This window comes from Kribbella caucasensis, from assembly GCF_004361855.1.
GTDB classification, from domain to species: Bacteria; Actinomycetota; Actinomycetes; order Propionibacteriales; family Kribbellaceae; genus Kribbella; species Kribbella caucasensis.
Genome location: NZ_SNWQ01000007.1, coordinates 230,687 through 346,029, shown reverse-complemented (window position 1 = coordinate 346,029; position 115,343 = coordinate 230,687). Strand labels below are relative to the sequence as shown.

The following is a 115,343-nucleotide window of genomic DNA, read 5'->3' as shown; positions in this document are numbered from 1 at the left end:
ACGTCCTCGGCGTACCGCTCGACGACGTGTTCCAGTACCCAGGGGAGGAAAAATGAAGGCAATCGTCCAGGACAGATACGGCCCCGCCGACGTCCTGCAGCTCGCGGAGATCGACAAGCCTGTTGCCCGCGGCAAGGAAGTGCTGATCGACGTCCGGGCCGCCGGCGTGGACATCGGCACCTGGCACCTGATGGCCGGGCGGCCCTATATGGTCCGGCTCGCCATGGGCCTGCGCCGGCCCAGGGCGCGAGTCCGCGGCCGCGATGTCGCCGGGGTGGTCGAGGCGGTCGGCCCGGAGGTCACCCGCTTCCGCGTCGGCGACGAGGTCTACGGCACCTGTGACGGTTCCTTCGCCGAGTACGCCGCCGGCGCCGAGAAGCGGCTGGCCCGCAAACCGTCCAACCTCACCTTCGAGCAGGCCGCCGCGATGCCTATCTCGGCGGGCACAGCGCTCCAAGGACTCAGCGACCTCAAGTCCGGGCAGCGGGCACTCATCATCGGCGCGGCCGGCGCTGTCGGCACCTTCGCCGTACAGCTCGCCAAGCACCGCGGTGCCCACGTCACCGGCGTCTGCAGTACGACGAAGCTCGACCTGGTCCGCGAACTCGGCGCTGACGAGGTGATCGACTACACCCAGGACGAGATCACCGAGCAGTACGACTTCATCCTCGACACCGCCGGCGCCCGCACGCTCACCGAGCTCCGGCGGGCCCTCACCCCCCACGGCACCCTGATGATCGTCGGCGCCGAAACCAGCGGCAAACTCCTCGGTGGCCTCGATCGGGGGCTGCGTGCGTTGCTCATCTCGCCCTTCATCAGGCAGCGCCTCGCGGTTCTGGTCTCCACCGAGAAGGCCGAGGTCTACGACGAACTCCGCGAGCTGATCGAGGCAGGCGCTCTGAAGCCCGTCATCGACCAGAGCTACCCGCTCGCCGACGCCGCATCAGCCGTCCGCCGCCTCACCGAAACCCACGCCCGCGGCAAACTGGTCCTCACGATCTGACCTCCAGCCGCAGCAGCCGGTCGGCCCGCTCCACCACATCCGCCGCCAAGGCAGTTCGTCCACCGCGCCATTCTCGCTGACGTCAGTGGCAGACGTCGGTGCCTTCGTCGGTGTAGGTCTTGCCTGGGACCGGGATGAACTCCCAGCGGTAGGACTCGGCGTCCAGGGTGAACTTGAGGACGCCGTGGGTGTCGTCGGTCCGGGACTCGCTGTTGGGCGCGACCGTGTCGAAGTCGTACAGGCCCCCGCCGCCGGTGCCGACGACGAAGGCCCTGAGACCCCGCGCATCATCGGGATCGTAGGCGGGGTTCTGCTTGCCGAACCGCTCGTAGTTGTGGTTGTGCCCGGCAACGACCACGTCGGCCCCGGCCGCGTAGAGCACTTCGACCAGCGCTTGCATCGACTTCTCCGGCTTGTGGTTGCCACCCGACGTGAAGTACGGGTGATGCCAGTAGGCCAGGGTGCACCGCGTCGGCGTCGCGGCCAGGTCCGCGGCAAGCCACCGGGCTTGCTCGGACTCGTCGAAGCAGCCGCCGATCTGGTCACAGTTGGAGTTCAGTACGACGATGTGCCACGCGCCGAGGTTGTACGAGTAGTAGCCCTTCGCGGGATCGCCGGCCGCCGTACCGAAGTAGCCGAAGTACCCGCGAGCGTCCTCGGTGTCGTAGTCGTGGTTCCCGGGCGCCGGGCGCATCCGGTCGCGGTGCCGCCCCCAGGACGGCTGGAAGCAACTGCTGAAGTCTTTCGCCGTACCGTCGTCGTACACGTTGTCGCCGGTGGTGAATACGACCCCGGGGATCTGGTCGAGCAGGTTGGCCGTGGACTCGTCGGAGGTCTCGCCGCAGACGCCGATGTCACCCGCTCCCACCAGGACCGCCCCGGTCGCCGTCGGATTCGGCCGGCTGTTGCCCACGGTCGCCGGCGGACCGGGCGGCGGTACGGCCGAGTCGTCCGCACAAGCGACACAACCCGCGCCAAGGATCGCCGCCCCCAGCAGACGCAGCAGCACACCCCGCTCCCCCACACCCCCACGATAGAACGTCTGGCGGATGCCGTGGCGTCTCCAGTCGTTCAACCTGCGGACTGCGATTTGATGCTCACACGGTCTTGTTTACGCACAATTCTGCGCGCTATGGTCCCCGGCGTTACTCGTCCGCCCCGAGGAGAACAGTCATGGCTGAGATCAACCGTCGTAGGTTTCTGCAGTTGGCCGGTGGCAGCGCCGCCTTCGCCGCGATGGCGAGCAGTATCGAGCAGGCCGCCGCGATCCCGGCGTACCGGCGGTACGGCACCATCGAGGACGTCGAACACATCGTCGTGCTGATGCAGGAGAACAGATCGTTCGACCACTACTTCGGCGCGCTGAACGGCGTGCGCGGCTTCGGCGATCCCCGGCCGGTGACGCTGCCCAGCGGCAAGACGGTCTGGCACCAGGCCAAGGGCGGCAAAGAGACGCTGCCATTCCGGCCCGACGCGGACAACCTGGGCCTGCAGTTCATCCAGGACCTCGCGCACGGCTGGAACGACGGTCACCAGGCCTTCAACAACGGCCGGTACGACCAGTGGATCCCGGCCAAGACCGCGACCACGATGGCGTACCTGAACCGCGAGGACATCCCGTTCCACTACGCGGTGGCGGACAAGTTCACCATTTGCGACGCGTACCACTGCTCCTTCATCGGCTCGACCGACCCGAACCGCTACTACATGTGGACCGGGTACACCGGCAACGACGGCACCGGCGGCGGTCCCGTCCTCGGCAACGACGAACTCGGCTACGGCTGGAAGACCTACCCGGAGCGGCTCGAGCAGGCCGGTGTCTCCTGGAAGATCTACCAGGACATCGGCGACGGCCTCGACGCGGCCGGCCACTGGGGCTGGATCAACGACGCGTACCGCGGCAACTACGGCGACAACTCGCTGCTCTACTTCAACACCTACCGCAACGCCTCCCCCGGCGACCCGTTGTACGACAAGGCGCGGACCGGTACGAACGCGAAGGCCGGCGAGAACCTCTTCTCCCAACTCAAGGCCGATGTCCTCGGCAACCGGCTGCCGCAGATCTCCTGGATCGCCGCGCCGGAGGCGTTCACCGAGCACCCGAACTTCCCCGCCAACTACGGCGCCTGGTACATCGCCCAGGTACTCGACGCGCTCACCGCCGACCCGGAGGTGTGGAGCAAGACCGCGTTCTTCATCACGTACGACGAGAACGACGGCTTCTTCGACCACGTGGTCCCGCCGTACCCGCCCTCGTCCGCGGCCCAGGGACTGTCCACGGTCGACGTCTCTCCCGACCTGTTCCCGGGCAGCGTCCGGTACGTCGCTGGTCCGTACGGTCTCGGCCAACGCGTGCCGATGCTGGTCATCTCGCCCTGGAGCACCGGTGGTTACGTCTGCTCCGAGGTGCTCGACCACACGTCGATCATCCAGTTCATGGAGCGCCGGTTCGGGGTCCACGAGCCGAACATCTCGCCCTGGCGGCGGGCGATCTGCGGTGACCTCACCTCCGCCTTCGACTTCGGCACGACCGTCACGCAGCCCGCAACGCTCCCCGACACCACGGCATACGAGCCGCCGGACAACGACCGCCACCCGGACTACGTGCCGACCCCACCCAGGGTCGGTCGGCTCCCCGGCCAAGAGCGCGGCGCCCGCCCGACGCGACCACTCCCCTACGCCCCAGCCGTCGACGGCCTGGCCGACCCCTCGACCGGCAAATACAAACTGACCTTCCAGTCAGGACCGGACGCGGCCGCCCAGTTCCTGGTCACCGCCGCGAACCGCACCGACGGCCCGTGGACGTACACCACCGAGGCCGGCAAGACGCTCTCCGACAGCTGGAACTCGGCCTACTCGAAGGGCAGCTACAACCTCACCGTCCACGGCCCGAACGGCTTCCTCCGCACCTTCCGCGGCAAACCCGTCGCCGTCCCCGAGATCGTTGCCCGCCACAACAAACTCACCGGCGACCTCGACCTGACGATCACCAACTCCGCCCCCACCGACCACAACCTAACCATCACCAACGCGTACGGCGGACTCGTACAGCACCTCCTGATCCGAGCCAACACCACCACGAACCACCCCGTCGCCCTCCCCACCCACCACTGGTACGACGTAACCATCACCTCCGCCGCCGACCCCACCTACACCCGCCGCCTAGCCGGCCACATCGAAACCGGCACCCCCAGCACCTCGGACCCCGGCATCATCACGGCATAACCACCCCCTCACCACCACACCCCCCCCCGAGCCGAATCTCAGAGGCTAACCTCCCAGGTGCATGGTTGCCCCACCAAAATCTCGTTGGGCAACCATGCATCTCAAAGGTCAACCCCCGAAATGCGGACCTCGCCGGCCATGCCTGCCCGGTGTGGTGAGCGGGACCGGGGCCGGGTCGGGCTGCCACTGGGGACCTCGGTCAAGAAGTGGGGGCCGTGAACATGAAATAGCCAGTTCAAGGTCCCGGTTTGTTGTTCAAGGTTGCGGGTTCTTGCATGCGGTGCCGGGATCCGGGGCTAGGGCGGCGGACAGAGCTCCGCCGATGCTGGGCGGCGATCCGACCCGGCCCTGTCATCCGTTCACGACCGCCTGTCCGACCTAACAAGGTCGCCATACCTCCCGGCGGCTCCGCGATAGCTGCGTCCTTCCCCTGGTCGGGGTGGTGTGGGTCAAGTGTCGAAGATCCCGAAGGGACGCCGAAGGCGCACTTGACGCACGCCGCCCCGACCAGCACCCTCAAGCAGCCGGAGACGCCAACCACACCGACCCGACCCCCGAACCACCCGCATCGCGTGCCGAGCGCAACCACCCGCCCCCATCCCCGCCGTACACACCTAGATGATCGGCGTCTCCGGAATGCTCGCCTTCGGGGCCGCACCTTCCGCCCCAGTTGCTTCGTCGACATCGATGCGATCGGTCCAGCGTTGGTCGGGGTCGGGTTGCGGGATCGAGTCCAGCAGGAGCCGGGTATACGGATGCGACGGCTCATGCATGACCGTATCGACGGGCCCTCGCTCCACGATCACGCCCTTCGTGATGACCATGACGGACCCGCCCAGGTAGTAGACAGTTGACAGGTCATGCGTGATGAACAGGGTCGTCATCCCATGATCGCGCTGGAAATCGAGCAGGATGTTCAGGAACAGCTTGCGCACCTGGGCATCCAGCATCGACACCGGCTCGTCCGCGATGATGAACGCGGGCCGCAGCATATGCACCCGGGCGAGCATGACCCGTTGCCGTTGCCCACCAGACAACTGATGCGGATACCGCCCCAGCACCCGCTCCGGTTCCAGCTTCACCGCCCGAAGCGACTCCTCGATCAACTCCAAACCGGCAGCCCGCGACGACGCCAGCCCAAACTTCTTCACCGCCTTCCAGAGCACCCGATCCACTCGATAGAACGGGTTGAAGATTGCATACGGATCCTGGAAGACCGGCTGCACATTACGCCGATAGTCGTCGTACTCGGCCCGACTCAGCTTGAAGATATCCTTCCCGCCGTACAGCACGCTCCCCGCGGACGGCTTCTGCAGTCCGAGCACGTGCCGGGCGATCGTGCTCTTACCGCTTCCGCTCTGCCCAACCAGGCTCACCACCTGCGCCGGGTCCGCGGCCAGCGTAAAGCTCGCGTCGTCAACCGCTGTCAGGTACCCGCCAGGCGTCCCCCGCGCATGGAATCGTTGCTCAACGCCCCTGAGTTCGATCGTCTTGGTCACGATGCCCTCCGTCCGACCCGTGGGATGGACTCGATCAGTTCCCGGGTGTAGTCGTGCCGCGGATCCTTGAACACCTGCCGTACGTCGCCGACCTCGACCAGCCGGCCGTCGTACATAACTGCAACTCGATCCACCAGCTGGGCATGAACCCCCATGTCGTGTGAGATCACCATCAACGTGACCCCGAAGTCGGCCCGCAGATCAGCCAGCGATTGCAGGATCACCCGCTGGATCGTCACGTCGAGCGCTGTGGTCGGCTCGTCCGCGATCACCAGATCCGGTTCCAGCGCGACGCAGATCGCCATCAGCACCCGCTGCTTCATCCCGCCGGACAACTCGTGCGGGTACATCCGGGCCACCCGCGGTTCCAGGCCGACCTGGCCGAGCAGCCGCGGGATCAGCTCACCCAACACCGGTTTCCGATCCGGCGCGTGCTCGAGGATCACGTCCCGGAACTGGTCCTGGATCCGCATCACCGGGTTGAGCGAGCTCATCGATCCCTGCGGGAGATAGGAGAGCGCGCTCCACCGCAGTACCCGGAGCTCCTCCCCCGACACCTTCAGCAGATCGACCGGCGAGCGGCCCTTCGGGTGGAAGAGGGCGCTCCCCGCCGTCACCCGGCCGGGCGGTTTGAGCAACCGCAGCAACGCCACCGCCAGCGTGCTCTTGCCGCTCCCGGACTCCCCCGCGATGCCGAGGATCTCGCCCCGGCGGACCGCGAGATCCAGTCCTTCGACGGCCGTCACATCACCGCGGTTGGTCGCGTACTTCACCTCGAGGCCGGAGATCTCCAGCACGGTCTCGTCACTCACCGGCGACTCCTCTCGCCGTGGGTTGTAGACCTCTTCGAGCCCGATGTTGACCATGTTCAGCGCCGCGAACAGCAGCGTGAGCAGCCCGATCGGCACCACGAACATCGGCCACGCCCCGAGCGTCAGCGCCCCGGTGCTGATCGCGCTGAAGATGATCTGGCCGAGGTCGATCACGCCACCCGGCCCGAGCCCGATCACCTCCAGCCCGACCAGGCCGAAGATCGCGCCGAGCGCCGACGAGGCGAACCCGACCCCGATGAACGGCAGCAGGTTCGGCAGCAGTTCGGTGAAGATGATCTCCAGGTCCCGCGCCTTGGTCACCCGGGCCAGGTCGACGTACGGGCGGGACCGCAGGCTGAGCACCTGGGACCGGATCGTCTTCGCCGCGAACGGCCAGCTGAAGATCGAGATCATCACCCCGACCTGGAACAGGCTGACGTCCTTCGCGTACGCCGACAGCGCGATCAGCAACGGGAACGTCGGGATCACCAGCAGGATCCCGGTGAAGGTGGACAGGATCCCGTCCACCCAACCGCCCTTGTACCCGGCCACGAACGCCACGATCACGCCCACCACAGTCGAGATCACCCCGGCGATCGCGCCGATCTGCAGCGACACCGACATCGCGCTGACCACCATCGCCAGCACGTCCCGGCCGTACTGGTCGGTCCCGAGCAGGTGCCCCGGCGACGGCACCAGCCACTTCTCGTACGCCGCCACCTCGAGCGGATCCGTCCCGCCGCCGATCGCCTTCACGATCAACGGGCTGAAGACGGCGAGCAACACCATCAACCCCAGCACGATCAGCCCGGTGGCCAACCGCCGGCTGCGCCGGACGGTCCGCAGGGCAGCTGTCAGCAGTCTCATCGCCATCACTTCCAGTACTTGACCCGAGGGTCAAGCAACGGGAGCAGGAGATCGAGCAGCAAGACAGCGGTGAGCACGGAGAAGATCGCCATGTCGGTCACCCCGAGAATCGTGTTGAAGTCGAGTTGCCGGATCGCGGTGACCAGCGTCGTCCCGAGTCCGGGGTAGTTGAACAACTGCTCCACCAGGACGTTGCCGTTGAAGATGAAGCCCAGCGAGATGCCGAACGCGGTCACCTGCGGCAGGTAGCAGTTCCGCAGCGCGTAGCGGGTCAGGATCCGCCACGGTTTGAGGCCCTTCGCCTCGGCGTACACCAGATAGTCCTCGCCGAGGATGGGGATCATCAGCATCCGGGTGGACAGGATCCAGCCGAAGGTGCCGATCACCACCACCGACAACCCCGGCAGCAGCCCGTATTTCAGCACGCTGCCGATGAAGTCCAGGCTGAGGCCGGGACTCAGGTTCGAGTCGTACGCCGATCGCGCCGGGAGCACCCCAAGGCTGTACGCGAACACGTAGACCAGGATCAGCGCGACGAAGAAGAACGGGACGTGGGCGAGCGCGATCGACAGGTTGGTGGCGACCGCGGATCCGAGCTTGCCCCGCCGCCAGCCGGCGATCGCGCCGATGACGATGCCGAGCACCCAGGCCAGCACGGCGGAGACGCCGAGCAGACCGATTGTCCACGGCAACGACTGCAGGATCACGTCCTGCGCCGGGGTCGGGTAGGCGATCAGGGACGGTCCCAGATCCCCTTCCAGCACGAGGTTCTTCAGGTGCTTCAGGTACTGCGAGAAGATGTTGCCGTCCAGCCCGAACTCGGCCCGGTAGCGGCCGATCACCTCCGCGCTGACCTGCTGGTTGTAGACGTAGTTCTGCTCCAGGGTCTGCATCAGCGTCCGGATCGGGTCGCCGGGGATGAGCCGGAAGAAGAAGAACGCGATGGTGAGCGCTCCCCACAGTTCGACCAGGTAGATACCGAACCGCCGGATCGCGTACGCCGCCAGCGGATGCCGGGACAACCACGCCCTGACCGCGGTCTTGGGCGTGGTGTCCTTCGATGACTCCTCGACAGCGGCGACCGGCGGTGCCTCCGCCGTCACGCCGGTCCTTTCTGGCCCGTCGCCTTGAGTCTGCCGAGGACGAAGATGAAGTGCGGCCACCAGTTCAGCGGCACCTGGTACAGGTCGTCGTCGGTCGGCCACCCGGTCCAGAACGTGGTGTTGAAGAACGACGGGTAGCCGGTCTGGATCACCGGGACGAGCGGCAGCTTCTGGAAGTAGATCTCCAGCGCCTGGTCCAGCAGCGGCTTCGCCTCGGGGCTGGTCGGATCCAGCTGGGCGAGCTTCGCCGACAGCTGGTCGAGCTGCGGGTCCCGGAAGCGCATCTTGTTCAGGTTGACCGCGTTCTTGCCGACCGGCTTGGCCTTCGAGCTCTCCCAGTCCATGTAGAGCTGCTCGGGGTCGAACGAGAACCCGGCCCACATCGAGTCGATGTCGTACTCGCCGCGCTGGAGCTTCTCGTCGTGCACCGACCCGCTCAGGCTGCGCAACGTGGTCGGCACCCCGGCCTTGATCAGCTCGGCCTTGATCAGGTTGGCGATCGCGTACTCGCCGCCGTTGACGTCGGACGGAGTGATCATCTCCAGGTTGATCTCCTTGCCCTTGTACATCCGCTTGCCGCCGGCGCCCTTGGGCGCGATCTCGTCCAGCAGCTGGGTGGCCTTGTCCGGGCTGAACTCGAACTTGTACTTGTCCGCCAGCTCGTCGTTCTTCCACTTGTCGTTGCTCGGGTAGTCCGCCCACGGATAGATCGCCGGCGGCACCTTCACCTGCCAGACCGAATCGCCGATCTTCTGCCGGTCGATCAGGTAGTTGATCGCCCAGTGCATCTTCGGTTCCGCCATCACCCCGCGGGCCGGGTCGTTGTTCAGCCACAGCACCCGTGGGTTCGGGTCGTGGAACTGGGTTGTGACCAGGTTCGGGTAGCCCTGGTTGGTCAGCTGCTTGGCGTGCTCGGCGTCGATCGAGCCGACGTCGAACTCCGCCTTCTCGAACCCCAGCGCCGCCTGGTCGGCCTGCTTCGAGGTGCTCTGGAAGATCGCGTACTGCGGCGCCGGGTCCAGCCTGTCCTTGGCCCAGTAGTCCGGGTTCTTCTTCCAGACGAACATCTTCAGGTTGCGGATCGGCTTGTCCAGCACGTACGGCCCGGTCCGGATCGGCGGGTTCGCCTTGAACCGGGTCGGGTCCTGCCCGCGCCAGATGTGCTCGGGCAGGATCTCGTACAGCGGCGCCGCGATGGCGGCGACGAAGCCGTAGTGCAGTCGCGGGGTCGGCTTGGTCATCTTGATGACCGCGGTCTGCGCGTCCGGCGTCTCGACCGTCTTGACGAAGTCGGACAGGTCGCCACCGCCGCCGAGCAGGTCGCGACGATCGCGGAGCAGCTCGACGGTGAACTTGAAGTCCTTCGACGTGAACGGCTGGCCGTCGCTCCACTTCGCCTTGGGGTCGAACTTGAAGGTGAGCTCGGTGTGGTTGTCGTTGTACTTGTACTCGGTGGCCAGCCACGCCTTCAGCTCACCGGTGGCGAGGTTCAGGTAGAACAGCGCCTCCATCGCCAGCGACTCCAGGCCGGCGCTGGCGGGGGCGCCGTTCGGGATCAGCCGGTTCCAGCTGTCGAACACCGTGTACTCGACCTGCGCGATGATGACCGTCTGGTCCCGCGGGGTCGGGATGTTCGCCTTGCCGATCTGGACCGACTTGGTGGCGGCGGGCTGGTTGGCCGGTTTGTCGGAGTACGAGCCGCCGCTGTCGGTACAGGCGGCGAGGAGTCCGGTCAGGCCGAGGGCGGCACTCCCGCCGATCATGCTCCGGCGGCTGAGTTGATATTTCAGGACGTCCGCGACGTCCTCGAACTGCGGGCGGGTGTTCACCAGCTGGCTCCCTTCGAGCGAGGCAGATGTGACGAACGGCATCTCCAGTTCGATTGCCCTGGGTCCGATGTCACTCCCCGGAACGTTGCTCGGACTATAAGTAGCGTTGACAACGTTGGCAAGAGTTCATTGCCACGTTGGAGCAGTGAGGTTATATCCGCAGATCAGTCGATATACCAACCCCTGACAACGATGGTTCGCTCTCCGTGACAAACGGCGGACAGCTCCCCCGCTTGGAACGTCACACGGCACGTCACACGGTGACCGGGTTCGATCTGCGGAAGGGCCGCGGACCAGCCCGGCCTAGTTGAGAAATCGCAGAAGGAACGTAGGGGGAGAAAGATGACGAGTACGGCTGTGGACTACACCGCGATCAAGGCAAAGCAGCGGACCGGGTGGGAGACCGGGGACTATCCCCGGGTCGGCAACACGCTGCAGATCATCGCCGAGTTGCTGGTCGAGGCCGCCGACATCCGGGCCGGGCAACGCGCTCTGGACGTCGCCTGTGGTCAGGGCAACGCGGCGATCGCGGCGGCCCGCCGGTTCGCCGAGGCGACCGGGGTCGACTACGCGGCCAATCTGCTCGCGCAGGGCCGGGAGCGGGCGATCGCCGAGCATCTGCCGGTGACGTTCACGGAGGGGGATGCCGAGGAGCTGCCGGCACCGGACGCGTCGTACGACGTGGTGCTCAGCACGGTCGGCGTGATGTTCGCGCCGGACCACCAGCGGGCGGCCGACGAACTGGTCCGGGTGACGAAGCCGGGCGGCAAGATCGCGCTGGCCTGCTGGACTCCGGCCGGCATGATCGGGCAGATGTTCAAGGTGGTCGCGAAGTGGGCGCCGCCGCCGGCCGGGGTGAAGCCGCCGACGCTGTGGGGCACCGAGGAGCACCTGGCCGAGCTGTTCGGCGATCGGGTCGAGTGGACCGCGCAGAAGCGCGATTACGTGTTCAGGTACCGCTCGCCGGAGCACTTCTCCGATTGGTTCCGGCAGTTCTACGGACCGATCACCAAGCTGGCCGGTACGTTGCCGGAGGAGGATCTGGTCCAGTTCGCCGCCGAGCTGGCCGACGTACCGCGCAGCTTCAACCGGGCCGACGACGGCACCGTCGCAGCCACCGCGGAGTACCTCGAAGCGGTCGGCATCAAGAGGTGACGCCGGAGGCGCCCCTAGTGTCAGACTGACGGGCGGGGGGTGAGTTCGATGGTGGGGACGATTCGGCTGCTCGGGCCGCCGGCGATCGAACGCGGGGGCGTTCCGGTCCGGTCGCCGCGCGGGCGGAAGGCGTGGGCGTTGCTCGGGTACGTCGTCCTCGCGGACCGGCCGCCGAGCCGGAAACGCCTTGCGGAGTTGCTGTTCGCGGACGCCGACGACCCGTTGGGGGCGTTGCGGTGGGCGCTGGCCGAACTGCGCCGCGCCCTCGGTGTATCGGACGTGCTCACCGGCGATCCGGTGGTCGCGGGGCTGGACGGGACGATGACCGTCGACGTCCAGGAACTCCTCGCGACTCCGGCCTTTGGGTCATCGCTGCTCGAGGTGCGGGGTGAGTTGCTCGAGGGGGTCGAGCTGGCCTCGTGTCCGGAGTTCGAGTCGTGGTTGCTGGTGGAGCGGCTGCGGCTGTCCGCCGCTGTCGAGGCGCGGCTCCGGGAGGCGGCGGTGTCCCTGGTGGCGGCCGGCCGGGCGCGGGAAGCGATTCCGTACGCGTCCCGGGCGGTCGCCACGAATCCGCTGGAACAGGGGAATCACGAACTGCTGGTCCGGAGCCTCGCGGTCTCGGGAGACCGGTCCGCGGCGTTGCGGCAGGTCGCGGCCTGCGAGGACCTGCTCCGGCGCGAGCTCGGGATCGAGGCGTCGCCCGCGCTTCGGCAGGCCTCGACGGTCGGACCGGACTCCCCCACCGAACTGCCGTTGGGCGGCCGGGCGGCAGCGGTCAGCCAGCTCGAAGCCGGCCGCGCCGCGATCGTCGCCGGGGCGGCCGACGCCGGTCTGCAGTGCCTTCGGCGAGCGGTCTCTGAAGCGGCCCACTGTCACGACGCCGGCCTACAAGCGCGGGCTCTCGCGGCTCTCGGTGGCGCGCTCGTGCACGCGATCCGCGGCCACGACGAGGAGGGCGCGATCGTCCTGCACGAGGCGATCCTGATCGCGGAGCAGGCCGGTGACCGCGCCACCTCGGTCGCGGCGCATCGGGAGCTGGGTTTCGTCGAGGTCCAGGCCGGCCGCCGGAACACCGCCGAGATCTGGCTGGCGAAGGCGCAGGCGCTGGCCGAGACCGACGAGGAGCAGTCGGCCATCCTCGGCGTACGGGGGATGAACTCGTCGGATCAGGCCGACTATCCGGCCGCGCTGGAGCAGCTCGGTGAGTCGGCCGAACTGGCCGCACGGGCCGGTGATCCTCGGCAGCAGGCCTGGTCGTTGTCGATTCTCGGCCGGGCGCATCTGCTCCGGGCCGAGCACAGCCAGGCCGCCGCGGTCGTTGCCGAGTCGCTCGAACTGGTCCGGCAGCAGCGCTGGATCGCCTTCCTGCCTTGGCCGCAGGCGCTGACCGCCGAACTCGACTTCCGGGCCGGCCGGCTCGACCAGGCGGCGGACGGTTTCGAGCAGTCGTGGACGCTGGGCTGCCAGCTCAACGACCCTTGCTGGGAAGGGATGGCGGGGCGTGGGCTCGGGCTGCTGAGCGCGGATCGCGGCGACTACCGTTCGTCGGTCGACTGGCTCGACCAGGCGATCAAGCGATCCAGCCGCGAACCGGATCGCTACCAATGGGTCCACGCGCATGTTCTCGACGCCGCGATCGACCTCGCGCTCGACCGGTCCGACGATGAGCGCGCCCGGCGGTTGCTCCCCCGGCTCGCCGCTCTCGCCGCTCGGTGCGACATGCGAGAACTCGTCGTCCGGGCTCACCTTCACGCCGCCCGCCTCGGGGATGCCCGAGCCGTCGGCGCAGCCCGTTCGCTCGCGGCCGGAATCGACAACCCGGCCCTTACTCCGCTCGTGGGCTGAAGCTGTCGAAGGTCGTGTCGACAAGGAGTTCCGAGGCGCGCGATGGGTTGTCGAGGACGGCGAGGATGACGTGGCGGTGCGACCACCGACCGGCCGACCAGGCCAGCGCCTTGGCCAGGCCGTTGAAGGTGGCGGCGTGCGGTTCGCCGTTCTCGTCCACCCACCAGGAGACGTCGACGCCGTCGACGGCCAGCTCCTCGTGTTCCCACCAGGTGTCCGGCACCTCGGGGACCAGCTCTCGGACGATCGCCGGGGTGTCGGCCGGCGTTCCCTCGGTCTCGATCTTGCCGGCGGCAACTTCCGAGGCCATCGGTACTTCGAACAGGTCGCTCACCCCGTCCGCGACCGCCCCGGACGCCACCACGAACCCACCCAGATCCTCGCGCTGCAACCACATCGGCCCGTCGACCACCACGGCATCCGCGGCCGCCACGACCCGGCTCAGTTCGTCGTCGCCGAGCACCCGCACGTACTCCGGTGCCGAGTCCGGGAACACGGTCAGCGACCCGAGCTGACTCCAGAGTCGCAGGATCGCGGCCTCCTCGACCTCTCGGTCCGGTTCGGCGAGCCGGTCGAGCAGTTGACCGATCCCGTCCACGTCCAGATCGGCGACCGTCCGGACCAGCCCGACCGCCGTACGGATCTCCGGATCGAGCCGGGCCGTCCACTCCGGCGCCGGATCGAGGAAAGTCGCCAGCACCGGATCCGCCTCGGGATCCGCGCGACCCGCCAACGGCTCACCGTCCGGCAGCAGGACCCGATCCCTGATCCACCAGGCCGCGTACGACGGGACGCCGAGCGGGCGGTCGTCCGGACCGACCACCCGGACCTGACCGACCAGTGCACGCCGCAGCTCGGGCGACGACCCGAACAGTTCGAGCACCCGCGGCCAGGCGCCATCCGTGATCCAGTCCAGGTCGCGAACGGCCTGAAGCTCACCGACCGTCGCGCCGTACCGCGAACCGTCGGGCGCGACGTCATCGGCCCAGTCCTCGATCCCATCCAGGTCGGCCAATGCCTCGGGGAGTGCGTCCAGAGTGACGTCCGATGCGGAGACGACCGTGAGTGTGTTCAGTACGCCGACCGCTTCGAGCGGGGCGTGTCCGTACCGATCGACGAGGGCCCGGTCGATCGGGGCGACCTCCTCGTCGTCGAGCACGGCCTCGGCTGCCGATCCGGGGAACACCAACGCGTTCGCCGGAACCAGTTCGCCGTCGGCATCTCGTAGTACCAGGTCGGACAGCCACCACATGCCGTCGGCCTGGGACGGGTCCACCGCGATCACGTCCAGCACCGCCTCGGCGATCGCGGCCGGGTCGTCGGCGTCCGCGGAGTGCTCGACCGCCGTACGAACCGCGCTGTCCTCGAGCAACGTTCTCGGCGTCGCGGGGAGCGCACCCAACCGCTCCAGGGACTCGTGCACCGCATCCGGGTGCACCACGCGTACGCCGTACTCGCCGAAGGTCGCCAGTACGTCGTTCGGGAGCTCGCGTCCCGGCAGGAGAAGGCCACGTGCACCACGGACGAGACGGCCATCGGCAAGCGGTACCGGAAGAGTTCCGAGGGCCTCCCGGAGCAGTGGATCGGTGACCATCCCGGAGAGCGCTGCGTAGGTCTCACGCCACCACTCGGGCCGGCGGTTCTCGGCCGCCGAGCCGAGTTGATCCACCAGCTCGGCGAGGTCGAGACGCCTTACCCGCAAGGCATCCAGGGCGACCCGGCTCTGTCTGGTCGAGCGGACGAGCCCACGGACGATCGGCGCGAGCACCGCGTTGAAGGCATCGTCAGAGCCCTCGACCACGACCGCATCGCGGGGCTGGAGCAGGGTGCCGTCGTCGACCGCGCGGATCAGCGGCGTACCGGGGAGCTCGGCGATGATTGCCTCGCGCAACGCCCCGTCGACGGTGCCGGCGGCGAGCCCGGTCGGCACGTACGCGAGAACGTCGGCCCCGTCCTCGGCGCGGGCCTGGAGCAACTCGGCGTACGCTAGCGCGGCTTCCCGGACCAGCCAGTCGGTCAGCAGACCCTTGGCGACATGCCGGCGGGTCGAGTCCAGCGGGAAGGTTGCCAACAGCAACGCAGGGAGCGACAACGGCTCGTCCGTCGGCGTCGGCGCATGCACGATCCGCGGTACGCCGACCTCGGGGTTCTGCGGCAACGCCCAGAGCACGGACCAGTACGGCCGGGAACGTTCTTCGGTCGGCCGGTCCGCGAGCAGGAGCTCTCTTTCGCTCTCGTCGAAGGTGCCGACGGCTCGTCGGACGTACCAGCGCGACTCCGCGTCGGCGAGCACACGGACCTCGCCGTCGACCTCGACCTCGATCCGCTCCAGCCCCGGCAGGGCGAGCAGCAACGCGTCGTCGGCCTCAGCGAGCAGGCGCCGTACGAGCTCCGTCGCCGCGTCATCGCGCAGCGGGAGGATCACGGCCGTGTCGTAGCCCTCCGGCGGCTCCCCTTCGGCCGGGAACGGCAGCCGCAGTACCGGCACTTGACCGTCGCGCCGCCGTAGTTCGGTGTCGAGACCGGACGACCCCAGTGCCGTGATTGCCGCTGCGGTATCCGCCAGCGAGAACCGCACCCCACCGGTCCTCGACAGAATCACCGGCTCGTCGGTCACCGCGAGAACGGCCGAGAACCCCACCCCGAACCGCCCGACCGCGCTCTGCCCGTCGTCCCGCTTGGCCGACGCCCGCAACGTGGCCAGCGACTCGACCCCGTCGGCCGACAACGGCGCACCCGTGTTCGCCACCACGAGCGTCCCGTCCCGAAACGAGAACCGCACCCGCCCCGGTACGCCGGCCCGCGCAGCCGCGTCCGCCGCGTTCTGGGCCAGCTCGACGACCACCCGGTCCAGGTATCCGCCGAGCGCCAGCTCCTCCTCGGCGTTCGCATCCTCCCTGAACCGCACCGGCGCCGCCGCCCACCCAGCCAGCACGCGCTCCCTGACCACCCGGGTCCCAAAACCATCGCTCACCCCAGGAGCCTATCCGGCGGATAGGGTGTACCTGTGATCTCGCCCGGCACTCGCTACGTCGCGCTCGGAAGCTCCTTCGCCGCGGGACCCGGTATCAAACCGGTGCTGGACAAGGCCGCCGGACGCTCGGCGCGCAACTATCCACATCTGGTGGCCGAGGCGCTCGGGCTGGATCTCGTCGACGTCACCTACTCAGGTGCCACGACGGCGCACATCCTCTCCGAAGCCCAGGACGAGGCACCGCCGCAGATCGATGCCGTCGGCCCGGAAACCGGGCTGGTCACGATCACTGCCGGCGGCAACGACCTGGAGTACATTGGGACGTTCATCCGCGGCAGCATGCTGAACACGTGGGCGAAACCCGCGACCCTGCTCGGCCGCCGGGTGGCGAACCGGATCCGCGCCCGGGTCAGCTATCTGAAGGACGACTCCGCGTACGAGACGGTGGCGGACTCGTTGGCCGAGGTGGTGACCAGGGTCCGGGACGCCGCGCCGCGGAGCCGGGTGCTGTTGGTCGACTACCTCGCCTTGATCGGACCGGCCACGCGCCCACGACTCGACGTACCGCTGAACGAGGAGCAGCTCCCCAGCGTCGCGATGATGGCGGACGGGCTCGCTCAGGCCTTCGCCAAAGCCGCCGCGAAGACCGGAGCGGAGCTGGTCGCGGTGGCGGAGCCGAGCAAGGCGCATGCGGTCGGCTCCGCCGAGCCGTGGACGACCGGCTTCCGCATGCGCCCCGGCTCCGTTCCGTACCACCCGAAGGCCGCCGGCATGGCCGCGGTCGCCGAAGCGGTCGTCCACCAACTCGGCACGATCGACTGATCCAGCCCTCCCGGACCCCGGCCGCCCTGGAGCTCAGACGGTTGGCGCCTCGCCCTCCGGGTGGATCTCCACCGGCTGGTTCGCCGGCTTCCCACCAGGGCCGGGCGCCCGGGAGATCCGGGTCGCGATCTCCAGCAGCCGCTCCTCGGATGCCACGTCCAGCACCCAGTAGCCGGCCAGCACTTCCTTCGTCTCGGTGAACGGCCCGTCCGTGACGATCGGCTCCCCGTCGTCCTTCGCCTGCACGGTCCGCATCTGGTCCGGCCCGGACAGCCCGCGTCCCTCGACCCATTCACCCGCAGCCTGCAGTTCCTCGTTGAGGTCGTCCATGTACTGGACCATCGCCTTGATGTCCTGGTCCGACCAGGTCGTCGGCATCTCGTCCCAGCCCTGCTTGTTGCTGTGAATCATCAGCATGTACTTCATGTCAGCTCCCCTTCGTACGGCGTGGTGATCTCAGGCGGGCGCCTGCCCCTCCGGATGGATCTCGACGGGCTGGTTCAGCGGCCGCCCGCCCGGCCCCGGCGTCACTGAGATCTGCCGGGCGATCTCGAGCACCCGGGCCTCGGACGCCACATCGACCACCCAGTAGCCCGCCAGCACTTCCTTGGTCTCGCTGAACGGCCCGTCGGTGACGATCGGCTCGTCGTCGTCCTGCGCCTGGAGGGTCTTCATCTGGTCCGGCCCGGACAGCCCGCGCTCCTCGACCAGTTCCCCCGAGGCCCGCAGTCCGTCGTCCAGCTCGTGCATGTACTGCACCATCGTCTTGACGTCCTGCTCCGACCAGGTGTTCGGCATCTCGTCCCAGTCCTGCTTGTTGCTGAACATCAGCAGCACGTACTTCATCTGCGGCACCTCCTGACACCGGACCGGGTATCCCCGGCCGAGACGCCACCCGGCGCCTCAGCAGCAACGTCGGAGCCGATTCCCGGTTCTCGACAGGCCCAGCCAACCAGGTCAGCTGGACGGTGTGTAGACGTACGGCGTAGTCGTGGTTACGGCCAGAAACCCGAGCCGCTGCAGGATCGGCGAACTGTCGTCCGAGGCGTCCACCTGGAGATACCGGTATCCGAGCTCGATCGCCCGAGCGGCCCGGACGGCGACCAGGGCCTTGTAGATCCCTCGCCCGCGCCACTCCGCCAACGTCGATCCACCCCACAACCCGGTGAAGTCGGTGCCCTTCTTGTACACAGCCCACGCCGCCGCCACCACCCGACCGTCGACTTCCGCGACGAAGACGTCGGTCGGCTCGACGCCTGACCGCCGTACCAGTTCGTCGGCCAGCCAGGACCAGTCCTCACCCCACACTTCGGATTCCATCGCGGCGATCCGCACGAAGTCGGCGTACTCCGTCGTCCGGCGGATGACGACTCCCTCGACCACGTCCCGCCCGCGGAGCCGCTCCACGAGGTCCGCGCTCTCCGCAATGACGACGGTCTCCCGCTCCTCGGACACGAATCCCGCGGCGATCAGCCGATCCGGCAGATCTGCCGGCAGATCGTGGCCGCGCGTCTTCCACTCGACCGGCTGGCCCTTCGCAGCGAAGAAGTCCCGTTGCCGCGCGATCAACGCGTCCAGTTCGTCTCCCGCGAGCCCTTCGAGAGAGCGGTAACTCACGAACCCACGACGCGGATACTCCACCCGGACCACCGGCCCGTCCACGCTCGCCGTCTCCCCCGCGAGCGACTCGCCCCCACCCCGCAACTGCTCGTCGTACGCCGCCAGCAACATCGCAACCCGCTCAGCTTCGATATCAGTCACCTGCGGACTTTCCCACGTCCCCAGATCACCGCGCACCACCATTTTCGAGCCGCGGCCGCAGACCGCCGGCTCCCAGCACGCACGCCGGCCCGCCGTCCAGCACGGCGGGGGGCCTGGCACCCCGCGCCCTCCCGGACGGTGTTGGCGATCAGCTTGCGGTTCACCATCAGGTTCAGCGGTTCCATGGCTCCAGCTCCGTCCCGGCACCTCGTCCGGGCGCCCTCACACGGAGGTCGGAGCAGTTCGCCGCGTTTTGACATCGACCGCGCTAGTGATCGCCTTCGGTGGCCAGGACGAGGCGGCGGAGGAGGACGAGCAGGTGGTCCTGGTCCGTGTGGGACAGCTGGTGGATCAGGTTCTCTTCGACCTGGGAGATGTCGCCGATGCCCTGTTGCCAGATCTTCAGGCCGGCCGGGGTGAGGGTGGCGACCACCTTGCGGCGGTCGTCGCGGTCGTGCCCTCGGTCGACGTAGCCGCGACGTTCGAGGGCGTCGAGGCGGTTCGTCATCGTCGCCGGCGAGAGGCCGAGCCGGGTGGCGAGCTCGCCGGGGGTGGCCTGGTACGGCGCGCCGTTGCGACGGAGCATGTGTAGCGTCTTGAACTCCCAGTACTGGAGACCATGAGCAGCCAGCACCGCGTCCCGTCGGCGGTCGAGGTACCGCGTCAACTTCTGCAGCCGCGCGGCGATCCCCTCGACCCGCAGATCCATCTCCGGCAGTTCGCGGGCCCACAGCGCCACGTGGTCGTCGATCGAGTCCTTCACCCATCGGATTTTTCAGCGGCTGAAGCTTAGTTGTCAAACTTTTCGACGTCGAAATACTCTCCGGTCATGACTGAGATCGCGCTTCCCGAGGTTCTCGACGCCGCCGCCGGCCTGTCTCGCGCCGCCCGCTGGGACGACGCCACCCGGCTGCTCGATGCCGTTCGCACCCACGACCCTGCCGACCTGGTCGCGCTCGCCGTCGCCCGGGCGACCATCGCCGTCGACCAGGACTTGTTCCAGCAAACCGACCACGGCCCAGCCGCCATGGCGAAGCTCGAGCAAGCGCTCCAGGAGGCACCCGATCCGGCCGTCGGCTGGGACCTGGAGTTCTTGCGGCTCCGGAAGGACTACGCGACCGAGCTCTTCAGCCGCTCAGCAGTAGACGCCGAGCAGTCCGACGGGGAACGCGCTGAGGGGTCGGGGATGGCGGCTGCTGAGCGGTTGGCCGAGTGGGCGGAGCGGTTGCAGGCGACCGCGCCGTCCGAAGACCGCGCGGGTCATGCCGCCTTCTACCGCGGCGTGATGGCCGACAACCTGCTCGCCGCCCCGGCCGATGCCCTCAGCAACTACACGACCGCACTGGCGATCGCCGAGCGCTGCGGCGACGAGTTCCTTGAGTCACTCGCCCTGCGTCATCTGGGCGACCACGCGCACACCGCAGGCGACCTGAAACTCACCCGAGCGCACTGGGAACGATCTACAGAACTCCGGCAGCGCACCGGCCACTTGTCCGGCGTACTGGCTCAGCAGGCCCTGCTCGCAGTACTGGCTCAGGCCGAAGGCGAGCGCGAGGCGGCGGCTGCGTTGGCGGGTGAAGTGCACCGGTGGGCGACCCAGTTGGGTCTCCCCTGGCTCACCCAGCAAACCGCCGCCCTGCGCTAGCAACCCCTACGGCAGGCGGATGTAGTCTTCGGTGGCCTTGGCGGTGATGGCATTGAGGCCCGCCTTGTCCTGCGGGCGGCCGCCGGTGCTGATCTCCACGTGCGTGTGAGTGGCGCCGAAGACGGCGACGAAGCGGTCGACCACGAGGCGGGTCTGGCCGGCCGCGTTCTGGTAGGAGTAGGTCAGCGTGGTGTGGTGGAACGTCATGTCCCCGAAGGCGGGGTTCGTTGCCTTGGTGGTGCCGTTCACCCGGGAGATGAACTTGATGTTCTTGGTGCCCCGCAACGCGGCGACCTTGGCGTCCACCATCGTCTTCAGCGGCTTCTCGGGCGAGACCAGACCGTTGACCCGGAGGTTCCACAGCTTGTTCGGGCTGGTGAACTTCGCCTCGTAGGTCGACAGCTTCACCATCTTCCAGCCCTCCGGCGCCCAGATCACGACGCCGAGCTCGGTGTTCGGGTTGCCCCAGTATCTGTGCACGTACCTCACCTGCGAGGGCTTCAGCGCCGGAACGCTCGTACCGACCGCGCTCCAGGCGGAGGTGGTTGCCTGCGGCATCGTGGCGGACTCGGTGCCGGCAACCGCCGCGGTGGCTAGTGTCCCGCCGGCGAGTACTGCGACGGCTGCCGCGAGGCCGGCGGTGCGGGTGCGGTTGAGCGCCATGATGGATCCCCCCAGGGTTTGTCCTGCGTGACGGGCAATCGGTGGATTGCAAAGGCTTGGATGCCGTCCCCCGAAGGAAAGTTGCCGGTCGCGGGCAGCAACTTTTCAGCCGCCGGGAGCGCCCGCCGCGCAGGACACCAGCACCAGCAGTTGGTCAGGAGGAGAAGGCGGCGTCGAAGGAGGCTGTCGGTGGGTCGAACGCCAGCGAGCGGACGAACTGGACGGCTTCGGCGGCGCCGACCAGGCGGTCCATGCCGGCGTCTTCCCACTCGACCGAGATGGGGCCCGTGTAGCCGATGGTGTTGAGCATCCGGAAGCAGGCCTCCCACGGGACGTCGCCGTGGCCGGTGGAGACGAAGTCCCAGCCGCGGCGGGGGTCACCCCAGGCCAGGTGCGAGCCCATCCGGCCGTTGCGGCCGTTGCCGACCTGGCGCTTCGCGTCCTTGCAGTCGACGTGGTAGATCCGGTCCTTGAAGTCCCAGAGGAACCCGACCGGGTCCAGATCCTGCCAGACGAAGTGGCTCGGGTCCCAGTTCAGGCCGAACGCCTCGCGGTGGCCGATCGCGTCCAGGGTGGCCGTGGTCGACCAGTAGTCATAGGCGATCTCCGACGGATGCACCTCGTGGGCGAACCGCACGCCGACCTCGTCGAAGACGTCGAGGATCGGATTCCACCGGTCCGCGAAGTCCTTGTACCCGGCCTCGATCATCGCCGGCGGGACCGGCGGGAACATCGCCACCGTCTTCCAGATCGACGACCCGGTGAACCCGACCACCACGTCCACCCCGAGCGCCCGGGCCGCCCGCGCCGTGGTCGCCATCTCCTCGGCCGCGCGCTGCCGGACGCCTTCGGGATCGCCGTCGCCCCAGATGTGCGCGGGCAGGATCCCCTGGTGCCGCTGGTCGATCGGGTCGTCGCAGACCGCCTGGCCGAGCAGGTGATTCGAGATCGTCCAGACCTTCAGGTTGTACTTCTCCAGGATGTCGAGCCGGTTCCGCACGTAGGCCTCGTCCTCCGCGGCCTTCCGGACGTCGAGGTGATCACCCCAGCAGGCGATCTCCAGCCCGTCGTACCCCCACTCCGAGGCCAACCGGGCCATCTCCTCGAACGGCAGATCGGCCCACTGGCCGGTGAACAGGGTGATCGGTCGAGCCATGGCGTTCTACTCCTTCATCAATCTGTACTACGGACTTGTGGCTGGGGCGGCTGAGTAAAAGCTGTGGTGAAGCTTGGGGGTGTCCCCGGCGCCGCGGCCGGAGCGCCTGGTCGCGGCGCCGGGGACGAGGACCGGCGGACCGGTCCCCCGCCGGCCGCGCGAGACCGCACTCCCGCGTTCCCGGGCAGGGCCGAACCACCCGGGCACACGGCAGCTCCTGAACGCCTCTCCGCGTCGGACAGGATGCGATCTCGCACGGCGACGTCTCATCGGCCTACAACCTGCTCTTCAGGTCCTGGCCGACCGAGATCAGCAACGTGCGGGCCGGCACGTCCTGCACCGTCCGCGCCTTGGCGATGAACAGATCCAGCGCGATCGCGGCCAACGCGTCACGCCCGCGCCGCTGCTGCTGCTCCGCCACCGCGAGCTGTACCTTCAGCACCGTGGCCGTCCCCGACGGCACCTTGTTCGCGGCGCGATACCGATCGACCAGCTTCGCCGCCTCGGCGTACGACACGACGACCGTGAACGGCACCTTGGTCACGGACGTGTTCCCGGCTGTGTCGGACGCAGTGGCGGCCAACTCGTGCGCACCGAGCCCGAGCGCGACGCCATCCAGCTGAGTACCCGCCGGCCGCCCATCGACGGTCAACGTCACGGCCGCCACGCCGGACAACGCATCCTCCGCGGCAGCTGAAACGCCAACCACCGAGGCGACCCCGAGCTTCCCGCCGGCAGCGAGTCCGCTCACAGTCGCCGTAGGAGCTGTCCGATCGATCTTCACCGTCACAGAGGTCGGCTCAGACACGTTCCCAGCCGTATCACTCGCCCGTACTGCGATCGTGTGCGTCCCGTCGGCGGACAAGGTCACCGGAGCCGTGTACTCGGACCAGTCGCCGGACCCGACCTTCTGCTCCAGATACACCTGGCCCGGCTCGTTGTCGGTCCCCATCGCCGTCGCAACGACCGCATCGGTCCACCAACCATCCAGCCCCGACGGAGCCGACGGGTTCAGCGACAGACTCACCTGCGGCGCCACCGTGTCCCGGACCAGCTTGAAGTACTCGAACTTCGCCGTCTTCGACGCAACCTGATCCGCCCCGAACGCATAGATCCCGAACCGCGCGGACGCCAACGCCGGATTCGTCACCGCAGGCAACGCGGTCCACGTCACCCCGTCCGAGCTGTACGACCCGGTGAACGTCGACCCACTCTTCGCCAGCCGCAGGTACCAGACCCCACCAGTCGGCGTCGGCGCGTTGGGAGCCGGCTGGACGACCGCGTCGTTCACCTCACTCCGCAACTCCAGCGCCCGTGCAACCGGCGAGCCGGCCGCATTGGTCGTCAGGTAGTCGAGCTTCACGTAGTTCGCGTCATCGGCGTAAACCAGCAGCCCGGCCTGCTGGTACGCCTCGTCGAACGACGATCCATCCACCTTCGTCTCGATCGTCCAGTCCCCGTCGGGAGCCGGTTGCAGCAGCAGGTTCTTCGGGTTCGTGTTCCCGCCTGCGTAGATGTCGCCCTTGCCGGTGTCGATCTCGGCCACTCCACCCGTAACCCGGTACGCCGCTGGGTCGGGCCGCACGATCGCGGACCACCGGCAGGCGTCAAGCGTCGTACCGGTGAACTCGTCGTCCGGCGTCGGCACCTCGGCCGTGTCGTCCGGCGTGATGCTGAAGTAGTCGAACGACGCCGCGATCGGCAACGCCTCGGTCCGGTTGGCCAGCCCGAAGACGCCGATCCGCGGATTCGTCATCCCGGCCAACTGCTTCGTCTCCGGCATGTCGGTGAACGTCGCCCCGTCCGCGCTGTAGGCGGCCCGCAGGTTCGCCCCGTCACTGGTGAACCGCACCCACACCGTGTCCGGGTACGCCGCTCCGAGGCTCGCCGTGTTCGACGCGGCCACCTCATTCGGCGCTCCAGCCTCCTCGCGGATGAATTGGAAGATCCGCGCATCGGCCGAAGGCGCTCCGGTCGACCTGCCCTGCAACACCATCTTCGCGTAGTTGTCGTCGTCGCCGTAAACGATCAGACCCGCCTGCTGATACGCCAACCGAGCCGGCAACGTCAGCTTCGTCGTCGCCTGCCAGGCGCCAGCCGGCAACGGCTGGAGCACGATGTTCGGCGTGCCCGTGTTGCCGGTGCCGTAGATGTCCGTCGCCGTGAGTGGCAGCACCAGGTTGCCACCGGCAACGGATAGCTCCTGGTTGCCCCGGACAACGGCATTCCATCGGCCGGTATCCAGCGACGTCCCCTCGAACCCGTCCGACCGCCCGGTCAAACACGTGGGCGGAGCCGGCGAGTCCACCTTCACCACGAACTTCGCAGTACCGGCTGCTCCTCGTGCGTCCGTCACTGTGACGGTCGCGGTGTGGGTGCCGGCGGTTTGGTAGGTGTGGCTCACCGACGCGCCGGTGCCCGTCGATCCGTCGCCGAAGCTCCACTCGTATGACAGCGGCGTATCCCCTTCCGGGTCCGTCGCCGTCGCGATGAAGTCGACCTTCAGTGGAGGCTTGCCCTGGGCAACGGAACCGGTGACCGTCACCACAGGCCGCTGGTTGTCAGTGACGCCCTTGCCGATGAACTTCACCCAGTTGACGTTCAGCTGCCCCGTCGTCTTGACGAAGTACAGCGGACCGCTCGTCAGCGCAGCACCACTCACCGGCGCGGTGAAGTCGCCGTACGTCTGCCAAGCCCCGGTCGCCGACACCTGGATCGTCGCCACCACCGGGCCATCGACAGGCGACCCGGTCCGCACCTGAACGGTCGCACCCGACTCGGGTGAAGCGGCCCTGAGCTGGAGCTGATCGATGCCGGTCAGGTTGGTCGGGTTCCAGCCCCACCAGTCGCCGTCCTCGATCCAGCCGATGTTCTTCCCGCCACCGGCCACGTCGCCGGTGTCCTCGACCTGTACGCCGGGTGCGGATCCCGGTCCACCGGTCTCGTCGAAGTACTCGGCCTCCCGGGTCTTCGGCTGCAACTGGACCACCTTCTGCGTGGTGATCCGGCCCGTCCCCGGCGCACCCTTGTCGGTGTAGGTCACGGTCACGATGCCGAAGATGTTCGCGCCGACATGTCCCTCGTCACCAGGAAGTGGGAACGTCCCTTCGCAGCCGTGGTACTGCTCGTAGCCGTGCGCGTGCTCGTCATGGCCGAGGGCGGGCTGGGTCACCACGTCCTGGCAGTTCACCGTGCCGTCCTCGGGATCCGTGACGGTCACCTTGTACCGGATCGTGTCGCCGAAGTCGAAGAACCCACCGTCGACCGGTGCCTCCACCGTGATCGTCGGCGCGGTGTTGCCCGACGTGATCGTCCGGTTCGACACCGCCGTACGGCCGTCGCTGTCGGACACCGTCAGCCGGGCCGTGAACACGCCGGCGGAGGTGTACGTGTACGTCGGCTTGGCCTCCGTCGAGTCCGTCGTCCCGTTGCCGTCGAAGTCCCAGGCGAGAGTGATCGGCTGCCCATCGGGATCACGTGAACCGGCGCTGTCAAAGGCGACCGTCAACGGAGCCGGCCCGGAGGTCTTGTCCGTGGTGAACTGCGCGATCGGCGCACGATTGCCTTGCACGTAGTCGATTCGGTAGAGCCCGGAGTCGGCGTTGTTCCCGCCGAACCCGCTCCCCCACTCGATCACGTAGAGCGCGCCGTCGGGCCCGAACTGCAACGCATGCGGCCGGATGAAGCTCAGCTTCTGCAGCATTCGGGACACGTCGGCGACCTTCGCTCGATCGTCGGTCAGCTGCACCGAGAACAACCGGCTGTCGTTCCAGTCAGCGAACACGGCCTTGCCGTCGAAGTATTTCGGCCACTTCCGGTCCGAGTCACTGTCCGGGTTGTACTGGTACCCACCCGAGGTCATCGGCGCGCCGCTGCCACCGATCTCGGGCACACCAGTCGTCGACTTCCCCATCCACAACGTGGAAGGAATTGCCGCGGGCAACTGGTTGATCCCGGTGTTGTTGGGCGAGTTGTTCACCGGCGCGTTGCAGTTGAAGGTTGCTCCCGACGTACCGGTCGCGAAGTCGTAGTCGTTGTAGGGCGTGTTGTTGCCGACGCAGTACGGCCAGCCGTAGAAGCCGGGTTTGTCGACGATGTCCCATTCGACCCGGCCGTCCGGTCCCCGCGTCGGTGAGACCTGGCCGGCGTCCGGTCCGTAGTCGGCGACGAACAAGTGGTTCGTGGTCGGGTCGATCCCGATCCGGAACGGGTTGCGGAACCCCATCGCGTAGATCTCCGGCCGCGTCTTCGCCGTCCCGGCCGGGAAGAGGTTGCCCGCTGGGACCGTGTACGAGCCGTCCGCCTCGGGGTGGATCCTGAGCACCTTGCCGTTCAGGTTGTTGCTGTTCGCGGCGCTGCGCTGTGCGTCCCACGCCGCCCGTCCGGCCCGCTCGTCGATCGGCGAGTATCCGTCGGAGTCGAACGGGTTGCTGTTGTCACCGGTCGCGATGAAAAGGTTGCCCTGGCCATCGAACTCGAGCGCGCCACCAGCATGGCAACACTGGTCCCGTTGGGTGTCGATCCGCAGCACCTCCATCTCACTGGCCAGATCGAGCGTGTCACCAGTGACCTTGAAACGGGACACCTTGTCGACCGGCGATGAGCCCGCGGGCGAGTAGTAAAGGTAGAGGAAGCCGTTCTGGTCGAACGCCGGATCGAGTGCGAGTCCGAGCAGGCCGAACTCCTGGCCGGTATAGACGTTCAGCGTGCCGGCGGTGACGACCGAACCGTCGGTCTTGACGATCTTCACGGCACCGTTCCGGTCGATGTAGAACACCCGGCCGTCGGTCGCGATCGCGAGTTCCATCGGGTTGGAGCTGTCGTCGTCCAGCGTCACCTTCTGGTAGCTGTCGCTCAGAGACGCGCCGCAGTCCGCATTCTCCACCCCGGCCGCGGTCCGGATCCCGCCGAGCAGGTGTTTGCGGAACGCCGGCTCGGCGAACGACTCGATCGTGTGGCCCATGCCCGTGTACCACGCGCGGCCGCCGTCGTAGTCCTGGCACCATGCGATCGGGTGCTCGACGCCCATGTTCCCGCCCGTGTACGACGACTCGTCGAGGGACGCGAGAACGTGGACGGTGTCACGCGGGTTGGTCCGGTAGTTGTACCACTCGTCGGTCCGGTTCCAGGTCGTCGGCGCCTCGGTGGTGGACGGATGCGCGTGATCCTCCACCTTCACGTTCGCGTTCGGCGTACCGGGTGGATGGCTGTCGAAGTAGCTGCCGACCAGCTTCCCGTACCAGGGCCAGTCGTACTCCGTGTCCGAGGCCGCGTGGACTCCGGCGTACCCACCACCGCCGCGGATGTATCGCTCGAACGCGGCCTGCTGGTCGCCGGTCAGCACGTCGCCGGTGGTGGACAGCCAGATGACCACCTCGTACTTCGCCAGCTCGGTGTCGTTGAACATGGTCGAGTCCTCGGTCGCGGTGACCGTGAACCCGTTCTCGGTCGCCAGATCCCGGATCGCCTGGATCCCGGCGGGAATCGAGTCGTGCCGGAACCCGGCGGTCTTGCTGAAGATCAAGGCGTTGAAGGTCTCGTCACCATGCCCGGGATGGGCACGCGCGGGACCGGCCGTGAGTGGGATCGCCAGCACGGCGATCAGGGCGAGCACGACTGCACGGACAAGGTGTCCGTGCAGTCGCCTGCGTAGCTGGGACATCGGGAGCTCCTCATGGGTCGGATAAGGTGCGCGCTCCATCTGGTTCCGGGGCGGGACCCCGGCTGTTCGGCCCTGTTTTCAGCTACTGCAAAGTCCCGTGCTCTGCCCTGCCCGGGACTGGGTGTTAGCGCACGCCGAGGAGGTGTTCCATGGCGAGCTGGTCCAGTCGTTCGAAGCCCAGGCCGCGCTCGGCCAGCGCCGCCGGGTCGTACGTCTCCTTCCGCAGATCGGCCAGGCTCTCGCCGTCGGCCAGCGTGGGTTCGCTCAGCTCGGCAACCCGCGCGACGGCCAGTGCCTCGGCGACCTCGGGGTCGGCCCGGAACGCTTGCACCTTCTCCCGCAGGATCAGGTAGTTCCGCATGCAGCCGCGTGCGGTCTCCCAGACGCCGTCGAAGTCCTCGGTCCGCGGCGGCTTGTAGTCGAAGTGGACGAACCCGTCGTACGCCGGCCGCCCGCCCGCGCCCTGCAGCACGTCGACCGTCCAGAACGCCTCCCGCAGGTTGCCGGCGCCGAAGCGCAGGTCCTGGTCGAACCGGGGCCCGTGCTGACCGTTCAGGTCGATGTGGAACAACTTGCCGTGCCACAACGCCTGGGCGATCCCGTGCGCGTAGTTGAGCCCGGCCATCTGCTCGTGCCCGACCTCCGGGTTGATGCCGACCAGCTCCGGGTGCGCCAGATCGTTGATGAAGGCAATGGCGTGCCCGATCGACGGCAGCAGGATGTCGCCGCGCGGCTCGTTCGGCTTCGGCTCGATCGCGAACCGGATGTCGTATCCCTGCTCCTGCACATACGCACAGAGCAGATCCATCGACTCCTTGTACCGATCCAGCGCGGCCTGGACGTCCTTCGAACCACCCGACTCCGCGCCTTCCCGGCCACCCCACAGCACGTACGTCGACGCGCCGAGCTCGGCGGCCAGGTCGAGGTTGCGGAGCACCTTCGACAGGGCGTACCGGCGGACCGTCCGGTCGTTCGCAGTCAGCCCGCCGTCCTTGAAGACCGGATGGCTGAACAGGTTCGTGGTCGCCATCTCGACCACGATCCCGGTCTCCGCCAGCGCCTTGCTGAACCGCTCGAGCACCTGTTGACGGGTGCCGTCGTCCGGGACCAGGTCATCGTCGTGGAAGGAGATCGCAGCGGCGCCCAACTCGGCCAGTTTCTCCACCGCGTGGACCGGGTCCATCGGCGGCCGGACCGCGGTACCGAAGACGTCGACGCCCTGCCAGCCGACGGTCCACAGCCCGAACGAGAACTTGTCCGTCTTGCTGGGGGTATAGCTATTCATTCAGGAATCTCCTGCCATTGTCGGGAGTTCGAACTGTCCTCGACGGCTGCCAGCACCCGCTGGATCTGCAGCCCGTCGGCGAACGACGGCTCCGGGTCGCGGCCGTCGGCGATCGCCGTGACCAGATCGACCACTTGGTGGGTGAAGCCGTGCTCGTAACCGAGCAGGTGACCCGGCGGCCACCAGGCCGCGACGTACGGGTGCACCGGTTCGGTGGCCAGGATGCGCCGGAAACCGGCGGTCTCGGGGTCCTCGGTCGCGTCGTAGAAGTGCAGCAGGTTCATGTCCTCGAAGTCGAACGCGAGGCTGCCGGCGCTGCCGTTGATCTCGATCCGGATCGCGTTCTTCCGGCCGGTCGCGAACCGGGTCGCCTCGAAGACACCGAGCGCGCCGCTCTTGAACTTCGTGATGAAGACGGCCGCGTCGTCGACCGTGACCGGCCCGCGCTCGGTGCTCGCCGTACCGGACAGGCCGCTGTGCTCGGCCGCCTTCGGGCGTTCCTTGACGAACGTCTCCAGCTGCCCGCTCACCTCGGCGATCCGGTCGCCGGTGATGAACTGGGTCAGGTCGACGATGTGCGCGCCGATGTCGCCGAGCGCGCCGGAGCCGGCCTTCTCCTTGTCCAGCCGCCAGGACAGCGGCGCCTCCGGATCGGAGATCCAGTCCTGCAGGTACTGCGCCCGCACGTGCCGGACGGTCCCGATCTTGCCCTCGGCAACGAGCTTGCGGGCGAGTGCGATGGCCGGCACCCGCCGATAGGTGAACCCGACCATCGACCTGATCCCCTGCGCGGACGCCTTTTCGGCAGCCGCCGTCATCGCTTCCGCCTCGGCGACGGTGTTGGCGAGCGGCTTCTCGCAGAGCACGTGCTTACCCGCCTCGAGCGCGGCGATCGCGATCTCGGCGTGGCTGTCGCCCGGCGTACAGACGTCGATCAGCTGGACGTCGTCGCGGCCGAGCAGCTTGCGCCAGTCGGTCTCGGTCCCGTTCCAGCCGAGCTTCGTCGCGGCCGCCTGGACCGCGTCCGCGTTCCGGCCGCAGAGCACGTTCAGTTCGGGGTGCAACGGCAGGTCGAAGAAGCGCGGCGCGCTCCGCCAGGCCTGCGAGTGGGCCGCGCCCATGAAGGCGTACCCGATCAGGCCGATGCCCAGGTTCGTCATCCGGTCTCTTTCCTCTCAGTCTCAGCTCTCGAAAGCGGTCGGCAGGTACTGGTCCACGTTGTCCTTGGTGACCACCGGCGCGTACAGCTGGACCAAGCGCGGGACCTCGACCTCCACCAGGTCGCCGAGGGCCTTCTTCTGTACCAGCAGCCGGGCCAGCCGGACACCGTCCGCACCCTGCGTCGACGGGTAGATGACGGTGGCCTTCAGCAGCGTGTTGCCGGCCTTGATGTCCCGCATCACGTTCGCCGAGCCGGCCCCGCCGACGACGAAGAACTCCTTGCGGCCGGAGTTCTTGATCGCGGCCATCACGCCGACCCCCTGGTCGTCGTCGTGGTTCCAGATCGCGTCGATCTTCGGCGCGGCCTGCAGCAGGTTGGCGGCGGCCTTCTCACCGGACTCGACGGTGAACTCCGCGGCGACCCGGTTGTTCACCTTCAGGCCGCAGTCGGCCAGCGCCTCCTTGAAGCCCTGGCTGCGGGCCTGGGTCAGGGGCAGCGAATCGATCCCGGCGATCTCCGCGATCACCGCATCCTTCTTGCCCTTCATCTCCTGGCAGACGTAGGTGCCGGCCGAGATGCCCATTCCCTTGTTGTCGCCGAGGATCGTGGTCCGGGCCGCGAACGTGCTGTCGAACTCGCGGTCCACGTTCACCACCGTGATACCGGCCTCCATCGCCTTGATCGCGACCGGGGTGAGCGCGGCGCCGTCGAACGGCAGCAGCACGATCGCGTCCACCTTCTGGTTGATGAAGGTCTCCACCTGGCTGATCTGCAGGTTCACATCGTTGGTGCCCTCGGCAACGATCAGCTCGATGTCGGAGTACTTCTTCGCCTCGGCCTGGGTGGCCTTGGTGATGGCGCCCATCCAGCCGTGGTCGGCGGCCGGTGCGGAGAAGCCGATCTTGACCTTCTGGCCGGGTGCGTCGTTGCTGCCGCTGCCGGCCGCGGCCTGGGTGGCGTTGCCGTCGGTCTTCTTGGCCTCCGGCGTGTTGCTGGTACACGCGATCAACGCCAGCGAGGTCAGGCCGGCCAGGGTCGCGGTTTTCAGGAACCGGGCGGATCGTGCGGACATGCTGTCCTCCTATGGTGGTTCTGCTGAGCCAGGTGTTGGGACACTAGGGTGTGCTCCCGCGGGCGGCGAGGCGTTGCTGGAGGAGGACCGCGATCACGATGATCAGCCCCTTCGCCACCGACTGCGCGGAGATGGACAGGTTGTTCAGGGTGAAGACGTTGTTCAGCGTGGTGAAGATGAGTACGCCGAACACGGTGCCGACGATCGTGCCCCGGCCACCCGAGAGCAGGGTGCCGCCGATCACGACCGCCGCGATCGCGTCCAGCTCGTACAACTGCCCGTGAGTGGAGCTGCCGGTCGTCGTACGGGCCATCAGCATCACCGCGGCGATCCCGCAGCACAGACCGGCCAGCACGTAGAGCGCGACCGTGTGCCGCTGAACCTTGATCCCGGCCAGCCGGGCCGCCTCGGCGTTACCGCCGACCGCGAACGTACGACGGCCGAACGTGGTCCGGTTCAGCACCACCCAGCCGAGCGCGGCGACGATCAGGAACAACCAGACCAGCACCGGTACGCCGATCAGCGAGCCACCGAAGAAGTCGACGAACGGGTTCACCGAGATGATCTGGGTCCGGCGGTCGGAGATGATCTCGGCCAGGCCGCGGGCGCCGGCCAGCATCGCCAGCGTCGCGATGAACGGCACGATCTTGCCGTAGGCAACCAGCAGACCGTTGACCAGACCACACGCCGATCCGACCAGCAACGCGGTGCTGACCATGAAGATCCAGTGGAAGTCCGCCGCCATCTGCTGGGTCGCCAGTGTGGTCGCCCAGACCGAGGCGAGGGCGACCATGGCGCCGACGGACAGGTCGATCCCGCCGCCGGTGATGACGAAGGTCATGCCGATGCTGACCACCCCGATCACGGCGGCGAGCCGGAGGATGGTGAGCACGTTGGCGCCGGTCGCGAAGGTGTCGCCGGCGGTGATGATGCCGACCAGGCAGAGCAGCACGAGCGCGACGACCAGGCCGAGGTTCCGGCCCATCCCGCTCCTCAACAGACTCGCGGCCGAACTGCCGTTGCGGACTGTCGTCTGGGTCGAAGCAGTGCCACTCTGCGGCGGTTCGTCCTGCTGGGTTGTCTGGGAACGTGCGACTTCCTCACTCATGACACCGCACTTCCTTCCATCACCAGGTCGAGCACGCGGTGCTCGTCGATCTCTTGCGCGGGCCCTATGTGGACGGCCCGCCCCTCCCGCATCACCACGACTCGGTCGGCCAGTCCGAGCACTTCCTCGACCTCGCTGGAGACCAGCACGATCGCGACCCCGTTGGCGGCCAGCTTCCGGATCAGCGCGTAGATCTCGGAGCGCGCTCCTACGTCGACTCCACGGGTCGGCTCGTCCAGCAGCAGCACCCGGCAGTCCCGGAGCAGCCAGCGGGCGAGCACGACCTTCTGCTGGTTCCCACCGGACAGGTTGCGGACCGGGTGGTCGATCCCGGCCGGGCGAACATCGAGTGCTCTGGTCAGCTCGGCGGCGGCGACGCGCTCCGCGTGACCGTTGAGGAATCCACCGCGGGCGAACCGCGTCATGGTGGACACCGTGATGTTCTTGTAGACGGCCTCGTCGAGGATCAGCGCCTGACTCTTGCGTTCCTCGGGCGCTAACCCGACTCCCGCCTTCACCGCTGCTTGCACCCGTCCGGGTTTGAGCTCGACGCCCTTGACCTTGACGAACCCGGAGGCGGCCCGGCGAGCGCCGTACACGGTCTCCAGGATTTCGGATCGGCCGGAGCCGACGAGTCCGGCCAGGCCGACGATCTCGCCGGCCCGGACCGTGAACGAGATGTCGGCGAACTCCCGCGGGCGCGACAGATTCGCCACCTCCAGCACGGTTTCGGCGGCGGCCGGGAGGTCCTGGCGCTTCGGGAAGACGTACTCGATCGAGCGGCCGGTCATCAACCGGATCAGCTCGGCTGTCGGGGTCTGCCGCGCGTCGAGACCGGTGGCGACGGTCGCGCCGTCCTTGAGCACGGTCACCCGGTCGCCGATCTCGCGGATCTCCTCGAGCCGGTGCGAGATGTAGACGACGGCGACCCCGCGCTCGGTGAGGCCGCGGATCACCCGGAAGAGGTTCCCGACCTCCTCCGGGTCGAGCACGGCCGATGGCTCGTCCATCACGATCAGCTCCGCGTCACGGGAGAGCGCTCTGGCCATACTGACGATCTGCTGGCCGGCTGCGGACAGCATCCCGACCGGGCGGCCCGGTGGGATCTCGCCGTGACCGAGGCCCTTGAGCAGCTCCCGGGCGCGGGTCGCGGTCTCGTGCCGGCGGGTCAGGCCGAACCGGGAGGGCTCGTGGCCGAGGAACACGTTCTCAGCCACGCTCAGCTCGGGTACCAGGTCGAGTTCCTGGTAGATCGCGGCGATCCCGAGGTTGATCGCGTCGGTCGGGCTGTTCAGCCGCTCCTCGTTGCCGTTGACAACGATCTGGCCGGCGTCGGGCTGGTGCGCGCCGGTGAGCACCCGGATCAGCGTCGACTTGCCGGCGCCGTTCTGGCCGAGCAGGCAGTGCACCTCACCGCGGCGTACCTCGAGATCGACACCGTCGAGCGCTCGCACCCCCGGAAACTCCTTGACGATCCCGCTCATCATCAGCAGCTCGTCATTCGCCACCCCTGTCACCCCTCCCAGTCATTGGGCCACCCCTGTCGCGTCGCGACCGATCAAGGTCGGGTCGAGAAACACCTGGTCGAGCGAGATCTGCGCGCCACCCCGGACCGCCGCTGCGAACCCCAACTCGGACTGGACCACCCGGCAACCACCACCCTCCGGCGCGATCACCCGGTCCCGGATCGCGCTCTCCAGCGGCTCTTGCAGCCACGGCCCGAGAGACGCGAAGTAGCCGCCGAGCACGAGTACGTCGGGGTTCAGGATGTTGACCAGGATCGCGCCCCCGATACCCAGCCAGGTCCCGACATCGGCCAGCGCGCCCAGTGTCCGGGCATCTCCGGCCTCGGCCCGGCGGGTGATCTCGGCCAGCCGCCGCTCCACGTCAAGGGATGGATCCCGCACCGGGTCGTCGGCGTCGGTCGCCTTGTTGAGCAACGTGGTCAGGCCGACCACGGTCTCCCAGCACCCGGTCCGGCCACAGCCGCAGGTCCGGCCGGCCGGGGCGACCGGCATGTGCCCGACCTCGCCGCTGAACCCGTGACCGCCACGGAGCAGATGCCCGTCGCTCACCACGCCGCCACCGACACCGATCGCGCCGGTGAGCAGGACGAGGTCGTCGGCCTGGTTTCCGGTGTCCTTCTTCAGTTCCGAGTACTCCGCCAGCGCGGCCAGGTTGGCCTCGTTGTCCACCCGGAACGGGTACGCCGGATCGCCGAGTCGGGCGCGCATCTCGTCGACCACCGGGACCTCGTTCCAGCCGAGGTTGGGGGCGAGCTTGAGCGATCCGGTCGCGCTCTGGACGAGCCCAGGCACCGCCAACGTGACCCCGGCGGTCTGCCCGCCGCGCGCGTCCACGGCGGCGACGGCCTCACGAATCAGGTCGGCCAGGCGGTCCAGCGTCGTACTGGGGTCCTGGTGGGCGACGTCGAGGGGGACGCGGTGTTCGAGCACGACGCCGCCGCTCAGGTCGAGCGCGGCGACGGCCAGGTAGTCGACGTTGATCTCCGCGCCGACACCGCAGACGCTGCTGCCGTCGAGCTCGACCAGCTGGCCCGGCCGGCCGAGGGCGCCGCGTTCGATCTCGGCCTGGCCTTCGCGGAGCAGGCCGCGTTCGACCAACTCGGCGACGAGGCTCGAGACGGTGGCCTTGTTCAGGCCCGTGTCGGCGGCGATCCGGGCCCGCGATCGGGGTCCGGCCGCGCGGACGTGGCGGAGTACGACAGAGAGGTTGTTCCGGCGGAGCGAGACGTGATCGGCGGCCACCGCAGCGCCTCCCGGCCGGCCACCTTCCGTCAGCATCCGACCCCACCCCTCGTTGACTGTGACGCCGCTCACAGACTTTGTCTGTTGAGCCAACAAACTAAGTACGCCACTCCGTCGCCGTCAAGATGTTGCGACCAGGTTTCTGCGGATCACCGGGAGATTTGCCCAACCACCATTGGTTGCGATCTTGCAGGGCATCGTCAAGGTCTTGCGCCGGTGTAGCGGCAGTTTGTACGCTCGGCGCCACTCTCCGCAGTCCTGTCCGCCCCGATCAGGAGCCTGCACACATGACGCTCACCCGCCGTACCTTCCTGGCTGCCTCCGGAGCACTGACCGCGGCCACCGCCACCACTTCCGCAGCGACCCCGTCGGCCAGCCCACCAGGCGATGTGGTCGGCAAGGTCACCGTCGGCTATCAGGGCTGGTTCGCCTGCAGCGGCGACGGCGCCCCGATCAACGGCTGGTGGCACTGGAGCCAGAACTGGGGTCAGCCGCCGTCGCCGACCAACACGGCGATCGTCAGTTGGCCCGACGTCCGCGAATACGCCGCGACCTACCAGACGGCGTACCCGAATCTGAACAACGGGCTGCCCGCGAAGCTGTTCTCGTCGTACGACCAGCAGACCGTGAACACGCACTTCCAGTGGATGCAGCAGCACGGCTGCGACACGGCGGCGCTGCAGCGGTTCAACCCCTTCGGCGGCGAGGGCCCGACCCGGGACGCGATGGCCGTCAAGGTGCGCCAAGCCGCCGAACAGTGCGGGCGGAAGTTCTACATCATGTACGACGCGACCGGTTGGGAGAACATGCAGTCGGAGATGAAGTCCGACTGGACAACGAAGATGAGCGCGTCCACCGCGTCCCCGGCGTACGCGCGACAGAACGGCAAGCCGGTCGTCTGCATCTGGGGCTTCGGTTTCGACGAGGCCAACAAGGCGTGGCCCGCTTCTGTTTGTCTGGACGTCGTGAACTGGTTCAAGAGCCAGGGCTGCTATGTGATCGGCGGGGTGCCGACGCATTGGCGACGCGGGGTTGAGGACTCACGGGCCGGCTACCTGGACGTGTACCACGCGTTCAACATGCTCTCGCCCTGGATGGTGGGGCGGATCAGCGACGTTGCGGGCGCGGATCACTACTACAACAACGTGAATCAGCAAGATCAGGCGGACTGCAACGCGTTTGGCATCGACTACCAGCCGTGCGTGATCCCGGGTGATCTGCAGTCCGGGCACCGGCGGCACGGCGACCTGATGTGGCGGCAGTTCTACAACCTCAAACGCGTTGGCGTGCAGGGGCTCTACATCTCGATGTTCGACGAGTACAACGAAGGCAACCAGATCGCCAAGACCGCGGAGAGTGCGTCCTGGGTGCCGCAGGGGTCCGGGATCCGGGCGCTCGACGAAGATGGCACGGCCTGCTCCTCGGACTACTACCTGAGGCTGACGAACGACGGCGGCCGGATGTTCAAGGGCGAGCTCCCGCTCACCGAGATCCGGCCGACCCCGCCGATGCCGGACTCCGGTGCAGGTGGGGTGATCTTCTACGAACATGTCGACTACGGCGGTGCGGCCGGACAGGCGCTTGCCAAGGGCAACTACAGTCGTGCGCAGCTGCAGGCGGCCGGCGTACAGGACAACTGGGCATCGTCGGTACGGATCCCGGCGGGGTGGACGGTGACGATCTACGCCGAGGATGGGTTTGGCGGTCAGTCGTGGACGCGGACCGCGGACACGCCGAACTTCGTTGCCCTCTCCCCCAATGCCAACGACCAGCTCAGCTCGTGCCGGATCGAATGAGATCTTTGATCAGAGCAGCTCGAGGCTGTCCGAGGCAAGGGTGATCACGGCGTCCTCCAGATGCAGCCGGCAGGCGATCGCGTGGCCGGAGCAGACGAACAACGCCGGCCCGGCCGCGTCGACGACCTTGTAGGCCACCGTTTGCGGACAGCGATCGATCGCGCCCTCCGGTGCGCTGTAGCAGCCGAGGACATGACACGTCACGTCCTCGCCGACGTTCATCAAGGTGAGGCCGTGTTCCGGGCAGACGCCCCAGGCGACCGCGCAGCTGTGCCCTTCGTTCGCGGCCAGCCGGACCAGGTTTCCCGCGGTCGTCTCCAGTTCGCTGGCGACCGCGCGGAACCGGTCAGCGGCCTCGTCCAGATCGCGCCGGTACTGCCGCGCCTCGACGGACTCCGGTAACCCTGCTGTCGCGGCCTGTACGCCGTCCGACAACGCGATCGCCGCGAGCGCGATCTCGTCCAGCCGCACCGTGGTCGCGAACTCGACCACCTTGGCGACGCCGTTGCCGTTGATCCCGTTGTGCTCCGCTGACTGTGAGTGACCGTTCAGGTTGTGCGAGTGCTCGTCGACCGCGACGTCGAGTGCCGGCCCGGATCCGCCCGTGCCCGGCTCGCCGGTCCCGTTCGCCCCGGTGCTGTTCGCCGGCGTCCAATGTGGCTGTTCCGGATCGCTTCTCTGGTTCTCTCGCTTGGCCTTCGCCATTCGCTCTGTCCCCCTGGATACGTCCCGCGCCGAGGACGATCACATACCGCCTCGCTCGCCGATGGTGCCATGTTTGCGGGGCACCCGACCAGTGCGAATCGGGCAGCGTCACCCACCGCGCACCAACCTTTGCACACAGCAACGAAACCCCTTGAAAAGCAGGCTTTCCGCCGCGAAACAAACGTTTGGTCCAGCTCCGGGGGTCGCAGCCACCGAGACGTCGGCACGTATCTGGTTAACCGCTTTCCGTCAGGCCGCGGAGACCGGGCCCAGACTCAGCCGGAAATCGTCATCCGACCTGGCTCAGGTTTGCGGGGTGAGCTGCTTGCGGAGGAAGTCGACCGTGCGTTCGCGGGCGGCGAGGGCCAGGTGTCCGGGCTGGTCGCGGACCTCGCGGGTGAGCACGCTGTGTGCCGACTTGCCGAAGCCGCCGGGGTTGCCCGGACCGGAGTCGAGCTCGATCACCTCGAACGCGTCGCCGAGGCGCTCGCGCAACGTCACGAAGCGTTCGCCCGGGGAGACCTTGTCCCCGCTGAACCGGAGGCCTAGCACGCAGAGTCCGTCGGCGCGGGTCCGCTCGGTCACCCGGTCCAACTCCTCCTGCGAGAGGCCGGGATCGGCCTTCATCCTGGCGGTGATCGAGAACGGGACCGACGGCTGGCTCAGTACGGGTGCGAGGACCGAGTCGTCCACGGCTGCCGCCAATGCGAATCCGCCGCTGAAGCACATCCCGATCACGCCGACCCCGCGTCCCGGCGTACGGGCTGCCAGGTCGGCGGAGAGCGCACGAAGGTACGCCGCGAACGGGCGGTTGGCGTTGGTCGCGAAGGCGCGGAACTCGGAGGCGACGCAGAGGCGGGCGATGATCCGGAGCGCATAGCCGGCGGTCTCCGGGCGTCCTGGTTGGCCGAACGGCGATGGGATCACCACTGTGAAGCCCTCGTCGACCAGGTGGTCGCCGAGGGCGGCGACCTCCGGGGTGACGCCGGGGATCTCCGGGATCAGCACGACGCCCGGGCCCTCGCCCTTTTGGTAGCAGTCGTAGGTCAGACCCGCGCCCGTGAAGGACGTCTTCTGCCAACTGGCCAGGTCAGAACTCGGGGCGGTACCGGTCATCGCTTTGCGCTCTCCTCCGCAGTCGGGACTCCACACCCTAGGGCCGAACGGCTCCCGCGCCTACGAGCCGGGGCGCGGGAGGTTCGTTGTACGGGCTATTGGGTGAGGTCCCAGACGGGGCGGATCTCGACCATGCCGATCTGGGCGACCGGGTGCTTGGACGCGATCTCGATCGCCTCGTCCAGGTCGCGGCACTCGATCATGTCGTAGCCGCCCATCTGCTCCTTCGCCTCCGCGTACGGGCCGTCGGTCGTGATCACCTTGCCCTGCCGGCGGCTGACCCCGGTGCCCTCGTCGGCCGGGCGGATCGCGTCGCCGTGCAGCCTGACGCCGCGCTCGGTCATCTCCCGCACCCACGCCTCGGTCGCCGCCAGCATGTCCGGCGGGACCGGGCCGTCGAAGTCCACGTCCGGGCGGATCAGCAGCATGTATTTCATGGTTCTCCTCGCGTTCTCCGAGTGTTCACGCCCGGGCGGGCGTCCGGGCGGGACGTCGGAGCGGGGTTGCAGCTATTGACATCGCCGCGGCTCTGGCGCGGCAGACAGATTGTCCCCAGCCTCTGGCATACTCCGGCCAGAATGTAACTCTGAGACCCAATGGGGGGGTCCTCATGTCCATCCGCCCTGCTCTCCTGGTGAAACTGGGAGTGCCCGCGACGCTCGTCGCAACCACTCTCGTCACCCTGACCGGCTCGTCCGTCTCGGCGGCCGAACCGAAACCTTTCTACAACGCTTTCAACGTCCCCGCGCGGCAGCTCGCCCCCGCCGCCGAGGCCTATGACCCGCACTCGGTGCTGGTGAAGTTCTCGCCCAAGGCAACGAGCTCTGCCCGCAAGTCGGTGCTTGCCAAGCACAACAGCCGCCAAGCCGCCACCCTCGCCACCGACGACTACGTCACGGTCACGAGCAACGGCGCCGCACCCGACCTGCTGAAGAAGCTGAAGGCAGAGCCAAGCGTCGAGCTTGCCTCCCTCGACTACATCCGCAAGGCCGACGCGACTCCGAACGACGAGTACTACGCCAGCGACCAGGGGTACCTCTCGACCATCCGGATGCCGCAGGCCTGGGACATCTCCAAGTCCGCCGGCACCCAGACCGTCGCAGTACTGGACACCGGCGTCGACGCCGGCCACCCGGAGCTGAGCGGGCGGATCCTGCCGGGCTACAACGCGCTCAACAAGACCACCAACACCAACGACGACAACAGCCACGGCACGATGGTGGCGGGCATCATCGCCGCCAACACCAACAACGGCCGCGGCGTCGCCGGTGTCGCCTGGAACGCCCGGATCCTCCCGGTGAAGGTCCTCAACGCTGAGGGCAGCGGCAGCGACTCGAGCGTGGTCGCGGGGATCAACTGGGCGGCCTCGCACGGGGCGCGGGTGATCAATATGTCACTCGGCGGTAGCAGCTACAACTCGGTCATGCACGACGCTGTTAAGAACGCCGTTGCCAAGGGCATCGTCGTCGTCGCTGCCTCGGGCAACGAGTACAGCAACGCGCTGCACTACCCGGCATCCTTCCCGGAGACGATCTCGGTCGGTGCCACCGACAACAACGGCGTCCTGACCACCTTCAGCTCGTGGGGCGACACGGTCGACATCACCGCACCCGGCTGGCACATCCTGTCGACCGGCCCGCGGGCCCTCACCGACCCGCGCTACGAGCCGTACTGGGGCGGCAACGGCACGTCATTCTCGGCTCCGATGGTCGCCGGGGTGGCCGCACTCCTGCGGAACAGGTTCCCGAGCTACACCCCCGCCCAGATCGAAGCGCGGCTGAAGTCCACCGCCCGTGATGCAGGTCCGCGTGGTATCGACCCGTTCTACGGCGCCGGCATCCTCGACGCCGCCAACGCTCTCGGCGCCACCTGGGCTCCGGAGTTCTGGGCCGCCGGTCCGGACGGCAACGACGTCCCAGTCCGCGCGACCTTCATGTCCAGTACCTCGATCACCGGCGCGATCGGCACCGAAGGCGAGGAGGATTGGTACGCCGCGCAGTCGGCCGCCGCGCGCAAGGTGATCGTCACAGTTACGCCGCCCGCGTACGACAGCGCGAACCGGGCGCAGAACCTCGACGCCGTGCTCTCTGTCTACGACGACCAGCTTCGCCTGATCGGCTTCAGCGACTACGGCGAATCCGCTGGTGCAACGGAGGAAGTCAGCGTCACCCTTCCCGTTGGCCGGTCATTCATCATGGTCCGCAACTTCAACGGCTCACGTGACAGCCGTCCGTACACGATCAGGGTGTCAAGCGGCACAGCCGGTGGGACGTTGGTCGGCAACCGCGGCTGGGTGCGTGACACCGCACCGGTTGACCTCGCTGCCGGTGTGCCGCAGGACTACTCGCCGGTCATCACTTTCGAGCGCGATGTGGTCCCCTCGAGCATCACGCCGAACACAGTGCGACTGCTCCACGGCAAGACCGGCGCCGCCATCCCGAGCACGTCGACCTATGACGCGGCGACGAAGAAGCTGACCATCGATCCAACCCCCTTGCTGCAGGACAACACGCCGTACCGGGTCTCCATTCGGGGGTTGCAGGACACCAGCGCGGCACCGATGGACGGCGGCTACGACGTCTACTTCCGCACGGTCGACATTGCACCGGCGCCGATCACCAACTTCACCCTGACGGGCCAGTATGCGGCCGCCGCGATGAAGTGGACCCTGCCGGGGATCACGGACCTCGACCAGGTGGTCGTCCGCCGGAACGCCGGGACCACCCCGCCGTCCGCGCCGAACACCGGGACCTCGGCGTACATGGGCCCCGCCTCCAGCGCAACCGCCACCGGCCTCGCCAACGCGACCAGCTACGCCTTCCGCGCCTGGGTGAAGGACCGCAGCGGCAAGTGGAGTTCGTCGGTTCAGGCTCAGCTGATCGGCACCTACTCAACGATGAGCGCGACCACTACCGCGATGGACTTCGGCGGTTCGGTCACGCTCAGCGGCAGCGTCGTCCGCGTGGACACGAAGGCCCCGCTGGCCGGCGTACCGGTCTCCCTCTACGGCCGCAACAAGAACAGCTCCACCTGGCGCGAAATCACCCGCGTCACCACGAGCCCGACCGGCACCTACAGCGTGACCTACAAGCCGAATTACTCCACGGTCTTCGCCTGGGGCTACAACGGCTCGGGTGAGCTCCTGGGTTCCCGCACCGGCAACTGGACGGTCGACGTCCGCCCGACGATCACGGCCAACCTGACGGCGACCGCGATCACGCTCGGCCAGTCGACCACCTTCTACGGCTACGTCCGCCCGCAGCACGCCGGCTCCCCGGTCTACCTGCAGCGGTCCACCGGTTCAACCTGGACCACGATCACGTCCACCAAGCTGAACTCGACCGGCAACTACGGCTTCTCCATCAAGCCCACCACCCGAGCCAGCTACACCTACCGAGTCGTCTTCCAATCCGACGGCGACCACGCCACAGCCGTCAGCCCCGCAAAATCCTTCACGGTCAGCTGACACCAGCCGCTGGAGCTGACACTCCAGCCCCACACCAGTAACCAAACAAGGCCTCTGCCGCTCCCCAGGAGCCAGGCAGAGGCCTTGTTCACTGCAGACCACCGCCCGATGAGCCGGGTTAGCTCTCCGGGTTGCCCAGTGCGACCGCCAGGGACGGATTCTCCCTCAGCGTGGGGAACCTTGAAGTCAGCTCAACCAGCAGGTCGGTCAGGGCGTTTCCGGCAAGCTCAAGCAGCTCGTCGTAGACGATCGTCGCGACGTCGGCCGAATACGAGCTGGAAACCCTGACCGAGGAATCCTCCAGCTGGAATTCGATCCGGTCCTCGGATTCAAGAAAGCCGATCTGCGACGATTTTCTCTCCGGCAACTCACGGATCGCGCGCAACATGCCGATGGCGAAACTGAGCGTCGACACCCAGCCAAATTTCGTGCTGAAGCCTGCGTCCCCGATGACGAGATCGACGTCTCCCATGAAGCACGAGAAGAACAGCTGGTACGCCGGCGCCGTCGCCAGGTCCAGGCGCTCCTCCGGGTTGCCGTAGGGCGAAGGGTCACCGACCACATACCTCAGATGGGTGGCGGCGTTAGGTTTCATCTGATCACCGGGAACACCACTCTGGTTACTCCGCGATCGGGCGGCTGGGACTCCAGTGTGTGCCCTGGACTCGGGCGAGGCGCTCGGCTTCCATCAGGTTGTCTCTGAGTGCTTCGGCGTCCTCCCGCGTCATGCCCAGGATGTTCGCGAAGTCGTGATCAGCAAGAGCAACGCCGTCCAGGACATACGAAAACGTGAGGTACACGAAGATGTACTCGCGCATATCGAGGTCGAGTTCGACCCCGTCACGCCGGAACCTTGCGATCAAGTCTCCATCACCGACCGATTCTGATTAGAAAACTACGCGGGCCAGTCCAGAACGGCTTCCGTCGAGCTCGATCCTAATACTCCAGCCGTAGATCGTGACCTGGCACACCTCGGCACGCCGGAATCGTCCCAACCGGGTTGTCAGCCGACTTTGGCTTTGATCTCCTCGCCCTTCGCCTCGGCGGCCGCGAGGAGGTTACTGCCGTTTCCCTGGGTTTCGAAGCCGCACTGGCTCGCCCGGTTGAACGTTCGCTCGTTGGCTGTGCCGGTCACTCCGCCGCCCGCGTCACTGACCCTAATGGCCGCATCCCAGCACTTCGCGCCCTTGTCGAACGTTTGGCACGCTTGCTTGACCATCACGTGCACCGGCTGCAGGCGGTCGCCAGGGGAACCGATTCGGGCGAGCTCACGACTGCAGCTGCGAAGGGTGTTCGCATACGACCTCATCTTCGCGCGCGTGAGGTAGACGGGCCCCGTCTCCATGAAGGCCTTGTCGATCGTCTTGCGCAGCGTCGTGACCGCTTTGAGCCAGGCAAGCTCCCCGGCGGTCATAGGCGGGACCGTGGTGGTAGTCGGCGACACCGCGCTCGTGGTGGCCGGCTTGGACACGGCGGGCGACGCGGGGGGCGACGTGGTGGTCGTCGAGGCGGTCTTGTCGGCGCACCCGCTCACAAGCAGGACGAGCAGGACCGTAGCGGCGAGGCGGGCAGCGGCGCGAATGGTGTTGGTTGGCATGCAGAGACCCCCTCAGCGCTGCAACGCGGCAAGGATCGCGTGCCACGCGACTTGCTGTGGTCGGCGAGTGGCGCCAGCCAGGCAGGGGGACGGGGCCACAGCTGCGGCGACCTCCTTAGGACGACGCATCCTGCCCGACCGGTGGGTGTAGCGCCGACCGGTGGGGCAGTAGCTCCCTTGCGTCGCGGTCCGCAGTCCTCGCTCAGAACGCTACGCCTTGCGTTGCCGTCGAGATAGAGGCAACGGGGAGGTTGTCATAGGCTTGTCACAGCTCTCGGGGAGCTGGGGCAACCCACCTTGGTCCGCGCGGGGTCCGCGCGGCATCGGCAACCAACGGAACCGGGTGACTCGGCATCGGTTGCACCAGTGCTTGCAGTTCACCAGCGTGCGCCGCTGTCCGCGACATGCCGCAAGACCACGCATCCAGTCTCGGCGGATCATGACGAACCACCGCGAATTCAGAAGGATCGAACTCATACCTTGGTGCGGTAGAGCCGTCAGGGCTACGGATCCTCGATTGAGCCGGCACCTACAAGTCAACTCGCAGCGCAAGTGTCGTCTTGCTGTCGTATCTTCTTCGCCGTGCCACCGCCAGCGCCCGGCGCGGGAGCTGGCGGGGTGAGTTCTCCAGGAAGGCCTAGTGGCACTTGAAGAACTCGTTGACCGTGCCGTCGGGTCGGACGTTGAAGTGATCGACTTGGTGAGTGTTGATCGTCGATCCGTCCGAGCCGGTGGCGTGGAGGTTGAACGTGAACGTTCCGTTCACGGTCGCCCCGTTGGCGTTGAAGCCTCCCCAGATCGTGACCTTTCCGGTGTAGCTCGGCAGAGTCGGGTCCTCGAGCGGCACCGCGACGAAGGTGCCGGTCTGGGTGAAGGTTGCGTGCACGCGGCCGTCATCGAAGGTGGTCGTGTGCTCTATCAGGTTGGTGGTTGTGGTGATGGTGTAGAGCGGTCCTTCCTCCGAGCAGATGGGATCGGGAATAACATCGACGAAGGTCTCGACGAGGTTCTTCTGGGTGATGGTCTCGGTGACCGGTGGCGCGCCGAACGCGGGCGCTCCGGTGAACAGCAAGCCCGCGATCAGCAGGCCGACCATCAGTAGCAGGCGACGAAGCATTCCATGCCCCCTCTTGCGATATGGAGCTCTGTGCGCCGGGCGGTTGTGACGCTACTCGCGCCCGGCCGAGGGAACCAGGGCTGATCCGGGGGGCGACGCCAGCGACTCCTGACGAGCTGACTGACGCCCATGGGGTTGAAGTAGTCAGCCCGTGGTCGTAGTTGCACGGTAGTTGCAGTTCACCCCGATCCGCGCACGTTCCCAGGGATACGACAACCAGGTGACGAGCGCGGTGCGGACCGTGACGAACCGCGCCGGACAGAGGCTGGTCGAACTCAAACCTCGCGGCCGAAGGCATACGGGTTCGAATCCCGTCCCGGGCACAAGGACGTGCATGCAGCCATGGGGCACGCGATTGTCGCAGGTGCACCTTCAGCGCCGAGCCAGCGTGCCGAGTCTGCTCGGATCCTTCATTCTGACGCAGCTGGGAAGCTTGGACGACGGTAGTCGTAGTTCGTGATCTGGCGGTGTGGCGGTCCCGGACGTAGTGCAGCCACCGGTTGATGATCTCAGGTTGTGTGGACTCAAGACGGTCGCGCGGTGGCTGCGTGCCATAGCGTAGACCCTGGTCGTTGGCAGCGTGGTTTCGACGAGCTGGTGGAGTGGATCGCGTGCCGTTTCGTGCGGGTTGAACCGCGTCGGCGGGTCGGGTTGTTCCTGTTGGGGTTGCTGGCCGGGTTGCCGCGGGTGAACTGCTGGACGATCGCCGAGCATGCCGGTGAGGCGTCTCCGGATGGGATGCAGCATTTGCTGGCTCGCGCGGCCTGGCACGCCGACGCGGTGCGTGACGATCTACGGGGTTACGTCGTGGATCACCTGGCTGATCCCGGCGCGGTGTTGGTGGTTGATGAGACCGGCGACTTGAAGAAGGGCGTTCACACGGTCGGGGTGCAGCGGCAGTACACCGGGACCGCGGGCCGGATCGAGAACGCCCAGGTCGGGGTCTACCTCGTCTATGCCGCCACCGGTGGGCATGCGTTCATCGACCGGGCGTTGTATCTACCGAAGTCGTGGACGACAGAGCCTGACAGGTGTCGCGCCGCGGGGGTTCCCGACGACATCAAGTTCGCGACCAAGCCGGCGCTTGCGCGCGAGATGATCATCCGCGCGTTGGATGCGGGTGTCCCGGCGTCGTGGGTGGCTGGCGATGAGGTCTACGGCTGCGATTCCAAGCTGCGCACGGGTCTGCAGGAGCGCCGGATCGGTTACGTGCTGGCGGTGGCCTGCGACCACCAGGTGGCCACGCTGGCCGGCAAACACCCTGCCAAGGCTCTGGCTCGCCGGTTGCCGGCGCGGGCCTGGAACCGGCTCAGCGCAGGCGCCGGTGCGAAAGGTCACCGCTGGTACGACTGGGCCCTGATCGACATCCCGGTCGACGTCACCGACGCCGAGGTTCCCGGCTCCGTTGGGGATCAGGCGTTGTTGGTCCGCCGATCGATCAGCACCGGCGAGCTGGCGTTCTACCGCTGCTACACACCCGTCCCCGTGCCGCTGGCCACCCTGGTCGCGGTGGCCGGACGCAGGTGGACGATTGAGGAATCTTTCCAAGCAGGTAAGGGATTGACCGGCCTGGACGAACACCAGGTCCGCCGCTGGATCTCGTGGCACCGGTGGACCATCCTCGCGATGCTCGCGCACGCCTTCCTCGCCGTCACCGCCGCGACCGCACGAGCCCAGACCCACCCGACACCAGGGCTCATCGCGTTAACCGCGAACGAGATCCGGCACCTGTTCACCCACTTGCTCGACCACACCCGACACAGCGCGCCCCACCTGCTGCACTGGTCACGCTGGCGACGCCGCCACCAAGCCCGAGCCCGCGACTGCCACCACTGCCGTCAAACAGCCCAACTCGCCTGATCACGAACTACGGCTGGAGTACTATCCGCCACGGGCACAAGCTGACCCGGCGCAGCGCCTTGAACGTGGTCTTCAGTAGGGAGTTGCCGCGTTCGGCCAGGGCCCGGGTCGCGGAGTGCAGGGTGTTGACGGTGCGCTGGTCGTCGGTCAGCTTGTCCCCACGCGAGGCCTTGATCAGGCAGGTCAGACGGTGGTTCTCGCCTCCGTAGCCCAGATCGGCCAGCGTGGCGTGCTCATCGTCGGTCCAGGCGTCGAGTGTGGGCAACAGGTCGCGGTGGGCGCGGGCGCAGGTGGTGTCGTGTTCCCGGCCGGGCCGCACCTCCGAGGTCCACAGCGGCCACCCGTCCGGCGCGGTGATCACCTGCACGTTGCCGCCATGGTGATCATGTTTGCCCGACCACCACAAATCGACCCCGGCGGTCGGCCCGATCGCTCGTGATCGGTCGGTGCGGATCAGCGTGCCGTCCAGGTGCACATGGCTATGTCCAGCGGCGCGGGCGGCCAGCAACGCGCCGTGCAGGCTCGGCGCGGCCGCGGCGAGAACATCGATCGCCTCGTGCAGGTACCGGTAGGCCGTCGAGGCGCCGACCTGATTGTCGAGCGCGAGCTGGGCGACCCGGGTCCCATCGATGAACCAGCGCAGCACCAGGATCGCCTGCCGATAGCAACCCAGTACGCGCCGACCACGTCGGGTGCCGCGTCGCGCACGTTCGCCCGCGAGTAGGCCGGACACAAATGCGACGGTGGACTCCCCGATCGGGAGCACGGCGGTGTAGGTGACAGGATCGGGCACGCGAAACCTCGGTGTTCGGGTCGATCTTTGCTCGGACCGACCCTTCTACCGAGGTCCCGAACCTCCTTGATGATCCCCGCGTCGTCGGCGTGTCGCCCTGCGAGCGACCAGTCCCAACTGACAACTGTCTAGTGTCACACCCCTTGCTGCAGTGCCAGTCGTGTTCACGCTGGTCATCGTCCTGGCGGCCATGGTGGGCGAGCCCGCCTGCACGGCGGGATCCACCGTCGTTTCCCGGCGTGGTGCCGAGTCGCAACGCCATCGGCGGGCAGCGCCCGTCCGTGTCAGCGGAAGTCGACGTCGTCGAAGCTGGTCAGGCGGAAGAAGAAGACCGCCGTGTCGGGGTTCGCTTCCGCGAGGTCCTTCAGCACCTTGAGGGGGATCTGCTGCGGAGGAGAGACGTTGGTGTCAACAGCCCGGGCGTTCTTGAGTCTGTTCCCGGCGACCTGGTTGTAAGCGGCCGGTAGTGGCCACATGTTGCCCAGCTCGTTCTCGCCGCCAACCTGCATGTCGCGGACGTGGTCGCCGTTGAGCTCTGTGGGCACGATGCCGTACGGCCGGACCACGCTGTTAATGACCTCGCCGCCGGGTGTCTCACCCGGGACGAGCGGGCCGACGATGTTGGTGCCCGGGCCAAGCTTGCTGAAGTCGCTGAGCCCGATCGGGGCGCCGCCGTGCGGCAGCTGCCGTAGACGCATCGGTGTGTAGACCAAGATGTGCGGCCGGCCCTGCCGGTGCGCGGCCCTCAGCTGCTCCTGCGTGCGGGTCTCACCGCGGGCCGTGATGTAGAGATTCGGGTACCGGTCGGCCGGGGGCTTCGGCCAGGCCAGCGCCAGCGGTTGAGCCCGGTTCGGCCTGGGCGGCGCGTTCGGGGCGGGCGCTCCCGGGCCGTTGAAGTTCATCATTTGACCGCCGAGGTCCTTCAGCTGGCTGAGGACGTGGGCGATCCGGTCGTACGAAACGATCGTGCTCTTGTCACCCTGGACGCCGTTGATGTACACGAGGTCGAGGTCCGTCCCCGTATTCCAGGCCGAGCCCGACCGCCAGTCCACTAGCTTCCAAGTCTTGCGCCACGGGACGGTGAGGATCTTGGCGCCGACTTCGCCCTCGACCCCGAACACCAGCTCACGGCTGAGGTTCAGGTTGGCGGCCGCGACGAAGCTGACCTTGCCGTGGTCGGCGACGATGTCGACGGGTGCGCGGAACGTCGCCCCGAAATCGGCGCCCGCACGCGCCCGAAGCTTTCCCTCGATCGCGGCCAGGTCGATCGACAGGCCTGCGGACAGGCCCGCGTCGAGGGCGATCTTCATCGCCAACTCAAGGAAGAGGCTGGCCCGCGCGGAGGCCGGAACGACGAGCTCGGCGGTTCCGCGTAGTCGTGTATTGGCGAGGAGGGCGATCGCGGGCAGCGCTGCCAACCCGGTCGTCGCGACCATCGCGGAGAACAGGCCGAACGCTGCGGCGACCTGGCCGTAGGACAGTCCGACGCGGACCTTCTCAAGCTTGATCGGACCAAATGCCGCCTCGGCGCTGAACCCGCCGGAGACTCCGCCGGACACGTTCACACCGAAGCCGACGCCGGGCGTGAGCGGCATGCGTGCGGTAACCTGCCCGCCCGCATCCACGTTCTTCCTGAGTTCCTTCGACTGTCGCGCCAGCAGTTCGAAGCTGCCCACGTCGAGGACCACGTCGCCGTAGTTGATGGACGGAGACTTCAGTCGCTTGGTCGCCTCCGCCGCGGCTGATGCCTTCAAGTGCTTTAGGTCGGGGTCGCCCATGGAGTAGGCACCGCGGTAGGCCGCGGAGTGCTGGCTCAGCTCCCACTTTCGGTACGCGAAAATGAGTGCGCTCAACAGATCCTCGCCGACCTTGCTCCCCTTTCTGGGGAGACCGGCGAGGTGGAGCTGCTCGTGCCAGTCACCGGACCCCTGATGGACGCGGCGTACGTCGGCCCAGCGGGTGTCGGGAGTCAGCCGTTCGACGACCCGGCCCTGCAGGTCCCGCCGCATGGAAACGCCGAAAGCGTCGATCACCTTCACCAGCGAGGTGAGGAATCCGGTCCGGGTGATGTCCATCTGGGCAGCGGCGTCGGAGAAGGATGTCCGCAATAGGGTCCCAAGCGGGCCCGTCGTCTGGTCGCCTGCATGCTCGACGATCGTCTTGAAGTCCGCGAACAGGGGCTCCATTCCCTCGTCCTGCTCGAAGTACCAATTGCGGAAGGCCGCGATCCCGTTCGAGAAGTCGCGCCGGCAGTCGGCCAGCCGCTCGTCCGCGTAGGTGTTGACATCCTTGTTGAGCTGGTCGTCAGTCGACGTGGGAACCAGCGTGGTCCCGGGGGGCGATGTCGTCCCAGGGGGTGCCGCAAGGGCTGACGCGCCGGGACTGCCCTGCACCATGTGGTGCCGTACCGGTGACTGGCCAGATAGGACGGCGGTGACTGCCCGGTTGCCGGCGCCGCGTTGGAGCATCAACACCGTCGCCGCCGGGGCCGACATAAGTGCGGTGGACGTTGGGGTGTGCGGCTCGGCACGCCGGGACTCAATAGGGCCCCGATGGCCAGAATCCGCCTCTTTCACCCGGCAACCCCTTTCGACGCCTCTGCCCCGAAGTAGACCACCTTCGGTCCGGTCTGCGGGGTCGCTGAGTGCAAGAAGCGACGACATGTGCACGAACGGACACCCCGGGATGCCCGAAGGTGCGGCCCGGCCGGGAACACGACACCACCTGCGCCCGCGCCCACCGCGCCCTGTTGCCCACACTCGACGCCTGGACCGACGATGAGCACGCCACGCTGGCCGATCTGGGCTACGGAGGCGAGAACCGTCTGACCTGCCTGATCAAGGCCTCGCGTGGGGACAAGCTGACCGACGACCAGCGCACCGTCAACACCGTGCACTCCGCGACCCGGGCCCTGGCCGAACGCGGCAACTCCCTACTGAAGACCACGTTCAAGGCGCTGCGCCGGGTCAGCTTGTGCCCGTGGCGGATAGGTGCCATCACCGCCGCGGCGCTCGTCCTGCTCCACCATCAACACGAACGCACAACCTGATCAACCGAGAGCGCCGGTCGCTACTGAGAAGGTCCACTGTCCAGTGTTCGTTTGCGCCCCGCATGCTTGCCGGCCATTTCAAAGCTCACCCCCTCTTGAGCCTTCGTCAGGGGGCGTAGTGCTGGATGGCGCCTTCTTGGGTGAGGGTTGTGAGGGTGTGGGCTAGGTCGCGAGCTTCGGCGAGGAGGTTGGGGAGGTTGGAGGTGGTGAGGGTTCGGTTTCGGACTACTTGGTGGCCGTCTACTAGGACGTGGACTACGTCTGAGGGGCGCGTGGAGTAGACGAGGGCGGCCAGGGGGTTGTGGAGGGGTTGGTTGTGGGGGGCGGAGAGGTCGAGGAGGGTGATGTCGGCTCGGCGGCCTGGTTCTAGGGCGCCGGTGAGGATGGGGAGGTTCGCTGCGGTCGCGCCGCCTCGGGTGGCTAGGCGGAGAGTGTCGGAGAGGGGCATCCACTCGGCCTGCTGTTCGCGTTGTTTCTGGGTCAGGGCGACCAGGCGGAGGGATTCCCAGACGTCCAGGGTGTTGTGGACCGCGGCGCCGTCGGTGCCTATGCCGACGGGGATGCTGGCCGATTGGAGTTGCCTGATCGGGGTGGTCGAGTCCATGGCGAGTTTGAGGTAGACCTTCGGGCAGGTGGCGACTGCGGTGCGGTCCGCATGGCGCTCCAGGCGAGGCAGGTCCTCGTCGAGGATGCCGCAGCCGTGGGCGATGAGGGCGCCCGCTTCCAGTACGCCGGTACGGTCGAGGACCTCGATCGGGGTGGCGCCTAGACGGTTCTTCGAGGAGCGCGTCTGGTCGAGGGTTTCGGCGGCGTGGAGGTGGATGCGGAATCCTTCGGCGCGGGCGACTTCCGCCGTACGGGCCAGGTCTTCGTCTGTGACGGTGTACGGCGCGTGTGGGCCGAGGCTGGCGGTGATCCGGGGTGGGCGGCCGTTTGCGGATTGGTTGCCTAGGGCGCGGATCTGGCGGGCTGCGTCGAAGGCTGCCTCGCGTCCGTCGGGGCCGGTGGAGGAGAAGAACGTGGGGGCGAGGTCGGCCCGGATACCGGTTTCGAGGGCCGCTTCGGCGATCTGGTCGGCGTGGAAGTAGTGGTCGACGAAGGTGGTGACGCCGGCGAGCAGCATCTCGGCACACGCGAGCCGGGCGCCGACGCGGACTCGTTCGGGGGTCAGGTTCAGCTCCATCGGCCAGATCTTCTGGTTGAACCAGTCGTCGATCGAGACGTCCTCGGCCGCGCCACGCATCATCACCATCGGGCTGTGCGTATGCGAGTTGGTCAGCCCGGGTACCGCGAGCAGCCCGGTGCCGTCGATCACCTCGAAGTCAGACGACGCCCGGTCGCCCAAGGCCGGCTGGGGCGGCGCGGGGTCGTGCGGGGTGGCCTGCTGCGAGGCGTGCTCGTGTTCGGTGGGCTTGTGCGGGGTGGGCTGTTGCGAGTCGGGCCCGTGCAGGGTCGGCTGCTGAGGGTTGGGCAGTTGAGGGTTGGTGCCGGTGGGGACTATGGCGAGGATGGCGCCGTCGGCGATGTGGATGTCCTGGTTCTCGTCGACGCGGCACTCGCCTGTTTCCGGCACGATGAGCACCGCGCAGTTGCGGATCAGCAGTCGGTCCATAAGTCCTCCAGCGTCGCTCGAGCAGCCTTTTGCAGTCTGTCGCATCCAAGGTCTACGGGGTCCGGCGAACGATTGGTTGACCCGGTATGCGCGATCGGGAACGATGCGGCCCATGACAGCGCAGTACGGGCCGCATCGGTTTTCGGCCGGCGAGTATGGCAGCGAGCACACCGACGAGTTCCGCAACGCCGAGTTCGTGGTGCGTGATCTGCGCGGCGCGAAGTTCCGCGATTGCGACCTGAGCAACGTCAAGATCATCGATGCGGCACTGGTCGACGTCGATGTGTCCGGGTACGTCGAGAAGTTCGTGATCAACGGAATCGACGTCACGGAGTACGTCGAGACCGAACTCGACCGGCGGCATCCCGAACGCGTGCAACTCCGGGAACTGCAGACTGCCGACGACTTCCGGGCGATGTGGGACACGATCGAGCGGCTCTGGTCGGACACGACCACGCGCGCCGAGCGGCTGCTCGAATCGGCACGCCACGAACGCGTCGACGGCGAATGGTCCTTCGTCGAGACCCTCCGGCACCTCGTGTTCATCGCGGACGCGTGGGCGAGCCGCACGATCCTCGACGAGCCGAGTCCGTACCACCCGCTTGCGCTCCCCCAAAGCTGGTACTCCGATGCGGATGCGATCGCGCTCGGCATGGACCTCGACGCGCAACCGTCGTACGCCGAGATCCTCAAGGTCCGCGGTGATCGGATGGCCACGATTCGCCGGATCGTCGACGACCTCGCGGACGAAGACCTCGGACGCCCCTGCACCCGCTCCCCCGCGCCCGGCTACCCCGAAGGCGATCGCCCGGTCTGGGAATGCCTCGCCGTCGTCATGGAAGAAGAGTGCGAGCACCACCGCTACGCCACCCGCGACCTCGCCGTGCTGGAATCCCGCTAGGCGCCCTGCGGGCGCACCGAGGCCGGCTAGGGGTCACTAGTTGTTGAGTCGCTGGTGGATGTTGAGGGTGAGTTCGAGGGCGGGGAGTGCGCTGGTGGGTTCGATGAGGTTGTCGGCGTCACCAGCCAAGCAGGACAGCACGTGCTGGATCATCGCCTCGTAAGGGCTGGTCGCGGGTAGGTCGATCGCACGGTCCCCGGTGGTGGTGTATTCGATGAGCGTGGATGGGCCCTGGCCGGTGAAGTCGGCGCGCATCGCGTATTCGAGCACGCCGTCGGTGAAGGTGGCGCGCCAGCCGCCTCGCATCCCATAGGGCTGGGGCATCAGTGCGGAGCTGGTGCAGCGGACGAACGCATCCGGGTACCCCAGCAGGACCGCGGCCGCCGAGCCGCGGCCGGTCGGACTGGCGGTTCCGACGACGTGGATGGTGTCGGGTCGGCCCAACAGGCGGGTGATCAGGTCGAAGTCGGCATGCATCATGTCCAGTGCGAGGGTGTCGAGGCTGAGGTCGTAGCCGGGCCAGAGCAGCGCGGTGCGGCCCTCGATCTCCAGGCTCTGAACCGGCCCGTAGCGCTGATCGGACACGGCCTGCTCAAGCTGAAGGTTGGCGGAACTGAACCGGGAGAACATGTCCACAAACGCCCGCCGGCCGGTGGCGTGTTGGACGTCAACGATGCGGTGCGCGTCATCGAGGGTGGTGGCCAGCGGCAGCTCGATGAGCACGTCTCTGCCGGCCTCCATGGCCCGCACGGCTACCTCGGCGTGCAGCCGGGTGGGCAGGCAGATGTCCACCAGATCCACCGAGGCGTCGGCGATCACCGCATCCAGGTCGGTGCTCGTGGCGAACCCGAACTGGTCGCGGAGTTCGGCCAGCTTCTCCGGTGTCCGGCCGAAGACGACCACCTCATCCACATCCGAGCGGTCGGCGAAGTCAGCGGCATGAGCTCGACCGAAACCGGTGCCCAGCAGGGCGATCTTCATGAGGCGTAGCTCCTCTCGCGAGCTTGATTCACTCTATCGGGGATTCAGGGGAACAGATGTTCGAGTTTCGGGTATGGTGGGGGTATGGGTGCTGACCTGCAGGCGTCCTTGCTGGATGCGTTTGCGGATCCGGAGTTGGGTTCGCTGGACGGGATCCGGCGGACCGAGCTGAGCCGGGGTGCGTGGATCGACGTGCTGCCGGGGTGGTTGTCGGGCGCGGATCAGGTGTTCGAGCGGCTGGCGGTCGAGGTGGCATGGCGGGAGGAGCGGCGGCAGATGTACGACCGGGTGGTCGATGTGCCGCGGTTGTTGCGCTTCTACGGCGAAGGCGAGCAGCTGCCGTTGCCGATTCTCGACGAGGCTCGGGACCAGCTGAGTGACCACTACACCGAGGAGTTGGGCGAGCCGTTCCGCACAGCGGGGTTGTGCTTCTACCGGGACGGGCGGGACAGCGTGGCCTGGCACGGCGACAAGCTGGGCCGTGGGGAACACGAGGACACCATGGTCGCCATCCTTTCGGTCGGCGAGCCACGGGTGCTGGCGTTGCGACCGCGCCCAGGGAACAACGCCGGTCCGGTGACCTCGACGATCCGGCATCCGCTCGGGCATGGCGATCTGATCGTGATGGGTGGGTCCTGCCAGCGCACCTGGGAACACGCGATCCCCAAGGCGTCCGGCCGGATCGGGCCGCGCATCAGCATCCAGTTCCGCCCTCGCGGTGTCCGCTGACCGCCAGCCGATGGTGGTCATGCCGCGACCGGGAATTCAGCGCGGGTGACGGCGTCGGGCGAGGCCAGGTAGAAGCCGAGCAGGCGGACGCCCACGACCCGGCAGACATGGGTCGCCGCCTCGAGCCACTCGAAGTCGGTATCCGTCAGGTCGGGTGGACCGGGGCGGGCCAGAGCGAGGATGAGGGAGCCTTCGGGGTAGACGGTGAGCGGCCGGATCACCGGTTTCAAGGCCGAGGTGAAGTTGGTCGGAGGGTGGTCGTCGGAAAGCTCGGACAGGTCGATCGCGATCGCGCCTCGGTAGCAGTCCTTCTCGTCGCAGATCAGGACCATCAAGGTGCCGCGTCGGCGGTCGCCGGCACTGCAGTAGAGGTCGACCACATCGGCAGCGAACGCGGAGTCGGACAGCGGCTGCCGGCGCCAGTCCTTGGGAAGCTCCAGGAAAGTCATACCTAGAAGATGCAGTCGTTCCGGTGCGGATCCGGAGGTTGTCCACAGGGCAATTTGGCCCATCTTCTAGGACCGAAAGTGGATCTCACCGCTGGGCCGCTCAAGCCCTAGCCTCGAAGTATGACCAGCACAGCGACAGACCGCACGACACCGAAGAGCCGTACCTCGAAGCTGCTTCCGCCGGCCGGTGCGCCCCGGAATCTCGCCCTCGCGCAGTTGGCGAACTCAGTCGGCGACGGCGCGTTCATCGTCACCTCCGCGCTGTTCTTCATCCGGGTCGTCAGCCTGTCCACCGCCCAGGTCGGCCTCGGCCTCACGATCGCGTGGCTGGTCGGCTTCCTCACGGGCGTACCGCTGGGCCACTTGGCCGACCGCTTGGGTCCGCGCGGCATCGCGATCCTGCTGGCGCTGTCCACAGCGGTGTCGGTCGCCTCCTTCCTGTTCATCCGAAGCTTCCCGCTCTTCCTGATCGCCGCGATCGCCTACGCGACCAGCCAGACCGGCCTCACTGCCGCGCGACAGGCGCTACTCGCCGGTCTGGTCGACCCGGCCGAGCGGACGCGGATCCGCGCCTTCCTGCAGTCAACGGTCAATGCAGGACTGGCGGTTGGCGCAGCGCTCGGCGGACTGGCGTTGCACTTCGACACGACAGCGGCGTACCTGACTGTGTTTGCGATCGACGCGGCCAGCTTCCTGATTGCGGCTGTGCTGATCCACCGTGTACCGGCCGTCAAAGCGGTGACTGCTCACGTCAAGGGTGAGCCGCGGTTGGCGGTGCTGCGCGACCGGCCGTACGCAGTACTGACTCTGCTCAATGCGGTGATGTTGATGTTCATGCCGCTGTTGAGTCTGGTTGCGCCGCTGTGGATCGTGGAGCGTACGGATGCTCCCGATTGGATGGTTGCCTCGTTGCTGGTGATCAACACGATCGGCGTCACGCTGTTCCAGGTACGGGTCGCCCGCAGCGTCACGGATCTTCGTACTGCGACCCGGTCGGTGCGGTTCGCTGGAGTGGCGATGCTCGCGGCGTGTGCGGTGTTCGCGATCTCCGCCCTCGGGATGAGCCCGGCCACGGCTGCCGTAGTACTGGCTGTTGCTGCCGCTCTGCTGACCTTCGGTGAGATGAAGTTGGCGTCCGGGGCGTGGGAGATCAGTTTCGGTCTGGCTCCGGAAGACAAGCAGGGGCAGTACCAGGGCTTCTTCGGAACCGGTCCTGCGATCGCCCGGATGCTGGGCCCGGCGCTGCTGACGACATTGGTACTCGGCTGGGGTCCGATCGGGTGGATGGTGGTCGGTGCACTGTTCCTGGGAACCAGTTGCGCGACTGGTCTCGCCGTACGATGGGCAGCACGGACAAGGCCCGCCGGCAAGGCGTTCCAGCCGTCGCTCGCAGAGGAGTACGCCGCCTGATGGACATCCCCGGACTGGTCGAGATCACCTCGTACGACGAGCTGCGCGAGGTGGTTCCGCAGCCACTCGCCCACGCGTCGGACAAGACGCGCAAGGAGCTCCACGAGCTCGACCGGGAGTGGCTCGCGGCGTCGCCGTTCTGCCTGATCGCGACGGCCGCGGCGGACGGCAGCTGCGATGTCTCCCCCAAGGGCGACCCGGCCGGATTCACCATGGTGCTGGACGAAACCACGATCGCGATCCCGGAGCGGGCCGGCAACCGGCGCGTGGACGGCTTCACCAACATCCTCACCAACCCGCACGTCGGGCTGATCTTCCTGATCCCGGGTCGCGGCGAGACGCTGCGGATCAACGGGCGGGCCCGGATCGTCAGGGACGCGCCGTTCTTCGACGACATGGTGGTGAAGGGCAACCGTCCGCAGCTGGCGCTGCTGGTGGAGATCGAGGAGATCTTCCACCACTGTTCCAAGGCGTTCCTCCGGTCGAAGGTGTGGAAGCCGGAGACGTGGGAGCCGGACGCGGTGCCGAGCCGGGCGACGATTGCCAAGGCCCTGGACCGACCGAACGAGGAGCTGGCCGAGCTGGAGGAGTACTACGGGCCGAAGTACGAGGCCGGTATCTACAACGTGAAGTACTGAGGTACCGGTTCCCCGGCCGGCATACCGCGGATGGAGCATCGCGAAGTACCACGTGGCGACGATGACAGCGGGATCGCCGGGGCTCTACCGTTTCGAGGGTGAGCATTTCTGAGCCGACCGTCAGGTCCCAGGTGAGGCGGATCGCCCTGCCCGCCGTGCTGTCGGTCGTCACGATTGTCGGCGCACTCGGGGCGTCGGGAGGGCAACCGGAGCGCCGGGACGCGGACTGGTTCATGATCGCGCTGATCCTGGTCTCGACGGTGTCGCTCTACTGGCTCCGGCAGCGGCCGGTCCCGGTGCTGTGGGCAACGACCGTGGCGACGCTCATCTACATGCTGATGCAGTATGCCTACGGCCCGGTGATCTTCGCTTTCGTGATCGCGGTGTTCTACACGATCCGGATCGGGTTTCGGCTGACCGGATGGGTGGCGCTCGCGGGCCTGTACGGCGGGCACGTGCTCGGCCGGCTCATTCTCGGGATCAACGAGGACGGTGTTTACCAGATCCTGCTGGTCGGTACCTTCTTCGTCGTACTCGGTTTCATCGCTGAGCTCTTCCGCGGTCAACGGGAGCGGATCGCGGCCGCGAACAAGACGAGGCGCGAGGCGGAGCTCCGGCGGGCCGGCGAGGAACGGCTGCGGATCGCTCAGGAGTTGCACGACGTCGTGGCGCACCACATCTCCCTGATCAACGTGCAGGCGTCGACCGCGTTGCACCTGGTCGACCGGCAGCCGGAGCAGGCCGGGCCGGCGTTGTCGGCGATCAAGGACGCGAGCAAGGAGGCGCTGGTCGAGCTGCGGTCGATTGTGGGGATCCTGCGGCAGACGGACGAGTCCGCGCCGCGGCAGCCGGTCGCCGGGCTCGAACGGCTGGATCACCTGATCACCCGTACGTCGCGGGCCGGGCTGGAGGTGCACACGATCGTGCACGGGGATCCGCGACCGCTGCCGACCGGGCTGGATCGGGCCGCGTTCCGGATCATCCAGGAGTCGCTGACCAACGTCGTACGGCATGCGCAGGCGACGGCGGCGACCGTGCGGATCCAGTACGGCGAGGACTCGCTCGTGCTCCAGGTGGACGACGACGGCAGCTCATTGACGGGAGCGCCGCGCGAGGGCAACGGCATCATCGGCATGCGCGAACGAGCCACTGCCCTCGGCGGGACGCTCACCACCACACGCACGCCGGCCGGGGGCTTGCGGATCCTCGCGCAGCTACCGCTGGTGCCGCTCGGGTCAGGGGAGGCGGACGTGGGAGGGGGTTAGTTCGGCGACGTTGGAGACGCCCAGGAGGGCCATGGTGCGGCGGATTTCCTTGGTGAGGATTTCGGCGGATCGGGCGACGCCTCGCTGCCCGCCGGCCATCAGGCCGTAGAGGTAGGCGCGGCCGACCAGGCAGGCGTCCGCGCCCAGGGCGATGGCCGCGACGATGTCCGCGCCGCTCATGATGCCGGTGTCCAGGTAGATCTCCGCGTCCGTGCCGATCTCCTTGCGGACATCCGCGAGGATGCGAAGGGGTGTGGGGGCGCGGTCGAGCTGGCGGCCGCCGTGGTTGGAGAGAACGATCGCGTCAGCGCCGGCGTCGACCACGCGGCGGGCGTCGTCGACGGTCTGGATGCCCTTGACGATCAGCGGGCCGCTCCAGATCGAGCGGAGCCAGTTGAGGTCGTCGATCGTCATGGTGGGGTCGAAGAGCTTGTCGAGGAGCTCGGCGACCGTACCGTCCCAGGTGGACAGGGAGGCGAACGTCAGCGGCCGGGTGGTGAGCAGGTTCGTCCACCAGGCCGGGTGGAGGGAGGCGTCGAGGACGGTCTTGGCGGTCAGCGACGGCGGGATGGTGAAGCCGTTGCGTACGTCGCGGAGGCGGGCGCCGGCGACCGGGACGTCGACGGTCAGCATCAGGGCCTCGTACCCCGCGGCGGCGGAGCGCTTGACCAGGTCCTCGCCTGCGTCGCGGTCCTTCCAGACATACAGCTGGAACCACTTGCGGGCGTCCGGGGCGGCCGCTGCCACGTCCTCGATCGAGGTGGTACCCATCGTGGAGAGCGCGTACGGGATGCCGAGCTGCTGGGCGACCTGGACGACCGCGCTCTCGCCCTCGTGGTTCATCATCCGGGTGAAGCCGGTGGGCGCGAACGCGAACGGGAGCTCGGAGCGGCGGCCAAGGATGTCCGTGCCCAGGTCGAGGTCGGAGACGTCGCGGAGGATGGACGGCTGGAGCTCCATCTCGGCGAACAGCTGGCGCGCCCGGCGCAGGCTGATCTCGGACTCGGCGGCGCCGTCGGTGTAGTCGAAGACCGAGCGCGGCGTACGGCGTTTGGCGATCGCGCGGAGGTCGGCGATGGTGAGCGCCTGCTCGAGCCGGCGGTCGGTCGGGTTCCAGGTCACCGGCTTGGGCCGCAACAGGGGCTTCAGCTCGGACCAGCGCGGCAGCTGACGATCGGTCATCGGGGCTTCCTCAGGCGGCACGGGGTGTGGTCGGACCACAGCATAGCCTGTGGTCCGACCACACAGCTAGACTCCCGGCTGTGAAGAGCCTCGTACTGCGAACGCGCGGCGCGCGCTGGGCTGCTGTGGGTTGGCGGCTGGTGGAGGGCTGCGGGCTGATGGGGATGGCGGGGATGGGCTGGCGGCTGGTGGAAGGCTGTGGGCCGGTGGGGGTGGGTGGGCGGTGAAGAACTATGAGTTGGTGTTGAGTTGGGTTGAGGCGGATCTCGCTGCCGGGCGGTTGCGGCTGGGTGGGCGGTTGCCTGGTGAGCGGGTGCTGGCGGAGCAGCTTGGGATCAGTCGGCCGTCGGTGCGGGAGGCGGTTCGGGTGCTGGAGGCGCTCGGGGTGGTGCGGACGGCGACGGGGTCTGGGCCGGAGGCTGGTGCGGTGATCGTCGCTGAGCCGGCGTCGCCGTTGACGGCGTTGTTGCGGTTGCATCTGGCAACCAATCACCTGCCGATGGGTGACATCGTGCAGACCCGCGTGCTGCTCGAGTCGTGGGCCGCCCGGCAGGCGGCCGAGCTGTTTGCCGTGGAAGGCGCCGCAGATCGAAAGCAGGGCGCGGGTGGGGCCTCGGGCGTGGGTGCGGGCTCGGGTTTGGGTGGGGTGGGGTTGTTGGGGGTGGCGGAGGGGTTGTTGGGGCGGATGGAGGATCCGGGGCTTTCGCCGGAGGAGTTTCATCTGCTGGATGCGGAGTTTCATGTGGCGTTGTCGGGGGTCGCCGGGAATGTGTTGATCGCGGCGGTGATGGCGTCGCTTCGGTCGGCGATTCATGGGTACGTGATGGCGGCGGTGCCGAATCTGTCGGACTGGGATGCGACCGTGGTGGGGTTGCGGGCGGAGCATCAGGCGATCCTGGCCGCGGTACGGGCGGGAGAGGCGGACCGGGCTGCTCGGTTGGTTACCGATCACATCCAGGGGTTCTATCGGGCCGCTCGGCTTGCCTCGCCCGATTGACAGCGCCTCGCCCGATTGGGTGCGGGTCAGCAGCGGGCAGAAGCGGGGAGTGCTGTGCGGCGGAGGCCGAGGATCAAGGTGGCGCCGACGATCAGGTGGAGAGACGCCAGGCCGATTCGGGCACCTGCGCCGATGCCGCTGAAGAGCGGGCTGCCGAGGGACGTGATGCACGTGATGATGGCCAGTACGGTCCAGATCTTGCGGGCGTTGATGGTTCGGCGTTCGAGGATGGCGAGGAGGGCCCAGCCGGCGAACGCCATCGCGGCGGAGGCGAAGAAGATCGAGCCGGCACCGACCTCGATGGTCGAGCCCTGCTGAGCCTTGAGGTCGACGCCGGCCAGTGGCACGAGGATCGCCCACAGGGCAAGGGCTGCGGCGACCGTCACACCGACGACGGCCAGCCGGCTACGGCCGGGGACGCGGATGGGCTGCTGGTCGGTGGTGTGTTGCGCGATGGTCATTGGTTTGCCTCCGAGACGATAAGGGGGTGGGCGGCGTCGAGCGTGGCTGATCAGCGCTGCTCGAGGCATCCGTCGCAAGGCTGCGCCGGCCCGGCCGGAAGTCGGTTCGGGATCGACTTTGGTCGGTGGTGGCGGACGCCGGGCCCGGCCTAGTGTCGGCGGCATGAGAGTGAGCGGTGTGAGACCGAACTGCGGCGCGGCTGCCTGGTGGGTGTCGGCGGCATGAGAGTGATCTGCCTGCCGACGTCCAGGCCGGTGCTGGCGGACGTCATCGCCTTGAGCGTGGTCGGCACGCTGTCCGCGCTCACGATCGTCGGCCGGCAACAGTCCGGCGAAGGCTTGGGGTCGCTCGCCCTCGATATCCCGGTCGGCGTGGCTGCCGTTGGGCTGATTCTGGCGCTGAAGCGGTGGCCGGTTCAGGCGGCGCTTGCTCAGGCCGTGCTCGCCGCGTTCTCCCCGGCGGCAACTCCGCCGACGAACATCGGCACGCTGACCGTTGCCCATCGTCGTCCCCTGCGGGTCGCTGCGCTTGTGGCGCTCGCTGGGGTTGTGGCTCATCTGGTGCAGTGGATCTGGTGGCCGATCGAAGGGCTGCCGCTGCGGTGGTTCTTTGTCATCGACGTTGCGGTGCATGCTGCCCTGCTGGGCTGGGGTCAGTGGAACCAGGCTCGGCAGGCGTTGCTCGATTCCCTCCGAGAACGCGCCCTCCGCGCCGAGACCGAGCAAGGCCGTCGGGTCGCCGAAGCCCGGTCGCTGGAGCGGACCAAGATGGCTCGCGAGATGCACGATGTCCTCGCGCATCGCTTGTCGCTGCTCGCCACCTACGCCGGGGCGCTCGAGTACCGGCCGGACTCCTCCCCCGAGAAACTCGCGCAAGCGGCCGGCGTGATCCGGACCGGCGTTCATCAGGCACTCGACGAACTGCGGGAGGTGATCAGCGTGCTCCGCGACGGCGAGGTCGAAGGACCCGGCGGCAAACCGCAGCCGACGTTCGCGGATCTGACCGCACTCGTCGAGGAGTCGCGCGGTGCCGGCACCCGGATCCGGTACGACGCGACGGTCAGCGCGGCAGAATCGTTGCCCCCAGCAACCGGGCGGACGGCGTACCGGGTGGTGCAGGAAGGGCTCACCAACGCACGCAAGCATGCGGCGGGATTCCCGGTGACGGTGATGGTGAAGGGGCGGCCGGGTGAAGGGCTGGAGATCGAGCTCACGAATGCGAGTGGCAACGGGGTGCCGCTGACGCCGGGGAGCGGTACGGGACTGGTCGGGCTGACCGAACGCGTGCAGCTTGCGGGCGGGACACTCGATCACGGCAAGGCGGCTGGCGGTGGGTTCCGGCTGCACGCCTCGCTACCGTGGCCGGCATGAGCAAAGCGGGCGGCGTGAGCGAGGCGAGTCGCACGAGAGAAGTGGGCGGCATGAGCGACGGGGCGTTGTAAGCGAGGAGAGCGGGGCCGAGAGTATCCGGGTCCTGGTGGTTGATGACGACGCACTCGTCCGGGCGAGCCTGGAGATGATGCTCGACGGCGCCAACGGGATCTCGGTGGTCGGTCAGGCCGCCGATGGTGACGAGGTGCCGGCCGCGGTCGACGCGCACTTCCCGGATCTGGTGCTGATGGATCTGCGGATGCCGCGGGTGGACGGGATCGTGGCGACGCGGCGACTGCGGGCCCGGAAGAATCCGCCGGACGTGGTGGTCCTGACCACGTTCGACACGGACGAGAACGTGTTGCACGCGCTCCGGGCCGGGGCGAGTGGGTTCCTGCTGAAGGACACGCCGCCGGCGCAAATCGTCGAGGCGGTCCGGCGGGTCGCGGCCGGGGACCCGATTCTCTCGCCCGCGATCACGCGCCGGTTGATGGATCGGGCCGCAACGCAGGCGGATGCGCACACCCACGCTCAATCCGCCCTGTCCAGGTTGAGTCCGCGCGAGTACGACGTGATGCTCGCGGTCGCGCAGGGCAAGGCCAACGCGGAGATCGCGGCCGAGCTGTTCATGAGCGTCGCCACCGTGAAGGCGCACATTTCGCACATCCTCACCAAGCTCGGCCTCGGCAACCGCACCCAGATCGCCCTGCTCGCCCACGACGCGGGTCTCGCCTGAGCACAATCGCGAACATTTCGACAGGGCGTACTCGCCTACTACCCCCCATTCACCGCTCCGGTCAGGCGGCGGGCGGGCCGGTAGAAGCGACTACCTCATGTCGAAATGTTCGGCGGGGTGGCCGCACGATGGCTTAGCGTGGGCGCATGATCCGGGTGCTGCTGGCCGATGACCAGGCGTTGGTGCGGGCGGGATTCCGCTCGCTGCTGAACGCCGAGGACGACATCACCGTGATCGGTGAGGTGGCGGACGGGGCGGAGGCGGTCAAGGTCGCCCGGGCGGAGAAGCCCGACGTGGTGCTGATGGACATCCGCATGCCCGGTACCGACGGGCTGGAGGCGACCCGCGAGATCGGTGCCGACGAGACGCTTGCCGATGTGCACGTGGTGATCCTGACGACGTTCGACCTGGACGAGTACGTGTTCGAGGCGCTCCGGGTCGGCGCGAGCGGGTTCCTGGTCAAGGACACCGAGCCGGTCGAGCTCCTGCAGGCCGTACGAGTCGTGGCCCGGGGGGACGCACTACTCTCCCCCGGGGTGACGCGGCGGTTGGTCGCCGAGTTCGCGACCCGGAGCCGGCAACCGCATGCGAGCACAGAGCTCGATGTGCTGACCGAGCGGGAGAAGGAGATCGTCGCGCTGGTCGGCGAAGGGCTGTCCAACGACGAGATCGCCGAGCGGCTCGTACTCAGTCCGGCGACCGCGAAGACCCACGTCAGCCGCGCGATGGTGAAGCTCGCCGTCCGCGACCGCGCCCAACTAGTCGTCGTCGCGTACCAGACCGGCCTGGTCCGCCCAGGCTGGCTCGGCTGAAGCCGGGCTGGCTCGGCTGAAGTACGGCGGGTCCGCGGGTTCTACTCCCCCAGCGGTAGGTGCGGTCACTCCCCTGAGCCGACGCGCGGAACAGGGCATCACCGGCACTGTCGGAGTATGACGAAGACAGTGGAACCGTTGGTGCGGGTCACCGGACTGACGAAGCGCTACGGCGACACCCTCGCGGTCGACGGCGTCGATCTGATGGTCCGGCCTGGTGAGGTCTACGGCTTCCTCGGCCCGAACGGCGCCGGGAAGACGACGACGCTGCGGATCCTGACCGGGCTGATCAGTCCGACCAGCGGGACCGTACGCGTCCTGGGCGGTTCGCCGGGGCAGGCCCAAGTACTGGCCCGGACGGGCTCGATGATCGAGTCCCCCGCCTTCTACCCCTACCTGTCCGGCCTGGACAACCTGCGCCTGCTGGCCGAGTACGCCGGCGTCGCGCGCGCCAAGATCGACGAAGTCCTCGAGCTCGTCGATCTCGCCGACCGCGCGAAGGACCGCTTCTCGACGTACTCGTTGGGCATGAAACAACGCCTCGGGGTGGCGGCCGCGCTGCTCAAGGATCCCGAGCTGGTCATTCTCGACGAGCCGACCAACGGGCTAGACCCGGCCGGGATGCGGGACATGCGCCGGCTGATCCGCGAGCTCGGTTCGGGCGGCCGCACCGTGCTGCTGTCCAGCCACCTGCTCGGCGAGGTCCAACAGATCTGCGACCGGGTCGGCATCATCAGCGCCGGCCGGATGGTCGCCGAGCACGACGTCGAGGAACTCCGGAACGAGCAGGAACTGGTGATCCGCGCAAGGCCGCTGGAGAGTGCCCACTCTGTACTCCGCCGCGTGCTGGGCGGCGACGCCGTCCGCCTGTACGACGACACGCTCCGCGCGACCGTCGGACCGAATCGCGCGGCCGAAGTGAATCGCCTGCTGGTCGAAGCCGGGATCGCCGTGTCCGAGCTGCGGAGTACTGAACGAGCGCTGGAGGACGTGTTCTTCGAGCTGACCACGGAGGAGAAGGCTCATGCTGGGTAGTTACCGGGCCGAGTTGCTCAAGCTGCGCAAGCGCGGAGCCGTCTGGGTGTTGTTCGCCGCCGGACTCGTGCTCAGTCTGATCTTCGGCTACCTGTTGCCGTACCTCGGCTACGCGACCGGCGAGGAGAACCAGCAGACCAGCGGCATCCCGCGGTCCGAGGTGTTGCGCGGGCTGCTGCCCGAGCGGGTGATGGACAACACGATCGGCGGGTACCCCGTGTTCGCGGGCGCGCTCGCGTTGGTGCTGGGCGCGATCGTGGTCGGCGGCGAGTACACCTGGGGCACCTTGAAGACGATCCTCAGCCAACGGCCGGGTCGCGGCACGGTCCTGGTCGGGCAGCTGCTCGGGCTGCTCACGATGATCGCGCTCTGGGTGGTCGGGATGTTCGCCGCCTGCGCCCTGTGCAGTATCGGGATCGCGGCGGTGGAGAACGGGTCGATGAACTGGCCCGGTCCGCTCGACCTGCTGACGGGGTTCGCCGGAGGCTGGCTGGTGTTGTCGGTGTGGTGTCTGGCCGGCGCCGTCCTGGCTGTTGCCTTCCGCAACGTTGCATTGCCGATCGGGTTGGGTGTCGTGTGGATCCTCGGTGTCGAGGCGTTGTTCGCCGGGGTGGTGACCAGTCTCCTGCCGGACCTGGAGTTCCTGGCTGACGCGATGCCGGGCGCGAACGCCGGTGCGCTCGTGTTCGCGGTGACCGGGATGACCGCGACCGACGCGCCACCCGGGGTCCGGGACGCGGTGAGCGGGGATCGCGCTCTCTGGACGTTGCTCGCGTACGCCGCGGTGTTCGTCGTCCTGGCCCTCGTCACGACCCGCCGCCGCGACATCGCATGATGGTCAGAGGCGGCGGCCGGCGTGGGCCAGGGCTAGTTCGCAGAACATCGCGTTGGCCCAGGAGAACCATTCGCGGGTGAAGACGGTCGGATCTTCGACGTGGAAGGACTCGTGCATCTGCCCGGTCCCGCCGGTGGTGTCGCGCAACAGCTCCAGCAGGCGCTGGCGTTCGTCGGCCGAGGTGCTCGTGAGGCCCTGCACCGCCAACGCGATCGGCCACACCTGATCCGGCGGAGTGTGCGGGCTCCCGATCCCCGCGGCATGCGAACCGCTATAGAAATAAGGGTTCTCCGGGCTGAGCAACAACTGCCGAGTCGCCAGGTACGTCGGGTCGTCGGCCGGCGCGTACCCGGTCATCGGCAGGGAGAGCAGACTCGGCATGTTCGCGTCATCCATCAGCAACGACGCCCCCAAGCCGTCCACCTCGTACGCATAAACCCGCCCGTGGACCGGGTGATCAACGATCCCGTACGCCGCGATGCCGTCGTCGATCCCCGCCTTCAACTCCTTCGCCCGGTCCGCGAGCCCCGCGTCGCCGAGTACCTCGGTAGCGATCGCCTCGAGATAGCCGAGCACCACCGACGCGAACATGTTGCCAGGCACGTTGAACCCGTGCTCGGTCGCGTCGTCGCTCGGCCGGAAGGCGCTCCACGACATTCCCGTCGGCCGGGTCAACCGCCCTCGCCCTTCCCGGACCAACGTGTCGGTCGCCGCCTCATCGTGCCGCTGGAACCGGTACTGCGACCGCTCCTCGTGGTCGAGCTCGACCGTCCAGAGATCCAGGATCGCGCCGACCGCAGTACGGAACCGGTCGTCGATCACGTCGGCCCGGCCGGTGATCCGCCAGAGCCGGTAGGCCAGCTCGATCGGGTAGCAGAGCGAGTCGATCTCGTATTTGCGCTCCCACACCCACGGCGACATCTCGGTCTCGTCGGTGGTGTGGCCGGCGCCGTTCGCCTCTTTGTTGAAGGCATTCGCGTACGGGTCGATCGCGACGTACTCCAACTGCCGATGCAGTACGCCGATCAACACGTCCTGCAGCGCCGGGTCGTCGGCACACAGCACCAGGTACGGACGCAGCTGGGCAGCCGAGTCGCGCAACCACATGGCCGGGATGTCGCCGGTCAGCACGAAGGTGGTCCCGTCGGGCAGCCGCTCGGCCACCGAGCGGAGGTTCTCGGCCATCGACCGCTCGAACAGTTCCGCGATCGCCGGGTCGCCGGTGGCGCGCCGGACGTCTTCGGTTGCGCGGGCGAGCACGTCGGGGTCGATCATCACGACATCACCTTCCAGGTACCTAGTGCCCCGACGCGGGGCACTAACTGAGCAGTTCCGGGCAGCAGCACGGACGGGTTGGGCGAGAACGTGTGGTCGAGCACCAGGCTGGCCGCGCCGACCGCACCGACATCCGCACCGAGCGAGGTCCCGGCGATCTGGAGCGGATGCACCGAGCGCACCAGGAAGCGCTCTGCCGGCGCAGCCCGGATCGGCTCGTCGAAGAACGGCGCGAGCCGGTCCCAGAGCGGACCACCGAAGACCACGCGGTCCAGGTCGAGCAGGTTCGCGATGTCCTCGACCACCTTGGCGATCCGCTCCGCCAACGCGGTCAGGATCTCCCGCGCGACTCCGGGTCCCTGGCCGGCCGCCGTACAGAGTGCGCTGAAGGCGGCGTCGACGGCGTGCCGGTCGTCCAGGTCGATGCCTTGGGCAAGCACTCCGGCCTGGACGGCCTGCTGGACCAGGTAGCGCGGCCGGCTCGTCTCGCCGACGCAACCACTCCGGCCGCAGTAGCAGAGCGGGCCGTCCGGGTCGGCGATCACGTGGCCGATCTCGCCTACATTGCTGGTCGAACCGCGGACCACCTCGTCGCCGATGACCAGGCCGGCGCCGACCCCGGTACCGAGGTAGAAGAAGACGAAACTGCCCCGGCCGTTCGGTCCGCCGGCCCACTTCTCCGCGGACGCGGCGGCGGTGACGTCCTTGTCCAGCAGCACCGGCAGACCGGTTCGATCGCGCAGCGCGTCGCGGAGCGGGACCAGGTGCCAGGCGGCAAGGTTGGGCGGGTCGACGACCACGCCGCGCTCGACGTCGATCGGGCCCGGTGCGGCGATCCCGACGCCGACGACCCGCTCCCGGGGTACGTCCGCTTCGGCGATGAGGTCCTCGATCGTCCTCGCGATCCCGTCGATCAGGACGCCAGGATCGTCCGCGGCCGGGGTCTCGGTCCGGCGTCGCGCGACCACTTGGCCGGTGAGGTCGAGCACGACCACGGTGACGACGGACGGGTCGAGGTGCACGCCCACGGCGTACTGGCCGGTGGGTTCGAGCTCGAGCAGGGTACGTGGCTTGCCGAGTCCGCCGCCCTTCTGCCGACCGGCCTCGCGGACCAGGCCGGCGTCGAGCAGCCGGCGGGTGATGTTCGAGATCGCCTGCCCGGACAGGCCGGTCGCGGCGGCCAGCTCGACCCGGCTCAGCCGTTCCTCGGCCCGGCGGATCGCGGCCAGCACGACCGTGTCGTTGAACTCGCCGACGCGGTCCAGATTGGTCCCCCTGCGCACCACAGCCGGTGGCTGCTCCGTGCTCACCACTCCCCCTGCCTGCCCTTCACTGCGCTGCACTCCGAGGTCGCATCAGTCTGCGGCCGGATCCGCGCCCCAGGGCTGTGACCAGTCGTAGCCGACGACACCACCGCTGGTCTGCCACCGCCGTGGTGTGGTGTTGACCAGCCAGTCCAGCGGTTCGATCCCGGTGGCGTCACCACCACTGAGCGCCAACCGTATACCGTCGCTCAGATCGCGGTCCGTCTGCTCGGTCCGGGCGGCCGGATCGACGGAGACGAACAACGCCGTGCCCGACCGGGCGACCAGATCGAGGAACTGACGATTCAGCTCCCACGGCGTCTGCGGCGTACAGGGAACGCAGTCGGCGTCCACGGTGAAGAAACGGTTGTGCTGAGGCAGCCGGAAGGCCAGTGAGTTGACGCCCATCTTCCGGGTCCGCTCCCAGTCCCGGCCGGAGGTGTCGTCGCCGGTCCGCTGCACGTCGACCAACCCGGCCGCGAGGTGCCCGACCGTGTTGCAGCCGATCAGTACGACGTCCGGCACGGCCGCCCGGATCTCGCGGTAGAAGTCGAGCACGATCTCGGCCGACGTCCGGGTGGCGTCGTGGAACTGCAAACCGGGGCTGGTCATCGCCGCCCCCATCCCGAGTCCCCACCGATCGAACAGGTCGAACGTGCTGAAGTCGTGCTTCACCAGTTCGAACCCCCAATCACTGAACCGCCGCAGATCCGCGCGGACCAGGTCGAGGACCTCCGGGTACGTCGGGTCGAGGGCGCGACCAGATCCGTCGGCGCGACCCGGGCGAGCCCACGGACCGTTCTCCCTTGAGAGCAATGGGCGGAACCACAGACCCGGGCGAGCGCCGATCGCCTTGATCGCATCCGCAGTCCCGCCAAGGTTGTCGAAGAGGCCTGGGGTCCCGGTCTCCCAGGGTCCGCCCGAACCGTTGCCGCCCGGGTTCCAGCCGTCGTCGACGACGCTGAAGGGTTTCTCCGGATGCCCGTCGGCCAGCTCGACGATTGTGGTCGCGTCCTGGAGTACGGCCTTCTCGTCGAAGCCCTCGCCGTACGCGTAGTACCAGTTGTTCGCCCCGACCACCGGCGCGGGCTCAGATCGCGCCGGCAGTCGGGAACTCATCGCGGCGACCGCTTGGTGGAGTGTCTGCCATAGGGTGCCCGCATCGTCGAAGCGCCGAACGACCGCTGCGGTCAGCCGTCGACCGTTCAGCTGGGTCGGACCGCCGCCGTTGCGGAGGTCGATCCACAGGGTGACGCCGGACTGGTCGACGGTCCAGGCGCAGAAGGCGTTCGGTTGGACGTCGACGCCCATGCCGGTCGTCGTACCGGTCTGCCGGTTGTTGGCCAGCCAGTACCACGGGAGTAGTCGCTCGGGTTGGAGGTGCCGCCACTGGAGATCGCCGTACGAGCGCTCCCAGGCGTCACCGAGGACGAGTGCCTCGGTCGGCACCGGTTCGTCCCAGCGCAATGCGACTCTTGAGATTTCGTCCGCGCCGATGGTGATCTCGCCGGCTGACCAGGTGACCTCGACGCCGGCGGCGGTCCACGAGTTGCCGTGCGGGATGGCCGGGGTGAGGCGATCGGACGGGCTGACCTGGACGAACACCTTGTGCGGCGGCTCTGTCACGTGCGGGTTCTCCTCGGCTGATTTATTCCAGGGACTTTATTAAGTCGGCCGGAGGAGCGTCAAGGCAGTCGTTGACGTGGTGGACGCGACTGGGATAGACATGCTCGGGAAAACGCTTCCCGTCGCTTGGAGTGTGTATGAGCCGCCCGTATCGCGTCGCCATCGCCGGCACCGGAGGCATCGCCGGCGCCCACGCCGAAGCCCTTCGCGCCGCTGTCACCGGACCCTCGGCTGGGGCTGGGACCTCAGGCGGGGATGGGACCTCGGTCGGGGTTGGGACCGGCCGCGCCGAGCTTGTCGCCGCGGTGGACGTCGAGCTGGACCGGGCGAAGACGTTCGCCGAGACCTGGTCGATCCCGCTGGCCACCACCAGCCTGGCCGAGGCGCTCGACTCCGGGCAGATCGACCTGGTGCACATCTGCACGCCACCGGGGAGTCACGTCGAGCTGGCCGCGCAGGCCCTCGTGGCGGGCGCGACCGCCGTAGTGGAGAAGCCGATCGCGATCTCGCTGGCGGCGGTCGACGAACTGCTCGCCGCCGAAGCAGCCTCGTCCGGTTCGGTCGCGGTCGTCTCGCAGCACCGGTTCGGATCGGGCGCGCGACGGTTGCGCGGGATCGTCGAGTCGGGCGCGTTCGGGCGGCCGCTGATCGCGACCTGCAACACCCTCTGGTACCGGGACGCCGAGTACTTCGCGGTCCCGTGGCGCGGCTCGTTCGAGATCGAGGGCGGCGGTCCGACGATGGGGCACGGGATCCACCAGATGGACCTGCTGCTGGCGACTCTCGGGGAGTGGACCGAGGTCAGCGCGGTGGCCGCTCGCACCTCGCGGGACACGAGTACCGAGGACGTGTCGATGGCGCTGGTCCGGTTCGAGTCCGGCGTACTCGCGAGCGTGGTGAACTCGGTGGTGTCGCCGCGCCAGACCTCTTCGCTGCGGTTCGACTTCGAGAACGCGACGGTCGAGCTGGATCACCTGTACGGGTACGAGGATCAGGACTTCACCGTGACTGCCGCGCCCGGATTCGAGGACGAGATCACAGCGGCCTGGGCGAAGGGTCCGGCGGGTCAGCCGAGTAACCACCTTGCCCAGCTGACCGCAGTACTGGATGCGCTTGATTCGGGGCAGGAGCCGCCGGTGCGGCTGGCGGATGCGCGGACGACGCTGGAACTGGTCGCGGCGATCTACAAGTCGTCGTTCAGCGGGCGGCCGGTCGCGCGGGGCGGGATCGCTTCTGACGACCCCTTCGCTCAGCGGATGGACGGCACCGGGGCGCCCTGGTCTTAGGTTGTCGCGGCTCTCAGTTGCTCGACGGCCTCGATGAGTCGATCGACATCCGACTGATTCGTGTACGGCGCGAGGCCGGCCCGGACCGCGCCGGTGTCGCCGAGGCCGAGGTGGCGGGAGGGTTCGAGCGCGTAGAAGGAACCGGCGGGGGCGTTCACGCCGCGCTCGGCGAGCCCGGCCGCCACGGCGGTGGACTCCCAGCCCGCGAGCGAGAACAGCAGAGTCGGCGTACGCCGCTGCGCGTGGCCGTAGAGGGTGATGCCGTCGATCGCGGCGAGCCGGGACTCGAGGTCGGCTCTCAGGTTGTCCTCGTACTCCTCCAGCAACGCGATCGAGCTCTGCAACCGATCTCGCCGGTTGTCGCCCGTCCCGCCCAGATCGGCGAGGAAGTCAACGGCTGCGGTCGTCCCGGCCAGCAACTCGTACGGCAACGTGCCCAGCTCGAACCGCTCCGGCACCACATCGGTTGCCGGGAGCAACTTGTCCGGGCGGAGCGTCTCCAGTAGCTCGGGTGATGCCGCGAGCACCCCGCAGTGCGGCCCGAAGAACTTGTACGGCGAACACGCGTAGAAGTCGGCGATCTGGGAGTCGACGGGGGCATGCGCGGTGAGGTGCACGCCGTCGACGTACAGGAGTGCACCGGACTCGCGGACGAGTGGCGCGATCGCGTTCAGGTCGGGGCGGGTGCCGATCAGGTTGGAGGCGCCGGTCACCGCTACCAGCCGGGTCCGCTCCGAGAGCAGCGGGGTGAGGTCGTCGAGCTCGGACGTCGCGGGGTCGAAGGCAAGCCAGCGGATGGTCGCGCCGACTGCCTCGGCGGCCTGGACCCACGGGCGGACGTTCGCGTCGTGGTCGAGGCGGGTGACCACGATCTCGTCGCCTGGTCCCCAGTTCTTGGCGAGGGTGCGGGAGAAGTCGTACGTGAGTTGCGTCATGCTCCGCCCGAAGACGATGCCGCGCGGATCCGCCCCGAGCAGATCGGCCATCGCCTGCCGCGCGTCCACCACGATCCCGTCCGCCCGGCGTTCGGCCGCCGTCAGCCGGCCACGGTTCGCCATCGCCGACACCATCGTCCGCGCCACCGCATCCGCCACCACTTGCGGCGTCTGCGACCCACCCGGCCCGTCGAAGTGCGCCGCCCCCTCTGCCAACGCCGGAAACCCCTTACGGACAGCATCAACCTCAAAAACACCCATGACGCCATCCTCCCCCGCCCGCGCGTACCCCCACCACCCGCTGTCCACCACGACGTACCCCCACCACTCACCAACCACGCGCCGCCCGCCTCCCCCACGCTCAACGACCTCCCCCACACCCCCGTCCAGCGGAGTTAGTGAGTGGTGGGGATCCGCTCCGCCCGTCGGTGCGGACGCCCAGCACTCCACAATCGGCCGTCCGGGCGGATGGTCACGCTCGGGGCGGGCGGCTGGGGCGCGCTTTGATGGGCTGGCGGTCCGCACCCGTGCACCCCGGTGGGTCTGGAAACGGGTAAAGGTGGGACCGGAAGCGGGCAAAGATGTGGGAAGTGTCGGTGGGGTGATGCAGGATGTCAGGAGTGAGCATAGTTACGACTCCTGACAGGGCGCCGGTGCGGGCCTGGCTTCCCACGATGATGGCTTTGGCCGCGATCTGGGGCTGCAGTTTTCTGTTCATCTCGGTCGGCGTGCGCGAGCTGCATCCGCTGTATCTGGCCCTCGGCCGGGTGATCTGCGGGTCGGTCGCGTTGCTGGTGATCCTGGCGATCAAGCGGGAGTCGTTGCCGCGGGAGCCGCGGATCTGGGCGCATACGTTCGTCCTGGGCGCGATCGGATCCGCGATCCCGTGGACCCTGTTCGGGTACGGCGAACAGCGGGTGCCGTCGCTCCTGGCCGGGATCTGGAACGGGATCACCCCGCTGGTCGTGTTGCCGGTGGCGGTGCTGGTGTTCCGGACCGAGAAGTTCACCGTCCAGCGGGTGCTCGGGCTGCTGGTCGGGTTCGCCGGGATGATGGTGGTGCTGGGCGCGTGGAACCTGGAGGGCGGCGCGGATCTGGTCGGCCAGGTGCTCTGTATGACGGCGGCGGTGTTCTACGGGATCGCGGTGCCGTACCAGAAGCGGTTCGTGGCCGGCAGCAAACTCTCCGGGACGGCCCTGTCGGCGAGTCTGTTGCTCTGCGCCACCATCCAGTTGGCCGTGGTCGCGCCGATCGTCACCGGTGGGCTGCCGCCGGCGCCGTGGTCATTGTCACCCGAGGTGATCGGCAGTGTGGTTGCCCTGGGCGCCCTCGGCAGCGGGATCGCGTTCGTGCTCAGCCTGCGCAACATCCGGTTGATCGGCGCCAGCATGTCGTCGATGGTCACCTACCTGATGCCGATCTTCGCGATCATCGTCGGCGTACTGGTGCTCGACGAACACCTGACCTGGTACCAGCCGGTCGGCGCCCTGGTCGTCCTGTGCGGCGTCGCCGTGTCCCAAGGAGTACTGCGCGCTGGGGCCATCAAGCGCAAGGCCCGAGTCGAGCCGAGCGCCGCCCCGGTGCCGTGATCGACCAGTGCCCCGCAAGCGCCAAAGGACATCCGACGCGGGGCACTAGGCCCTGATCAGACGTCTCTGGTTGGGGAGTGCCGCGACGACCACGGCGAGCAGCGCGAGCAGTGTGCCCGTGACGACCGGCCAGGTGACTCCCTGGTCGGTCGCGGGCAGGAACAGGTCGACGAACAGGCTCCCGATCAACTGACCGGCGATCGTCCCCAGCCCGAGGACGAACACACCAACCACTCGAACCACTGAGGCCGCCAGGCTGATGAACGCGACGCCGCACGCACCCCCGACGTACAGCCAGGGCTCTGTTGGTAGTGGGTGAGGCGCTCCACGCAGTACGAGGTCGATCAGGAAGACGACCGTCAGGGCCGCGGAGCCGACCAGGAAGTTGACCACGGCGGCCGCGACGGCTCCGTACGCGTCCGGTGAGGCGGTGCGCGCCACGCGACCGTTGATGGCTTGCTGCACGGCCGAACCAACACCGGCCAGGGCAGGCAGTACGGCGAGCAGCAGGCCGGCCGGATGGTTCAACCGGTCGGACACGGCCAGTACGACGGCCGCCACGGCTATCACCGCACCCACCACCCGCGTGGGCGTGTACGCCTGGGGCCCGGCGGGTCCGAAGCCCAGCCGGTCCACCACCAAGCTGCTGACGGCCTGTCCCGCAACGCCCGCGACGATGAACACCGCGACCCCGATCACCCCGACCGTGATCGACTGTGTCGCGACCATGAACGCTCCGGCGACACCACCGGCGCACTGCCACCAGCGGAGCAACCCCTGCTCGCCAGGCTGACGAGTAGCCCCGGACGGCGTACGGATGGTCCCCCACACCCGGCCGAGGGCAGCGCGGACCCGGGAGCTCAGAGCGGCGATGACCAGCAGGATCAGCAGGCCGGACCAGAACGAGATCAGCGCGGCGGCGATGCCGTCGCCGAGACGGGTGGCGAGGTCGCCGTTCACCCTGGACTGGACCGCGACGAGGGTGCCGATCCCGAAGGCGGCGATCAGGCCGACAAGCCGATGGTGCTTGGTAGAACGCGTTGGTGGAGGGACGGACGGAGAGACGGGGCGGGAGGCGGTCGTCGTCACGCCCCATCATCACCGTCAACCGCTACACACCTGACACCGGGTCCACACTGCGATCAGGCTCACAGCGCGATCAGGTACGCCGGATCAGCGCCAGGTACATCGCGTCCGTGCCGTGCACATGCGGCCACAGCTGCACATCCGGGCCCGCCCCCAGCGACGGCACCCCTGGGAACAACTCGCGCGCGTCCTCCAGTACCGCGTCTCCACGGCTCGCGAGCACGGCGTCGACCACCTCATGCGTCTCGTGCGGATGCGGCGAGCATGTCACGTACGCGACCACTCCGCCCGGCCGGACCGACGTGATCGCCGATTCGAGCAACGACTCCTGCAGCGGCCGCAGTTCCTTGATGTCCGCCGGAGTACGCCGCCAGCGCGCCTCCGGCCGACGGCGCAAGGCACCCAGTCCGCTGCACGGCACATCCGCCAGCACCCGGTCGTACCACCCGGCCGGCCAGGTCGGCTTCGTCCCGTCCCCCACGAGCACCTGGTGCTCACCGGGCACCGCGCGCAGGTTGGAGCGAACCAGCTCGGCCCGGTGCTTAAGCGGCTCCACCGCCGTCAGCTTGCCGTCCCGCTCATTGACCAGCGCGGCCAGCAGCGCCGACTTGCCACCAGGCCCCGCGCACAGGTCGAGCCACTTGGTGTCATTGCCGTCGAGCGGAGCCGTCGCCAACGCCGTCGCGACCAGCTGTGACCCCTCGTCCTGGACACCTGCCCGCCCTGTGGCGACCGCTGCGATCCGCCCGGGATCACCTCCGCCCTGCAGGACAGCGCCGTACTGCGACCAGCGGGTACGCGTGGCTCCGGCGGCGACGAGCTCGTCCACCTCGGCGAGCCCCGGTCGCGCCACCAACGTCACCCGAGGCGGCTCGTTGTCGGCGTCAAGCAGTGCCTCCAACTCGTTTGAGTCGGACGCGAGGGCGTTGGCGAAGGCGTCGATGACCCAACGGGGATGGGACTTGGCGATGGCGAGGTAGCCGGGCAGGTCTTCGTCGGGATGAGGGGCGACCGCGGTGATCCACTGGTCCAGGGATCGCTGGCTGATCTTGCGGAGTACGGCGTTGACGAGACCGGACCGGCTCTGGCCGACCGCGGACCGGGTGAGCGTCACCATCTCGCTGACCGCGGCGTACGAGTCGACTCGCATCCGCAGCAACTGGTGTGTGCCGAGGCGGAGGAGGTCGAGGAGTTCCGGATCGAGGTCGGCCAGCGGACGGGACACGCTGCGCGCGAGGAACGCGTCGTACGTGCCCTGCCAGCGGAGGGTTCCGTGCACGAGTTCGGTGGCGAACGCGGCGTCGCGACCGCCGAGGCGCTGGTCGCGGAGCGCCTTGTTCAGGGCCAGGTTCGCGTAGCCGTCGTCGCCGTTGACCTGGCGGATCACCTGGTACGCGAGCCGGCGGACCGGATCGGGGCGGCGTTGCGGGGCGCGGTTGCGGGGATTCCGGTCGCTCATTCGCGCACTCACCTGGGGCCTAGGCCGCGACTGCAGGAAACCATCAGACACGACCTAACCGGTCGCCGTCGGTGAGGCGCACGCCGCGGGCCCAGTCGGCCGCGGGCATCGGCTTCTTGCCCTGCGGCTGGACCGTGACGAAGTCGATCGGTTTGCTGCCGGTGCCGACGGTGACGCGCGACTTGGTGGCCCGGATCTCGCCGGGCTTGAGCTCCTCAGCGCCCTCACCACTCTCGCGGCCCTCGGCGCCCTCGCGACCCTCGTGGCCCTCGCCGACCGTGGCGCCGCCGGCGTTCAGTTCGACGGCGAGCACCTTCAGCCGTTCGCCGCGGAACGTCGTCCACGCGCCCGGCGCCGGGTTGCAGCCGCGGACCAGCCGATCGACGCGTTGCGCCGGTGTGCGCAGGTCGAGTTCGGCGTCCTCGACGGTGAGCTTCGGCGCGAACGTCACGCCGTCCTCGGGCTGCTCCCGAGCCTCCAGGACGCCGGCTTCGACGCCGTCCAGGGTGTCGGCCAGCAACTTCGCACCGGACCGCGCGAGCCGGGTCAGGAGATCGCCCGAGGTGTCCTTCGGGCCGATCGGCTCAGTCAGTACGCCGTACACGGGGCCGGCGTCGAGCGCCTTGACGATGCGGAACGTGCTCGCACCGGTCACGTCGTCGCCGGCGATGATCGCGTGCTGAACCGGGGCGGCCCCACGCCAGGCGGGGAGCACGGAGAAGTGCAGGTTGATCCAGCCGTGCGGCGGAATGTCGAGCGCGGCCTGCGGCAGCAACCCGCCGTACGCGACCACCGGGCAACTGTCCGGCGCGATCTCCCGCAGCCGGGCCAGGAACTCCGGGTCGCTCGGCTTGACCGGTTTGAGCACTTCGATGCCCAGCTTTTCGGCGTACTCGGCGACCGGCGACGCGACCAGTCTGCGGCCGCGGCCGGCCGGAGCGTCCGGACGGGTGACGACGGCAACCACTTCGTGGCTGCTGGCAACGATCGCCTCGAGTGCGATGACGGCGACCTCGGGGGTGCCGGCGAAGACGAGTCTCACAGGCCGAATCCGTTCATCGGGTGGGGCGAGACCTTGACCTTCGGTGGACCGGACAGGCCGGACCACTCCGCCTCCCGGATCGCCTTCATCGCGGCCTTCCGGGTCTCGGTGTCGAGCCGGTCGACGAACAGTACGCCGTCCAGGTGGTCGGTCTCGTGCTGGATGCACCGGGACAGCAGGTCGGAGCCCTCGATCACCACGGGATCGCCGTACATGTTGAAGCCCTTGGCGATCACGTGTTCGGCCCGGCGGCAGTCGAAGGTGAGACCGGGGATCGACAGGCAGCCCTCGGGGCCGAACTGGTCCTCGGCGGACAGCGTGAGCTCGGGATTCACCAGATGGCCGAGCTCGCCGTCGACGAAATACGTGAACACGCGCAGACCGACCCCGATCTGTGGCGCTGCAAGACCATGGCCGGGCGCCGCCTGCATCGTGTCGGCGAGGTCGGCGACGAGGCGCCGGAGCTCCGCGTCGAAGTCGACGACCGGCTCGGCCTTCGCGGTCAGGATGGGATCACCGAACAGACGGATGGGTTGGACCGGCACACAGACTCCACACACTCGAAGCAGGACCTGACAAGTCTAGGGCCCTCTCCCGCTGAAGCTTGTCAGCACGTACTGTGGTCACAGGCGTACCTACAGTCACATCAGTCACACGCCCAACGGGAGACACCATGGCCACAGCGACACGGGGGGCCGCCGCCGCATTGGTTCTGCTGGGTGCTCTGCTCGCGCAGACGCCCCTGGCCGCCGCTTATGAAATGCCTGAACCGTCTGATCCGTCCCCACCCGCAGCACCGCCGGCCACCACGCCGGTCACCACGCCGCCAACAGCGCCGCCGACTTGGCCGACAACCGGGTCGACAACCGCACCGCCAACGGGGCCGACCATCCTGCCTACGCCCGCACCGACCGGTGATCCGGTGCCGGAGCCGCCCGCCGCGCGGAGCTGGAGCGAGGTGGTCAAGCAGGTGACCGAGACCTCGCCGGACGATGCGGTGCTCCGCGCCTCCGCCTCCGCCGCCGACCAGGCGACCCAGGTGATGCGCTGCTTCAAGCTCGAGGACGAGAACTACTGCCTCGGCCTCGGCTTCGTCGACCAACTGCCGACCGGCGCCCAGCTGAGCGAAGCCGTCAGTACGCCGGACGCAAGCGACCCGGCAACCTCCCCGAGAACCGCGACCGAGCCCGCCACGATGGAGCCCGCGACAGTTGAGCCCGCCGTGGTGGAGCCGGTCGCGACGGGAGCACTGAGCCCGGCCGAGTTCGTGGCCGAGCGGACCGCACTGCCGGAGAGCGCCCGGGTAACCGCCGAACTCGAGGAGATGCAGTCCGCCTGGGACGGCCGCGACAAGGCCCGAGCCCTCCGCCTCCTAGATGCCGACCGCAACCCGCCAAGCACCCCTCAACCCGGCACGCCCGAGTCGACCGCAACACCTATGCCGACCGGAACACCTACTCCGACGGGGACCCCCACGCCGACTCCGACCGGCACGCCAACGCCGACCGCGCCCCCGACCGGCACTCCGACTGCCACCCCGACCAAGCCTTCGCCGCCGCCGGTGGAGACACCAACTCCGGTCAAGCCGCTGCCGGTGTCGAACTACATCATGAAGGGCTACCAGACCTCGCAGGAGAAGGGATATTGGTGCGGCCCGGCCACGTTCCAGTCGATCGACTGGGCCGACGACAACCAGCGGGACACCCAGGCGTCGTGGGCCAAGGACCTCGGCACCACCTCCTCCGGGACGGGGATCTCGGCGATGGTGCAGCAGACCAACCTGAAGACCAAGTGGGACATCGCGGCCGGCACCTACATCGTCCAGAACGTCGGCCACTGGACCCCGCAGAAGTTCTTCGACGTACACCAGAACCACCTCGGCGACGGCGCCCCAGCACCGGTGATCGAGCACGTCCAGCTGCTCAAGCGATACTTCCCGTACCTCGCGTTCAACCACAGCGGGCACTACCAGGTCGGCCGCGGCTACGACCGGAACACCGGCACGATCGGGATCTTCGAGGTGTTTGACGAACGCCGGTTCAACAGCCGCGGCAACGTCACCGACGGCCCGAAGAACATCCCCGCCTCGGCACTGTTCAACGCCACTCTCGCCAACCAGTTCAAGAACATCGGCCTCTGACCGAATGTGCCGTCCCCACCCAGCCCTGATCCCACTGGCCATCCTCGCCCTGCTCACCACGGCCTGCTCGGGATCACCAGAAAGCTCCCCCGGTACATCGGGCGCGTCCGGTTCCCCGGGCGGGTCCGTCACGCCGGGCGGGTCCGATTCCCCGGGCCTATCCAGTACGCCGGGCGGGTCCGTTTCCCCGGGCCTATCCAGTACGCCGGGTGCGCCGAACACGTCCGGTACGCCGACCTCATCCCCAGCGAGCCCCACCGGTACACCAACCTGGACGAGGATCCTCCGCCAACCGGTCGACGGCCAGCACATCGTCACCCAGCAGCGGAAGTATCTGGTCACGAGGGCGAGCGATGACGCCGGCACCACCACCGTGACCGACCGCGCCAGCCACCAGGTCGTCGTACGGCATGCTCCCGCCGCCGGATTCGTCGCCCAGTCGCCCGTGGTGATCGACGACCGGTGGGCGCTGATCGAGGAGATCCGGTCCGACGGCTCGAGCCCAGAGATCCGCGCGTACCGCTACGACCTGACCACCGGCAAGAGGACGGACCTGGCCAAGCAGAAAGGGCTTCCCCGGATCTCCGAACCCGAGATCGGCGCGTACAACGGGATCTTCGCCTACAGCAGCACAGACAGCCGGAGCCGCTCCTGCCTCGTGGTCGCCGCCCTCGACTCGCTGACCGCGCGCACCGTGACGTGCGTGCCGGATCCCGGGTACGTCGCCGATCCGGTGGTGTCGGGCGATTCGGTCACGTTCAGCGAGATCACCGCGCCGCAGACACCCCAACGATGCAAGCGCCTACTGACCGCCTCCCTGTCCGCCGGACCCGCCCGGCCGATCCCGGCGACCCGGACCTGCATCCAGTGGAGCGGCGCTTCCTTGCGTGGAGCAACAATCTGGTCAGAGGTCGGCGCGACGGACCCCGACCAGTACCAAAGCCGCGCCTACCTCCGCGAGTCCACAGACGCCCCGGCCCAATCTCTGGGCCCGATCATCACCGACACGATCGTCGCCTGCGGCAACTGGATCCACTGGGAATCCCGCACCACAACGAACGGCGCCGAGTCCTACCAAGTCCTCCGCTGGCAACCCACCCTCTCCGGGCCGCAACCCATCTACACCTCCCCACCCAACACCGCCATCACTGCTCCCGTCTGCCAGGACCACACTCTCTTCATCGAGGCCGCCCACCTCGGCGCGACCCCGAAGTACACCGAGGCCCTCCAACTCCCAACGACTTAAGAATATCGACTTGGCGGCCGGGTTCCGCACATCATGTGGATGCCTGTGGACAACTTGGCCGGAACATGCCAATCCTGGAATCCCTTGTAGATAAGGCCTTCCGGCCCGAAAACTGTCGGCGGCCTCGGCTAGGGTTCTAACCATGGAACGGTTGGAGCAACGGCCCGTGTGGTCGATGAGCGGCAGCGACATGCTGGCCGCCCTCGACACACTCCAGGCCGACCTCAACCGAATGAACACCTACCGCCTCGAACTGCTGGCCGCCCTCGACGCCAACGGCCACGCCACCGAAATCGGCGCCCGCAACACCGTCCAACTCATCGCCATCCGCCACCGCCTCGACCCCACCGCCGTCCGCCACGACCTCAAAACCGCCAAAGCCCTCCCCAAGTACGAGGCAGTCAACGCCGCCCTCCACACCGACCCCACCACCAACGCGAACCCCGACACCGACGCGTCCACGGGCACCGACGCGGACCCGGGCGACGGCACGGACGCGGGCAGGGACTCGGGCGCCGACGGTGATGTGGGTGCCGCGGCCGCCGCCCCGGGCGGTGGTGTGGAGGATGGCGGGGAGGGTGGCCCGCTGGTGCTGCATCCGGGCCAGGCCGAGGCGATCATCGACGCCCTGGAGCGGGTCCCGGCCGCGGCGAACGTGCCGGTGGAGAATCTGCGGGTCGCCGAGGAACAGATGGTACGAGCCGCGCAACTACTGTCACCGGGCGAACTGCGCAAGATGGGCAAACAGGTCCGCGACCGGCTCGACACCGACGGCGCCGAACCGGCCGAGAAACGCGCCCACGCCAAGGAAACCCTGTGGCTGAAACGCCGCGACGACGGCATCCAGTTCGGCGGCTTCCTCGCCGCCGACAACGCCGAACTGCTGCAGACAGTGATCTTCGCCGGCGCGAAACCCCACAAGACCCCCGACGGGCGGCCCGATCCCCGCACCCGCGGCAAACGCCACGCCGACGGCCTCGTCACCGCCCTGACCGTCGCCGCCGGGACCGGTGCGGCCGCGCCCGGACACGGCGGCATCAAACCCCACATCACCGTCACCATCAACCTGGCCGACCTGCTGGCCGGCACCGGCACCGGCGACCTCGCCCACGGCGGCACCCTGTCCGCCGCCGCGATCCGCCGGCTGGCCTGCGACGCCGGCATCATCCCGCTGGTCCTCGGCGCGAACTCCGAACCCTTGGATGTCGGCACCGAGGAACGGTTCGTCAACCGCGCCATGCGCCGTGCCCTGAACACCCGCGACAAGGGCTGCGTGGTCTGCGGCGCCCCACCCGCGATGTGCGAGGCCCACCACATCATCCACTGGGCCAACGGCGGCCCGACCCGCGTCGACAACCTGGTCCTGTTGTGCAAGGCCGACCACATCGACGTGCACCACGGCCACTGGACCATCACCATGCTCAACGGCCGCCCGGTGCTGTCCCGCCCCGGCTGGGCCACCCCCACCAACCCACCACCAGACCCCCGGTCCACCAACCCACCACCCGGCACCGGCACCCCCGGCACCCCCGGCACCGGCACCGGCGTGGAACCACCCGGCACGAGACCCGCGCCCGGTAGCAGACCTGCTCCCGCCAGCAGTCCCGCGACCGGTGGTGCACCTGCGTCCGGTAGTAGTCCCGCGCCCGGCACGAGACCCGCGCCCAGTAGCAGACCCGCGCCCGCCAGCAGTACCGCGTCCGGTGGTCCACCTGCGTCCGACAGCAATCCCGCATCCGGCGGTAGACCTGCGAGCGGTAGTAGTCCCGCGCCCGGCGGTCCTCCTGCCACCGGTAGCAGATCCGCGCCCGACGGCGGCCCCGGGCTCGACGGCAGTCCCGGGCTCGACGGCAGTCCCGGGCCCGGCGGCAGTCCCGGGCCCGACCCCGCCCACCGGGCGGACCGAGTAGGTGTACCGTCCGACCCAGTGCCCAACCCACCCGGTCAGGTGCCCCACGCCCTCGGCGAGCTCTCCCGCCCACTCGGCAATTCCATTGCCGACCAGCTACGCCGCAACCTCGCCGACTACCGCGACGTCGCCGACTACCCAGACCCCTGGGCCGACGACCCCACTCAACCCATCACACCGCACGCCGACTCGCCGCCCGCCACCGCCGGAGTCGACTGATCCACGCGGCGCCACCGGATCCCCGCCGGCAACTCGACCTGCCCTGCCACCTGCACCACTAGCCCACGCGCAGATCCAGCCCATCCGTCCCAGGTGGTGCCCGTCCCAGGTGGTGCCCGTCCCAGGTGGTGCCCGTCCCAGGTGGTGCCCGTCCCAGGTCGATCGAGCCGGGTCGCGTCCCGGGCCGTGTGCTCGTGCCGGGCGGCCTGTCGTGCCGGGAGGTGTGTGGTGCCGAGAGCTCTGTCGCGCCGGGGGCAAGCCAGGAGGCTGAGCGGGCTCGCGTTCCTAGTGGTGTCGCGTCCCAGGCCGTGTGTCGCGCCGAGCGGCCTGTCGTGCCGGGAGGCGTGTGCTGCCGGGTGGCGCGCGGGCCGTCTTGCGTTCCGGGCGGTGTGCCGTGCCGAGTGCCACCCCGGGGAGGTTTCTCGTTCCGGGTCGTGTCGCGCCCCGGGCCGCGTGTCCAGCCGGGCGGCCTGTCCCGCCGGGTCGATGCCGGGAGGCGTGCGGGCGGGCCGTGTGTCGCTCCGGGAGGTGTCGCCCCAGGCCGTGAGTCGCGCCGGGCGGCCTGATGTGCCCGGAGGTGTGTCTTCTGGCCGGGACGTGTGTCTTGCCCGCGAGTTCTTTCGCAGCGGGCGCACTGCCTGCAGGTGCCCGGGCCGTCTCGCGTTCCAGGCAATGTGCCGTGCCGAGTGCCGCGCCGGGAGGTGCGTCGTGCCGGGAGGTGTCGCGCCGGGAGGTGCGTCGTGCCGGGAGGTGTCGCGCCGGGAGGTGCGTCGTGCCGGGAGGTGCGTCGTGCCGGGAGGTGTCGCGCCGGGCGGTGTCGCGGCCCGGGTCGTGTGTCACGTCTGGCGGCCTGTCGCGGCTGGGATGTCGTGCCGGGTGGTGTGCCGCAGCGAGGGGGTGGGTCTGTGGGATTGCGAGCGAGATTGATTGCGGCTTGGGTGTGGGTCGTGCGGGTGTGGCAGTCGTTGTGGGCGAGGGGCGCGCTGACAGGGAACGAGCGGGCGCGGAGAGCCGGCGTCGTGGGCGGGGGCAGGGTTGCTGGGTTAGGCCGAGGGTGGGTATTCGGGGTGAGTGGTGTAGCGGGCGGCTATGGCGCGGATGTCGTCTTCGGCTTGCCACCAGGCGTCGGGGTCCAGGGTGCGGAGGGCGTGTACGGCGGTCTCGAGACGGGCGCGCAGTTTGAGGGCTTCAGCGTCGCCTGCGCGGTGGGACTCCTCCAAGCGGGCGACGCAGAACGAGTGGATGGCTGGCAAGTTGCGGTACGGGGACACGCTAGAGCGGTAGGCCGCGGGTGCGTAGGTGGGCGCGGAGGGTGGCGGCGTTGGTGAAGAGTTCTGCGTCCAGGCCGGCCGCGCGGGCGCCGTCGACGTTGTACTGCATGTCGTCGGTGTAGAACGTGCGGGCCGGATCGAGGTCGAAGCGATCGAGCAGGATCCGGTAGATCTTCTCGTCCGGCTTGATCGTCTGCTCATGGCCGGACACGACCTCCCCGTCGAACGTCCGCAAGATCGCGAACGCTTCCTTGGCGACCGCCCACTTCTCGGCGGAGAAGTTGGTCAGCGCGTACGTCGGGATGCCGTGCCCCTGGAGTTCGGTGAGCACCTCGGCGGTGTCCCCGAAGATCCCCTTCGCCATCTTCAGCCAGCCGGCGTCGTACGCCTCGATCCACTCGGAGTGCTCGGGGTGCAGCGAACTGAGCTCGGCGACGGCTTCGGCCCATGGACGACCCGCGTCCTGCCGGGCGTTCCACTCCGGCGTCGCGATCGTGGTCAGGAAGTGGCGCCGCCGGTCCGCGTCCGGGATCAGCTCGGCGTACAGGTAGTCCGGGCTCCAGTCCAGCAACACCCCACCGATGTCGAAGACGACAGTGTCGATTGTCCGCTCACTCATGCAGGCAACCCTACTTCTACGGCGTTCGCGGCGGCCCGGGCTCGGAGAGCGGGCGACAGCGCGAGCTGGCCCGCGAGCAGAACGACGCCGAGGAGGGCACACATCAGCCAGGTCATGGTGGCGCCGAGGTGCTGGAGCGCGTTCGTCCCCAGCACCGGCCCGATCACCGCGCCCACCCCGAACGCCATCCCGGCCAGCCCCAGGTACCGCCCCCGCAGATCGACCGGCGCGAGATCCGCCAGCACCGCCCCGACCACCGCGGCGAACCCGATCTCGCCAATCGTCCACACCACCACCGACACGCCGTACCCCCACCAGCTGTGCACGACCGCGCCGAGCCCGAATCCCAGCCCGACCACGAGCATCGACACCGCCAGCAGCTTCGATCGGTCCACCTTCGCCAGATACCGCCCGACGAACGGCTGGACCACGACGATCACGACCCCGTTCAACGCGATCACCAGCCCGTACGTCGAACTGGGCAGCCCGTCGCCGGCCATCGCCAAGGGCAACGTGGAGTACCCCTGGAAGTAGATCGTCGCGTACCCGATCTGCAACAGGACCACGAGCAGGAACGTGATGTCGCGCAAAACCACCGGCAGCAACGGCCGCGCCGGTCCCTCAGAAGCCACCGGCCGGGTCTCCGGCACCATCGACCAGATCACCAGGGCCGCGACGACCGAAGTACCGGCGTTGAGCCAGAACAGCAGGCCGTAGCCGACAGACGCCAGCACACCGGCGCTGACCGTGGACACGGAGAAGCCGAGGTTGATCGCCCAGAACAGCAACCCGAACGCGCGAACCCGCTCGCTCGGCTGGAGCAGGTCGGCCACGGTCGCCTGAACCGCGGGCCGGAACAGATCGCCCATCAACCCGACGGCGAAGGCCGCGGCCCAGATCGTCTCCATCGACCGGGCCGACCCGAGCAGGACCAGCGCCGCCGCGGTCCCGAAGAACCCGATCAGCATCGTCCGGCGCCGCCCCACCCGGTCGGACAACCAGCCGCCGACGAGCTGCGAGACGACGGAGCCCGCGCCGACCGCGGCGGCCACCGCACCCGCAGTACCGATCGACAAGTGACGGTCCTGGGTCAGATAGAGGACCAGGAACGGCTGGACGAAGCTGCCGAGCCGGTTGACCAGCTGGCACACCCACAACGCCCAGAACGCCCGGGGCAACCGGGCAGCAACGGAACTGACCATGCCCCAAGCCTCGCGGGCCGGGCCGCGAGCTGTCGAACATTAGGCAGAGGACTAATCCTCGCGGCAACCACAGCGCCCGCGTAGAGTTCGGAACGTGATCGGCTTCCAGCTCAGCACCGACGACGTGAGCCGGATCAGATTCGCGTTCTCGCCGATCTGGGAGACCGTGACGAGTGTCCGGGCACTGAGCAACAACTCGCTCGGCAGTGTGCACGGACCGTGGTTGCGCAAGGTCCGCCCGTACGTCGAGGGCGCGGACCTGACGTTGCTCCGGGCCCTCATCCCGGCGGACGGGTACATCCCCGACTTCATCACGCCGGCCCCACCCCGGCGTTCGACCAGCCTGGAGTCCGGTCTGGCCGCGATCGCCGCGACCTCCCCCGAGCTGGTCGTCCGCGAGCTCACGATGCTGAACGACGGGACCCCGCACCCACTGTTGCCTGGCCTGATCGCCGACCCGGAAAGGGCACTCGACCGGATCACCGGCGCGCTCCGGAGCTACTGGCAGCGGACGATCGAGCCAGACTGGCGACGGATGCGGGCACTGTTGCAGGAGGATCTGGCGTTTCGGCTGGACGAGCTGGCCAGCGGCGGTATCGATCGGCTGTTCCGCAACCTCCATCCATCGGTGCGGCTCGTCGGCGACCGCATCGAGATCGACCGGCCGTTCTGTTGCTACGGCGGCGACGTGCTGTCCGGGCAGGGCCTGATTCTGATCCCGTGCGTGTTCACCTGGCCGACCACCTTGCGAGTCACCGCGGCACCGCACGTCCCGATGCTCACCTATCCCCCACGCGGCCTCGGCCGGCTGTGGGAGAACCGCCTCGAAACCAGCGGACTGGGCACCACTGGGTCGGCACTCGCAGAACTGGTCGGCCGCACCAGAGCCGCGATAGTCAGCCACCTCGACCTGCCGATGTCGACCACTCATCTCGCTCACCAACTCGACCTCTCCGCCCCGACCCTGAGCGCGCACCTGAGCATCCTGCGCAACGCGGGCGTCGTCGACTCCCGCCGCGACGGCCGAACGGTCCTCTACTACCGCACCTCCCTCGGCAACCACCTACTGGCCGCCTCAGGCTCAACCACCTTGTCCCAAACGGCCTGATCTAGTGTCCGACACGGGACCCTAGGGACCGCTGTGGACGAAGGGTGCCCACAGATGCGGTTGCCCCGGGTACTGGTCGCGCAGTTCCCGAGTCACCTCATTGAGGATCACCGCCGCCGGATCGGCGCTCGCAGAGTCGCCGAGCAGGTCATAGAACCGGCGACTGGCTCGAGCCGCGATCGCATCATCGACCACCCACTGGGTCGCGACGACGTGACGGTAACCGGCGAGCTGGAACGCCGAGGCCAGGTGCAGCACCTCATCGGCATGGACGATGCTGCCCTGTCCGGTGGAACAGGCCGAAAGGTAGGCCAGTTCTCCGGTCCGCAGCCGGAGCCTGCTGATCGCGGGGACCGAGAGGACGGCGTCGTGGAGATACAGCCCGCTACGCGACGGTTCGGTCGGGTGACTCGCCGCATGGCAGGCGAAGTGGGCCCAGTCCGCCCGCGGCAGTGCGTCGAGCACCGAGCCGATCGTCGCTCCGGCGTCGGACAGCCCGGCCGACCCGGGATAACGCCTGCGCAGGTGATTCACCTCAGCCACGGTGCCGGGCAGATCGTGCAGACCGGGAGTTCGCCGCATTGCCACCGACAGTCGAGTACGCCGGCCGCTGGGCTGCTTCTGCCGAGCCTGGATCAGCGTGCGAACGGTGGGCGTGTAGGAGCTGACCACGCAGTCCAAAGCCGAGGTCCCACCGGGGAGCCCGGCGGCGTGCAGCGGCAGCAGCCCCAACGTCCCGATCGGCACCCACCAGACTCGCGGCAACACATCCCCGTCGGCCGGCGGGCCAGCGTGACCGAGAGCCGTGAGGACTGGTTCCGTGACGGTCTCCCAGAGCCAGCCGAGGAGGTCGTGGGTCGCGCCCGTCGGCGCAACGCCGACCAGCTCGTCCCCCTGGCGCTCCACCCCCAGCAGACGACCCAGTTGCGCCTCGACATCGGCCGGCCGCAAACGGTCCAGCGGCACATGTTCAACGGAACCGGGACGCAGCAGAACAGCGTCGCGGCCGGCTTCACCGGAGTTCACCAGCACAATCGCGCCGGCCGCGGCGGCCTGCTGGAGATCGCCGATCTGAGGCCGGGCCAGGAAGTCGGCGAAGCCAGGGAGCTCACGGATCTGGCCGATCAGCCGATCCCACTGGTCAGCCAACTCCCGGCGCTGGAGGAGCCACGCCGTGACCTGGGTGGTGTCACTCTCGGCAGGTCCTTGCTGATCGAGTCGCTCGCGGATCCGGGTGAAGTCCTCGGCCAGCTCCGGAGCCGACCGCGCCAGCTCGGTGAGATCCGCGCGCGCGTCCAGCTCGTCCGATACCAGGATCCCGCGACCCAACTCGGCCAGCTCGACCGCACCCGCCACGTCTCCGATCGCCAGATGCGTAGCGACAGCACGCCCCATCAAGCCGCGGCTGCCGGACAGCTGGTGCACCTGATCCGACCAGTCCAGCCCTCGCGGAGCGCACCGCGGCAACAGCTCGACCGCTGCCCGGAACATCGCCGCGGCCGCCGGCATCGCACCGGTCTCCATCGCCAGCATCCCGACGTTCGTGTAGCGCGCGGCCTCGTCCACCGGCGAGTCGGACGACGGCTGAGACACGGCCTCGATCAACTCACCCAACGCGCCGTCGGGCAAGGGCCAGCGCTTGGCCATCTCCCGATAGGTGATCGCGAGATTGGCGACCAGGCCGCCCCGGGCAGGCCGTTCCACCGGGGTCGCGGCAAGCGCTGCCTCGAGCAAGTCGATGCTGTCGTCCAGGTCGGCGGCGTCACCGGCGTATCGGTAGCGATCCAGCAGGGCCCGGGCGAGCGCCGAGCAGTAGCCGGCCCAGCGGGGATGATCGGCTCCGACCGCGGCCACCGCCTGCTCGGCCCGCTCCACACCTGCCTCCAGATCGGAGACCTGGCCGCCGATGTCGAAGCGCTCGAGGTAGTAACCGCTCAGATTGCCGAATGCCATGCCGAGCTCGTCGTGCTTGAGCGGCCTGCCCGCGGCGACAGCTTGCTCCGAATGCTCGATCGCGGTGTCGAGATCGGCGGAATTCCGGACCCGCTGGAATCGTTCGGCGTACGCGACAGCCAGGTTGGTCAGCCGGCTCGGCCGGTGCGGATGGTCCGCTGGCAGCGCCTGGGCCGCCTGCTCCCCCAGCTCGATAGCAGCGTCCAGGTCGGCGACCGCACCGAACAGGTCGTATCTCCTGCGCCGGCCGACCGCGAGATTCGACAGACCGGCGCTGCGATCGGGGCCCGTCGCAGGAAGCAGCTCGAGAGCCTCGGCACCGGCCGTGATGCCGGCGTCCAGATCGGCTGCCGCGCCGAACCGCGCGTGCCGATCGAAGTACAGGGTCGCGAGATTCGCCAGCGCCGCGGCGCGAGCCTGGCTGCGCACTGCCGGACTGGCCACCAGCCGCTGGTTCATCGCGATGGCGGCCTCCAGGTCGTCCGGATCGGCCGAGAGGCCGTACTTGGCCGAGTACGCCGTCGACAGGTGACCGAGGATTTGCAGATGGTCTGGATCCGACACCCGAGTCGCCGCGGCTGCCTGCTCGCCGCGATCGATCGCGGTTGCCAACGCCTCCGGGTCACCGGTGAGCTCGAAGAGCCACGTGTAGTCCACACAGAGGTTGGACAGAAACCTGGCCCGCTGCGGATCATCGGTCCTGGCCGCGGCCACCGCCTGTTCGAGCCGCTCGATGCCGGTCTCCACATCGGCACGCGACCCGACCTGATCGGACCGGCGCCGGTAGCCCTCGGCGACCAGGAACAGGACAGAGGCCCGGTCTTCGGCGTCCGGGTGGGTTCCGGCCAGAGCCACCTCGGCATGGCGGATCGTCGCCTCGGCATCCGCGAGCGAATTCGCCAGGTCGTATCGCTCGTTGTAGATATAGGCAAGCAGGAACGACTGGCTACTCACGACCGCCGGGTCGTCATCCTCCAGCGCCCGTTCGCCCCACTCGATCGCCCGGTCGAGGAGCTCCGGCTGCCCGGTCCGGACGAACTTGTCCATGGCGGCGTTGCGCATCGTCGACAGCACTGCCGGGTGATCCACCCGCTCGTTGCCGGCTGCGGTGAGCGACTTCTCGTACAGCGCGGCCATGGTGTCCTGGTCCTTGACCGCACCCGTGAGCTCGAAGCGAAGCTGGTGAGCCACAGCAAGGTTGTGGAACTTCTCGGCCTTGAACTGGTCGTCCGCGGGCGCGAGGTCCAGTGACTCCGACCCCCACTTGATCGCCGCGTCGATGTCGGCCCGCCGGCCGGTCACCTTGAACAGCTGCCGGCAATGGCTCGCGAGCACCGCCAGCATGATGAAGCGCTGGGGATCGTCTGGTGCTGTGGTCGCGGCGGCCTGCCCGCCTCGCTTCACCGCGGACCGGAGGTCGTCAGGATCCCCGGCCAGCCGATAGCGGAATCCGAGGGCCTCACCCAAGATGTGCAGGCCGATCCCGCGGTAGAAATCGTCGGCAGCCATCGGGCGCAGTACTCGCTCGAACTCGTCGATCGCGCCGGTCAGCGCTGCTACGTCACCGGCCTGCTTGGCAGCGGCGACGGTAGCCTGCAGCTCACTCAGTACGGCAGCCGTCGGGTGTACTTCGGACTCGTCAGCCGGGTCGTCGATCGGTTCCCGCTTCTTCCGCCAGCGCATGCGGTCACCCTAGTGAAGCGCAGGGTGACTATGATCACTTGCCGATGAACCGTCCGGAACCTGCCACCGCCCGAAGGATGGAAGCGCTGGCCTATCTCTGCGCGCACCTGGCGGAGCTGCGGTCACTCCTGCCGGACGAAGATCTCTCCGACCGACTGCAAGCCGCCGTACGTGGTGGCGGCCAACAGATCGACGATCTGCTCGAACGGATCCACGCCGAGCTGCAGGCCAACGGGGAACCGCTCGGAATCTGGGGCAGTCTCCCGGGCGCCGGGACCGGACGCGGACTCCAGCCAGCCGGCATCGGCACGCAGTCGGCGCTCGGCCCGGACGAGGTCGTCTACCTCTGCCCGACTGGCGCTTGCTCGCGATACTGGTGGCCGCGGGCGCGAGCAACTGTGCCGCAGTGTGAGATCGACCGGCAATCACTGAGACGGGATCGGCTCTGACATGGCTGGGCTCGACATGGCTGGGCGCTGAGATGGCTGGGCTGCTCGCGGAGCTCGGCAAGAAGCTGGCCGAGCGCTGGCTGACCCTGCTCGTCCTGCCCGGCGCCCTCTACCTCGCGGTCATCGCCGCAGCCGTTGCCCTCGGCCAGACCGAAGCCCTCGCTCCCGGCCGGCTCACCGATCAGTTCACCACCTGGGCGACCTCCCCCACTGTCAGCAGCCTCGGCGGCCAGATCGTCGTACTCGGAGCCGTCCTCGCGGGAGCGGCCGGCGCCGGAATCGCGGCACAGGCTCTGGCGTCGGTGCTCGAACGGCTGTGGCTCGCCGCGGACTGGCACACCTGGCCGTGGCCGCTCCGGGCCCTCGCGAACGCACAGGTCAACCGCCGCCGACAACGCTGGACAGTTTCTGCAGGCAACTACCAGGAGGAACGCGACCAGGCTGCCCTGCTCCGCACCCGCGGACAACGAGCAGATCCGCTGTCGCGCCATGCCGCGTACCATCGGCTGACCCGGATCGCTCCCGAGTACCCGGCGCGTCCGACCTGGTGCGGCGACCGCATCCATGCCGTGGCGGTCCGGATCGAGCGCGATCTCCGCCTCGACCTCAGCACCGTCTGGCCGCCCTTGTGGCTGACCCTGCCAGAAGCGGTCCGAGCCGAAATCCAAGCAGCCCGCCTAGCTCTCAGTCGTGCCTTCACGCTCGGCGCCTGGGCAATCCTGTATGTCGTCCTGGCAATCTGGTGGTGGCCGGCCGCCCTGATCGCGCTCGGTGTGGCCGTCGCAGCCCTGACGAGGGCCCGAACCGCGACCGACACGTACGCCGTCCTGCTGGAGAGCGCCACTCATCTGTACGCCGGTGACCTGGCTCGCCAACTCGGTCTGGAAACCTCCGGGCCGTTCACCGCCGACACCGCGGCGGCCCTCTCCGAACTGCTGCACCGGGCACCCTTCGAGCTCCCGGACAACTGATCAGCCGAAGGTGGCCGGGTCGATCTGTACGCGCAACGGACCGGCCAGTTTCTTCGTACTGCGGGCCGCCTGCGCCTCCTTCATCACCCGGGCCAGCGTCGACCCGTAACCACGCGGCGTCCGGACCACGGCCCGCACGGTCTCGTCGTCCACGTCGACCGGGCCGAGCACCTCCAGCCCCGCGGCGGGGTCCACGAGCTGCTTCAACCGAGCCACCAAGTCCGCGACCGCCTCCGCCGATCCGGTGAGCTCCGCGAGCTTCGCGGCCGGGGCCAGCCGGGCCGTACGACGCTCCTCCAGCTCGCGTGCTGCGTATCCCTCCGGACTCCACCGGACCACGGCCTGCAACGGTGTGGCCGACGGCTCGCCCATGATGATCACGGCACCACCATCGCGTGCTGACCGGACCAGGGCAGCCGCGTTGAACCAGCGCCGTACGGCCTCCTCGGCGGCTCTCAGGTCGGGTCGCGCCAGCAGCAACCACGTGTCGAGCAACAAGGCCGCGCTGTAGCCGCCCGAGGCGACTGGTTCCGCGCCCGGCGTGCTGACGATCAACGCCGGCTCGCTCGAAACCTCGTCCAGCACCTTGTCGCCGCCCGACGTCCGGACGAGGACGCCCGGGAAGGCACGGCCCAGCTCTTCCGCAGTACGCCGCGCTCCGACGACGGCCGCGCGCATCCGGGTGTCGCCGCATTCGGGGCAGCGATGATCGGCCGCAGGACGACCGCACACGCTGCAACTGGCCGGGCCGGACGATCCCGAATGCCGCAGCGAACCGCCGCAGACCGAGCACCGCGAAGGCGTCCGGCAGGTCTGGCAGACCAGACTCGGCAGATATCCCGCTCGAGGGACTTGCACCAGGACCGGCCCCGTCTTCAGCCCCTCGCGCGCGGTCTCGAAGGCCTGATGCGGAAGGCGTGCGGCGCGGACGGCCGGATCGCGAGCCAGATCCCGGTCGGACTCCCCCGCGATATGGACAGCCGGCGCGGCCGAACGAATCACGGTCCGGCCGGCGATGAGTTCGGCGGCCCAACCGGATTCGAGCAAGGCGGCGGCTTCGGCGGATCGGGCGAATCCGCCGAGCAGGAAGGCGCACTTCTGCCGATGCGCCCGGAGCAGCAGCACCTCGCGCGCATGTGGATAGGGCGCGCGCGGTTCGGCGTACGAGTCGTCGCCGTCGTCCCACAACGCGACCAGGCCGAGGTCGGCGACCGGGGCGAAGGCGGCCGCTCGCGTCCCGATGACGACTCGGGCGCAGCCGCGGAGCGTGGAGAGGAACGCCCGGTACCGCGCGGTCGGTCCGAGGTCGGCCGAGAGCATGACGAACCCGTCCGCGCCGAGGACCGTCGTACAGGCTGATGCCAGTCGCTCGAGGTCGCGGGCATCTGGGACCAGCAATAGTGCACCGCGGCCGGTTGACGCGCATACAGCTGCAGCTTGGGCGAACGCAAGCGCCCAACCGGCTCCCGGTACTGCGGTCCAGATCGCGCGCGGGGCCTCGGTACGGCGAACCGCGTCCAGGAATCCAGCAGGGTACGGCGACCACTCGGACGTCGACGTGGACGCGACCGGCCGGACTGGTTGATCGCAGCGGAGTGCTTCGCCCTCGACCTTCGCGTGCCGGGGTGGGACGGCCAGGCGGGTCACGTCGGCGAGGACCCCGGCGTACCGGTCGGCGACGGCTCGGCAGAGATCCGCGACCTCGGGCGTCAGGACCTGCTCGGGCGACACCGCTTTGCGGATCCGCATCAGCTTGCCGTCGTGCTCGGAGGACTCCAGCCGCGCCAGCACGAACCCGTCCAGGTCCTTGCCCGCGAACCGCACCTTCACCCGCACACCCGGCTGCGCGGCCTCGGACAGATCCTCAGGCACCAGGTAGTCGAACGGCCGATCCAGATGCGGCAACGACACGTCCACCGCGACGCGGGCGATCGGCAGCGCGCCCGCGATCCCGGCCGGCTCCTTGGTCCTGGACCGCCGAACGGTCTCGCGGAGCAACGTCAGCTGCTCAGGGGAGTCCGAAACCACTCCGAAACTCTAGTCGGCCCGGGCGACATCCCGGGGGACCCTGTGGACAAAGCAGCTGCCCGCGACCACAAAGGGTCGCGGGCAGCTGATCAGACCTACTTCGCGGCGGCGGCCTTCAGGGCCTCGACGCGGTCGGTGCGCTCCCAGGTGAAGTCATCGCCGGTGCGGCCGAAGTGGCCGTTCGCGGCGGTCTGGGCGTAGATCGGCCGGAGCAGGTCCAGGTCGCGGATGATCGCGGCCGGGCGCAGGTCGAACACCTCGAGAACGGCCGCGGTGATCTTGTCCACCGGCACGGTCTCGGTGCCGAAGGTGTCGACGTAGAAGCCGACCGGCGCGGCCTTGCCGATCGCGTACGCGACCTGGCACTCGGCCCGGGCCGCGAGCCCCGCGGCGACGATGTGCTTGGCCACCCAGCGCATCGCGTACGCCGCCGAGCGGTCCACCTTCGACGGGTCCTTGCCGGAGAACGCGCCACCACCGTGCCGGGCCATGCCGCCGTAGGTGTCGATGATGATCTTGCGGCCGGTCAGGCCCGCGTCACCCATCGGGCCACCGATCTCGAACCGGCCGGTCGGGTTCACCAGCAGCTTATAGTCGCTCGAGTCGATCTCGAACTGCTCCAGGATCGGGTCGACCACGTGCTTCTTCACGTCCGGCGTCAGCATCGAGTCCAGGCTGATGTCGGCGGCGTGCTGGCTGGACACCACGACGGTGTCGATCCGGATCGCCTTGTCACCGTCGTACTCGACCGTGACCTGGGTCTTGCCGTCCGGTCGCAGGTACGCCATCGTGCCGTCCTTGCGGACCTCGGACAGCCGCTCGGACAGCCGGTGCGCGATCGTGATCGGCAGCGGCATCAGCTCCGGGGTCTCGTTCGACGCGTAGCCGAACATCAGGCCCTGGTCGCCGGCACCCTGCAGGTCCAGCTCGTCGGTCGAGGAGTCGGCGCGGGTCTCGTACGCCGTGTTGACGCCCTGGGCGATGTCGGGCGACTGGCTGCCGATCGCGACCTGGACGCCACAGGAGGCGCCGTCGAAGCCCTTCAGCGACGAGTCGTAGCCGATCTCGAGGATCCGGCTCCGGACGATGCCCGGGATGTCCACGTACGCCGACGTGGTGACCTCGCCGGCCACGACGACCAGGCCGGTCGTGATCAGGGTCTCCACCGCAACGCGGCTCTTCGGGTCCTCGGCCAGGAGGGCGTCGAGGATGGAGTCGCTGATCTGATCAGCGATCTTGTCCGGATGACCTTCTGTCACCGACTCGGACGTGAAAAGGCGCCGTGCCACGGTTCTCCCTCGGGTTTACTCGATCAGCCTCGCGACGGGTGTCAGCCCGCCCTTCTCGCACCGACTACGGCGATGCACCCCGGCAGTATGCCAGCAGTTCAGACCAACGCTACCGTCAGCCGTACCCAAAGCCCACATGTCGGGACACCGTGCTCACATCCCGGACAAAGTCCATTCGTTCAGTGGGCTTTCAGCGCGCTTTGCGGGTCGCTGACACGCTGCCGCGGCCGGGCGCATACTGCCCCCATGGACGACTGCTGTGATCCGCACGGCTATCAGGCCACCTTCGGCGCCGGGTTCGCCCGGCGCGTCGCGGGCCGCTATCGCAAGCACGGGCTGAACCGCACCCAGCAACGGCTGGTCTCCTTCCTCGACGAGCGTGGGGTGCAAGACGCCTCCGTGCTCGAGATCGGCGGCGGAGTGGGCGATCTCCAGGTCGAGCTGCTCCGTCGAGGCGCCCGGCAGGTGACGAATCTGGAGATCTCGACGAGCTACGAGGCCGAGGCGGCCAAACTGCTCGAGCAATCCGGGCTGACGGGGCGAGTGACGAGGCGGTTCGTGGACATCGCGGCCGCACCCGACGAGGTCGAGCAGGCCGACATCGTCGTACTGCATCGGGTCGTCTGTTGCTACCCGGACTACCAGAAGCTCCTCTCGGCGGCCGGTGAGCATGCCCGCCGGCTGCTGGTCTTCTCACACCCGCCGAGCAATCCACTGACCCGATTCAGCATCTGGTCGGAGAACTTCATCCGCCGGCTGAGTGGAAACGGCTTCCGCGCCTTCGTCCATCCGCCCCAAGCCATGATCGACGTACTGCGCGCGCAGGGGCTGACCGTCAGCTATCAGCATCGCGGTGCGACCTGGACAGTGGTCGGCCTCGAACGCTGATCAGGCGTGCGGTCCGACCGTCACCTCACCGACGACGAGGGTCGGCTTGGCGTCGAGGATGACGCCGAGGCGCTCGACCTCGTCCTCCAGGGCGCGCAGCTGCGGGCGTTTCAGGTCGGCGACGGTCTCGACCGTCACGGTGACCTTGCGGCCGGCAAGACGCTGGTGCCACACCCCGGCGACGATGCCGTCGACCAGCACGAGCGGGAAGTTGCCGGCCTGTCCCCCGGCCAGCGCTCTCGTCTGCGCCTTCCCGGGGAAGAGCAGCTCCCGCGGATACGAGCCCACGCCGTACGCGTCGAAGTACGGAAGCAGCCGTACGCCGCGGGCCGGTTCGGCGGGCATCACGGTGTCGCCCTCGACGATCCATGCCGGTTTGCCGTCGAGCACGACCTCCTGGAAGCCTTTGAAGAGCCCGGTGACGAAGCCGGGGGTCGTGTTGAGCCACCTCGCGAACTGCTGAGGGGTTGCAGGGCCGTAGGAGTACAGATAGCGACCCAGTAGCTCGGACAGCGCCTGCTCCCCCGGCATCGGTTTGAACGGCGGGGCGAACCGATGCGGGTTCGTATAGGTCGTCTTGCGACCGCGGTTCGGGCCGTAACAGAGCACACCGGCGTGCGCGGCGGCCGGGATCAGCTGCCGCCAGCGCGGCCACCAGACCTGGAAGGCCGGCATCACCAGATCACCGGCCCATGGACCGGTTCGCGCGACCACCTCGTCGGTGAGCTCGTCGACGGTCAGATCGTCCTCGGCCAAGGCCGCACCGACGGCCTCGATCACCTCGGCCTTCTGGTCCGGGGTCAGCCGCATCGTCTCCGGTACTGAGCCCGTCGACGGCAATGCCGACAACGCACCCGTCCACAACGGCAGATCCTCGACGGGCAGCAAGTGAACCGTCCCCCGCGGCCCGAAACCCTTCACCAGCGTCCGTTCCTCCCACAACGCCCGCTGTACGTCGGCCCGCGTCGCCCCCTCCAACCGCAACGCCACCGACACCTCACCAGCCGACAACACCTGCGCATGCGCCCCACACATCGCCCGTACGACGTCCGCCGCCCCACCCGCCGCAGGAACCTGCAGGAAATGCCGCCTCATCCGGCGAGCAACCACGGACTCCCAGCTCAACTCGGCCATACCAGCAAGCTAACGGCAGAAGAGGACACCGAACGTCCTCCGTGTGTACGCCGGTCAGGGCCAGTGGCTGGATACCAGGTTCCAGATGACGCCGGCCAGGGCGTCTTTGCTCGTCGACGGTACCGGGAGGGCGATGCCGGCGCGGTCGAGGATGACGGCTTCGTTGAGGTCGCTGCCGAAGACCTTGCCGCCGGAGACGTCGTTCACCACCAGCAGGTCGCAGCCCTTGCGTTCGAGCTTGGCGCGGCCGAGCTCCAGTACGTCGTGCTCGGCGTCACCGGTCTCGGCGGCGAACCCGACGATCACCTGGCCGGGGCGCTGCCGGTCGTGCGAGACGGTGGCCAGGATGTCCGGGTTCTGCACCAGGTTCACCGCCGGCACCGAACCGTCGGACGTCTTCTTGATCTTGTGCTCGGCGACATCGGACGGGCGGAAATCGGCCGGCGCCGCGGCCATCACGATCGCGTCGGCGTCCGCAGCGCGGCCGGTGATCTCGTCGTACAGGTCCTGGGTGGACGTGACCGGGACGACCTGAACTCCGGCTGGGTCGGGCAGCTCGGAGTTCGCCGCGACGAGGGTGACCTTGGCGCCGCGGGCGGCCGCGATCCGGGCCAGTGCATAGCCCTGCTTGCCGGAAGACGAGTTGCCGAGGTAGCGGACCGGGTCGAGGTGCTCGCGGGTCCCGCCGGCGCTGATCAGCACCTGTTTGCCGGTCAGGTCGGCCACGGACTGCCCGGCCGCGCGGGCCGATTCGTCGGCCAGCATCAGCTGGGTGATGGCGAAGATCTCGGCGGGCTCGGGCAACCGGCCGCGGCCGGTGTCGGTGCCGGTGAGCCGGCCGACCGCCGGGTCGAGCACGGTGATACCGCGCGACCGCAGGGTGGCTACGTTCGCCTGGGTGGCAGGGTGCTCCCACATCTCGGTGTGCATCGCGGCCGCGAACAGGATCGGGCAGCGCGCGGTCAGCAGCGTGTTGGTGAGCAGGTCGTCGGCCAGGCCGTGAGCCGCCTTGGCGATCAGGTTCGCCGTGGCGGGTGCGACCACGACCAACTCGGCCTGCTTGCCGATCCGGACGTGCGGGACTTCCTCGACGTCATCGAACGGGTCAGCCGTCACCGGCTGACCCGACAGCGCCGCCCAGGTGGCGGCCCCGACGAACTCCAGCGCGGCCGCGGTCGGCACCACCCGGACGCGGTGGCCCGACTCGGTCAGCCGGCGGAGCAGATCACAGACCTTGTACGCCGCGATCCCGCCGCCGACGCCGAGCACCACCGACGGCTTGCGTGGCGCCTCCGGAGTCGCTGTCATCGACCGGCGACTACTCCGCGGACTTCTCCGCAGCGGCCGCGGCGGCTTCCGCCTCGGCCTCGGGGTCGATGTCGGTGCAGGTCAGCACGCCGTCGTTGATCTCGCGCATCGCGATCGACAGCGGCTTCTCCTGCACATGGGTCTCGACCAGCGGCCCGACGTACTCCAGCAGGCCCTCGCCGAGCTGGGAGTAGTACGCGTTGATCTGCCGGGCCCGCTTGGCGGAGTAGAGCACCAACTTGTACTTCGAGTCGGTGTGGGTGAGCAGGTCGTCGATCGGCGGGGACGTGATGCCGATGGCGACGGGTTCCTTGCCAGACAAGTTCAGCTCTTTCCAGAGATGGAGGGTGATCGGATCAACTTTACCAACTCATCGGCCGCCTCCCGAACCGAGGCGTTCACGATCGTCACGTCGAACTCCTTCTCGGCCTCCAGCTCGACCACCGCGGTCTCCAGCCGACGCTCCCGCTCCTCGGCCGTTTCGGTGCCCCGGCCGACCAGCCGGCTGACCAGCTCGTCCCAGCTCGGCGGCGCCAGGAAGACGAAATGCGCCTCCGGCATCCGCTCGCGGACCTGGCGGGCGCCCTGCAGGTCGATCTCCAGCAGCGCCGGCCGGCCTTCGGCCAGCTTGTCCAGCACCGGTTGCCGGGGGGTTCCGTACTTGGCCAGGTTGTGCACGACGGCCCACTCGAGCAGCTCGCCGTCGGCAGCCATCCGGTCGAACTCCTCGTCCGACACGAACAGGTAGTGCACCCCGTGCACCTCCCCCGGCCGGGGCTTGCGGGTGGTCGCCGACACCGAGATCCAGATGTCGGGGAACCGCTCCCGGATCTCGGCCGCCACCGTCCCCTTGCCCACCGCGGTAGGCCCGGCGAGAACCGTCAGCCGGGCCCCGCCGGTACTGCGGTCCGCGGTGGCCCCGGCGTCCGGCGTACCAGAAGTGTCGTTGGTCGGTTCCAAAGTCATCTTCACACCAGTGTCGAACGAGCGGGCAAGGATTTCGGTTCGGCTCACTCGGCGAATTCGCGCTCGAGCGCGGCGATCTGGTTCGAGCCCAGCCCGCGCACCCGGCGGGTCTCGGAGATCCCGGCGCGCTCCATGATCTGCTGCGCGCGCACCTTGCCGACACCGGGGATGCACTGCAGCAGCGCGCTCACCCGCATCTTGCCGATCACTTCGTTGGTCTGCCCCTCGTGGAGCACCTCCGTCGGAGACGCCCCCGAGTGCCGGATCCTGTTCTTGATCTCCGCACGCTCTCGTCGTGCGGCAGCGGCCTTGTCCAGGGCAGCCGCGCGCTGCTCTGGGGTCAAAGAAGGAAGTGGCACCGTTTCACCTGTCCCGTTTGTGGCTTCGCCGCTGAACCTAACACGGGAGGGGCGGTCAACTGATCCTGACGCAGCCGAGGCAAGTACCGCGTCCGCCGTCGGGATTCGTCACGGTGACGTCGCGAGCGCCCAGCGTGGCCGAACCGGCGATACTGAGGACCAGATTGATCGCCGTCGCCGACCGGCTGGTGAGCAGCACCGTGATGCCGTCGCCCGAGAACGTGACCTGACTACTGGAGGTGAATCCGGTCCCGTTGATCGTCACCGACCGCAGCAGGCCGCGGGACAGTGTCGACGGCGTGGCACTGGTCGGGATCGGTGCGGCGTTCACCGTCAGGCAGTTGGTGCAGACCGCGTTGTATGTGCCGGCCCGCGAAACCACGACGTTGCTCCGGCCGATCGTCGCGTCCGCAGCGATGTCCAGCACGGCCGACAGCCGGGTGGAGCTCACGTAGGTCAGAGACCTGAGCGTCACGCCGGACCCAGTGAAGACGGCCGTGGACGCGGCGCTGAAGCCGCTGCCGTTGATCTGCACGGTCCTTCCGGTGACACCCTGAGCAATCGCGTTCGGTGACAGCGAAGTCACTGTCTGAGCACTACGCACCCGTGCGACCACGGTCGGGCTGTTACCGACGTTGCCTGCCGCATCGGTCATCGATGCCCTCAACGCGTAGTCGCCGACAGCCAAGCCGGACAAACTGGCCGACCAGGTACCGGCCGAGGCGGTAGTGGTCAGTGTCTGCACAGGTGTACCCGTCGCGGACGTCCCCGCGTAGACCCGCAAGGTCACTGCGGTGCCGTCACCGGCCAGCGTCCCAGCCGTACCGGACACGGGGACGGGGTCCGCCGTCACGATCGCGTTGTTGACCGGGCTGGTGACGCGGACCACCGGTGCGACAGTGTCGACGGTGAAGGTCGTCGCGTTGCTGGTCCCGGTGTTGCCGCCCGAGTCGCCCTGCGTGGCCTGTGCGGTGTAGGTGCCCTGGGCAAGCGTCGCCGGGGTGACCGACCAGGTCCCGTTGGCGGCCACGGTTCCGGTCAGCGTCTGCATCGGCGTACCGGTGGGGGTGCCGCCTGCGTAGATCCGAACGCTCACGGCCGCGTTGTCACCTGCTGCCCGGCTGGCCGTGCCGCTGACCACCGGCCGCGTGTTCGCGACGGTCGAGCCGGTTTGTGGCGCGGTGATCTGGACGACAGGTGCCGAGCTGTCGACGACGAAGGTCCGCGGCGAGCTGTAGCCGGTCAGGCCGTTGCCGGTCTGCCTCGCCTGGACGGTGTAGGTGCCATCGGCCAGCGGTCCGGCGAACGTGGTCGTCCACGCGCCGTTGGCATGCGTCACGGTCGCGGTCTGCGCCGGCGTACCGGTGCTGTACGGACCTTGGTAGAGCGCGACGGACACGTCGCCACCGGTCGGCAATGCAGTTCCGGTGATCGTCGGCGACGGCGCCGCGCCCTGACCACGGGTCGGTGAAGTGACACGCACGTTCGGGAGGGTCTGGCCGCCGCCCATCACATCGGCGACGTCCTTGACCGAGATGCCGCGGTTGGCGTTCGCCGCGACCCAGTCCAGGAACTGGCTGATCGTGGTGTTGGACACCGGGCGGTACCCGGCCATACAAGAGTTGAAGTTCGCGCTGCCGGCGTAGCAGATCTCGTGGAAGAGCATCGGGATCCAGCCGCCTGCGCGTGACGCCGCACCGTTGACGGCGTCCTGCAGCGACTGCAGGGTGATCGCACCGTCGTACGTCGTACCGAGTGCCTTGAAGCTGTACGGCTCCGGCGGCGGGACCACCTCGCTGAACAACGGTCCGCCGACAAGCAGACTGCCGCCGGAACGACCGGACTGGTAACCACAGCCCTGGATGATGCTGACCGCCTGCGGGTTGAAGGCGGCGAACGGATACGCGAACCCGCTCGGCGAGAACCCCTGCGCCTGCAGCCGGTCGCGGTCGTCGCAGGCCTGCCGCCAGCGGTAGTCGAACGAGGTCGCGGCCGTCAGGTCGACGTGGTCCTGCGTGTGGCCGCCGATGTCGTTGCCGTCGGCCGCGAGACCCTGGATCTGCGCCCAGGTCATCGTGCCTTCCTCACCGGCGTCGACCGGCCCGCTGTTGATGTAGAAGGTGCCATCCACGTTGCGCGAAGCGAAGATCGACCGCAGCCCGTACTGCGACGCGAGGCCGTCGTCGAACGTGAGGGACACCGTGGTCGGGCGCGGCGGCAGTACCGGCTGCGGGCCGGCCCCCATCACCTCGCGGACCCGGGACACGGTGACGCCGGCCGGCGCACCGTTCTGCAGCCAGTCCAGGAACGCCGACAGCACCGAAGCGTCGATCGGCTTATAGGTCGCCATGCAGGTGTTGTAGTCGGACGCCGCGGAGCTGCAGACGTGGTCGAACGCGATCGGCAGCCAGCCGCCACCGTTGTTCACGGCACCGTTCACCGCATCCTGCAGCGCACTCAGCTGCACCGGTCCGGTGGGGATGCTCGCAGTGCTGATCCGGAACGGGTCGGCCGGCGGGATCGCCTCGGCGTACGGGCCGGTGGTGGTGGACAGGCCGCCGACCGTACGGCCGGACAGGTAGCCGCAGCCCTGCACGATGCTCTCGGCCTCGGGGTTCACCGCCGCGAACGGATAGCTGAAGCTCTGCGGGTCGTAGCCGAGCGCGGCCAGGCGTTGCTTGTCACCGCAGACCTGGTCCTGCCGGTACGTGAGGCTCAGCGCCGGATCGGTCAGGTCGACGTGGTCCTTGGTCACGCCACCGATCTCGTCACCCTCGCGGTAGAGGTCGTCGGCATGCCAGGTGGCCATGTAGCCCGGGGCGTTCGCCTCGATCACCTTGCTGGACAGGTAGAACGTGCCCGTCAGGTTGTGGGCGCGCAGTACCGGCCGTGCGTTCTGGTACTGCGACAGCAGCCCGTCGTTGAACGTCAACGAGACGACCGTTCCATCCGCGGCTCGCGCCATCCTGACGAAGGTGATCTGAGCGAATGAGACCGTGATCAGCACTACGGCTGCGATCCGGACAAGACGCGACTTGAACAGCGCTGAATACGACACCGAGGCCCCCCTGGCATCTGAGTGATTCCCAACCCAGGACAGCCAGACCGGTGTCGTGCCGTCCCCCCGGCGCTGAAGTTAACACCGGCGAACGGCTCGGGGATGGCCCAGGAGATGGCCAGTTGTTGAACTCTCAGTTCAGCGCGGGCACATCCACCTTGCAGGAGTCCTTCGCATGCGTCGCGATGTTCTTGTACGCCGCGGTGACCGTGCCGGTCTCCTTGCTCAGCCGGGCCAGCTCGACCCGATCGCTGCCCGCCTTCTGCGCCTTCTCGGCGAACGACACGACCGTGCCCCAGTCGTCCTTCACCTCGGCCGGTGCGCTCTCCTGGAGCTTCTTCGCGTCCGCCAGGATCTTGGTGTAGTCGGCCGGGTTCTGCGCATCGACGCCGACCGCGGACGCGGCGTACCCGGCGAGATCGACACAGTACGCCTGCTCGTCGGTACAAGCGGTCAGGCCGGCGGCCGCGGCGAGAAAGGTCGCGGTCATCACTGCTCTGCGCATCAAATCATCCTCGGGGAGTCCTCGGGGGTGTAAGCCCCGACGCTACCGGTTGTCATCAACCAACCGAAATGGGGCCGGCGGCGGGCTGGGCTGCCCGCCGCCGGCACCGAATCACTCGAGGTCGATCTTGCAGGTGTCCTTCGCCTGCTTGGCGATCGCCTCGGAGGCCTTGCCGACCTTCTCGCCGTCGTTCTTGCTGAGCTCGACCAGCTTGGCCTGGTCGCCCTTGGCGTCGAGCGCCTTCTCGGCGTAGTCCAGCAGCGTCTTCCAGTCGTCCTTCAGGTCGTCCGGCGCCGACTTGGACACCTTCTTCGCCTCGCCGATCATCTTGTCCAGCTTCTCGGTGTCCTTGATGTCGAGGTTCTTGGACGCCTCGGAGTAGGCCTTCAGCTCACCGCAGTAGTCGCCGCCCGAGCAAGCTGTCAGAGTTCCGACGCCGATGGTCAATACCGCCGCGAGGGCCGCAACCTTACGCATTCCGTTCCTAACTGTGCATGCGGGAAGGCCGTTGCTCCCCGTCTGCAGGCAACCTTGGCGAACCACAGGGTCACCAGTCGGTCCACCACGCCGTGAACAACATCGCACCAACACAGTGGAACCAGCCCGTGACCCTTCACGTCGCTAGGGTTGCCCACGGCAAGTAACCGGTTCAGTAGGCCCTACTGGTCGAACAGGGCGATCAGCTGCCGGCGATCACGGGCAGCCCACAACACGTTCCTGATCTGGTCGATGCCTCCGATCGGCCAGCGCTCGGCGATGCGCTGCACCACCGGGTCCTGGATCTGGGCCGCGAGCGCACCGGGGAAGTCTCCCCAGAGAACCTTGAACGGCCGGCCCCACATCTGCTCCACCTCGGTCGCCACCGGCGGCGTGATCCCCAAGCCGTTGTGGATGGCCGCCACCGCCTCGTACGCCGCCATCAACGCCTCCTCGCGCTCGAGCCACGACTCGGCCCGCTGCACCGCCCGCAGGATCGGCACCAGTTCCGCCCCGCAGGACAGCCGGGAGAACGCCGTACCGAACCACTTCGAGAACGGCGCGTACTGCCGCTCCATCAGGAAGCACAACCGCATCAGGTCCTGTACGAGCTGCGATCCGATCAGCTCCGACCCGAGTTCGTCGCCGACGAAACCGGTGCGGCCGACCAGATTGATCTCCGGATGCACGCGCCACCACGCCGCGATCATCAGATAGAGCCAGACATCCCGCGGATAGTAGGCGAACCTGTCCCGGACGCTTTGCAGGCCGATCTCGTCGTGAAAGACCGCGCCGGCGGTGATCATCCGCAGGTTCTGCTCCGGGAAGGTGAACCAGTCCCGCGGTGTGATCTCACCCTCGATGTCGAAGTCCAGCTGTTCGAGCAGGAACCCACGGATCGTGTGGATCCCGTACTCGGTCTGACGATCGGCGAACCGGTCCGGCACCTCCCGGCGCAGGACGTCGGCCATCGCGTCACCGTGACGGGTCTGATCCTCCTTGCGCAGGAACAGCAGAACGCGCGGCTCCCAGTTGTGGTCGCCGGACATCTCGTCGTCGAACCCCAGCACCTCCGACCCCCGGCCGAGCAACGCCGCGCTGTACGGCAGACCGGGGTACGACGCCTCCAGCACGGGCCGGACCGCCTCGGTGTAGAACCGCCTGCTCAGTTCCAGGCCGGAAACAAAACCGGACATGCTCCCCCAGTCGTCAGTCAGTAGCCGAGTACCGCCCGGAAGGCGTCGTTGGCGCGGTCGGCCGCATCCTGCAGCGCGACCGCCGACGGCCCGGCACCAAGGATCTCCCGGGAGCTGGACGGTACGACGTTCCGCACCGCCGACCCGAACACCGCGGCGAGCCCCTCAGCCGTACCACCTTGCGCACCAAGTCCCGGAGCGAGCAACGGCCCGCGGATGTCCAGGTTCTCGTCCGTCGAAGCGATCGTCGCACCGACCACGGCCCCGAACGACCCGAGATCGTCAGCGTCCGCGTTGAGCTCGCGCAGTCCGTCCAGCACCGCGCCTGCCACGGTCGGCCCGGCCGCGGTACGGGCGGACTGGAACTGCGGTCCCTCCGGGTTCGAGGTCAGCGCGAGCACGAACAGCCCGGCACCGGCCGCCCGCGCCTCGTCGATCGCCGGCTGCAGCGAGCCGAATCCCAGATAGGGGCTGACCGTCAACGCGTCACACGCCAGCGGCCCCTTCTCCGCCAGGTACGCCGACGCGTACCCGGCCATGGTCGAACCGATGTCACCGCGCTTCGCGTCGATGATGACCAGGGCTCCCGCCTCCCGCAGCCGGATCGTCGCCTGCTCGAGCACCGCGATCCCGGCCGACCCGAATCGCTCGAAGAAGGCCGACTGCGGCTTGAACACCGCGACCCGATCGGCCAGCGCGTCCACCACGCCGTACGTGAACGACGCCAGGCCCTCCGCGGTGTCCGGCAGGCCCCACGAATCCAGCAGGTGCGCGTGCGGATCGATCCCCACGCACAGCGGTCCGCGCGAGTCCATCGTGGCCCGGAGCCGCACCCCGAACGGTTGGTTGCTCATGGCAAATTCCCCTCAGCCAAGGACCGGTTGATCCGGCGGATCAGTCCCGGCCCCCGATAGATCAGGCCGGTGTACACCTGGACGAGACTCGCCCCGGCATCGAATAGGCGAGTCGCGTCGGAGGGTTCGAGGATGCCGCCGACACCGATGATCGGGAGCGCTCCCCCGGTTTCCGCGTGGATGTGCGCGACCGTCTTGGCCGAGATCTCCGTCAACGGCCGCCCCGACAACCCACCCGCCTCCGCGGCCAGTGGGACGTCGGACGCGGCCAGCCCGGACCGGCCGATGGTCGTGTTCGTGGCGATGATCCCGGCCACCCCGACGTCCGTGCAGACCCCGAGCAGTTCGTCGATCGCCTGCTCGGTCAGATCCGGCGCGATCTTCACCAGGATCGGCTTGGCGTCGCGACCACCCGAGCTCAGCCCGACCGCCTCGGCGTGCAACGCGGTCAGCAGTTCGCGCAACTGACCGGCATCCTGCAGCGACCGCAGCCCCGGCGTGTTCGGCGAACTCACGTTCACCGCGAAGTAGTCACCGAAGCGGTAGAGCCGTCGCAGCGAGGTCACATAGTCCTCCACCGCGTCCTCGAGCGGCGTCACCTTCGACTTCCCGATCGAGATACCCAGTGGATAGCCCAGCGGACCATAACCTTCAAGCCGGGATGCGAGCGCCGCCGAACCGAGGTTGTTGAACCCCATCCGGTTGATCACGGCCTCGCTCTCGACCAGCCGGAACAGCCGCGGTTTCTCGTTCCCCGGTTGCGGGTGCGCGGTCACCGTGCCGACCTCGACGAAGCCGAACCCGAGCGCCCGCCAGGCCGGCAGCGCGATCCCGTTCTTGTCCATCCCGGCAGCCAACCCGACCGGCCCCGGGAACCGGATCCCGAACACGGTCCGCTCGAGCCCGGCCGCGCCGTACGACCGCGACAGCGCACTCACCGCGCCCGGCACACGGCCCAGCCGCCGCAACCCGGACAAGGTCTGCTCGTGCGCGACCTCCGCGTCACCCTTCCCCAGCCGGTACAGGACCGGCCGGACCAGTCGCCTATACACCGCGGATCCGGGAGACCCAGTCCTGCAGGGACCGCACGCCGATGTCACCGGCCTGCCGAGCCTCGATGCCCTGTACGGCGGCCGCCAGCCCCTGCACCGTCGTGATGCACGGGATGTTCCGGGCCACCGCCGCACTCCGGATCTCGTAGCCGTCGAGCCGTGGCGAACCGTCCTTGGTGATCCCGATCGGGGTGTTGACGATCAGGTTCAGCTCGCCGTCCTGGACCATCTGGACGATCGTCGGTTCACCGTTCGGCCCCATTCCCTGGCTGCTCTTGCGAACCGTGACCGCCTCGACCCCGTTGCGCCGCAGTACGTCGGCGGTGCCTTCGGTCGCGTAGATCTTGAAACCGAGATCGGCCAGCCGCTTGACCGGGAAGATCATGTGCCGCTTGTCTCGGTTGGCCACCGACACGAACACCTTGCCGAACGCCGGCAACGGCTGCGACGCCCCGGCCTGGGACTTGGCGAACGCCGTCCCGAAGGTGTCGTCGATCCCCATCACCTCACCGGTCGAGCGCATCTCCGGCCCGAGCACCGTGTCGACGGACGAGCCGTCGATGGTCCGGAACCGGTTGAACGGCATCACGGCCTCCTTCACCGCGATCGGCGTCGAGGTCGGCAGCGTGCCCCCGTCGCCTTCGGCCGGCAACAGTCCCTCGGACCGCAGCTCCGCGATCGTCGCGCCGAGCATGACCCGGGCGGCCGCCTTCGCCAGCGGTGTCGCCGTCGCCTTCGAGACGAACGGCACCGTCCGGGACGCCCGCGGGTTCGCCTCCAGTACGTAGAGAACATCCCCGGCGAGCGCGTACTGCACGTTCAGCAGGCCGCGTACGCCGACGCCGCGGGCGATCGCCTCGGTCGAACTCCGGATCTTCTCGATGTCGGCGTTCCCGAGCGTGATCGGCGGCAGCGCGCAGGACGAGTCGCCCGAGTGCACGCCGGCCTCCTCGATGTGCTCCATCACGCCGCCGAGGAAGAGCTCGTCACCGTCGAACAGCCCGTCCACGTCGATCTCGACCGCGTCGTCGAGGAACCGGTCGATCAGCACCGGATGCTCGAACGCCGCACCACCGCCGAGCCGCTCCAGCGCCGCGTCGAGTTCGGCCGAGCTGTAGACGATCTCCATCCCGCGACCACCCAGCACGTACGACGGCCGCACCAGTACCGGGAAGCCGATCTCCTCAGCGATCCGCTGAGCGTCGTCGGCGGACAGCGCCGTACCGTGCTTGGGGGCGGGCAGGCCTGCGTCGGCGAGCACCTTGCCGAACGCGCCCCGCTCCTCGGCCAGATGGATGGCCGCCGGCGACGTCCCGACGATCGGCACACCCGCGTCCGCGAGGCGTTGTGCCAGTCCGAGCGGAGTCTGGCCGCCGAGTTGCACGATCACTCCGGCGACCGGGCCCGCCTGCAACTCGGCGTACACGATCTCCAGCACGTCCTCGCAGGTGAGCGGCTCGAAGTAGAGCCGGTCCGAGGTGTCGTAGTCGGTGGAGACCGTCTCCGGGTTGCAGTTCACCATCACGGTGCAGTACCCGGCCTCGCGCAGCGCCATCGACGCGTGCACGCAGGAGTAGTCGAACTCGATCCCCTGCCCGATCCGGTTCGGCCCGGAGCCGAGGATGAGCACGGCCGGGGTCTCGCGGGGTGCGACTTCTGTCTCCTCGTCGTACGACGAGTAGTGGTACGGCGTCTCGGCGGCGAACTCGGCCGCACAGGTGTCGACCGTCTTGTAGACCGGCCGGATCCCGAGCGCCTGCCGGACCCCGCGGACGACGTCCTCGGTGAGATCGCGGATCTCGGCCAGCTGCAGGTCGGAGAACCCGTGCCGCTTGGCCAGCCGGATGATCTCCGGGGTCAGCCGGGGCGCGGCCGCGACCTGCAGCGCGGTCTCGTGGATCAGGTAGAGCTGGTCCACGAACCACGGGTCGATCTTGGTGTTGTCGAAGATCTGCTCCGGTGTCGCGCCCGCCCGGATCGCGTCCATGATGGTGCGCAACCGGCCGTCGTGCGGCGTCTTGATTGCCTCTAGCAACGGTCCGAGGTCGGATGCGGGCGAGCCGGCCCAGGAGAACCGGGCCTCCGGCTTCTCCAGCGAGCGGAGCGCCTTCTGCAGCGCCTCGGTGTAGTTCCGGCCGATCGCCATCGCCTCGCCGACGCTCTTCATGTGCGTGGTCAGCGTCGCGTCCGCGGCCGGGAACTTCTCGAACGCGAACCGCGGCACCTTCACCACCACGTAGTCCAGCGTCGGCTCGAAGCTGGCCGGGGTCTGCTTGGTGATGTCGTTCGGGATCTCGTCCAGGGTGTAGCCGATCGCGACCTTGGCGGCGATCTTGGCGATCGGGAAGCCGGTCGCCTTCGACGCCAGCGCGGACGACCGGGACACCCGCGGATTCATCTCGATCACGATCAGCCGGCCGTCCGCCGGGTCCACCGCGAACTGGATGTTGCAACCGCCGGTGTCCACCCCGACCTCGCGGATGATGCCGATGGCCAGGTCCCGCATCACCTGGTACTCCCGGTCGGTCAGCGTCATCGCCGGCGCGACCGTGACCGAGTCGCCGGTGTGCACGCCCATCGGGTCGACGTTCTCGATCGAGCAGATGATCACGACGTTGTCCGCCTTGTCGCGCATCACCTCCAGCTCGTACTCCTTCCAGCCGACGATGGACTCCTCGATCAGCACCTCCGTCGTCGGGCTGGCCGCGAGCCCCGCACCGGCGATCCGGGTCAGATCGGGTTCGTCGTACGCCATCCCGGAGCCGACGCCGCCCATCGTGAACGAGGGCCGCACGACCAGCGGGTAGCCGAGCTCGGCCGCGGCGCTGAGGACGTCGTCCAGCGAGTGGCAGATCACCGAGCGGGCGACCGACGCGCCCAGCTTCTCGACGATCTGCTTGAACGACTCGCGGTTCTCGCCGCGCTGGATCGCGTCCACGGACGCGCCGATCAGCTCGACGCCGTACTTGTCCAGCACGCCGTTCTCGTGCAGCGCGATCGCCGCGTTCAGCGCGGTCTGGCCGCCGAGGGTGGCGAGCAGGACGTTCGGGCGCTCCTTCTCGATCACCTTCTCGACGAACTCCGGCGTGATCGGCTCGACGTACGTCGCGTCGGCGAACTCCGGGTCGGTCATGATCGTGGCCGGGTTGGAGTTCACCAGGACGACCCGGAAGCCCTCCTCCTTGAGCACCCGGCAGGCCTGGGTCCCGGAGTAGTCGAACTCGCAGGCCTGGCCGATCACGATCGGGCCGGAGCCGATCACCAGCACCGATTCGATATCTGTACGGCGGGGCATCAGCGGTTCTCCATCAGCTCTACGAAGCGGTCGAACAGATATGCCGAGTCGTGCGGACCCGCGGCCGCCTCGGGGTGGTACTGAACCGAGAAGGCGAGCACCTTGCCGTCCTTCCCGGTCAGCCGGAGCCCTTCGACCACGTTGTCGTTGAGCGAGACGTGACTGACGTCGGCCGTCCCGTACGGCGTCTCCACGGTCTCGTCGATCGGGGTGTCCACAGCGAAGCCGTGGTTCTGCGCGGTGATCTCGACCTTGCCGGTGGCCCGGTCGAGCACCGGCTGGTTGATTCCGCGATGCCCGTACTTCAGCTTGAAGGTGCCGAGTCCGAGTGCCCGGCCGAAGACCTGGTTACCGAAGCAGATCCCGAAGTACGGCAGGTTCCGCTCGAGGAGCTGTTTGAGCAGGTTGGTCGGGTGCTCGGTGGTCTCCGGGTCGCCCGGGCCGTTGCTCATGAAGATGCCGTCGGGGTTGCGCTCGAGGATCTGCTCGAGCGTCGCCGTGGCCGGCAGCACGTGTACCTCGATGCCGCGCTCGGCCATCCGCTTCGGCGTCATCGACTTGATCCCGAGGTCGAGCGCCACCACGGTGAAACGCTTCTCACCCTCAGCCGGTACGACATACGCCTCGGGGGCGGTTACCTCGCCGGCCAGATCAGAGCCGGCCATCGGCGGTTGCTGCAACACCTTCTCCAGCAGGACGGCGGGGTCGAGGATCTCGGTGGAGATGCCGGCTCGCATCGCGCCGCGCTCGCGCAGGTGCCGGGTCAGCGCGCGGGTGTCGATCCCGGAGATCCCGACGATGCCCTGCCCCCGGAGCTGCTCGTCGAGGGAGCGCTTGGCCCGCCAGTTCGACGGCACCCGGGCCGGGTCGCGGACGACGTACCCGGCGACCCAGATCCGCTGCGACTCGTCGTCCTCGTCGTTGACCCCGGTGTTGCCGATGTGCGGCGCGGTCTGGGTGACGATCTGCCGGTGGTACGACGGATCGGTGAGGGTCTCCTGGTAACCGGTCATCCCGGTGGTGAACACCGCCTCGCCGAACGTCTCGCCGGTCGCCCCGTACGAGTTACCGGCGAAGGCGCGGCCGTCCTCGAGGACCAGCAGTGCGGCCTGGCTCATTGCTCGGCTCCGATCAGGGTGGAGATGGATTCGGTCAAACCGGCGGTGTCGGCCTTGTGGCGTGGGCGGAAGCCGGTGTCGAACTCGCGGCCGTCGTGGGTCCAGCTGACCACGATCAGGCCGGACGCCTCGGCGGTCACCTTGCCTGCGATGCCACGGTCGGTCCGGACACCGGTCAGGTGGTCCGCGGGGATGAACACGTCCGAAGCGCCCTGCCGGTGGAAGACCAGTCCGGCTTCGCTGACGGCCAAATCAGCCGTACTGCGGACGCCGAGCTCGTGCACCGCGATCCGGTCCATCCAGTCGCCGGCCGTTGTAGTCGCGACGTACATGCCCTCCGTCTTGGCACCGTCGGGTGCAGCTGGGACAGACGGCAGGGGCGCGAGATCCGACTGCCTGGTCTGGCGGTTCTTCCAGCCCCGGTACATGCCGACGTAGGCGAGCCCGATGACCAGCACGGTGCCGAGGATTCCGAGGAACGCCTTCACCGGGCCGGCTTTCCGTCGAGCACGGTCGGCTCGCCGCGCAGGAAGGTGGCCACCACCCGCCCCGGCAGCTCCATCCCGTCGAACGGCGTGTTCCGCGACAGCGACGCCGACTCCCCCGGTACGACGGTGCGCCGGGCGGCCGGGTCGATCAGGGTGAGGTTCGCGGGAGCACCGGCTTCCAGCGGCCGGCCGTGCTCGCTGACCTGGCCGATCGCGGCCGGGCGGTAGCTCATCCGGTCGGCGAGCTCCGCCCAGGTCATCAGCCCGGTGTCGATCATCGCGTGCTGGACCACGCTCAGCGCCGTCTCGAGGCCGAGCATGCCGAACGCGGCCGCGCTCCACTCGCAGTCCTTGTCCTCCACCGGGTGCGGCGCGTGGTCGGTGGCGACGATGTCGATCGTGCCGTCGGCCAGACCTTCCCGGACCGCCTCGACGTCGGCCTTGGTCCGCAGCGGCGGGTTCACCTTGAAGACCGGGTTGTACGACGTCGCCAGGTCCTCGGTCAGCAGCAGGTGGTGCGGCGTGACCTCGGCGGTCACCTCGAACCCGCGCTTCTTCGCGGCCCGGACGATCTCCACCGAGCCCTTGGTGGACAGGTGGCAGATGTGCAGCTTGGAGCCGACGTGACCGTTCAGCAGGATGTCGCGGGCAATGATCGACTCCTCCGCGACACTCGGCCATCCGGTCAGGCCTAGCACCCCGGAGAGCTCGCCCTCGTTCATCTGCGCGCCCTGGGTGAGCCGCGGTTCCTGGGCGTGCTGGGCGATCACGCCGCCGAAGGCCTTCACGTACTCCAGCGCCCGGCGCATCAGGGCGGCGTCCCAGACGCACATGCCGTCGTCGGAGAACACCCGGACCCGCGCGGCCGAGTCGGCCATCGCACCGAGCTCGGCGAGCTGGGTGCCCTTGAGCCCGACGGTGACGGCGCCGATCGGGTACACGTCGGCGTACCCGGCCTCGCGGCCCAGCCGCCAGACCTGCTCGACCACACCGGCCGTGTCGGCGACCGGGTCCGTGTTGGCCATCGCGTGCACGGCGGTGAACCCACCGAGCGCGGCGGCCTTCGTCCCGGTCAGGACGGTCTCGGCGTCCTCCCGGCCGGGCTCGCGCAGGTGCGTGTGCAGGTCGACCAGGCCGGGCAGCGCGATCAGGCCCTTCGCGTCGATCGTCTCGACGTCGGTCGGCGTGTCGAGGTTGGTGCCGACAGCAACGATCTCGCCGTTGTCGATCAGCAGATCCGCGACTCGCTCTGATTCAGGACCGCCGACCACGATCTTGGCTCCGGTGATCAGGTACGCGGTCATGCGGTCTGCTCCTCAGTCGATGTGGTGCTGGTTTCAGGGCTGCCTGACAACAAGAGATAAAGAACGGCCATCCGGATTGCTACGCCGTTGGTGACCTGTTCGACGATCACCGAGCGGGTGGAGTCGGCCACCTGGGCGCTGATCTCCATGCCGCGGTTCATCGGGCCGGGGTGCAGCACGATGGCCTCGTCCGGCAGCTGCGCCATCCGGTGCACGTCGAGGCCGTAGCGGCGGCTGTACTCGCGGGCGCTCGGGAAGAACGCGTCGTTCATCCGCTCCCGCTGAACCCGCAGCATCATCACCGCGTCGCTCTTCGGCAGCACCGAGTCCAGGTCGTACGACGTGGTGCACGGCCAGGAGCTCATCCCGACCGGTAGCAGCGTGGGCGGGGCGACGACCGTGACATCGGCGCCGAGCGTGGACAGCAGCAGCACGTTCGACCGGGCGACCCGGCTGTGCAGGACATCGCCGACGATGGTGATCCGGCGGCCCTCGAGCGAACCGAGGTGGCGGCGCATCGTGAACGCGTCCAGCAGGGCCTGGGTCGGGTGCTCATGGGTGCCGTCACCGGCGTTGACCACCGAGCCGGTCATCCAGCCCGAGGTCGCGAGCAGGTGTGGCGCACCGGACGAACCATGCCGGCAGACGACGCCGTCGGCGCCCATCGCCTGCAGCGTCAGCGCGGTGTCCTTCAGGCTCTCGCCCTTGCTCACGCTGGAGCCCTTGGCGGAGAAGTTGATCACATCGGCGGACAACCGCTTGGCGGCCGCCTCGAACGAGATCCTGGTCCGGGTGGAGTCCTCGAAGAAGAGGTTCACGACGGTCCGGCCGCGCAGGGCGGGCAGCTTCTTGATCGGCCGGTCGGCCAGGGAGCGCATCTCCTCGGCCGTGTCCAGGATCAGGGTGGCGTCGTCGCGGGTCAGGTCGCCCGCGCTGAGCAGATGGCGCATCATGCGGAGGCTCCCGTCCTGGCCGTCTCGTCGACCGGCTTGTCGCCGGACTTGTCGGCCGGCTTGTCGGCGATGACCACGGCGTCGTCGCCGTCGTACTCGGTCAGGTGCACGGTGACCCGCTCGATCAGCGAGGTGGGCAGGTTCTTCCCCACGTAGTCGGCGCGGATCGGCAGTTCGCGGTGGCCGCGGTCGACCAGGACGGCGAGCTGGACCGCCTTCGGCCGGCCGATGTCGCCGATCGCGTCCAGCGCGGCCCGGATGGTGCGGCCGGAGAACAGCACGTCGTCGACCAGCACGACCACCTTGCCGTCGATCCCGCCGGGCGGGATGTCGGTGTGCTCCAGGGCACGGGCCGGTTTGAGGCCGATGT

96 protein-coding genes (2 of these 96 running past the window's edge) are annotated in these 115,343 nt (G+C 68.4%); 32 read left to right on the top strand and 64 right to left on the bottom strand.

What is annotated here, in order from left to right:
- Positions 1-56, top strand: the 3' end of a protein-coding gene (locus tag EV643_RS17210; RefSeq protein ID WP_133801079.1) for a helix-turn-helix transcriptional regulator. The gene continues 169 nt to the left of window position 1, outside the view; only the last 56 of its 225 coding nucleotides appear in the window; its start codon lies beyond the left edge, outside the window; the stop codon is at positions 54-56.
- The gene (locus EV643_RS17205) at positions 53-1,003 is read left to right on the top strand and encodes an NAD(P)-dependent alcohol dehydrogenase (protein ID WP_133801078.1); all 951 of its coding nucleotides are present in this window, start codon (positions 53-55) and stop codon (positions 1,001-1,003) included. The genes EV643_RS17210 and EV643_RS17205 overlap by 4 nt, the downstream gene beginning before the upstream one ends.
- A gap of 82 nt (positions 1,004-1,085) precedes the next feature.
- Here the strand turns inward: EV643_RS17205 and EV643_RS17200 are convergent, their stop codons facing one another.
- Complete coding sequence (locus EV643_RS17200) at positions 1,086-2,027, bottom strand: metallophosphoesterase family protein (protein ID WP_202869583.1); 942 nt, start codon at positions 2,025-2,027, stop codon at positions 1,086-1,088.
- Positions 2,028-2,176: 149 nt separating this feature from the next.
- Here EV643_RS17200 and EV643_RS17195 point away from each other — a divergent pair, with 149 nt between their 5' ends.
- Entirely contained in the window at positions 2,177-4,228 is a 2,052-nt protein-coding gene (locus EV643_RS17195) for a phosphocholine-specific phospholipase C (protein WP_133801076.1), read from the top strand.
- Between the two features lie 614 nt (positions 4,229-4,842).
- Here the strand turns inward: EV643_RS17195 and EV643_RS17190 are convergent.
- The 4 genes from EV643_RS17190 to EV643_RS17170 are packed head-to-tail and all read right to left on the bottom strand — an operon-like array spanning position 4,843 to position 10,338.
- Positions 4,843-5,727 (bottom strand): ABC transporter ATP-binding protein, encoded by an 885-nt coding sequence (locus EV643_RS17190; protein ID WP_133801075.1) that lies wholly within the window; start codon positions 5,725-5,727, stop codon positions 4,843-4,845.
- Positions 5,724-7,406, bottom strand: coding sequence for a dipeptide/oligopeptide/nickel ABC transporter permease/ATP-binding protein (locus tag EV643_RS45650; RefSeq protein ID WP_238165632.1), 1,683 nt, complete (start codon positions 7,404-7,406; stop codon positions 5,724-5,726). The genes EV643_RS17190 and EV643_RS45650 overlap by 4 nt, the downstream gene beginning before the upstream one ends.
- Before the next feature lie 5 nt (positions 7,407-7,411).
- On the bottom strand, positions 7,412-8,509 hold the full coding sequence (locus EV643_RS17175) for an ABC transporter permease (protein ID WP_133801073.1): 1,098 nt from the start codon (positions 8,507-8,509) through the stop codon (positions 7,412-7,414).
- The gene (locus EV643_RS17170; protein WP_238165631.1) at positions 8,506-10,338 is read right to left on the bottom strand and encodes an ABC transporter substrate-binding protein; all 1,833 of its coding nucleotides are present in this window, start codon (positions 10,336-10,338) and stop codon (positions 8,506-8,508) included. The genes EV643_RS17175 and EV643_RS17170 overlap by 4 nt, the downstream gene beginning before the upstream one ends.
- Before the next feature lie 342 nt (positions 10,339-10,680).
- Here EV643_RS17170 and EV643_RS17165 point away from each other — a divergent pair, with 342 nt between their 5' ends.
- Entirely contained in the window at positions 10,681-11,493 is an 813-nt protein-coding gene (locus EV643_RS17165) for a class I SAM-dependent methyltransferase (protein ID WP_133801071.1), read from the top strand.
- Between the two features lie 48 nt (positions 11,494-11,541).
- Entirely contained in the window at positions 11,542-13,338 is a 1,797-nt protein-coding gene (locus EV643_RS17160; protein ID WP_133801070.1) for an AfsR/SARP family transcriptional regulator, read from the top strand.
- On the opposite strand, the gene EV643_RS17155 is transcribed toward EV643_RS17160, so the two are convergent.
- A complete protein-coding gene (locus EV643_RS17155) occupies positions 13,319-16,312 on the bottom strand; it encodes a sacsin N-terminal ATP-binding-like domain-containing protein (protein ID WP_166665463.1) in 2,994 nt (997 codons plus the stop codon). The genes EV643_RS17160 and EV643_RS17155 overlap by 20 nt on opposite strands.
- A gap of 33 nt (positions 16,313-16,345) precedes the next feature.
- Here EV643_RS17155 and EV643_RS17150 point away from each other — a divergent pair, with 33 nt between their 5' ends.
- Positions 16,346-17,134, top strand: coding sequence for an SGNH/GDSL hydrolase family protein (locus EV643_RS17150; protein WP_202869582.1), 789 nt, complete (start codon positions 16,346-16,348; stop codon positions 17,132-17,134).
- A gap of 33 nt (positions 17,135-17,167) precedes the next feature.
- On the opposite strand, the gene EV643_RS17145 is transcribed toward EV643_RS17150, so the two are convergent.
- The 4 genes from EV643_RS17145 to EV643_RS17130 form a co-directional block, all read right to left on the bottom strand.
- Entirely contained in the window at positions 17,168-17,560 is a 393-nt protein-coding gene (locus tag EV643_RS17145) for a YciI family protein (RefSeq protein ID WP_133801069.1), read from the bottom strand.
- A 30-nt stretch (positions 17,561-17,590) separates the two neighbouring features.
- Entirely contained in the window at positions 17,591-17,980 is a 390-nt protein-coding gene (locus EV643_RS17140; RefSeq protein ID WP_133801068.1) for a YciI family protein, read from the bottom strand.
- A 111-nt stretch (positions 17,981-18,091) separates the two neighbouring features.
- Entirely contained in the window at positions 18,092-18,895 is an 804-nt protein-coding gene (locus EV643_RS17135; RefSeq protein WP_238165630.1) for a GNAT family N-acetyltransferase, read from the bottom strand.
- A gap of 268 nt (positions 18,896-19,163) precedes the next feature.
- Positions 19,164-19,658: a MarR family winged helix-turn-helix transcriptional regulator gene (locus EV643_RS17130; RefSeq protein ID WP_133801067.1), complete on the bottom strand. Its 495-nt coding sequence runs from the start codon at positions 19,656-19,658 to the stop codon at positions 19,164-19,166.
- Positions 19,659-19,724: 66 nt separating this feature from the next.
- Between EV643_RS17130 and EV643_RS17125 the strand changes: the two genes are divergently transcribed.
- Complete coding sequence (locus tag EV643_RS17125; protein WP_133801066.1) at positions 19,725-20,540, top strand: hypothetical protein; 816 nt, start codon at positions 19,725-19,727, stop codon at positions 20,538-20,540.
- A gap of 6 nt (positions 20,541-20,546) precedes the next feature.
- Here the strand turns inward: EV643_RS17125 and EV643_RS17120 are convergent, their stop codons facing one another.
- From EV643_RS17120 to EV643_RS17080, 9 genes are all read right to left on the bottom strand, one after another.
- Positions 20,547-21,203, bottom strand: coding sequence for a hypothetical protein (locus tag EV643_RS17120; protein WP_133801065.1), 657 nt, complete (start codon positions 21,201-21,203; stop codon positions 20,547-20,549).
- A 154-nt stretch (positions 21,204-21,357) separates the two neighbouring features.
- On the bottom strand, positions 21,358-22,359 hold the full coding sequence (locus EV643_RS17115; protein ID WP_133801064.1) for a sugar phosphate isomerase/epimerase family protein: 1,002 nt from the start codon (positions 22,357-22,359) through the stop codon (positions 21,358-21,360).
- A gap of 274 nt (positions 22,360-22,633) precedes the next feature.
- Positions 22,634-28,021, bottom strand: coding sequence for a ThuA domain-containing protein (locus EV643_RS17110; RefSeq protein ID WP_133801063.1), 5,388 nt, complete (start codon positions 28,019-28,021; stop codon positions 22,634-22,636).
- Positions 28,022-28,145: 124 nt separating this feature from the next.
- On the bottom strand, positions 28,146-29,306 hold the full coding sequence (xylA, locus tag EV643_RS17105) for a xylose isomerase (protein ID WP_133801062.1): 1,161 nt from the start codon (positions 29,304-29,306) through the stop codon (positions 28,146-28,148).
- The gene (locus EV643_RS17100) at positions 29,303-30,466 is read right to left on the bottom strand and encodes a Gfo/Idh/MocA family protein (protein ID WP_133801061.1); all 1,164 of its coding nucleotides are present in this window, start codon (positions 30,464-30,466) and stop codon (positions 29,303-29,305) included. The genes xylA and EV643_RS17100 overlap by 4 nt, the downstream gene beginning before the upstream one ends.
- A 21-nt stretch (positions 30,467-30,487) precedes the next feature.
- Positions 30,488-31,540: a substrate-binding domain-containing protein gene (locus EV643_RS17095; RefSeq protein WP_133801060.1), complete on the bottom strand. Its 1,053-nt coding sequence runs from the start codon at positions 31,538-31,540 to the stop codon at positions 30,488-30,490.
- Positions 31,541-31,583: 43 nt separating this feature from the next.
- Positions 31,584-32,648: an ABC transporter permease gene (locus tag EV643_RS17090; RefSeq protein WP_133801059.1), complete on the bottom strand. Its 1,065-nt coding sequence runs from the start codon at positions 32,646-32,648 to the stop codon at positions 31,584-31,586.
- Entirely contained in the window at positions 32,645-34,156 is a 1,512-nt protein-coding gene (locus tag EV643_RS17085; protein WP_238165629.1) for a sugar ABC transporter ATP-binding protein, read from the bottom strand. The genes EV643_RS17090 and EV643_RS17085 overlap by 4 nt, the downstream gene beginning before the upstream one ends.
- An 18-nt stretch (positions 34,157-34,174) precedes the next feature.
- Positions 34,175-35,452 (bottom strand): ROK family transcriptional regulator, encoded by a 1,278-nt coding sequence (locus EV643_RS17080; RefSeq protein WP_133801058.1) that lies wholly within the window; start codon positions 35,450-35,452, stop codon positions 34,175-34,177.
- Positions 35,453-35,703: 251 nt separating this feature from the next.
- Here EV643_RS17080 and EV643_RS17075 point away from each other — a divergent pair, with 251 nt between their 5' ends.
- Positions 35,704-37,212, top strand: coding sequence for a lectin (locus EV643_RS17075; protein WP_133801057.1), 1,509 nt, complete (start codon positions 35,704-35,706; stop codon positions 37,210-37,212).
- Positions 37,213-37,221: 9 nt separating this feature from the next.
- On the opposite strand, the gene EV643_RS17070 is transcribed toward EV643_RS17075, so the two are convergent.
- The 3 genes from EV643_RS17070 to EV643_RS17060 form a co-directional block, all read right to left on the bottom strand.
- A complete protein-coding gene (locus EV643_RS17070; RefSeq protein ID WP_133801056.1) occupies positions 37,222-37,917 on the bottom strand; it encodes a hypothetical protein in 696 nt (231 codons plus the stop codon).
- Positions 37,918-38,220: 303 nt separating this feature from the next.
- Entirely contained in the window at positions 38,221-39,033 is an 813-nt protein-coding gene (locus EV643_RS17065; protein WP_133801055.1) for a dienelactone hydrolase family protein, read from the bottom strand.
- 95 nt (positions 39,034-39,128) lie between these two features.
- Complete coding sequence (locus tag EV643_RS17060; protein WP_133801054.1) at positions 39,129-39,470, bottom strand: YciI family protein; 342 nt, start codon at positions 39,468-39,470, stop codon at positions 39,129-39,131.
- Between the two features lie 197 nt (positions 39,471-39,667).
- Here EV643_RS17060 and EV643_RS17055 point away from each other — a divergent pair, with 197 nt between their 5' ends.
- Positions 39,668-42,499: a S8 family serine peptidase gene (locus EV643_RS17055; RefSeq protein WP_238165628.1), complete on the top strand. Its 2,832-nt coding sequence runs from the start codon at positions 39,668-39,670 to the stop codon at positions 42,497-42,499.
- Between the two features lie 118 nt (positions 42,500-42,617).
- Here EV643_RS17055 and EV643_RS17050 read toward each other — a convergent pair whose 3' ends face one another.
- The 4 genes from EV643_RS17050 to EV643_RS17035 all read right to left on the bottom strand — a co-directional run bounded on the left by EV643_RS17050 (position 42,618) and on the right by EV643_RS17035 (position 45,213).
- The gene (locus EV643_RS17050) at positions 42,618-43,094 is read right to left on the bottom strand and encodes a hypothetical protein (RefSeq protein WP_133801052.1); all 477 of its coding nucleotides are present in this window, start codon (positions 43,092-43,094) and stop codon (positions 42,618-42,620) included.
- A 25-nt stretch (positions 43,095-43,119) separates the two neighbouring features.
- Positions 43,120-43,362, bottom strand: a complete 243-nt coding sequence (locus EV643_RS17045; protein ID WP_133801051.1) for a hypothetical protein — start codon at positions 43,360-43,362, stop codon at positions 43,120-43,122.
- A 140-nt stretch (positions 43,363-43,502) separates the two neighbouring features.
- A complete protein-coding gene (locus tag EV643_RS17040) occupies positions 43,503-44,096 on the bottom strand; it encodes a hypothetical protein (protein WP_133801050.1) in 594 nt (197 codons plus the stop codon).
- Positions 44,097-44,733: 637 nt separating this feature from the next.
- On the bottom strand, positions 44,734-45,213 hold the full coding sequence (locus tag EV643_RS17035) for a hypothetical protein (protein ID WP_133801049.1): 480 nt from the start codon (positions 45,211-45,213) through the stop codon (positions 44,734-44,736).
- Between the two features lie 540 nt (positions 45,214-45,753).
- Between EV643_RS17035 and EV643_RS17030 the strand changes: the two genes are divergently transcribed.
- Entirely contained in the window at positions 45,754-47,073 is a 1,320-nt protein-coding gene (locus tag EV643_RS17030) for an IS701 family transposase (RefSeq protein ID WP_440589967.1), read from the top strand.
- Between the two features lie 7 nt (positions 47,074-47,080).
- Here the strand turns inward: EV643_RS17030 and EV643_RS17025 are convergent, their stop codons facing one another.
- Together EV643_RS17025 and EV643_RS17020 are read right to left on the bottom strand one after the other, a co-directional pair.
- Complete coding sequence (locus EV643_RS17025) at positions 47,081-47,839, bottom strand: transposase family protein (RefSeq protein WP_166665474.1); 759 nt, start codon at positions 47,837-47,839, stop codon at positions 47,081-47,083.
- A gap of 311 nt (positions 47,840-48,150) precedes the next feature.
- Positions 48,151-50,361, bottom strand: coding sequence for a hypothetical protein (locus EV643_RS17020; protein WP_133801046.1), 2,211 nt, complete (start codon positions 50,359-50,361; stop codon positions 48,151-48,153).
- 149 nt (positions 50,362-50,510) lie between these two features.
- Between EV643_RS17020 and EV643_RS44160 the strand changes: the two genes are divergently transcribed.
- The gene (locus EV643_RS44160; RefSeq protein ID WP_370452293.1) at positions 50,511-50,915 is read left to right on the top strand and encodes a transposase family protein; all 405 of its coding nucleotides are present in this window, start codon (positions 50,511-50,513) and stop codon (positions 50,913-50,915) included.
- Between the two features lie 106 nt (positions 50,916-51,021).
- On the opposite strand, the gene EV643_RS17010 is transcribed toward EV643_RS44160, so the two are convergent.
- Positions 51,022-52,527, bottom strand: a complete 1,506-nt coding sequence (locus EV643_RS17010; protein ID WP_133801045.1) for an amidohydrolase — start codon at positions 52,525-52,527, stop codon at positions 51,022-51,024.
- 112 nt (positions 52,528-52,639) lie between these two features.
- On the opposite strand from EV643_RS17010, the gene EV643_RS17005 reads away from it, so the two are divergent.
- Entirely contained in the window at positions 52,640-53,428 is a 789-nt protein-coding gene (locus EV643_RS17005) for a DinB family protein (protein ID WP_133801044.1), read from the top strand.
- Between the two features lie 36 nt (positions 53,429-53,464).
- Here the strand turns inward: EV643_RS17005 and EV643_RS17000 are convergent, their stop codons facing one another.
- Entirely contained in the window at positions 53,465-54,409 is a 945-nt protein-coding gene (locus EV643_RS17000; RefSeq protein ID WP_133801043.1) for a Gfo/Idh/MocA family protein, read from the bottom strand.
- Positions 54,410-54,493: 84 nt separating this feature from the next.
- Here EV643_RS17000 and EV643_RS16995 point away from each other — a divergent pair, with 84 nt between their 5' ends.
- A complete protein-coding gene (locus tag EV643_RS16995; RefSeq protein ID WP_133801042.1) occupies positions 54,494-55,138 on the top strand; it encodes an alpha-ketoglutarate-dependent dioxygenase AlkB in 645 nt (214 codons plus the stop codon).
- 17 nt (positions 55,139-55,155) lie between these two features.
- Here the strand turns inward: EV643_RS16995 and EV643_RS16990 are convergent, their stop codons facing one another.
- Positions 55,156-55,587, bottom strand: a complete 432-nt coding sequence (locus EV643_RS16990) for a hypothetical protein (RefSeq protein ID WP_133801041.1) — start codon at positions 55,585-55,587, stop codon at positions 55,156-55,158.
- Positions 55,588-55,707: 120 nt separating this feature from the next.
- Here EV643_RS16990 and EV643_RS16985 point away from each other — a divergent pair, with 120 nt between their 5' ends.
- From EV643_RS16985 to EV643_RS16975, 3 genes are all read left to right on the top strand, one after another.
- Positions 55,708-56,997 (top strand): MFS transporter, encoded by a 1,290-nt coding sequence (locus tag EV643_RS16985; protein WP_133801040.1) that lies wholly within the window; start codon positions 55,708-55,710, stop codon positions 56,995-56,997.
- Complete coding sequence (locus EV643_RS16980) at positions 56,997-57,635, top strand: pyridoxamine 5'-phosphate oxidase family protein (RefSeq protein ID WP_133801039.1); 639 nt, start codon at positions 56,997-56,999, stop codon at positions 57,633-57,635. The genes EV643_RS16985 and EV643_RS16980 overlap by 1 nt, the downstream gene beginning before the upstream one ends.
- Before the next feature lie 98 nt (positions 57,636-57,733).
- Complete coding sequence (locus EV643_RS16975) at positions 57,734-58,900, top strand: sensor histidine kinase (protein WP_238165627.1); 1,167 nt, start codon at positions 57,734-57,736, stop codon at positions 58,898-58,900.
- On the opposite strand, the gene EV643_RS16970 is transcribed toward EV643_RS16975, so the two are convergent.
- Positions 58,871-60,082, bottom strand: a complete 1,212-nt coding sequence (locus tag EV643_RS16970; protein ID WP_133801038.1) for an alpha-hydroxy acid oxidase — start codon at positions 60,080-60,082, stop codon at positions 58,871-58,873. The two genes, EV643_RS16975 and EV643_RS16970, sit on opposite strands and share 30 nt — an antisense overlap.
- A gap of 80 nt (positions 60,083-60,162) precedes the next feature.
- On the opposite strand from EV643_RS16970, the gene EV643_RS44155 reads away from it, so the two are divergent.
- Both EV643_RS44155 and EV643_RS16965 read left to right on the top strand, forming a co-directional pair.
- Positions 60,163-60,309 carry a hypothetical protein gene (locus EV643_RS44155; protein WP_166665462.1) on the top strand — a complete coding sequence of 49 codons (147 nt, stop codon included), beginning with the start codon at positions 60,163-60,165 and terminating at the stop codon, positions 60,307-60,309.
- A complete protein-coding gene (locus EV643_RS16965; RefSeq protein ID WP_133801037.1) occupies positions 60,306-61,079 on the top strand; it encodes a FadR/GntR family transcriptional regulator in 774 nt (257 codons plus the stop codon). The genes EV643_RS44155 and EV643_RS16965 overlap by 4 nt, the downstream gene beginning before the upstream one ends.
- Positions 61,080-61,105: 26 nt before the next feature.
- Here EV643_RS16965 and EV643_RS16960 read toward each other — a convergent pair whose 3' ends face one another.
- On the bottom strand, positions 61,106-61,540 hold the full coding sequence (locus tag EV643_RS16960; RefSeq protein ID WP_133801036.1) for a DUF6069 family protein: 435 nt from the start codon (positions 61,538-61,540) through the stop codon (positions 61,106-61,108).
- Between the two features lie 222 nt (positions 61,541-61,762).
- Here EV643_RS16960 and EV643_RS16955 point away from each other — a divergent pair, with 222 nt between their 5' ends.
- The 5 genes from EV643_RS16955 to EV643_RS16935 all read left to right on the top strand — a co-directional run bounded on the left by EV643_RS16955 (position 61,763) and on the right by EV643_RS16935 (position 66,329).
- Complete coding sequence (locus EV643_RS16955; RefSeq protein ID WP_133801035.1) at positions 61,763-62,911, top strand: sensor histidine kinase; 1,149 nt, start codon at positions 61,763-61,765, stop codon at positions 62,909-62,911.
- 106 nt (positions 62,912-63,017) lie between these two features.
- Positions 63,018-63,647 carry a response regulator gene (locus EV643_RS16950; protein WP_305000404.1) on the top strand — a complete coding sequence of 210 codons (630 nt, stop codon included), beginning with the start codon at positions 63,018-63,020 and terminating at the stop codon, positions 63,645-63,647.
- Positions 63,648-63,793: 146 nt separating this feature from the next.
- A complete protein-coding gene (locus tag EV643_RS16945) occupies positions 63,794-64,459 on the top strand; it encodes a response regulator (protein WP_133801034.1) in 666 nt (221 codons plus the stop codon).
- A 117-nt stretch (positions 64,460-64,576) separates the two neighbouring features.
- Positions 64,577-65,494, top strand: a complete 918-nt coding sequence (locus EV643_RS16940; RefSeq protein ID WP_133801033.1) for an ABC transporter ATP-binding protein — start codon at positions 64,577-64,579, stop codon at positions 65,492-65,494.
- A complete protein-coding gene (locus EV643_RS16935) occupies positions 65,484-66,329 on the top strand; it encodes an ABC transporter permease subunit (RefSeq protein WP_133801032.1) in 846 nt (281 codons plus the stop codon). The genes EV643_RS16940 and EV643_RS16935 overlap by 11 nt, the downstream gene beginning before the upstream one ends.
- A gap of 3 nt (positions 66,330-66,332) precedes the next feature.
- Here the strand turns inward: EV643_RS16935 and EV643_RS16930 are convergent, their stop codons facing one another.
- From EV643_RS16930 to EV643_RS16920, 3 genes are read right to left on the bottom strand one after another with little or no spacing between them, the layout of a single operon-like run.
- Complete coding sequence (locus tag EV643_RS16930; protein WP_133801031.1) at positions 66,333-67,604, bottom strand: glycoside hydrolase family 125 protein; 1,272 nt, start codon at positions 67,602-67,604, stop codon at positions 66,333-66,335.
- Positions 67,604-68,914 (bottom strand): ROK family transcriptional regulator, encoded by a 1,311-nt coding sequence (locus EV643_RS16925; protein ID WP_133801030.1) that lies wholly within the window; start codon positions 68,912-68,914, stop codon positions 67,604-67,606. Before EV643_RS16925 ends, EV643_RS16930 begins: the two co-directional genes overlap by 1 nt.
- Positions 68,915-68,959: 45 nt before the next feature.
- Positions 68,960-70,534 (bottom strand): alpha-amylase family protein, encoded by a 1,575-nt coding sequence (locus EV643_RS16920; RefSeq protein WP_133801029.1) that lies wholly within the window; start codon positions 70,532-70,534, stop codon positions 68,960-68,962.
- A gap of 137 nt (positions 70,535-70,671) precedes the next feature.
- On the opposite strand from EV643_RS16920, the gene EV643_RS16915 reads away from it, so the two are divergent.
- Positions 70,672-71,820 carry a Gfo/Idh/MocA family protein gene (locus tag EV643_RS16915; RefSeq protein WP_133801028.1) on the top strand — a complete coding sequence of 383 codons (1,149 nt, stop codon included), beginning with the start codon at positions 70,672-70,674 and terminating at the stop codon, positions 71,818-71,820.
- On the opposite strand, the gene EV643_RS16910 is transcribed toward EV643_RS16915, so the two are convergent.
- Positions 71,817-73,016, bottom strand: a complete 1,200-nt coding sequence (locus EV643_RS16910; protein WP_133801027.1) for a cysteine desulfurase-like protein — start codon at positions 73,014-73,016, stop codon at positions 71,817-71,819. The genes EV643_RS16915 and EV643_RS16910 overlap by 4 nt on opposite strands.
- A gap of 359 nt (positions 73,017-73,375) precedes the next feature.
- On the opposite strand from EV643_RS16910, the gene EV643_RS16905 reads away from it, so the two are divergent.
- On the top strand, positions 73,376-74,344 hold the full coding sequence (locus tag EV643_RS16905) for a DMT family transporter (RefSeq protein ID WP_202869581.1): 969 nt from the start codon (positions 73,376-73,378) through the stop codon (positions 74,342-74,344).
- Between the two features lie 45 nt (positions 74,345-74,389).
- On the opposite strand, the gene EV643_RS16900 is transcribed toward EV643_RS16905, so the two are convergent.
- From EV643_RS16900 to def, 4 genes are all read right to left on the bottom strand, one after another.
- A complete protein-coding gene (locus EV643_RS16900; RefSeq protein ID WP_133801025.1) occupies positions 74,390-75,433 on the bottom strand; it encodes a DMT family transporter in 1,044 nt (347 codons plus the stop codon).
- A gap of 70 nt (positions 75,434-75,503) precedes the next feature.
- The gene (locus tag EV643_RS16895; RefSeq protein WP_133801024.1) at positions 75,504-76,889 is read right to left on the bottom strand and encodes an RsmB/NOP family class I SAM-dependent RNA methyltransferase; all 1,386 of its coding nucleotides are present in this window, start codon (positions 76,887-76,889) and stop codon (positions 75,504-75,506) included.
- A gap of 43 nt (positions 76,890-76,932) precedes the next feature.
- Positions 76,933-77,931 (bottom strand): methionyl-tRNA formyltransferase, encoded by a 999-nt coding sequence (fmt, locus tag EV643_RS16890; RefSeq protein ID WP_133801023.1) that lies wholly within the window; start codon positions 77,929-77,931, stop codon positions 76,933-76,935.
- Entirely contained in the window at positions 77,928-78,476 is a 549-nt protein-coding gene (gene def, locus EV643_RS16885; RefSeq protein ID WP_133801022.1) for a peptide deformylase, read from the bottom strand. The genes fmt and def overlap by 4 nt, the downstream gene beginning before the upstream one ends.
- A gap of 128 nt (positions 78,477-78,604) precedes the next feature.
- Between def and EV643_RS16880 the strand changes: the two genes are divergently transcribed.
- From EV643_RS16880 to EV643_RS46710, 3 genes are all read left to right on the top strand, one after another.
- Entirely contained in the window at positions 78,605-80,071 is a 1,467-nt protein-coding gene (locus EV643_RS16880) for a C39 family peptidase (RefSeq protein ID WP_133801021.1), read from the top strand.
- A gap of 4 nt (positions 80,072-80,075) precedes the next feature.
- On the top strand, positions 80,076-81,317 hold the full coding sequence (locus EV643_RS16875) for a hypothetical protein (protein ID WP_238165626.1): 1,242 nt from the start codon (positions 80,076-80,078) through the stop codon (positions 81,315-81,317).
- Positions 81,318-81,459: 142 nt separating this feature from the next.
- The gene (locus tag EV643_RS46710; protein WP_305000403.1) at positions 81,460-83,445 is read left to right on the top strand and encodes a DUF222 domain-containing protein; all 1,986 of its coding nucleotides are present in this window, start codon (positions 81,460-81,462) and stop codon (positions 83,443-83,445) included.
- 1,043 nt (positions 83,446-84,488) lie between these two features.
- Here EV643_RS46710 and EV643_RS16860 read toward each other — a convergent pair.
- The 3 genes from EV643_RS16860 to EV643_RS16850 are packed head-to-tail and all read right to left on the bottom strand — an operon-like array spanning position 84,489 to position 86,537.
- Positions 84,489-84,716, bottom strand: coding sequence for an RING finger protein (locus EV643_RS16860; RefSeq protein WP_133801020.1), 228 nt, complete (start codon positions 84,714-84,716; stop codon positions 84,489-84,491).
- A 1-nt stretch (position 84,717) separates the two neighbouring features.
- Positions 84,718-85,335: an HAD family hydrolase gene (locus EV643_RS16855; RefSeq protein WP_133801019.1), complete on the bottom strand. Its 618-nt coding sequence runs from the start codon at positions 85,333-85,335 to the stop codon at positions 84,718-84,720.
- Positions 85,332-86,537 carry an MDR family MFS transporter gene (locus EV643_RS16850; protein ID WP_133801018.1) on the bottom strand — a complete coding sequence of 402 codons (1,206 nt, stop codon included), beginning with the start codon at positions 86,535-86,537 and terminating at the stop codon, positions 85,332-85,334. The genes EV643_RS16855 and EV643_RS16850 overlap by 4 nt, the downstream gene beginning before the upstream one ends.
- A 94-nt stretch (positions 86,538-86,631) precedes the next feature.
- Between EV643_RS16850 and EV643_RS16845 the strand changes: the two genes are divergently transcribed.
- Positions 86,632-87,645 carry an ArsR/SmtB family transcription factor gene (locus EV643_RS16845; protein WP_133801017.1) on the top strand — a complete coding sequence of 338 codons (1,014 nt, stop codon included), beginning with the start codon at positions 86,632-86,634 and terminating at the stop codon, positions 87,643-87,645.
- 21 nt (positions 87,646-87,666) lie between these two features.
- Here the strand turns inward: EV643_RS16845 and EV643_RS16840 are convergent, their stop codons facing one another.
- Positions 87,667-91,281 (bottom strand): CHAT domain-containing protein, encoded by a 3,615-nt coding sequence (locus tag EV643_RS16840; protein WP_133801016.1) that lies wholly within the window; start codon positions 91,279-91,281, stop codon positions 87,667-87,669.
- 44 nt (positions 91,282-91,325) lie between these two features.
- Here EV643_RS16840 and EV643_RS16835 point away from each other — a divergent pair, with 44 nt between their 5' ends.
- Entirely contained in the window at positions 91,326-91,730 is a 405-nt protein-coding gene (locus EV643_RS16835) for a hypothetical protein (protein ID WP_133801015.1), read from the top strand.
- 32 nt (positions 91,731-91,762) lie between these two features.
- Positions 91,763-92,701 (top strand): hypothetical protein, encoded by a 939-nt coding sequence (locus EV643_RS16830; RefSeq protein WP_133801014.1) that lies wholly within the window; start codon positions 91,763-91,765, stop codon positions 92,699-92,701.
- Here the strand turns inward: EV643_RS16830 and EV643_RS16825 are convergent, their stop codons facing one another.
- Together EV643_RS16825 and metK are read right to left on the bottom strand one after the other, a co-directional pair.
- Positions 92,702-94,729, bottom strand: a complete 2,028-nt coding sequence (locus EV643_RS16825) for a primosomal protein N' (RefSeq protein WP_133801013.1) — start codon at positions 94,727-94,729, stop codon at positions 92,702-92,704.
- Positions 94,730-94,824: 95 nt separating this feature from the next.
- A complete protein-coding gene (gene metK / locus EV643_RS16820; RefSeq protein WP_133801012.1) occupies positions 94,825-96,018 on the bottom strand; it encodes a methionine adenosyltransferase in 1,194 nt (397 codons plus the stop codon).
- A 246-nt stretch (positions 96,019-96,264) separates the two neighbouring features.
- On the opposite strand from metK, the gene EV643_RS16815 reads away from it, so the two are divergent.
- On the top strand, positions 96,265-96,906 hold the full coding sequence (locus EV643_RS16815) for a class I SAM-dependent methyltransferase (protein WP_133801011.1): 642 nt from the start codon (positions 96,265-96,267) through the stop codon (positions 96,904-96,906).
- On the opposite strand, the gene EV643_RS16810 is transcribed toward EV643_RS16815, so the two are convergent.
- The 17 genes from EV643_RS16810 to pyrR form a co-directional block, all read right to left on the bottom strand.
- Positions 96,907-98,040 carry a winged helix DNA-binding domain-containing protein gene (locus EV643_RS16810; RefSeq protein ID WP_133801010.1) on the bottom strand — a complete coding sequence of 378 codons (1,134 nt, stop codon included), beginning with the start codon at positions 98,038-98,040 and terminating at the stop codon, positions 96,907-96,909.
- 54 nt (positions 98,041-98,094) lie between these two features.
- Positions 98,095-99,348, bottom strand: a complete 1,254-nt coding sequence (coaBC, locus tag EV643_RS16805; protein WP_133801009.1) for a bifunctional phosphopantothenoylcysteine decarboxylase/phosphopantothenate--cysteine ligase CoaBC — start codon at positions 99,346-99,348, stop codon at positions 98,095-98,097.
- A 10-nt stretch (positions 99,349-99,358) separates the two neighbouring features.
- Positions 99,359-99,670: a DNA-directed RNA polymerase subunit omega gene (rpoZ, locus tag EV643_RS16800; protein ID WP_133801008.1), complete on the bottom strand. Its 312-nt coding sequence runs from the start codon at positions 99,668-99,670 to the stop codon at positions 99,359-99,361.
- Positions 99,671-99,672: 2 nt separating this feature from the next.
- Complete coding sequence (gmk, locus tag EV643_RS16795; protein ID WP_238165625.1) at positions 99,673-100,314, bottom strand: guanylate kinase; 642 nt, start codon at positions 100,312-100,314, stop codon at positions 99,673-99,675.
- Positions 100,315-100,358: 44 nt separating this feature from the next.
- Positions 100,359-100,673, bottom strand: coding sequence for an integration host factor, actinobacterial type (gene mihF, locus EV643_RS16790; protein ID WP_133801007.1), 315 nt, complete (start codon positions 100,671-100,673; stop codon positions 100,359-100,361).
- 55 nt (positions 100,674-100,728) lie between these two features.
- Positions 100,729-103,731, bottom strand: coding sequence for a polysaccharide deacetylase family protein (locus EV643_RS16785; protein ID WP_133801006.1), 3,003 nt, complete (start codon positions 103,729-103,731; stop codon positions 100,729-100,731).
- A gap of 133 nt (positions 103,732-103,864) precedes the next feature.
- The gene (locus EV643_RS16780) at positions 103,865-104,236 is read right to left on the bottom strand and encodes a hypothetical protein (protein WP_133801005.1); all 372 of its coding nucleotides are present in this window, start codon (positions 104,234-104,236) and stop codon (positions 103,865-103,867) included.
- Between the two features lie 111 nt (positions 104,237-104,347).
- Positions 104,348-104,713 (bottom strand): hypothetical protein, encoded by a 366-nt coding sequence (locus EV643_RS16775; protein ID WP_133801004.1) that lies wholly within the window; start codon positions 104,711-104,713, stop codon positions 104,348-104,350.
- A gap of 182 nt (positions 104,714-104,895) precedes the next feature.
- Positions 104,896-105,909, bottom strand: a complete 1,014-nt coding sequence (locus EV643_RS46705) for a DUF4037 domain-containing protein (RefSeq protein WP_133801003.1) — start codon at positions 105,907-105,909, stop codon at positions 104,896-104,898.
- A gap of 17 nt (positions 105,910-105,926) precedes the next feature.
- Entirely contained in the window at positions 105,927-106,763 is an 837-nt protein-coding gene (pyrF, locus tag EV643_RS16765) for an orotidine-5'-phosphate decarboxylase (RefSeq protein ID WP_133801002.1), read from the bottom strand.
- Entirely contained in the window at positions 106,760-107,815 is a 1,056-nt protein-coding gene (locus EV643_RS16760) for a quinone-dependent dihydroorotate dehydrogenase (protein ID WP_133801001.1), read from the bottom strand. The genes pyrF and EV643_RS16760 overlap by 4 nt, the downstream gene beginning before the upstream one ends.
- Positions 107,808-111,110, bottom strand: coding sequence for a carbamoyl-phosphate synthase large subunit (carB, locus tag EV643_RS16755; RefSeq protein WP_133801000.1), 3,303 nt, complete (start codon positions 111,108-111,110; stop codon positions 107,808-107,810). The genes EV643_RS16760 and carB overlap by 8 nt, the downstream gene beginning before the upstream one ends.
- A complete protein-coding gene (carA, locus tag EV643_RS16750) occupies positions 111,110-112,228 on the bottom strand; it encodes a glutamine-hydrolyzing carbamoyl-phosphate synthase small subunit (RefSeq protein WP_133800999.1) in 1,119 nt (372 codons plus the stop codon). Before carA ends, carB begins: the two co-directional genes overlap by 1 nt.
- Positions 112,225-112,716, bottom strand: a complete 492-nt coding sequence (locus EV643_RS16745; protein WP_133800998.1) for a PH-like domain-containing protein — start codon at positions 112,714-112,716, stop codon at positions 112,225-112,227. Before EV643_RS16745 ends, carA begins: the two co-directional genes overlap by 4 nt.
- Positions 112,713-114,020 (bottom strand): dihydroorotase, encoded by a 1,308-nt coding sequence (locus tag EV643_RS16740; protein ID WP_133800997.1) that lies wholly within the window; start codon positions 114,018-114,020, stop codon positions 112,713-112,715. Before EV643_RS16740 ends, EV643_RS16745 begins: the two co-directional genes overlap by 4 nt.
- Positions 114,017-114,970, bottom strand: a complete 954-nt coding sequence (locus tag EV643_RS16735; protein ID WP_202869592.1) for an aspartate carbamoyltransferase catalytic subunit — start codon at positions 114,968-114,970, stop codon at positions 114,017-114,019. The genes EV643_RS16740 and EV643_RS16735 overlap by 4 nt, the downstream gene beginning before the upstream one ends.
- Positions 114,970-115,343: the 3' portion of a bifunctional pyr operon transcriptional regulator/uracil phosphoribosyltransferase PyrR gene (pyrR, locus tag EV643_RS16730; protein ID WP_202869580.1), read on the bottom strand. Its footprint extends 259 nt past the window's final position; only the last 374 of its 633 coding nucleotides appear in the window; its start codon lies off the right edge, out of view; the stop codon is at positions 114,970-114,972. The genes EV643_RS16735 and pyrR overlap by 1 nt, the downstream gene beginning before the upstream one ends.

Coding starts and splice junctions, on each gene's coding strand:
- EV643_RS17205 (WP_133801078.1), top strand. CDS start 53: ATGAAGGCAATCGTCCAGGACAGATACGGCCCCGCCGACGTCCTGCAG.
- EV643_RS17195 (WP_133801076.1), top strand. CDS start 2,177: ATGGCTGAGATCAACCGTCGTAGGTTTCTGCAGTTGGCCGGTGGCAGC.
- EV643_RS45650 (WP_238165632.1), bottom strand. CDS start 7,406: ATGAGACTGCTGACAGCTGCCCTGCGGACCGTCCGGCGCAGCCGGCGG.
- EV643_RS17165 (WP_133801071.1), top strand. CDS start 10,681: ATGACGAGTACGGCTGTGGACTACACCGCGATCAAGGCAAAGCAGCGG.
- EV643_RS17160 (WP_133801070.1), top strand. CDS start 11,542: ATGGTGGGGACGATTCGGCTGCTCGGGCCGCCGGCGATCGAACGCGGG.
- EV643_RS17145 (WP_133801069.1), bottom strand. CDS start 17,560: ATGAAGTACATGCTGATGATTCACAGCAACAAGCAGGGCTGGGACGAG.
- EV643_RS17140 (WP_133801068.1), bottom strand. CDS start 17,980: ATGAAGTACGTGCTGCTGATGTTCAGCAACAAGCAGGACTGGGACGAG.
- EV643_RS17125 (WP_133801066.1), top strand. CDS start 19,725: ATGACTGAGATCGCGCTTCCCGAGGTTCTCGACGCCGCCGCCGGCCTG.
- EV643_RS17120 (WP_133801065.1), bottom strand. CDS start 21,203: ATGGCGCTCAACCGCACCCGCACCGCCGGCCTCGCGGCAGCCGTCGCA.
- EV643_RS17115 (WP_133801064.1), bottom strand. CDS start 22,359: ATGGCTCGACCGATCACCCTGTTCACCGGCCAGTGGGCCGATCTGCCG.
- EV643_RS17110 (WP_133801063.1), bottom strand. CDS start 28,021: ATGTCCCAGCTACGCAGGCGACTGCACGGACACCTTGTCCGTGCAGTC.
- xylA (WP_133801062.1), bottom strand. CDS start 29,306: ATGAATAGCTATACCCCCAGCAAGACGGACAAGTTCTCGTTCGGGCTG.
- EV643_RS17100 (WP_133801061.1), bottom strand. CDS start 30,466: ATGACGAACCTGGGCATCGGCCTGATCGGGTACGCCTTCATGGGCGCG.
- EV643_RS17095 (WP_133801060.1), bottom strand. CDS start 31,540: ATGTCCGCACGATCCGCCCGGTTCCTGAAAACCGCGACCCTGGCCGGC.
- EV643_RS17090 (WP_133801059.1), bottom strand. CDS start 32,648: ATGAGTGAGGAAGTCGCACGTTCCCAGACAACCCAGCAGGACGAACCG.
- EV643_RS17080 (WP_133801058.1), bottom strand. CDS start 35,452: ATGCTGACGGAAGGTGGCCGGCCGGGAGGCGCTGCGGTGGCCGCCGAT.
- EV643_RS17075 (WP_133801057.1), top strand. CDS start 35,704: ATGACGCTCACCCGCCGTACCTTCCTGGCTGCCTCCGGAGCACTGACC.
- EV643_RS17070 (WP_133801056.1), bottom strand. CDS start 37,917: ATGGCGAAGGCCAAGCGAGAGAACCAGAGAAGCGATCCGGAACAGCCA.
- EV643_RS17065 (WP_133801055.1), bottom strand. CDS start 39,033: ATGACCGGTACCGCCCCGAGTTCTGACCTGGCCAGTTGGCAGAAGACG.
- EV643_RS17060 (WP_133801054.1), bottom strand. CDS start 39,470: ATGAAATACATGCTGCTGATCCGCCCGGACGTGGACTTCGACGGCCCG.
- EV643_RS17050 (WP_133801052.1), bottom strand. CDS start 43,094: ATGAAACCTAACGCCGCCACCCATCTGAGGTATGTGGTCGGTGACCCT.
- EV643_RS17040 (WP_133801050.1), bottom strand. CDS start 44,096: ATGCCAACCAACACCATTCGCGCCGCTGCCCGCCTCGCCGCTACGGTC.
- EV643_RS17035 (WP_133801049.1), bottom strand. CDS start 45,213: ATGCTTCGTCGCCTGCTACTGATGGTCGGCCTGCTGATCGCGGGCTTG.
- EV643_RS17020 (WP_133801046.1), bottom strand. CDS start 50,361: ATGTCGGCCCCGGCGGCGACGGTGTTGATGCTCCAACGCGGCGCCGGC.
- EV643_RS17010 (WP_133801045.1), bottom strand. CDS start 52,527: ATGGACCGACTGCTGATCCGCAACTGCGCGGTGCTCATCGTGCCGGAA.
- EV643_RS17005 (WP_133801044.1), top strand. CDS start 52,640: ATGACAGCGCAGTACGGGCCGCATCGGTTTTCGGCCGGCGAGTATGGC.
- EV643_RS17000 (WP_133801043.1), bottom strand. CDS start 54,409: ATGAAGATCGCCCTGCTGGGCACCGGTTTCGGTCGAGCTCATGCCGCT.
- EV643_RS16995 (WP_133801042.1), top strand. CDS start 54,494: ATGGGTGCTGACCTGCAGGCGTCCTTGCTGGATGCGTTTGCGGATCCG.
- EV643_RS16990 (WP_133801041.1), bottom strand. CDS start 55,587: ATGACTTTCCTGGAGCTTCCCAAGGACTGGCGCCGGCAGCCGCTGTCC.
- EV643_RS16985 (WP_133801040.1), top strand. CDS start 55,708: ATGACCAGCACAGCGACAGACCGCACGACACCGAAGAGCCGTACCTCG.
- EV643_RS16980 (WP_133801039.1), top strand. CDS start 56,997: ATGGACATCCCCGGACTGGTCGAGATCACCTCGTACGACGAGCTGCGC.
- EV643_RS16970 (WP_133801038.1), bottom strand. CDS start 60,082: ATGACCGATCGTCAGCTGCCGCGCTGGTCCGAGCTGAAGCCCCTGTTG.
- EV643_RS16960 (WP_133801036.1), bottom strand. CDS start 61,540: ATGACCATCGCGCAACACACCACCGACCAGCAGCCCATCCGCGTCCCC.
- EV643_RS16955 (WP_133801035.1), top strand. CDS start 61,763: ATGAGAGTGATCTGCCTGCCGACGTCCAGGCCGGTGCTGGCGGACGTC.
- EV643_RS16945 (WP_133801034.1), top strand. CDS start 63,794: ATGATCCGGGTGCTGCTGGCCGATGACCAGGCGTTGGTGCGGGCGGGA.
- EV643_RS16940 (WP_133801033.1), top strand. CDS start 64,577: ATGACGAAGACAGTGGAACCGTTGGTGCGGGTCACCGGACTGACGAAG.
- EV643_RS16935 (WP_133801032.1), top strand. CDS start 65,484: ATGCTGGGTAGTTACCGGGCCGAGTTGCTCAAGCTGCGCAAGCGCGGA.
- EV643_RS16930 (WP_133801031.1), bottom strand. CDS start 67,604: ATGATCGACCCCGACGTGCTCGCCCGCGCAACCGAAGACGTCCGGCGC.
- EV643_RS16915 (WP_133801028.1), top strand. CDS start 70,672: ATGAGCCGCCCGTATCGCGTCGCCATCGCCGGCACCGGAGGCATCGCC.
- EV643_RS16910 (WP_133801027.1), bottom strand. CDS start 73,016: ATGGGTGTTTTTGAGGTTGATGCTGTCCGTAAGGGGTTTCCGGCGTTG.
- EV643_RS16895 (WP_133801024.1), bottom strand. CDS start 76,889: ATGAGCGACCGGAATCCCCGCAACCGCGCCCCGCAACGCCGCCCCGAT.
- EV643_RS16880 (WP_133801021.1), top strand. CDS start 78,605: ATGGCCACAGCGACACGGGGGGCCGCCGCCGCATTGGTTCTGCTGGGT.
- EV643_RS16875 (WP_238165626.1), top strand. CDS start 80,076: ATGTGCCGTCCCCACCCAGCCCTGATCCCACTGGCCATCCTCGCCCTG.
- EV643_RS46710 (WP_305000403.1), top strand. CDS start 81,460: ATGGAACGGTTGGAGCAACGGCCCGTGTGGTCGATGAGCGGCAGCGAC.
- EV643_RS16855 (WP_133801019.1), bottom strand. CDS start 85,335: ATGAGTGAGCGGACAATCGACACTGTCGTCTTCGACATCGGTGGGGTG.
- EV643_RS16850 (WP_133801018.1), bottom strand. CDS start 86,537: ATGGTCAGTTCCGTTGCTGCCCGGTTGCCCCGGGCGTTCTGGGCGTTG.
- EV643_RS16840 (WP_133801016.1), bottom strand. CDS start 91,281: ATGCGCTGGCGGAAGAAGCGGGAACCGATCGACGACCCGGCTGACGAG.
- EV643_RS16835 (WP_133801015.1), top strand. CDS start 91,326: ATGAACCGTCCGGAACCTGCCACCGCCCGAAGGATGGAAGCGCTGGCC.
- EV643_RS16830 (WP_133801014.1), top strand. CDS start 91,763: ATGGCTGGGCTGCTCGCGGAGCTCGGCAAGAAGCTGGCCGAGCGCTGG.
- EV643_RS16815 (WP_133801011.1), top strand. CDS start 96,265: ATGGACGACTGCTGTGATCCGCACGGCTATCAGGCCACCTTCGGCGCC.
- EV643_RS16810 (WP_133801010.1), bottom strand. CDS start 98,040: ATGGCCGAGTTGAGCTGGGAGTCCGTGGTTGCTCGCCGGATGAGGCGG.
- coaBC (WP_133801009.1), bottom strand. CDS start 99,348: ATGACAGCGACTCCGGAGGCGCCACGCAAGCCGTCGGTGGTGCTCGGC.
- gmk (WP_238165625.1), bottom strand. CDS start 100,314: ATGACTTTGGAACCGACCAACGACACTTCTGGTACGCCGGACGCCGGG.
- EV643_RS16780 (WP_133801005.1), bottom strand. CDS start 104,236: ATGCGCAGAGCAGTGATGACCGCGACCTTTCTCGCCGCGGCCGCCGGC.
- EV643_RS16775 (WP_133801004.1), bottom strand. CDS start 104,713: ATGCGTAAGGTTGCGGCCCTCGCGGCGGTATTGACCATCGGCGTCGGA.
- EV643_RS46705 (WP_133801003.1), bottom strand. CDS start 105,909: ATGTCCGGTTTTGTTTCCGGCCTGGAACTGAGCAGGCGGTTCTACACC.
- pyrF (WP_133801002.1), bottom strand. CDS start 106,763: ATGAGCAACCAACCGTTCGGGGTGCGGCTCCGGGCCACGATGGACTCG.
- carB (WP_133801000.1), bottom strand. CDS start 111,110: ATGCCCCGCCGTACAGATATCGAATCGGTGCTGGTGATCGGCTCCGGC.
- carA (WP_133800999.1), bottom strand. CDS start 112,228: ATGAGCCAGGCCGCACTGCTGGTCCTCGAGGACGGCCGCGCCTTCGCC.
- EV643_RS16740 (WP_133800997.1), bottom strand. CDS start 114,020: ATGACCGCGTACCTGATCACCGGAGCCAAGATCGTGGTCGGCGGTCCT.
- EV643_RS16735 (WP_202869592.1), bottom strand. CDS start 114,970: ATGCGCCATCTGCTCAGCGCGGGCGACCTGACCCGCGACGACGCCACC.